Raw genomic sequence first — 102,884 nt, 5'->3', positions numbered from 1 at the left:
AAATGCATTTGCGAGATTAAAACATTTCCGTGCTATTGCTACCCGATTTGATAAGCTTGCACGAAATTATCAGTCTATGATCTACATTGCTTGCATGTTTATTTGGTGCAAAGCCAAATGAGGACACGCCCTAGATCGCTTTCATAAACCAGAAAACGACTACTTTTTTGATTGATATTTGTACTCTAATTTTCTTGGCATTCATGCATTATCTGCGGATGAAGTACCTCGACTCCAAGAAGCTTTCGGAACCAAAGTGTAAATGCTAGCGAGATTTCATCGAGTGGTTAAGCAGCAAGGAACGCATTCTAACTCGATGTAGACTACTCAGATAAAGTCATTTTTTGTCTGACTATTGGCGCGAATACCAAACTTTATTTCACGTTGCTACGAATGATAGGATTTTAGAGCCCAGAGCCTCAGGAATTGTACGTTATGCTGAAGACTGTCTGATTCAGTCCTGTCTTTTTCATTTACCGAAGAATTTGCCCGAGGGTGCAGACATAAACTGATCTAATATATAAATCTGATATTTTTCTTCTTTGGTAAGATGAGTGTAATTCATGATGCAATTTTGACTTTGGTCAGTCGGAAACAGCATGCTAGCTCATCTTGCATCTTTCAATGATTTAATCTCTGTTGCACTTCATTTGAGATTCTAAGTTATTTATGTTTGTTCAGAAAATACAGCAGAACAAGGTTCTGTAGAAATGCTGTTGATTTGTTTCCTAAGCTTATAAATATCTTTATAACTCTCTAGAATGCTAGAGAAATATGTATACAGCACAATATTGAAAAATTCAAAGAAAGACTTTTATAAATTGCTTTGATGTCAAAAAACACCTGATCACGCGGCTTAAGAAGAAAATTTCTATTCATATTCTGATAAAGAAAATTTGAATTTACGGGTCATTAAAGATCAATCCGGTTTAAAGAATAAATAACCTAATTTGCTCCAGCAGTATATAGATTTTTCTGAGTCATATCGAAAAACAGGAACCAAAAATTATGCAGCATCGACTTCAATATTTTCCTATAAAAATCGCATTATCCTGTCTAATCGCTTGTCTGACTCAGATGCTTTATGCCGAAAATGCGGTAACAGAAGTACAAAAACTTGCACCGATTATTGTGCAGGCGACCCGTACTGACCGGGAGCGTTTAAGCACACCCGCTTCAGTGTATTATCTCAATCAGGAACAACAGAACAGCCTGAATGTGAATCTTTCGGAAACCTTAAAGGGTGTTCCAGGGCTACAGCTCAATAATCGTGAAAACTATGCCCAAGATTTGCAAATTTCAATGCGTGGCTTTGGTGCCCGTTCCAGTTTTGGGGTACGCGGCGTGCGTTTATATGTCGATGGAATTCCGGCGACCATGCCGGATGGGCAGGGGCAAACCTCGAATATTGACTTGAACAGTCTGGAGCATATTGAAGTTTTAGGCGGTGCATTTTCATCGCTATATGGTAATTCTTCCGGAGGGACAATTTTAACCACCACACGGGAAGGGCAAGGTGCTGATTCGATCGAACTGGGTCATTCTGCCGGCAGTCAACATAAAGGTCAGACCAAGCTGGTTTTGCAGGGCGGTTCAGAAAATGCCAATGAGCCGAGCTATATGATCAGTTCATCCTATTTTGATACTGACGGTTTTCGGGATCATAGCGGTGCGCATAAAGTTCTGAGTAATGCCAAGCTGACTTGGGATCTGGAGGACGGCTCTAAAATTAACTGGATTAATAATTACGTTAAAATTGCTGCGGATGATCCCGGTGGTTTAACTCGCGAACAGTGGCAAGCCAATCCTAAACAGGTCGCTGAGAATGTCCTTTTATATAATGCACGTAAGGAAACTGAACAGCTGCAAACCGGGATAACCTGGAATAAACCGATCAATGATCAGCATGAACTCTACGGGATGGCCTATTGGGGACAACGGGCAGTGACCCAGTACCAGTCGATTCCTCGTACAGCGCAAGGTGGAGTCAATCATGCCGGTGGCGTGATTGATTTTGACCGTCATTTCTACGGCACTGACCTGCGCTGGACAGGTAAAGATATTTTTCCAAATACTAAACTGATTTCTGGTATTGCCGTGGATGCCATGAGCGAAGAGCGCAAAGGCTACCAAAACTTTGTCGGTGATACCTTGGGGGTAAAAGGTGAACTACGCCGGGATGAAGACAATCGCTTGTGGAATCTTGATCCTTATTTACAAGCATCCTATGCATTCTTGCCAAACGGGACATTCGATGCTGGTTTGCGTTATAGCAATGTGCATTTTAAATCTAAAGATAAATTCCTGTCCAATGGCGATAATTCCGGTAAAACCGATTATCAAAAGTTATTGCCCTCTTTAGCTTTAAGCTGGCAGCCCTTACCCGAATTGATGGCTTATGCCAGTTATGCCCAAGGTTTTGAAACCCCCACATTTACCGAAATGTCTTATCCGGCAAATACTGCTGAAAACCGCAGCTTGAGTTTAAAAGCAGCAGAAAGTGAAAGCTATGAAGTGGGTTTGAAATCTGCTAATGCTTGGGGGGATTTCACCGTAGCCGCCTTTCGGACCAGAACCGAAAATGATATTGTTTCTGCGGGAAATGAGGGTGGGCGCGCTACCTTCCGTAATGCAGATAAAACCTTAAGAGAAGGTGTAGAACTTTCCTGGAACAAAAACCTGTGGCGAGATCTGACAGCACAAGCCAGCTATAGCTATATTGATGCCACTTTTGATGCAGATATTCCTGAACTTCGGAATGATGAAGGAGAGGTTGTAGTATCTAGAGTAGCATCGGGGAACTATATTCCGGGGATTGCCAAAAATCAGGCATTTTTAAGTCTAGGCTGGAAGCCTGAAAATGGTTTAAGGGCTGGCTTTGATGTGCGTTACTCCGACAAGATTTATGTGAATGACTTAAATTCTGATACTGCACCAAGCTACACAGTCGCTGGTGCAAATATTGGCTATCACTGGAAAATGCAGGATTGGGCAGTGAATACTTTTGCACGGGTGGACAATCTGTTGGATAAAGACTATTCGGGTTCAGTCATCGTCAATGAAAGTAATGGTCGTTTCTATGAACCGGCAGAAGGGCGTCATTGGAGTGCGGGGGTGAGTATGACAAAAGTATTTTAATTCAAAGCATTAAAAGTTACTTTATTTTTATGTGTCTAGAAAATAAAAAAACGACAGGTGATTGGTATATTTTGAAATCTGGGTCAAAATATATAAAACTTGCCATTCGCATATTGATTATTTTAATAAGTCCATTTTTTACTGACCTGAAATAAATAAACTAATCACTAACAGTCTTTGCTTAACTTAATAAACGCTTTATATATTGCTTAAAAAAACAACTCAAACATTACACTGTTTTTAATCTAATTCACCTATTTTATAAAGGCAAAATTAATCAATAAAACCTTAAAAGGATGCCATTATGAAAGCTATTTTAATGAAGAAGATGATTCAGTGTGCTGCAGTCAGTGGTGTATTGGTTTTTGCTGCAGGCCAAACTATGGCAATGAATCAACAATCTAAGAATACTGCTCAACAGCATTCCCAAGTGTCGAATGACAGTCGTGTGACTTTAACTGACAGTCAGGTGATTAAGGTATTAAGTACAGCGAACAACGGTGAGATTAAGCAGGCAAAAACAGCCCTGCCTAAACTGAAGACAGATGAAGCCCGCAAGTATGCCCAAATGATGATTAATGATCATTCAGCAAATGAGAAAAAAGCTCAAGCCTTGGCAAATCGTTTAAATTTAACGCCACAAACCAGCACTCTCAGTACTGGATTGCAAAATGATAGTGATAAGGTGGTGGCCAAACTGAGTCAGTCATCCGTAACAGATAAGGACTATATGATGAGTCAAGTTGAAGTCCATCGTAAAGTGGTGACAATGCTCGACAAGCAGTTGATTCCAAATGCTAAAAATATAGAGTTAAAGAATATGCTGACGCAAACCCGTACTGCGGTTGCTGCACATTTGAAGAAAGCTGAACAAATCGTTGAAAAGATGAAATAATTTAATAATCATTCAATAAAAAAACCGCCATTAATGGCGGTTTTTTTATTCATAATATTTAATTAAAGTAGAGAAGAAGTAAGTAAATAGAAAATCTTTTTATTTCAATAGTCATTTGAAATATAGTATTTTTTCTATAGTGGAATGCTTATAATTTAACATGTAAATAACACGTAAAAAGAGATAATAATGCAAGGATCTATTTTAGATTATTCAGTGCAGCATAATACCGGTATTATTAGTGGGGATGATCAGAATCGTTATCAATTTACTGGTAGTGAATGGAGAGGCCAAGCGCTACCAGCACGTGGACAACGTGTAGATTTTGAGGTGTTAGGGCAGGGACAAGCCAAAGACGTTTATTTAGTATCGGCTCCTAATCCCTTTACCAATCAAGTCGGGCAAAAAAATCGAATTGTTGCGGCATTGCTCGCATTTTTCTTGGGTGGATTTGGTATACATAAGTTTTATCTAGGTCGTATCGGTTGGGGAATTGTCTATCTAATTTTCTTCTGGACATTTATTCCGGCAATCATTGCATTTATTGAGTTTATTATGTACCTATGTACTTCCGATGAAGATTTTGCACGAAAGTATGGTTAAGTTTTCATTGAGAGAAAGGGCGATATCGCCCTTTCTTTTTGGTCAAGTTATTTGGCAGGCTGCCCCCATTCATTGGTTTCTTGTTTGGTCTCTGTTGCTAGCCAGATAATTAATAAAATACTGCCAATAAGCGGGATAAGTGCAATTAAAAGCCACCAACCGGATTTATTAATATCATGTAAACGACGTATCGTTACTGCTAAGCCTGGAATAAATAACGCTAAAACTACTAAGGCATAAAGTACAAACTCAGTTCCAATGACTGCATCAATAATTTGAGCAATAATTAATAAAATAAATTGGACTAAGGTAAAAAACCAGAATTCTTTACGACGAGCACGCCCTATAAACGTCGCATAACTTTTTAAACACTTTACAAACCAATCAATCATATTGAATTGTTCTTCAGCTTTATTCTGATCAGAAATTTTGTCTAATTGCTTGGAAATATTTTGTACAGGATTGCTGTGACCTAATGCTGTAAAAATTTGAATGGCATTCCCTGTAGGATCGATATCGAAATCGACTTGATCTCCACGAGCAGGCGGATGCTGTCCACGCCATTCTGCACCGGTGAAATTGTACCGATTTTGGTCGTCGCCACTAATCACACCAGCATTATGCTGCACTGAATAATCTAAAATAACCCCTTTCATTTTTACCCTCTTTCTTTGTGTTTAAATTTATAAATTGTTTTTAAATTCATGTGGATAATATCATAATAGTATATTTAGGCACTTATTTTTTATAATATTTTTAATGTAGATGGTCGGTTTTTTTATGCATTGAATAGGCTATATTTCATATAAAAAATCCCGCTACTGGGGCGGGATTTCACTAAACTTTTTCTTTTTGACTTACCAGCTTAAAGCACCGCCGGTCTGATAATCCGTAACACGCGTCTCAAAGAAATTCTTCTCTTTACGCAAGTCCATCATCTCCGACATCCACTGGAACGGGTTATTCACACCAGCGAACTGTTCAGGCAAACCCAACTGCGCTAGACGACGGTTGGCAATAAACTTCAGATATTCTTCCATCATGCCCGCATTCATACCCAATACACCACGTGGCATCGTGTCACGTGCATATTCGATTTCCAGCATTGTGCCTTCAAGAATCATCTGAATGATTTCTTCCTGGAACTCGGTTGTCCATAGACCCGGGTTTTCGATCTTGATCTGGTTAATCATATCAATACCGAAGTTCAGGTGCATGGATTCATCACGCAAAATGTACTGGAATTGCTCGGCAACACCATTCATCTTGTTACGCCGGCCCATCGACAGGATCTGGCTGAAACCGCAGTAGAAGAAAATCCCTTCAAGTACACAGTAGAACGCGATCAGGTTGCGCAGCAGGATTTGATCATTTTCAGGTGTACCGGTTTTGAAAGTAGGATCACTTAAAGACTGGGTGTATTTCAGACCCCACGCTGCTTTACGTGCCACTGACGGAACTTCGCGGTACATGTTGAAGACTTCGCCTTCATCCATACCGAGCGATTCGATACAATACTGGTAAGCGTGTGTATGAATCGCTTCTTCAAATGCCTGACGCAAGATGTATTGACGGCATTCAGGGTTGGTAATGTGACGGTAAATCGCCAATACCAAGTTGTTTGCAACCAGTGAATCGGCAGTCGAGAAGAAACCGAGTGAACGCATGACAATGGTACGTTCATCTTCAGTCAGGCCGTTTTCAGATTTCCAAAGTGCGATGTCATGGTTCATGTTGACTTCTTGCGGCATCCAGTGGTTGGCACAACCGTCTAGATATTTTTGCCAAGCCCATTCGTATTTGAACGGAACAAGCTGGTTCAAGTCGGCACGACAGTTGATCATCGCCTTGTCGTCAACCTGTACACGCTGTGCACCCATTTCAAGCTCTTCCAGACCTGGAGCAACATCAAGTTGTTCTAGGGAAGCAGATGCTCTTGCCAGCGAATCGGTTGGATTTGATCCTCGGTTTTGAGTGGCTCTAAGGGGTTGTGCAGTTGCCACATCCGGCGATGCGTTGCCTGCATCAGATACCATCTGTGAATTAGTCGCTTTTTGCGGCTCGACGGGCGCAGGCTGCTGTTCAGGAGCAGCCGGTTTTTGCGAATCATCTTCGAAATCGTCCCAACTTAGGATAGACATATCAATTCTCTCTACGTTGCTTTATATCTTTTATGAGACATTCAGCTTGGCTGAGATGTCTTACTATACGCTTAATTTGTGTAAGCAAAATTAAGTTTTGTCGATGAATGCTGTGAATTTATACAGCAGCACTATCCTCACTACTTATTTTGCTTACGCTGCTGGCGTAGTTTGAACCAGAAATAAGCAAGTGGTGCGTAAAAGGTAATAGCAAAGGAGATCAGCAATGCCGCAAGTCCTAACATGTAGTTGTGGGTCATATGGGGCATTGAGGTTTCCTTTTACTTTTAGTTTGTGAATCCTAGCCGAAACTAGGATTCACGTTTAAATCATTTTTTAGATGATTTACTAGGCTTGATTGTTTCAGTAACTGTAGTTTTAGGATGCTTTTTTGCATAGCCTTCAGTTACGAAACGACCAGTTCCTGCATCACGAGAAACTTTTTTCGTAGCCATAGAGATAATCTCCATTACAAATTCAAGATGACTCTTACTGGCTCGTTTCTCGAATCGATGATACAATCCGTTCACGCATTTTGTGATGCCAGCCTCGTTGTGACCATCTTGGTATCACTTCGAGATTGAAAGCCTTCTAGTTAGTTTTGACGGACGCTAGAGGGCTTTTTTATTGCCTGAATTTCGTAATCCCCCTAAGTCCCCCTTTGAAAAGGGGGATTTTCTCCCTCCTTTATTAAAGGAGGGTCGGGGAGGATTTAAAACCTGTCAGATTACTGACAAGCCTCACAATCAGGATTGTCAATTGAACATGCCATTGGCACTGGTGCTGCTTGCGCAAAACCATCTTCCTCTGCAGGAACTTCAGGTTTTTTCGCTTCAACCACCGGAGCGGCTGCTGCAACAGGTGCTGCAGTTGCAGTCGCTTTAACCGCATTTAGTGCGCCAGTGTTAATGGTCGATTTCTCAGCAGACGTCGCACCCAATGCACGTAGGTAATACGTCGTTTTAAGACCACGTAACCAAGCCATCTTGTAAGTGATGTCCAGTTTTTTACCATTTGCACCAGCGATGTAAAGGTTCAGAGACTGAGCCTGATCGATCCATTTTTGACGGCGTGATGCAGCATCTACGATCCAACGTGTATCTACTTCAAACGCAGTCGCGAAGATGGCTTTAAGCTCTTCAGGAATACGGGAAATCTTCTGTACAGAGCCTTCGAAATGTTTCAGGTCGTTGACCATTACTGCATCCCAAAGGTCACGTTCTTTCAACGCACGTACCAGGTACGGGTTAATCACGGTGAACTCGCCAGACAGATTCGATTTCACATACAAGTTCTGGAAAGTAGGCTCAATCGATTGAGACACGCCACAAATGTTAGAAATCGTTGCAGTTGGCGCAATCGCCATCACGTTTGAGTTACGCATACCGTCTTTTTGAACTTTGGCACGTAAAGTGTCCCAATCCAAACGTTGAGTGCGGTCAACTTCGAACATACGTTCAGGACGTGTTTTTGCAACCAGATCCAGTGAGTCGATTGGTAAAATACCCTGATCCCACAATGAACCTTTAAATGTCTCATAGGTACCACGTTCAACAGCCAAATCACTTGAAGTTGAAATCGCGTAGTACGAAATCACTTCCATTGATTCATCAGCAAACTCAACCGCAGCATCAGAACCATACGCCAGGTTCATTTCGTATAAAGCATCCTGGAAGCCCATGATACCCATACCGACTGGACGATGTTTCAGGTTTGAATTACGTGCTTGTGGAACAGCGTAGTAGTTGATGTCAATCACGTTGTCGAGCATACGCACAGCAGTTTTTACTGTACGTGCCAGTTTTTCGCGATCCAGTACACCGCCTTGCACGTGTTGAACCAGGTTGATCGAACCTAAGTTACACACCGCGATTTCTTCTTTGCTGGTGTTCAACGTAATTTCGGTACACAGGTTAGAAGAGTGCACTACACCTACGTGTTGCTGTGGTGAACGTAAGTTACATACGTCTTTGAATGTGATCCACGGGTGACCAGTTTCAAACAACATCGACAGCATTTTGCGCCACAAATCTTTTGCACGGATTTTCTTGTGCAGCATGTTTGTTTCTTTGGCAATACCTTCGTAGTAAGCATAACGCTCAGCGAATTCTGCACCGGTCAAATCATGTAGATCTGGGGTTTCAGAAGGTGTGAACAATGTCCATTCCGCATCTTCGAATACACGTTGCATGAACAGGTCAGGAACCCAGTTCGCTGTGTTCATGTCGTGGGTACGACGACGGTCATCACCAGTGTTTTTACGAAGTTCCAGGAATTCTTCAATGTCCAGGTGCCAGGTTTCAAGATATGCACAAACTGCACCTTTACGCTTGCCACCTTGGTTGACCGCAACAGCCGTATCGTTCGCGACTTTAAGGAATGGAACTACACCTTGCGACTTACCATTGGTACCTTTGATGTAAGAGTTTAAAGCACGCACTGGTGTCCAGTCGTTACCCAAACCGCCTGCCCATTTAGACAGCATGGCGTTATCACGCATTGCGCCATAAATATCATACAGGTCATCATCAATGGTGGTTAAGTAGCAGCTCGACAATTGTGGACGAAGCGTACCTGAGTTAAACAGGGTAGGCGTCGATGCCATATAGTCGAAGCTAGACAACAAGTTATAGAACTCGATGGCACGTTCTTCACGGTTTTCTTCATTGAGCGACAAGCCCATAGAAACACGCATAAAGAACAATTGCGGCAATTCGAAACGTACGCCATCGGAATGGATGAAGTAGCGGTCAAATAAAGTCTGTAGACCTAGGTAGGTAAACTGGTTTGAGCGTTCTGGTTGAATCGCCGCTGCCAGTTTCGCCATATCAAAGTTAAGCAGTTCTGGTGAAATAAGCTCAAGCTCAATCCCTTTTTTCAGGAAAGTTTCAAGTGCTTCACCTTCATGCGTATCCGTAGGCAGACCCAGGAATTTCAAACCAGTCGCCACCAGATCATCACGCAACAAACGTGCGGTCACATAGGTGTAGTTCGGCTCTTGCTCGATCCGGGTACGGGTCGCCATCATCATAGTGGTGGAGATGTCAGACTCTTTTACACCGTTGTACAGGTTTTTCACGGTCTCATCGACAATGGCTTGTACATCAATTCCTTCAAGGCCTTCTGCTGCTTTAGTAACATGCGCAGTTAAAGCACTTAAATCAAGTGGCTTAAGTTGGCCTTCAGCATCGGTAATTTGCAGGGTCGGATGATGGTGTGCACCTAATTGTTTACGTGCTTCAGAACGTTGTTCACGGTAAATGACATAAGAGCGTGCAACTTTCTGTTCGCCCGTACGCATTAGCGCAAGTTCAACTTGGTCTTGAATTTCTTCGATATGAATCGTTCCGCCAGAAGGTAAACGACGTTTAAAGGTATTCAGTACCATTTCCGTCAGTTGCTCGATACGATCATGGATTCGGCTCGAGTCAGCGCTTTGCTGGCCTTCAACCGCCAAAAACGCTTTACCAATTGCGACAGAAATTTTTTCTGCATCAAAAGCGGCAACATCACCGGTGCGTTTAATCACCTGAAGTTGACCAGGAGTTGAAGTGATTACGCTCATGTTAGCATAGCTCCATTGTCATCTATTTTTATGTTTATGGACCGTTTGAACTGGGCAAGTTTCATGCACAGTGTTTGAGGAATAAACACAAGACCTAGTGGTTTTAAAATTAATTGAACACAAGATACGGGAAAAATTAGGGTAGATCAATATTGACATTTAGCTAAATATTTTTCTTAAGTTTTGCTTTAATCCTTGTAAAAATATCGCTATTTTTATTGATTTTTGTATAAGCCTTATCAGGCAAGGCATAGCATAACAAAGTCCCGAGAAAGTGCTTATAGATAACATTGTGGATAACTAAAAAGTGCTGAATCAAGCAGTCATATTTTGTTCATGTAATAGTTGTGTAAATCACAAATCAGATCTAAATCACTGTTTCAAGCATAGTTGCCCAAAAAATGCACGATAAAATATTACAAAATGCTATCTTGATGTATCAGTTTGGTGAACGCTATCTTGTTTACAATGTAAACGTGTGTATATTGCAAGCATATTAAAAACGTATCTATTGGATTTCAAAAGGATACGCCTATAGCGTAGATCCACCAAATAAGGGGCAATACATGAGCCAAGAAGAAAAGTTACCCAAGATTTTAATTGTTGAAGATGATGAGCGTCTTGCTCGTTTAACGCAAGAATACCTCATTCGTAATGGACTTGAGGTTGGGGTGGAGCCGGATGGTAACCGTGCCATTCGCCGGATTATCGCTGAGCAGCCAGATATGGTGGTGCTGGATGTGATGTTACCAGGAGCGGATGGTTTGACCATTTGTCGTGAAGTGCGCCCGCATTATCATCAACCGATCTTGATGTTGACTGCGCGTACTGAGGACATGGATCAGGTCTTGGGTCTGGAAATGGGTGCCGATGACTATGTCGCTAAACCGGTACAACCACGTGTATTGCTGGCACGTATTCGTGCATTACTGCGTCGTACGGACAAGGTGCCTGAAGATGAAGTGGCACAGCGTATCGAATTTGATGATCTGGTCATCGACAATGGTGGTCGTTCAGTTACTTTAAATGGTGATCTGGTTGATTTTACCAGTGCGGAATATGACCTGTTGTGGTTGCTTGCATCAAATGCTGGCCGTATTCTTTCCCGCGAAGATATTTTCGAGCGTTTACGTGGCATCGAATATGATGGTCAGGATCGTTCAATCGATGTGCGTATTTCGCGTATCCGTCCAAAAATTGGTGACGATCCAGAGAATCCGAAGCGTATTAAAACCGTGCGTAGTAAAGGTTATCTATTCGTTAAAGAAACTAATGGTATTTAAGCAAATGTACGTTGTTGCTTGAACGAGCGGGATAAACTATAGGTGTTTAAACACAGTATATTTTTGCGTATATACGCAGGACTCGTCATCCTTGTTGTGTTGGTGGCTGTGTTCGGCTATCTGTTGGTACAGATTATCAACTATCAGCGTGCGCAAGAATATCGTGAGTCTCTGACTGATGGTATGGCCTATATCATCAGTGAGGGTGTCGCGCGCCAGCCAAATCTTCAGCAAAAGATGGATTGGGTTTCCGATGCTTCTGATTTGCTGGAATTGCCAATTCACTATGTAGAAGCCAGTAAGGTGGATATCACCCGTGCTGAAGGTCGCCGTATTGCAGATCGTAAAGCCGTGGTGCGCTGGGATGCCAAAACCGGCATTGCCTATATTGTGGTGGGGCTGCGCGATGACCCGAATCATTACCTGTATATAAAGGCCGACAGTATTACCGAGCGCCAGATGAAGGCGCTGCCGGTCTTTATTCTGGATTATCTGGTCTATTATCCGGGTCAGGAAAAAGAATATCTGTCCGCTATTCAGGATCATTTTTCTTATCCGGTATCGATTGAAAACGTACAGAGCTTACCTTTAGATTCCGAGCAGATCGGGCGCTTGCGTCTTGATCACAGTATCATTTTGTATCGGGATAGTGCCTCAATCCGTGGCACCACCATTTCAATTATTTCGCCAATTCCAGGTTCGACCTCACAAGTCTTGGTGATGGGGCCGGTGCCATTGTTTAACTGGATGCCATTCCAGTTGGCCACCGGTATTACTTTATTGAGCCTGTTTGTGCTGAGTCTGGGGGTGTATGGTTTGCTGGTGCCGATGCAGCGCAAGTTGCGTGAAGTCAGCTATGCCTTAAACAAAATGAAAACCGGTAATATGTCATTGCGTCTTCCTGTAGAAGGAAGTGACGAAATGGCAACGCTGGCCTCTAGCTTTAATAATATGTCTGATCATATTCAGCGCCTGATTGAAGCCCAGCGTGAACTGATGCGTGCGGTGTCGCATGAACTGCGTACACCAGTAGCACGGATTCGTTTTGGTGTGGAAATGATGGCAGATGAAGATGATTACGATTATCGTCTGCAACAGGTCGAACAGATTGATAAAGATATTGAGGCGCTGAATACCCTGATTGACGAGATCATGACCTATGCCAAGCTAGAACAGGGCATGCCTTCGATCGAGTTTGAAAAGGTCAATCTGTTTGAAGTGCTGAATCAGGTAGCTCTGGAAACTGAAGCATTAAAAACCCAGAAAATCATTGAGCTACATTCAATGCCTGATGTGGTGGTTGAGGCAGAACGCCGTTATCTGCATCGCGTAATTCAGAATCTGGTCGGCAATGCGGTGCGTTATTGCGACAATAAGGTGCTGATCAGTGGTGGTCTGGATCAGGATGGTCAGGCCTATGTCTCTGTTGAAGATGATGGCCCGGGAATTCCGGAAGTGGATCGTGCCCGGGTCTTTGAAGCCTTTGCCCGGCTGGATGACAGCCGCACCCGTGCTTCGGGTGGTTATGGTTTGGGTTTATCCATTGTCAGCCGGATTGCGTACTGGTTTGGTGGCAAGATTCACGTGGATCAAAGTCCGAGCTTGGGTGGTGCGCGCTTTATCATGAGCTGGCCTGCACAGCGTTATGTAAAGAAGAGCAAGCGCAAGTTGGCAGAAAAGACTGAGGAAATCAGTGATCATTCAGCTTGATGTTATATAAATGCTTTTGAGTTATAAAAAAACGATGTCTGAGCATCGTTTTTTTTATTGGGGAAGAATTTTATTCCTGAATGGTGGCATCCGGCTCAATCAATGGTTTGCCTTCTTTTAGGCCATGCAGGGCTTCAGGATTGAAGTCGATCATTAGCTTGGTATTTTTTCCATCAATGCTATAGCGCTGGATCAGCCTCTGATCACCAGATAAAGTTTCGACTTTGTATTCATCGGCAATATTCATGATGCCATCCAGATTAATGCTGGAAGAGGCATGATCCTCTTGAAACAGTGCATGAATATCGCGCAAGTCAAAAGCGACCTGACTCATATTGGGGTGTTTCTGAACATAATCTTGGATATGTCGCACCAGTAACTGGGCAAATAAAAAATAATTCGGCTTATGCGAGAAGCGTAGAGACATGCAAGGACTCCTTATTGTTACTTTATTAATGTCATTATGTGGCTTAGAAATACAAATAACATATTCTGAATCAGTCTGTTGGGTGTGTTGCAAAAAGATACAATTGCTTGCCTTGAGTGAGGCTGGGCTTAAAGTGCTTTAATCCAAGTTAAAATGTGAAAATCATGTTAAATATCAAATTAAATCAAAAGCTTTATCCGCTGAAAGTTATGGATAGAATAAGTTTTTGTCTGATTTTTCTTTGCTTTGGCCGTGAAAGGGGCTATATCTAAGCCAGAGGCCAAGCAAGAATGATCTGAAATGGATTTATTTTTCAGGAATACTGTTTATAGAAAAATTAATAGAAAATTAAAACTTAATCCAATAAAACGATTAAATCGGATGTTGAGAGATCAAACGCAAATTAAATGCTGAAATGCCTAAAAAATCATCCCAAAGACTAAGGCTTATAAACTAGCAAGTGAAATCCAAAATCAGGTACAATTGGCGGGATTAATTTTGTGTTTGGTGTATTTGAAGGCCAATACATACATTCTTTGTTAACAAATAGGCCTGCCAGGAGTTATCCCCGCATGAGTGCTATTACTCCATACGAATGGGCAATTATTGCCTTCGTGATCGGCGTTACATTTTTATGCGTCTTTATGCTGACCGTCCCATTACTCCTCGGGGGTAAATCATGGGGCCGTGCCAAGCAGGAGCAGTTTGAGTCAGGTGTTGTTGGTGCAGGTGGGGCTCGTATCCGCTTGTCTGCAAAGTTCTATTTAGTTGCAATTTTCTTCGTGGTGTTTGATTTAGAAGCACTTTATCTATATGCATGGGCGGTTTCTGTTCGTGAAGTAGGTTGGATTGGTTTTGCAACTGCAGCTATCTTTATTTTAGTTTTACTTGTTGGTTTGGTTTACGAATTATCCACAGGCGCACTCAACTGGGCACCTTCAGACAAACGTAAAGCCGCAGGAATTAAAGCTAAGATTGGTTCGCCAAATATGGATCTAGCAGAAATTACGCGCTTTAACTCAATTGAAGAATTGGTAATCGACCCTACAGGTCAAATCCCAGCTCAATCCTCTGGTCGTGTGAAAAGCTCACCGGCTAAATCATCTGATAAGGAGTAAGACGGGATGAAATATACATTAACCCGTGCGAATCCGGATGCTGATCAATATCCACTTCAAGAGCGTATCCTTGTAGAAGATCCGTTACTTGAAGAAGAAGTGAATAAGAATGTATTCATGACTCGTTTAGAGGATGTGGTACATACAGCAGTCAACTGGGGTCGTAAAAACTCAGTTTGGCCGTTTAACTTTGGTACATCATGCTGCTATGTAGAGTATGCGACGACCTTAACCGGTGTGCATGACTTGTCACGTTTTGGTGCCGAGGTGATTCGTGCTTCACCGCGTCAGGCGGATTTAATGATTGTGGCGGGTACCTGCTTTGTGAAAATGGCGCCTGTCATTCAACGTTTGTATGAACAGATGCTTGAACCGAAATGGGTCATTTCAATGGGGGCATGTGCCAACTCAGGTGGGATGTACGACATTTATTCAGTGGTACAAGGTGTGGATAAAATCATCCCGGTCGATGTTTATGTTCCCGGCTGCCCACCACGTCCTGAAGCTTTGATTCAGGCATTAATGCTGTTGCAAGACCAGATTCAACTCGAGCGTCGTCCGCTTTCTGCGGTGATCGGTGATGATCTTAAGCCAGTGTATAAGCCAAAGATGATGCCGGAACGTGACCGTAAGAAAGATCAGCGTGTTGCTGTGAAGAACTTGCGCTCTATGGATGAAATTAAATAATTTAAACGACTGGTCTTTTTTGCTGCACCCGCTATGGGTGTAATTGTCGTTTAGGTTGACTGAATTTGTATTAAATAGGAAGCCAAGCCAATGGCTGAAACTGACATTGCTATGCCAGAATCAACACCAGTTGATTCACGCCCAGCATTTGCCATCATTGAAGAACTCAAAACCAAATTTGGTGAGAACTTCTATGTGCAAACGACTTTCGAGGATTTCCCGACAGTCTGGGTTGAGCGCGCACGTGTACAAGAAGTTTTAATGTTCTTGCGTACAGTATCACGTCCTTACGTGATGTTGTTCGACTTGTCTGCGGTAGATGAGCGTCTGCGTACGCACCGCGACGGTTTACCTGCGTCTGACTTCACAGTGTTCTACCACTTGTTGTCGCTCGAGCGTAATACTGACATTCGTATTAAGGTTGCCTTAGCTGAAAGTGATCTGAATCTTCCGACGGCAACCAACATCTGGCCAAATGCCAACTGGTACGAACGTGAAGCTTACGATATGTTTGGGATCAATTTCGAAGGGCATCCAATGCTCCGTCGTATCTTGTTGCCAACCTATTGGGAAGGTCATCCGCTACGTAAAGAATATTCTGCACGTGCGACTGAATATACCCCGTATTTACAAGACAAGGCCAAGCAGGACTACGAACAGGAACATCTGCGTTTCGTGCCTGAAGATTGGGGTATGAAGCGCGGTAATGCCGATGAAGACTTCATGTTCCTGAACTTGGGGCCTAACCATCCATCTGCGCACGGTGCATTCCGTGTGATTTTGCAGCTGGACGGCGAAGAAGTGAAAGACTGTGTGCCTGATATCGGTTATCACCACCGTGGTGTGGAAAAGATGGCTGAACGTCAAACCTGGCATTCATTCATTCCGTATACAGACCGTGTCGACTACTTGGGTGGTTGTGCACAAAACATGCCTTATGTGATGGGCGTGGAGCAAATGGCGGGCATTACTGTACCGGACCGTGCGCAATGTATCCGTGTGATGATGTCGGAATTGTTCCGTATCAATAACCACTTGTTGTTTATTGGTACTGCAATTCAGGATGCCGGCGGTATGACCCCAGTATTTTATATGTTCGCTGACCGTCAAAAGATTTATGACGCGATTGAAGCGATCACGGGTTACCGTATGCACCCAGCTTGGTTCCGTATTGGCGGTACTGCGCACGACCTTCCAAACAACTGGCAGCACCTCATTCGCGAAATCCTCGACTGGATGCCGAAGCGTATGAATGAATACTACACAGCTGCATTACGCAACTCTGTATTCATGGGTCGTACCCAAGGTGTAGCGCAATATGACGCTAAATCTGCATTGGCTTGGGGTGTAACCGGTACTGGTCTTCGTGCAACAGGTATTGACTTTGACGTTCGTAAATATCGTCCGTATAGCGGCTACGAAAATTACGATTTTGAGGTTCCTTTAGAGTACGAAGGCGATGCTTATGCACGTGTCATGGTTCACTTCCGTGAAATCGAAGAATCACTGAAAATCGTCAAGCAATGTCTAGACAACATGCCGTCTGGTGCGTACAAAGCAGACCATCCACTGGCTGTTCCACCACCAAAAGACAAGACATTACAAGATATTGAAACCTTGATTACGCACTTCTTAAGCGTATCTTGGGGTCCTGTAATGCCGGCGGGTGAAGCATCTGTGATGGCGGAAGTGGTGAAAGGTGCGTCGAACTACTACTTGACTTCAGACAAGTCAACCATGAGTTACCGTACCCGTATTCGTACACCAACCTTCACGCATTTACAGCAAATGCCTTCTGTGATTAACGGCAGCCTCATGTCTGACTTAATCATTTATTTAGCGACCATTGACGTCGTAATGGCTGACGTGGATCGCTAAGGGGTAAACGCATTATGATGATTTTGACTGATAAAAAGCCACGTGTGAACGTTGAAGGAATTTTGACTGCGGACGAAATTCACGATATCGAACATCACATGGGGCACTATCCATACCCACGTGCGGCGTGTCTGGACGCGCTAAAGTGTGTACAACGCCGTAATGGCTGGGTAGATGATGCGCAAATGAATGCCATCGCGCAAATGCTGAACATGAGCGTTGCAGATCTGGAAGGTGTGGCAACCTTCTATAACCGTATTTACCGTCAGCCAGTCGGGCGTCACGTAATTTTGTTATGTGATTCGATTGCGTGCTTCTTGATGGGTGCGGAAACTTTGGCAGAAGCATTCCAGCGCGAATTAGGCATTCAGTTTGGTCAAACGACTGCAGATGGTCGCTTTACCTTGTTGCCAATTTGCTGTCTGGGTAACTGTGACAAAGGCCCAACCTTAATGATTGATGAAGACACGCACGGTCTGGTTGAAGTGACTTCGGTGAAACAGCTGTTGGAGAAGTATGTATGAATACTGAACCAAAACCAATTTATGGCGACGGTAACCCGGAAACGCATCCACTCACATGGCGTTTAAGCAAACAAGCGAACGTACGTAATGCAGATGATTACGAAGCGCTCGAAGGTTATGCAGGCTTTAAAAAAGCCCTGTCGATGTCGCCTAAAGATGTATTGGACGTGGTGAAGGCAGCGACTGTTAAAGGTCGTGGTGGTGCAGGCTTCCCGGCAGGCATCAAATGGTCACTAATGGCGCCAAATGACAATTCAGGTCCACGTTACCTGATTTGTAATGCCGATGAGATGGAACCAGGTACCTTCAAAGACCGTTTGTTGATGGAAGATCTTCCACATCAACTGATCGAAGGGATGCTGATCGCGGGTTATACGCTTGAAGCAACCCATGGTTATATCTTTATCCGTGGCGAGTACATCGAAGCGGCTCAGTACTTAAATGAAGCGCTTGAGCAAGTTCGTGCCAAAGGTTACTTAGGGGATAACATCCTGGGTACCGGCTGGAACTTCGAGTTACACGTGCATACCGGTGCAGGTCGTTATATCTGTGGTGAAGAAACTGCATTGATTAACTCGCTTGAAGGCCGTCGTGCCAACCCGCGTACCAAACCGCCATTCCCGCAAGTTGCAGGTGCTTGGGGTCGTCCTACGATTGTCAACAACGTAGAGACCTACAACAACTTACCCGCCATCATGCTGCGTGGCCCTGAATGGTATATCGGCTTGTCTGCGGGCAAATCGAAAGATCCAGGTACGAAAATCTATGGTGCATCAGGTAAAGTGAAATTCCCGGGTCTATGGGAATTGCCTTTTGGTACGACTGCGCGTGAAGTGATTGAAGATCACGCGGGTGGTATGCGTGACGGCCTGAAGCTGAAAGCATGGTTACCGGGTGGTGCATCAACGGACTTCCTGGCGGCCGAGCATATCGATCTTCCGATGGATGCGGAAAGCATCATGAAAGCAGGTTCTCGTTTAGGAACATGTCTGCTCATGGTGGTTGATGAAACTCAATGTATGGTTTCAGCAACACGTAACCTAGAAGAATTCTTTGCACGCGAATCATGTGGTTTCTGTACCCCTTGCCGTGATGGCTTGCCTTGGGCAGTGAAAGCGTTAAAAGCGCTGGAAAATGGCACAGGTAAACAGGAAGATATCGATCACTTACAAGAGTTAACGCGTAAGCTTTGGATCGGTAAGACTTTCTGTGCCCACGCACCGGGTGCAATGGAACCGCTCATGGGCGCACTCAAACATTTCCGTGGCGAATTTGAAGCGAAGGTGGTGAATGCCGCTGCTCAAGTTAGCTCCGTAGAACAAGCTTAAGGAATTCGACTATGGCTACAATTCATGTCGATGGCAAATCGTATGAAGTCAACGGCTCGGAAAACTTGCTACAAGCATGTTTGAGTCTTGGCATTGATATCCCATACTTTTGTTGGCATCCGTCCTTAGGTTCTGTTGGTTCTTGCCGTCAATGTGCCGTGACTCAATACGCGAATCCGGAAGATACCCGTGGTCGTTTGGTCATGTCATGTATGACGCCTGCATCTGACAATACCTACATTTCGATTGAAGACAAAGAAGCAAAAGATTTCCGTGCTTCGATTGTTGAATTCTTGATGACCAACCACCCGCACGACTGTCCGGTCTGTGAAGAGGGTGGTCACTGTCATTTACAAGATATGACCGTAATGACGCAGCATGACCGTCGTCGCTACCGTTTCACCAAACGTACCCATTACAACCAAGAGCTTGGCTCATTCATTTCTCACGAAATGAACCGTTGTATCGCCTGTTACCGTTGTGTGCGTTATTACAAAGACTATGCAGGTGGTACGGACTTCGGCGTGTATGCCAACGCATCACGTGTGTATTTCGGTCGTCCGGAATCAGGCACTTTAGAATCTGAATTCTCGGGTAACCTGACTGAAGTTTGTCCAACAGGTGTATTTACCGATAAAACTCATTCGGCACGTTATAACCGTAAATGGGACATGCAATATGCGCCAAGCGTATGCCAAGGCTGTTCTTCAGGTTGTAACATCTCTCCGGGTGAGCGTTATGGTGAACTTCGCCGTGTCGAAAACCGTTTCAATGGTGAAGTTAACCAATACTTCCTATGCGATAAAGGCCGTTTCGGTACAGGTTATGTGAACCGCGAAGACCGTCCGCGTCAGCCACAATTCCGTAAAGGTGCGACTGTAGAAACTGTTTCAGTAGATGCAGCACTTGATACGGTCATTGCAAATATCCAGGACAAAAAAGTTTTGGGGATTGGTTCACCGCGTGCATCACTTGAATCAAACTTCGCGCTGCGTGAGTTGGTGGGTCAAGAGAACTTCTCAACAGGTTTATCTCAAAAAGAGCAAAATCTGGTTGAACTTGCAGCTTCAATCATGCAAACCGAGGGTGTTTACAACCCGAATATGCGTGAAATTGAAAGCTATGATGCAGTTCTGATCTTAGGTGAAGATTTAACCCAAACTGCGCCTCGTATGGCTTTATCTGTTCGCCAAGCTGCGAAAAATAAAGGCAAAGAGATGGCAGCGGAACGTCGTACCCAGGAATGGCTGGCTGAGCCGGTACAACGTATTGCTCAAGATGCGAAATCTCCGATTTACATCCTGGCTGCGACACAAACCCGTTTGTCTGACGTAGCGGAAGGCGAAGTGGTTGCTTCTCCAAACGACATCGCGCGTTTAGGTTTTGCTGTTGCTGCGGGCGTGAAGGGTGAAGCAATTCTCGGTTTAGATGACGATGCGAAAGCATTTGCACAAACGATTGCCGACACCTTAAAAGCTGCGAAAAAACCATTGATCATCTCGGGTACCAGCTTACAAGATGCATCAATCATGGAAGCTGCTGCACAAGTTGCACAAAATCTGGGTAATGCAGGCTTGACCTTGACAGTTCCTGAAGTGAACTCGATGGGTATGGCAATCTTCGGTGGTCAAAGCTTAGAGCAAGCCTTTGCACAAGATTATGATGCAGTGATCGTGGTTGAAAACGATCTGTATCGTCGTCTACCTGCTGCACAAGTGGATGCTGCACTTTCAGGCAAAGACGTGATTGTTTTAGATCACTCTGAAACTGAAACAGTGAAAAAAGCCGACATCGTGCTTTCTGCTGCAAGCTTTGCTGAAGGTGATGGTACGGTGGTATCGCAAGAAGGCCGTGCACAACGTTTCTACCAAGTGTATGACCCGAGCTACTACAATCCTGAATTGGCAATCAAAGAATCTTGGCGCTGGTTACACGCTCTGGAAACCGGCGTGAAAGGCAAAGCGATTTCTTGGACGTTGCTGGATGATGTGATCGAGTCAGTTGCGAAAAACGTACCTGCACTTGAAGGCATTCTGGATGTTGCGCCTGATGCGGGCTTCCGTGTCCATGGTCTTAAAGTAGCACGTGAACCACGTCGTTACTCAGGTCGTACTTCGATGCGCGCGCCATTGTCTGTCCATGAGCCAAAACAGCCAGTGGACAACGACTCTGCATTAACCTTCTCGATGGAAGGTTATGTCGGAACTCAAACACCTTCAGCACTGGTACCATTTGCATGGTCTGCCGGCTGGAACTCGCCGCAAGCCTGGAACAAATTCCAGGACAATGTCGGCGGTCATTTGAAAGGTGGTGATTCAGGCGTTCGTTTATTCGACCGTTTGGCAAAACTTCCGGCACGTACCTTTGTTGCACCGGCACCTGTTTTGGTTAATGCTGAAAGCTTCCGTCTGGTACCAATGCACCATATCTTTGGTTCAGGTGAATTCACCGTAAAAACACCAGCAATGGAAACACGTATTCCTGAAGCGGTATTTGCGGTCGGTGAACAGGATGCAGCCCGCTTGAATGTTCAAGATGGTCAGACAATGACAGTAAAAGCAGGCGAGACCTCTATTGTTCTGCCTGTACAAGTCATTGAATACTTACCGACAGGTTATATTGGCTACCCAATCGGTCTTGCACCGACGGTATCTCTGGCAGAGCCTGTTTCAGTCGCGGTTGGAGTGTAATTCATGGAACAAGAATTAATCCGTCAAACGCCGTTGTGGGCTGAAAACTGGCCAATCGCCTATTCAGTCATTCAAGCGATCGTGATCTTACTGGTTGTGGTATTGATCGCTGCGTTGATGTCTTTTATTGAACGCCGTTTACTCGGCTTGTGGCAAGACCGTTACGGTCCGAACCGTGTCGGTCCGGGCGGTATGTTCCAGATTGTTGCCGACATGCTGAAAATCATGTTCAAGGAAGACTGGACACCAAAATTTGCTGACAAACTGACTTTCCGTATGGCGCCAGCAGTTGCGATGGCAACTGCTGTGCTGTCGTTCATGGTTATTCCTGTTTCACCTTATCTAGGTGTGGCAGACATGAGCATCGGCCTGTTGTTCTTTATGGCAATGGCAGGTATTGCAGTCTATGCAGTACTGTTCGGTGGCTGGTCATCCAACAACAAATACGCCTTACTCGGTGGTTTACGTTCTGCGGCTCAGACCATTTCTTATGAAGTGTTCCTGGGGATCTCGCTGATGGGTGTGGTGGCAATTGCCGGCTCATTCAACATGCGTGAAATCGTTGAAGCACAACGTGATGTCTGGTTCGTAGTGCCTCAGTTCCTTGGCTTCCTGATCTTCGTGGTTGCGGGTGTTGCGGTGACGCATCGTCATCCATTTGACCAACCAGAAGCAGAACAAGAACTGGCTGAAGGTTATCATGTCGAATACGGCGGCATGAAGTGGGGGATGTTCTTCGTTGCGGAATACGTCAACGTAGTACTGATCTCTGCTTTAATCGTGACGTTATTCTTCGGTGGCTGGCTCGCGCCATTCAACCTTGAAATTCCGTTCCTTCCAGCAGCATTCTGGTTCATTATCAAAACAGCATTCTTTGTAATGATGTTCGTGTTGGCACGTGGTTCATTAATGCGTCCACGTTATGACCAGGTGATGAACTTTGGTTGGAAAATTTGCTTGCCATTAGCTCTAGTCAACCTGTTGGTGACTGGTGCCGTGATCTTGTGGTAAGGGCAGGGAGAACAAAATGTTTAAATTTCTAGCTGGATTTGGATCGATTGTTCGTTCGCTTTGGATGGTGTTTAGCCATGTAACGCGTAAACGTGACACGATTTTATATCCAGAAGTGCCGGCCGAAGAAATCGTGCCACCACGTTTCCGTGGTCGTATTGTATTAACGCGTGACCCTGATGGCGAAGAGCGTTGTGTCGCATGTAACCTGTGTGCGGTTGCCTGTCCGGTAGGCTGTATCTCATTACAAAAAGCAGAACGTGAAGATGGTCGCTGGTATCCGGAGTTTTTCCGTATCAACTTCTCACGTTGTATTTTCTGCGGTATGTGTGAAGAAGCCTGTCCAACCACAGCCATTCAAATGACCCCGGATTTCGAACTCGGTGAATATGTTCGTCAAGACCTGGTCTATGAAAAAGAACACTTGCTGATTTCAGGTCCTGGTAAATATCCTGACTATAACTTCTACCGTGTCACCGGTATGGCAGTTGCAGGCAAGGACAAAGGTCAAGCACAGCGTGAAAGTGCACCTGTTGATGTACGGAGTCTATTACCATGATGTGGCCATTTTATTTAATGGCCCTTGTGGCCATTGTCTCTACGGTTCGCGTGGTGACTAACGCGAATCCGGTACATGCTTTATTAAGCCTGATTGTATCCTTGCTTGCTGTTGCAGGCATGTTCATGATCGTTGGTGCGCCGTTCGCGGCTGCCCTCGAAATTATTGTCTATGCTGGCGCGATCATGGTGTTGTTCGTGTTCGTGGTGATGATGCTGAATCTGGGTGAACAAACCGTTGAACAAGAACGTAAATGGTTAACTTCATCGGCGTGGGCTTATCCGGCGCTGATGAGCTTCCTGATCGGTCTGGTACTGGTATGGGTATTAAACTCTGATTACGCACAGCCTTCACTGGTAATGGGTGTGGAAATGGTGGGCCCGAAAGCCGTGGGTCAAGCACTCTTTACGCAATACTTGTTGTTGGTTGAAGTTGCCGCGATGTTATTGCTTGCTGCATTAGTAGCTGCATTCCATTTGGGTAAACGTGAGCCAGATGCAGAAGAGGAAAAAGAATAATGGGCAACATCCCTTTAGAGCATGGTTTGATCGTTGCATCTATTCTCTTTGCACTGGGTTTTTACGGTGTAATGGTGCGACGCAACCTACTATTTATTTTAATGAGCCTTGAAATCATGATGAACGCTGCTGCTTTGGCGTTCGTCCTGGCGGGCAGTGCATGGGCACAGCCAGATGGTCAGATCATGTTCATCCTGATCCTGACGCTTGCTGCGGCAGAGGCTTGTATTGGTCTCGCGATCGTCCTTCAGTTCTATCATCGCTTCCATCACCTGGATGTGGATGCTGCTAGTGAGATGCGCGGATGAGTTATTTATATCTAACAATTTTATTTCCGCTCATTGGTTTTGTCCTGTTAGCGGCGGGGCGCAACAAGCTTCCTGAAAATGTTGCAGCGATAATTGGTGTCGGTGCAGTTGGTTTATCGGCACTGTTTGCACTGATTGCAGGTCTGGACTTTGTTAACAATGGTAAAGAACTCTATGTTCAGCACCTGTGGACCTGGTTCAATGTCGGTGGTTTTGCACCGGGCATCAGCTTGCAACTCGACGGTTTGTCTTTACTAATGCTGGGCATGGTGACAGGTGTGGGTTTCTTAATTCACATCTTTGCTTCATGGTACATGCGTGGTGAAGAAGACTTTGCACGTTTCTTCTCTTACTTCAACCTGTTCGTTGCAAGCATGTTGCTTCTCGTTCTTGGCGATAACTTGGCGTTATTGTTCTTAGGTTGGGAAGGTGTAGGTCTGTGTTCATACCTGCTGATTGGTTATTACTACCAGAACCCTGCAAATGGTCTGGCGGCAATCAAGGCGTTTACTGTTACCCGTATCGGTGACGTATTCCTGCTGATTGCCATGTTCCTGATCTTCCAGCAATTCGGTACTTTGAACATTCAGTACATCGTTGAAAATGCAGCGACTGTAATGACGCAAAGTTCTTCGCTGACCATCTGGACAGCATTGTTATTGTTCTTGGGTGCGGCAGGTAAATCTGCACAGATCCCATTACAAACATGGTTAGCCGATGCAATGGCAGGTCCAACACCTGTTTCTGCATTGATCCATGCTGCGACCATGGTAACGGCGGGTGTTTACCTGTGCTGCCGTCTGTTTGCAGTCTTTGAACTTGCGCCAGAAGTGATGGTGTTTATTTCGATCACAGGTGCGGTGACCTTGCTTGTAGCTGGTTTTGCTGCATTGGTTCAGACCGACATCAAACGTATTCTGGCTTACTCAACCATGAGTCAGCTCGGTTATATGTTTATGGCAGTAGGTGCTGAAGCATACCAGGCGGGTCTATTCCACATGCTGACTCACGCATTCTTCAAGGCACTCTTGTTCTTGTCGTCTGGTGCGGTAATTTTGGCTTACCATCACGAACAAAACATCTTCAAGATGGGCGGTTTGTTCTACAAGAACAAATTCCTGTTTGCATGTTTCGCGATTGGTGGCGGTGCCTTGGCAGCGATTCCATTCCTGACCATTGGTTTCTTCTCAAAAGACGCAATTCTTGCTGCAGTCTGGACGCAAAGTCATATTGCTGGTTTACCAGTGTATAACACGCTGTACTGGGTCGGTGTTGCAGGTGCTTTCTTAACCTCGATTTATACATTCCGTCTAATCTGGGTGGTATTCTTCGGCAAAGAAAACACGCCTTATCATGAAATCAAAGGTGCAACTTACTGGGCGCCACTAGCGATTCTTGCTGTCCTTTCGACAGGTCTGGCAATCGTACTGAAAGCACCCGTGATGAGCATTCTAGATGCAGCCCAAATTCCAGCCTTCATTATTCCTGAAGCGCTTGAAGCAGGTGCACATGGTGCTGAATACATCGCCATTGCTGTTGCATTGACGGGTCTTGTGGTCGGTGTGGTGCTGTTCGCTTTTGCTTACAATGCAGTCAAACGTTTTGCTGCCACTTCTGTAGGTGCGGGTCTGGTTAATATCTGCCGTAATGCATTAGGTTTCGACAAGCTTTATGACCTGATTTTCGTCAAGCCATATTTGCTGTTCGCTAAATTGTTCGGTCGTGATCCAATTGATGGCTTATGGCTAGTACTTCCTGCACTGGTCAAAAGTGGTCACAGCTTTACAAGTTCACGTCAAACCGGTTCACTGCGTGAATATGCATCTAGTATGGGGCTCGGTGTCGTTGTCCTACTGATGATCTTGATCGTGATTCAGGTCGTGGGGAAATAAAATGGAAGCTCCAAACAATATTATTTTGCCGGCTCTGATCCTCATTCCGTTCATTGCAGGTTTCATATGCTGGTTGGTCGATAAACTCGACCAACACTTGCCGCGTTATATCGCGCTGATCGGTATGCTGGTGACTTTGGTCTTGACCATCGTCCTTTGGCAGACTGGTACCTATAACTATGAATTGGGCGCTGCGACACCTTCGTGGGCTGCCGAATTCAAACTGCCTTGGATTCAAACCCTGGGCATTAACATTCACCTTGCCGTGGATGGTTTATCTCTGCTGATGGTTGGCTTGACGGCACTCCTTGGTGTGCTGGCAGTAGGCTGTTCATGGGGCGAGATTCAAAAGAACGTTGGCTTCTTCCACCTCAACCTTTTATGGTCTCTGGGTGGTGTCATCGGTGTATTCCTGGCGATTGACCTGTTCCTGTTCTTCTTCTTCTGGGAGATGATGCTGGTGCCGATCTACTTCCTGATTGCCCTTTGGGGTCATAAAGGGGCAGAGGGCAAGTCACGTGTTTATGCAGCAAACAAGTTCTTCATTTACACGCAGGTTGCCGGTTTGGTGATGCTGATTGGTATCCTGGGTCTGGTGACTGTAGGCTATACCATGACTGGCGAAATCCGTTTCGACTACAACTATTTATTAGGTGTGGCGAATACGCTTGACGCTCAGGTTCCAGCGCTTGCTTATGCATTCATGATCTGTTTATTCATCGGTTTTGCGGTAAAACTTCCAGTTTTCCCATTACACGGCTGGTTACCAGATGCGCATGCGCAAGCACCAACCGCGGGTTCTGTTGACCTTGCAGGTATCTTGATTAAAACTGCGGCGTACGGTTTATTGCGTTTCGTGATTCCGTTCTTCCCGGCAGCTTCGGCTCAGTTTGCAGATATCGCGATCATTCTGGGTTTAATCGGTATCTTCTACGGTGCCTGGTGTGCTTTCCAGCAAACCGACATGAAACGCTTACTGGCGTACACATCTATTTCCCACATGGGCTTTGTTTTACTTGCGATTTATGCAGGTAACATCCTGACCTTCCAGGGTCTGATGATCATGATGTTGGCACATGGTATTTCCTCTGCTGCACTGTTCATTATGTGTGGTCAGGTATATGAGCGTGTGCATACGCGTGATATGCGTTTGATGGGTGGTATGCGTGGTCAGTTCCCGTATCTTGCATTCTTCCTGATGTTCTTTGTTGCGGCGCTTGTCGGTATTCCAGGTCTGGGTAACTTCATTGGTGAGTTCCTGATCTTGATGGGTGCTTATGCACAATTCCCGGCGTTCACTATTCTTGCGGCAATCAGTCTGGTCTTTGCAGGTCTGTATGGTCTGATCCTGATTCACAAAGCCCTGTTTGGTGTGCCAAACGAAGCGCAAAAACAGCACTATACACATCCGTTAAAAGATCTGAATGCACGTGAAATCGCGTTATTGTTGATCTGCGCGTTTGGTCTACTTTGGCTTGGTCTATACCCACAAAGCTTCCTTGATGTGTCTAACTCAAGCATGGCGTGGTTAGCGAATAGCTACATTCCAGTTCAAGAAGTGGTTGAAGTTGCTGATCAGGTAACGACTCAACTTGAAAATGTGGAGATCCAATAAGCCATGAACTTCACAATGTCTTTTTCTGAGCTTATGCCGCTCGCACCTGTGATGATCGTGTCGTTAACTGCGATCGTCGTGATGTTGCTGACGGCAATCAAGCGTAACCATAATCTTGTTGCGACGACGACTGTTGTTGGTCTGAACTTAGCAGCGTTCTATATCATTTTCGTTCTGTTGGCAGGCACATTTGCACCTGCCAATGTGATGAATCTGTTCATCGTAGATCCATTTACGATGTTGTACCAGTTTGTGATTCTGATTGCTGCACTTGCCTGTAGTACCTTGTCACACGCGTATATCGAAACTTATAAAGATAACCGTGAAGAGCTATATATCTTGATGTTGATATCCGTCGCGGGTGCAATGTTAATGGTGGCAAGCTCGCACTATGCATCATTCTTTATTAGCCTTGAGTTGATGTCGATTCCTGTATACGGCCTGTTGGCATATACACATCAACGTTCTCAATCGCTTGAAGCAGGTGTGAAATATCTGGTGCTTTCAGCAACTGCGTCTGCAATGCTGCTGATGGGTATGGCCTATATTTATGCCTACACAGGTACTTTAAGTTTCGTTGCTGAACCGGGCAAACTGTTTACTGTATTCAGTCAGCCAGCTGTGATAATTGGTCTGGCCTTAATTGTATTTGCTGTGGCATTTAAATTATCGCTGGCACCATTCCACAAATGGACACCAGACGTCTACGCAGGTGCACCAGCACCAATCGCGACTTTCCTTGCGACTGTGGCAAAAGTGGCGATGATTGGTCTGTTTGTTCGTTATGTTTTGTCTTCAGGTTTAATCCTGGCAGACAGCTTCGTAACGATCATTTCGATTATTGCAGTATTGTCGATTCTTGCAGGTAACTTGCTGGCTGTTCGCCAAGTGAACCTGAAACGTATTCTGGCATACTCTTCAATTGCGCACTTTGGTTATTTGCTGGTTGCCATCGTCAGTTCACGTAATACCGATTTCTTACAGGTTCAAGGTTTCGCGACTTTTGAAAGTGTAAACGTGTATGTGATTACTTATGTATTAACCACGATTGGTGCTTTCGGTGTTGTGACGCTGATGTCGAGTCCGTATAACAATACGGATGAAGCGGGTAGTCTGGCTGAATACCGTGGTCTGTTCTGGCGTCGTCCAGTTCTGACTGCTGTATTAACCGTAATGATGCTGTCTCTTGCTGGTATTCCTTTAACTGCCGGCTTTATCGGTAAGTTCCTGGTGATTAAAACCGCAGTTGCAGGCGAAGCCTGGTTCCTGACTGCAATGGTTATTCTGGGTTCAGGTATTGGTTTGTATTACTACCTGCGCGTGATGGTCGTGCTGTACATGACACCACCTGAAACACCACGTCTAGATGCGGTGAATCATTGGGGTCAAAAAGTCGGTGGTATCATGGTATTACTTGCTGCACTTGCGGTACTTGTGATTGGTGTTTATCCAGATCCAGTGATTGCGATTTCTAAATATGCGTTCTTCGCAATATCACCTGAATTACAGCAATTCATTTTCACTTTGGTTCAAAGTGGTTTTAACTAATATCTGTGAAGATTGACGTTATTACAAAAAAGCCTCCATGATTGGGGGCTTTTTTATTTATACAAATCTATAAAAGCCTTTATAATAGCGGAAATTTATCTTTAACCTTTTAGGTGTTCTCCTGTGGCAATCCATGAAATCCGTCATCCGCTCATCCGACATAAGCTCGGCTTACTCCGTCGTGCAGATATCAGTACCAAAAACTTCCGCGAGTTAGCTCAAGAAGTGACCATGCTTCTGACTTATGAAGCGACTAAAGACCTGCCAATGGTTGAACATGATATTGATGGCTGGAATGGTGCTGTCACAGTTGACCGTATTGCCGGTAAAAAAATCACGGTTGTGCCGATTCTACGTGCCGGTATTGGCATGCTGGATGGTTTCTTAAACCTGATTCCAAGTGCAAAAGTATCTGTACTCGGTTTAGAGCGTGATGAAGAAACCCTGGAAGCCCGTACTTATTATAAAAAACTGGTTCCAGACGTACAAAACCGTATCGCGATGATCATTGATCCGATGTTGGCGACAGGTTCTTCTCTTGTAGCTGCAATTGATGTACTCAAAGCCAGTGGCTGTAAAGACATTCGTGTTATGGTTCTGGTTGCCGCACCGGAAGGTATTAAGCGTGTAGAGGCTGCACATCCTGATGTGATCATGTTCACTGCATCAATCGACAGCGGTTTAAATGAAAATGGTTATATCGTTCCGGGTCTTGGTGATGCTGGCGATAAAATCTTTGGTTCAGTTCAGAAAGACTAATTTTTGAACAGGACGAAAAAAAGGGGCTACTACAGCCTCTTTTTTATATAATGTAGATCGGGCATTTTCAGCATAGGACAACAGCATGAAAGATGAATTATATCAGGGCAAAATCAAACAGTACGACCCTGCAAAAGGTTTTGGTTTTATTGGTTCAGCTGAGGGAGATGTGTTCTTCCATATTTCAGACTTTCCTGCGGCAGAAGGCGAGCCAAAACGCAATGAACGCGTGAAATTTAATGTGGTAGAAAATGGCGATAAGTATAAAGCCATTAAGATTGAACGTGTTGAGGATACTTCAAAGAAAGCTAAAAAATCTAAGGTCGCTGCACATAACCAGTCAATTACTTCCGCATTACTATCAAATCTCAAGCGTTAATTAACCGTGAATTTGACTAAATGAAGAGGCATTTTCGCCTCTTTTTTATCTAAAAATTCATGAACTATAGTCTTACCTCAGGTTTTGTAACTTAAAGCTTATACTTCGTTACGCAAACAATAAAACGTCTACCAAAGCGCTACAATCATCTCTATTTCTTCTCACTTAAAATACTATCTGTTGATTTATAGGGATAAATGTCATGTTTAGGAATGGAAAAATTAAAACTTATGATTCCGAACGTGGTACAGGCAGCATTGAGTTAGCAGATGACGCTCAAGAACTAAGTTTTAGGCTACAGGATTTACCTTCACTTGAAATTGATCCTCAAATTGGAGAACTGCTTAAATTTAGAATGATTCCTCATCAGGAAACCATAATATTGGACAATATGGTACGCCTAGATGTCAAAGTACAGGACGAGTTTGTAGCGGAAGTTGTGGCATTACCATCTTTGGCACCCACAATATCTGTTCCGTTAAAGCGTTCAATTCTTTTTAGCCCAACGCTATGGTTGGCACTGGTATCCGCAGTTGGTTTTATAATTTTGGGTGAAGTATAAATTTAAACCAGAAATTTTTAATTTTCTATTTTTAACTCGGTATTTCTCTATTCTTCAATTTAAAAAAGCGCCTATAAGTGCTTTTTTGGTTTTTCTATTAAAGAATTTCATAAAAGCTTTTTGATGTATTTTTTATTACAATTATTAAAAATATCAAAGACAAGAGTGAATTATGTTTCAAGAGGGGAAAATCAAAACCTATCACGAAGCACGTGGTTTTGGTTTTATTCAAATCGAAGGGGAATCTAAAGACTTATTTTTTCACATTAAAGACTTTCCCAATCAAAATATTCCACTAAAAATTGGGGAAAAATTAAAGTTTTTAATGGTTGAAGATAATGGAAAGTTTAAGGCAGACCATATTGTCCGGCTGGATATTAAATCAAAATTGGTTATTAAGCAGAATAATGATTTATATGAAGATCCTGAAGTACATGTTTCTCCACGTTATGAAAAGACAAAATCATCAACTCGATCCAAATTAATCACAATATCGGGACTAATTATTATTGCGATTCTTGTTGGGCTTGTTTATAACAAATACCAAAGCTACCAAGTTCAAAAACAGCAGAAGCTTGAACAACTGATGGTAGAGCAGCAACGAATCGTAGTTGAGCAGCGAGCGGCACAAGGTGATTTAGCTATGGAGGGATTATCTGAGCAGGGTAGGCAGAATCTAGAAAATCGTGGTGCTGAGTTACCAAGCCAAAGTTACTCTATTAATCCGAAAACTTCAGAGACGGCTTCGCAATCTATATCTCAATTCAAATGTGATGGAAGAGAACATTGTAGCCAGATGGGTTCTTACGAAGAGGCTTTATTTTTTATCCGGAACTGTCCAAATACTAAAATGGATGGTGACAGCGATGGCATCCCGTGTGAAAGCCGATTTTAAGATAGAATAAAAAGCACCTTAAGGTGCTTTTTGATTGAAAACAAATTTAGGCTTCACAGAAATTCATAAAGGCTCTCAGGCCTGGCCCCTGATATTTCTGGCGATGTACCAGCATAAACAATGGACGCGTTAAAGACCAGAACGGAGTATTGAGAATCACCAGTTGACCTTTCTCGCGTAAAGGCTCAATCGCAAGTTTGGAAATACAGGACATGCCGATTCCGCCGGCTACGATTTTCAAAATTGCTTCATTATGGCCAAGTGTCAGACGGATATTGGCATCCGGCACATCTTTCAAAATGGCATTATCAAAGACTTCGCGAGTACCTGAACCTTCTTCGCGCAGAATCCACTCTACAGATTTGAAATCTTCCGCGGTCAGCTCACGGTTCAATTGCGCTAGGGGATGATCCGGTGCACAGCACACCGCCAGCTCATCATCGCGCCAATGGATACATTGCAGTTGTGGCAGATGACAGGAGCCTTCGATCAAGGCCAGATCCAGCTGGAACTGATTCACCGCTTCAATCATTTGACGGGTATTACCAACTTGCAGCTGTAAATGCGCTTGAGGCTGAATTTTTAGAAAATCGGCCATCAGGTCAGGAATCAGGTAATCTGAAATGGTCAGGGTTGCACCTAAACGTAAATCGATACTTTGAAGCTCACCTTTCGCAACCTGTTCAAAAGATTCGCATCGACCTAAAATTTCCAGCGCTTGAGGGAGAAGAAAGCGCCCCAGGTCATTGAGCTGTAAACGTTTGCCTAGACGGTCAAATAATGGAGCACCCAGACCATCTTCCAGATCTGCTAAAGCCATACTAGCCGCACTTTGAGTAAGTTTGACGGCATCGCTAGCCTTCGTTACGGTACCCTCTTGTGCCACTGCTACAAAAACAGCCAATTGGCGTAAAGTCATGCGCATGAGTAGAGCCTTAACATTTAAAAAATATTAATAAATTATATTGCCATGCTACCATGAGCACAGTCTTTCATGCCACGTTGAAATCATGTCAATTGAAAAATTTAGCCTAGAAAAAGTTTTATCTGTACACCGTTGGACCAATACATTATTTAGTTTCACCATGACACGCCCGGCACACTTCAAATTCACTGCGGGGCAATTTGCGCGTATTGGCCTGCAGGTGGGAGATGAACTGGTGGTTCGTGCCTATTCGGTGGTGTCATCTCCTTTTGATGAAACTCTGGAGTTTTTTTCGATTGTGGTTCCAGAAGGTAAATTTACCTCCAATTTACAGCACCTTAAAGTAGGGGATGAGCTGTTTCTGGAAAAAATTCCGTATGGTTATCTGACGCTGGCCCGTTATCAGTTGCCCTTGCCCAAAGACTTGTGGTTACTGGGCACTGGAACTGGTCTGGCACCTTTTCTGTGTATGTTGCAAGACTTTGAAACCTGGAGCAAATACGAAAAAATCAATCTGGTATATAGCGTGCGTAGCCGGGCTGAACTCGCTTATGTGGAACGGATTCAGGAAATTGCCGAAACCTTTGGCGAAGGACATAGCGGATTTAAATTTATTCCGATTATTACCCGTGAGCCTGATGCACCTTTGCACGATCGTTTACCGGTGCTGATTGCCAATGGTGAACTGGAAAAAGCCGCAGGTATGCAGCTCAATCCGCAAACCACCCATGTCATGCTTTGCGGTAACCCGGAAATGGTCGATGATACCAAAGAAGCCTTAAAAGCCCGTGGCCTGATCATGAACCGGCGTGGCGAAGGCAATATTGCAGTCGAGAATTATTGGTAAGTCTGAATTGCAGATAAAAAAGCTCATCCAAGGATGAGCTTTTTTATCTGCAAGGTGAATAATGACAGCTTAGTGCAGAATCTTGTTCAGGAATTGCTGGGCACGCTCACCACGCGCTGTATTAAAGAAATCATCTTTACTGCAATCTTCCACAATTTTTCCCTGATCCATAAAGATGACCCGGTTGGCAACCTGTCGGGCAAAGCCCATTTCGTGGGTGACACACATCATGGTCATGCCTTCTTTGGTCAGACCGACCATGACATCGAGCACTTCATTAATCATTTCAGGGTCAAGCGCAGAAGTTGGTTCATCAAACAACATGGCAATCGGATCCATGCTCAGCGCACGGGCAATCGCGACACGTTGCTGTTGTCCGCCAGAAAGTTGTGCCGGGAATTTATTGGCCTGTGCACTTAAGCCGACACGATCCAGATAGGCAAGTCCTTTCTGTTTGGCTTCGGCTTCAGAACGACCCAATACCTTGATCTGGGCAATGCTCAGGTTCTCGGTAATACTGAGATGCGGGAACAATTCAAAATGCTGAAATACCATGCCCACGCGACTTCTTAGTTTATTTAAATTGGTTTTCGGATCATTAATTTTAATTCCATCGACCAGAATACTGCCTTGCTGAACAGGTTCCAGACCATTGACAGTTTTAATCAGGGTGGATTTTCCTGAACCGGAAGGACCACAAACCACCACCACTTCACCTTGCCGAATCTGGGTGGTACAGTCGGTCAGTACCTGAAAATCTTTATACCATTTACTGACATGCTGGAGGTCAATCATGACTTTGGCTTCGTTCATACAGTTAACCTCTGCTGTAATTTTTTAACAATATAGGTGGCGATCATACTGATGGTGAAATAGACCAAACCGGCAAAAAGAATATATTGGGTGAGTAAACCCATCAGGTCACCACGCACATAATTGGTGCGGAAAAAGTCCAGCAGGCCAATTGCATACACCATGGTGGAATCCTGAAACAAAATAATGGTCTGTTGTAATAATAGCGGTGTCATTTTGCGAAAGGCCTGAGGCAGTACAATCAGGCGCATGGACTGGCCATAGCTCATGCCGAGGGCAGAGGCCGCATCTGTTTGTCCCTTCGGAATAGACTGGATTCCGGCACGGACAATTTCGGAAAAATAGGCGGCTTCAAACAGCATAAAAGCCACAATACTGGACACCAGTGCCGTATCCACGGTCAGATATTTTCCAGTCACCCCAGTATAGATAAAAGGCACAGCGAAGTAGAACCACATCAGTACCAACAGCAGGGGAATTGAACGGAACAGGTTGACATAACCCTTGGCAATCCAGTTCAACACCTTGATTGAAGACAGCCGCATTAATGCCAGTAAGGTGCCAATAAAGACCCCGCCAATGGTGGCAAAAAATAAGACTTTTAAAGTAATACTCAGACCATGCCATAGGGCAGGTGCGGATAATTGTAAATCCTGAAAAAATGCAGTGAACCATTCCATTATTTAGTCTCCGCAATCAGACCGGGCACCTGAAGGCGCTTTTCCAGAAAGTTCATCAAGCCAATCAGGCAGACATTGATCAGGATAAAAATCAGGGTGACATAGGTGTAAATCTCAATGGTATTTTGCGTATATTCGCTGATGGTTTTCATCTGGGAAATGAGTTCCGCAACCCCGACCAGTGAGGCCACCGAGGTGTTCTTGACACAGTTGGTCAGTTCAGAACTTAAGGGGGGTAAGATCATGCGAAAAGACTGCGGTAAAATCACATAGCGATATAATTGTGTGGTGCTAAACCCCACGGCATAGCCGGCATTGATCTGCCCGGGTGGAATGGCTTCAATCCCGGTACGCACCTGCTCACAAACCCGCGCTGCGGTAAACAGTCCCAAACCAATACTGGCTGAAATCAGCGCCGTGGTATTGGCTCCCAGATCATTGATCCACCAGCTTTGAATGCTGTTCGGCAGAAAATTCGGAACCACATAGAACCAGATAAATAACTGGATCAGTAAAGGCACATTCCGAAAAATGGTGACATAAGCGCTACCAATCGCCCGGGCCGTTGGGCTGGGCAAGGTGCGCATGATGCCCAGCAGGCTACCTAAGAGCATGGCAATCGACCAGGCTACAATCGCAATGACCGCTAACCAGCCGAGGCCAGTCATGATCCAGTTGAGATAGGTGCTATCACCAATCCCGGTCGGTTGTAATAAGACACCCCAATTCCAGCTGTAATTCATGATCACTCCAAAATGGGCTTAAACAGGTGATGCTTAAGCAGATGAATAAGATTCAGAATCTATTGATCGCGGTCATGCGGGGTGCTGATCAGGGCCTTCAAGTCATCAGACATGGCAAAGTTCAGGTTGATATTTTTCGGTGGAATTGGTGACTGGAACCATTTCTGGTACATGCTATTGATTTCACCGGAGCTATATGTGGCTTTAATCGCGTCATCTACCACCTGCTTAAATTCGGGGTCTCCCTTACGTAACATACAGCCATAGATTTCATTGATGGGCGCTGTACCTACAATGTGCCATTGTTGCGGATTTTTAGCCTTGGATTTTTCTCCCGCCAGTAAAATGTCATCCATCATAAAGGCAGCGGCACGGCCACTTTGCAGCATTAAAAAGGATTCTGCATGGTCTTTGGTCGAAATAATTTCACCAATGCCCAATTCTTTTTCATGCTGACGAATATAGCGTTCCGATGTGGTGCCGGCAGTGGTCACCAGTTTTTTGCCTTTCAGATCGCTAAAATCTTGAATACCAGAATTGGTTGCGGTTAAGAGACGGGAACCTACTTGAAAAAAGCCGACAGAGAAATCGACCTGTTGCTGGCGTTCCTTATTATTCGTCGTCGAGCCACATTCCAGATCAACCGTACCGTTGGAGACCAGTGGAATCCGGTTCTGGCTGGTCACCAGGTTGTAGCGGATTTTTAAATCAGGAAGATTCAGCTTTTGTTTGACGGCTTCGACCACTTTTAGTTGCAGGTCATGGGCATAGCCGACCGGCTGATTCGGATTGTCAGCGATATAAGAAAATGGAATCGAGGAGTCACGATAACCTAATACAATCGTGCCGGACTGTTTGATCTTATTGAGCGTGCCAGAAGTATTCTCGCTGCCTTGCTGATTGCTTGGTGCCTGATTATCACTACAGGCACTCAGTCCCAAGGTCAGGGCACTGGCACACAGCAGCGTAGCGAATTGAGTCTTTGTTTTCATCGTGAAACTCCATTTTTCATTTTCAATTATTATGAGTACGCCCGTTTTCAGGCGCTGCTAAGACAATATTCTGATTATTGCTATAAAGTCTAAGTATTCGTTTATATTCATCTTAGTTGATGATTCAAGCATGACTCAAGCTGAATTTATTGCTGAAATGTTACTGAATCAGAAAAGGAAATCTGTGGGATGCTCAAAGGAATGCAAATAAATAAAGAGATTGAACTACAAGTATAAGAAAGAAAAAGTCACAAAAAAACCTCCAAACTGGAGGTTTTTTTATCGGTTCAAGCTTAATGCACAAACATATCCATCGATTCACGAATTTCTTGAATGGCCGTTTCGACATCGGAACTGAGCCAGGTCGGTTCAAAGAATCCAGCGTAGTGCTCAAGACGATCCGCAGGGACGACTAAGCGTACCGGACAATCCTCTTCCAATAAACGCCATGGAATAATTGGCACTTCATTGTCAAGCCATGCTGTTACATCTCGGATATCGATAATCATTGCGTTGACACAGTCCGGGAAAGGCATCACGGAAAACTCTTCAGTACGACGACGGAAATACTCCAGGTCTTGCCAGCGCAGTGCAAAACTCGGTTTACTGAATTCGATAATCCCGATCAGATGCTGATCGCGAGTATGATGCAAAGTGCATTGGTGGGTGACATCAGTGTCAAGATCCAACGATACACTTTGTTGACGATACGCCATAGAGCTCGATGAAATAAAAAAATGAGGGACACATTATAGCCCATTTTATAGAAACTGAGCAGTGCTATTGTTTAGCGCAAATTTTAGTGTTGGTTCTGCCCTGAGGTCGCGTACTGAAGCTCTTGAATTTCAAAGGACTGCATATCACTCAGGCAACTCAAGCAAACTGGGATTGGAAAAGAATGGAGAAGCTAAACCTCATTATCAGCGTGATTATAGAGCCTTTTTCTTTTCTGGTACGCTTTATATAGCTCTATAAAAAGGTTTAAGCGAATAGTGTTGCAATTATTCAAGCAATTAGATGTGTTGATCTGCCAGTAATTTTCTATGTCATTCACATGAGGGAAAAATGAATAGCAGGATAATACTGAGTTAAACCTGTTCACCATCAACCAGTAGCGATCAGTGAATTAAAAATGAACACGATTTCTTAAAGATTATTCTAAATATTATTCATACATATAACTTACATCCCGTCACCATCTCACCATGTTTTGTCACAGAAGCTGTTTTAACTGCTTGTTATGCTAAAAATCTACTTATGAATAACAAAGAGTGAGGATGGTTATGGTCGATGATTTCAATAAAAAACCACCTTTAGATCATCAGGCAGAAGTGACGCAAAAAAAGCGTATTCCTGTTTATATCTTGATTTTGGTAGGTATCTTTTTACTGGCATTACTGTTCTATATGTTTGCTGACATGAATCCAGACGCAAATGATGCACCTGCTGGACATCCGAACCCTAATGTGCAACCTGCGACACCAAACAATACGACTCCAGTCGGTGAACCTACAGAAGCTACTGCAACGCTAGGTGATGGAACAGAAGCAACAGCAACTGCGACAGATGATGCACAGGCGGCTCGATAACTCAGACATATATCAAAAGCTCTAGTGAAACCACTGGGGCTTTTTTGCAATATATTGTGATGTTTAAGCTAATGATAGCTAGCTGGTTTAAATCTAAAAACATCAAATCTGAAAGTGAATCCGAAAGAAGAAGGGGCTGAATGTTTCAAGGATAGGCTCCCGATTTCAGATAAATAGCTTAATAACAAAGAGGGTAAAACAACATGAATGATTATATGAGAAGTCCGCGTGGCGGCTTCGACGCCATGTATTATTGGGATCAGTTTCATCCCATTCTGAGTGCAATTGCCATATTAGTCATTGGTTGGATCATTGCATTACTGGTTTCGGCAGCAGTCAAGAAAGTCTTGCAAAAACTTGGAACCAATACACACTTAAATACGGCGACAGGCCATCGCTCTAATATCGAAAGTATTATTGCCCGGGTGGTGTTCTGGATTATTCTGATTATTGCCGTAATTGGTTCACTGAATGTACTCAACCTGACCAGTATCAGTGGTCCTTTCAGTAATATGATTCAGCAATTCCTGTTATTTATCCCGCAGTTACTAGGTGCAATTGCAGTCGGATTCATAGGGTGGATTGTCGCCAACCTGGTGAAAATAGGGCTACAAAAGCTACTTGACCGAACCCAACTAGACGAAAAACTCAGTGCTGAAGTGGGTGTCAGTCCCATTAGTCAGAACATCAGTGAAATTGCTTATTGGTTAATTTTATTACTGTTCTTGCCAATCGTACTGTCTATTCTGGGACTCAACGGTCTGTTGTTACCAGTTCAGAATATGCTGACTGATGTCGTAAGCTACTTACCAAATATCTTTATTGCTGCAGTGATCATTTTTGTCGGTTATATATTGGCAAAAATTGTTCGCGGTATTGTTGAAGGCCTATTAAACAGTCTGAATGTACAACAACAAGCTGAAAAAGTAGGTATTTTCAAAAATTCCAATGTGGCACAGGTGATTGGTTCATTCATCTTCGCTGTCGTGATCATTACTGCATTGATTATTGCTTTTGAAGCATTGGGTGTCGAAGCGATTTCTCAGCCTGCCACGGCAATGCTCTATGAAATCATGAATGCCATTCCGAATATTATCGCTGCTGCCTTAATTCTGATTCTGGCTTATGTGGTCTCTAAACTGGTCGCACGTCTGGTGGTTGAAGTGGTATCGGGTACAGGTGTTGATGAAATTCCTGCCAAACTGGATGTACAGCGTTTTTTAGGCACCACTAAACTTTCAAGTGTAGTCGGTTATCTGATCGTATTGTTCACCATGTTATTTGCAGTGTCCGAAGCAGCAGACCGTCTCGGCTTTGAACAGGTGAGTGGCCTGATTGCGATGTTTATTTACTTCGGCGCCAACATCTTGCTCGGTGCCGTGATTCTGGTGATCGGTTTCTGGCTGGCAAATATTGTCGCGAACATTGTACAACGCGGTGAATATAACAGCTCACGCTGGTTAGCGAATCTGGTGCGTGTCCTGATTATGGGCTTGGTCGTTGCCATGGGTCTACGTGCCATGGGTATTGCCGACTCGATTGTGAATCTGGCATTTGGTTTAACGCTGGGTGCTGTCGCAGTAGCATTTGCTCTGGCCTTTGGTCTGGGTGGTCGTCAGCCTGCGGAGCGAGTTTTAACAGATCTGATTGATAAAGCAAAACGTGAAGCCAAAGAACCGAATCCAGTCAAAGATCAAGCTGAAAACAGCATGTTTTCAGGATTAGGTGCTCAGAGTACTTCAAGTACAACGGACATGGCAGGCACGACAGGTGCAGCGATGGGGATGGGTTCTACAGATACATCAATCGGACAATACTCCGACCGTTCACAAAACATGACCGGTACTAATGATTCTTCAACCACTACGCCAGGAGCAGGTATTGTGCCAAATCAAGATTCAGACGCAGAGGGTACTACGCCAATGAGTACGGACTTATCGCATACCACACCGGCAATCCTCACCACTGCACCGCAGGATGAGAATAGTCTAGATCCGGATCAGATCGTACCTGATTCAGTGGAGGTTGATCCTAAACATCCACCAGCCAATAATCCATTTGGTTCAACCGGAGAAAAAGAGCCTGATGTAGATCTTAATCATTCTACTCAAAAAAAAGATGACCTGAAATAACCTGTTATTTTTAACCAAAATCGACCACATTAGCGTGGTCGATTTTTTTCAGTCACGAGGAAAAATAAATGAATAGCAAGAAACCCAACAACGTTCTGGCTCCTTTGGTTATCGCGGGAATTACCATTGGCTTTTTTACCGCGGCCTATCGATTTATTTTTGTGAAGAGCAAACAGGACGAGCAGTCAGAGCGAGCGCTGGATAGGAAAATACCTGATAGAGACGAATTTAACTGAAAGAATTCTACTGAATAACAAACAATAGAATTTGGCCTTTAAGAAATATATAATATTCAGGTGAATACTAAAATGATTTTGGTATTCTTCTTGCATTAAAAATATAAAAAAGGGAGATCAACATCATGTGGCAAACACTATCATATACATTCAAGAACACTTCAGCAGATGAAGCACCGCTATATTTGCGAGAAGCCACTCGAAAAATGCAGCTGACGATTGACCGTTTAGGAAATACGGCCAATCTCAAGCTGTTTAAGACAGATTATCTGGAATGAACTAAATATCAGTCTTGATGATCTATTGATTAAACATATTCCGATGCGGCATGCGCGGATGACCATGCCCATTGGAAATTATAGCCGCCCAAATGCCCGGTAACATCCAGCACCTCACCAATAAAATACAGGCCTTTCTGCTTTTGACTTTCCATGGTTTTTGAAGAAACCTCGCTGGTATCCACACCGCCCAAAGTCACTTCCGCAGTACGGTAGCCTTCTGTTCCGGATGGTTTCACTTCAAAACCATGCAGCCGTGTCGCAATCTGCTCCAGTTGATTATCACTGATATTGCCAATTGGGTTTTCTGCGACGTCAGTCCAGATTAGACCCTGTAATTCAGCCACGACACTTTTCGGTAAAAATTCATTGAGTAAAGTGCGCAATAACACTTTGGGCTGGCTTTGTTTTTTGGTTTTAAAGAAATCCAGAAAATCTACACTTGGTAAGAAATCGACTTGAAAGCTTTGACCGACATTCCAGTAATTGGATAATTGCAGGGAGCTTGGGCCACTTAAACCACGATGGGTAAACAGCAGTGCTTCGGTGAAACTGTTGAGCTCATTGGAGAGTGTCGCTTCTACGGCATTGCCACTCAAACGAGTCGTCACCTCCTTAAATCCATCAGAGAAAGTGAAGGGCACCAAACCGGCACGGGTTGGATAAACATGATGTCCAAACTGTTTTGCGATGTCATAGCCAATGCCCGAACCACCCAGCGTCGGGATGGACAAGCCACCTGATGCCACCACCACAGATTCAACCTCAAAATATCCAAGTGACGTGGCGACTTGAAATCCTTGATCATCGACTGGATTGACTGCCTTTACTTCGCAGCTGGTTTTAAGATCGACCAGACCGGTTTTGTCACATTCTGCCAACAGCATCGACAGAATATCTTTTGCACCATTGAGGGTAAAAAGTTGTCCATGTTTGCGCTCTTCATAAGCAATACCATATTCACAGACCAGGCCAATAAAGTCCCAATTGCTATAACGCGTTAATGCTGAAATCACGAAATGTGGATTATGCGAAATATAGTGGCTTGGTTCGACCTCCAGATTGGTAAAATTACATTTACCGCCGCCAGACATCAGGATTTTTTTGCCAACTTTATTGGCTTTTTCCACCACTACGACTTTACGCCCACGTTGTGCAGCCATATACGCCGTCATTAAACCTGAAGCACCGGCACCTATGACGAGAACATCGTATTGCTTGGAAGACATAAAACACTCGAGGGAGAACAAAAGGAAAGCATTATAGACAATTTTATTTCCGCTTTCTCTATTCCTGAACAATCAACAGGCTGATTGCCGATTCGTATTAGAGTTTAAACATAAAATATTTGTAAGTCGGCTTAAAATCATGCATAGTTTTTGTACAGTTTTACAAAAGTCACAATAATAAGGCAGGGCTTATGGCAACCTCAGAGGATCTAAAACAATACAACCTGATCAGTTATATTCTTTATATTCTGGGGTTTTTTCTGGGTGTGACCCCATTTATAGCCATTATCATGAACTATATTAAACGTGATGAAATGCGCGGCACCTGGCTGGAAAGTCATGTGGACTGGCAAATTAAAACCTTCTGGGTCAGTTTGCTGGGTTATATTGTTGGTGGCTTATTAACTATGATCTTGATCGGATTTCTAATCATATTTTTGGTCTTTATCTGGCATATCTACCGCTTGGTCAAAGGGATGATTGCGCTGAATAATAATCAACCGATTCAGGCTTAAGCAATTGTAGAAGTAGTATCCATGTTACGGCCTTGCAACCCACCGCTATGAATCACCAGCAGTCTAGATCCTGCTGGGAAATAATCTTTTTCAATCAAATCAAAGATGCCCATCAACATTTTAGCGGTATAGACCTGCTCTAGTGGAATTGCAAATTCAGTTTCAAAATCCCGAATAAACTGTATGAGGGCTGTGCTGGTTTTGGCATAGCCGCCACAGCAATAATCATCCAGAATAGTCCAGTTGGTTTTGCTGGTTAGTTGCGCGACTTCATCTTTTAAAAATGAGCCTTGCAGCGCTGAAAATCCTAAAACCTGCTGATGCGCCTGACTGGCTTCGATCAGACCGGTGATGGTTCCACCAGTGCCTACTGCGCAGCAAACCACATCAAATTGAGTATCTTGCGGGCTTAAAATTTCCTGACAGCCCTGAATGGCCAAAGCGTTGGTTCCACCTTCAGGAATGAGATAATGCTCAGGAAATTGTTGTGCGAGTTCGGCCAGATACTCAGGCTGTTGCTTGCGACGATAGTGTTCACGACTGACAAAATGTAGCTGCATCCCCAACTGCCGTGCGGTGGCTAAAGTCGGATTGAGTGGTCGATGGGCCAGCTCCTCACCCCGAATAATCCCCACACTCTGAAGACCAAACTGCTGTGCGGCAAATGCAGTGGCCGCAATATGATTGGAATACGCACCACCAAAGCTGAGAATCTGCCGATAACCCTGTCTTTGTGCTTCCAGAAAATTGTATTTCAGTTTAAAAAACTTGTTGCCTGAAATTTGCGGATGTACCAGATCCAGACGACGTATTGTTAAAATAATATCGTGAAAATTAATCTGTTGATCGGGAATATTTTGGGCAATCTCTGCAAACATAAAAATTAACACAGTCAGTTATTCGGCCATTATAGCGAAAGCAGTAAAGATCAGGGATTGAGAATAAGTCATTTTCAGGCATGAGATAAAAATTGACGCAGAATGTCACAAATATTCTGCTGATTATTTAAGCAGGGATGCTAATCTAAATACAGGAAACCCTTGAGGAGGGTAGAATAATGAAAATATTGTCCTATGCTGTTTTGGTTGGTGTAATGCTCAGTTTGTCGGGCTGTGATGATGCGATGAATAAACCTAAAACAGAGACCCGTACCATGATTATTGGTGGTGTACCGGTACATGATCAGGATTACCAACTGTTAGGCACGCAATTCATTGCTCAGGATCAATTAAAACAGTAAGCCATTACAGTAACTAAAATTCCTGACCAATACTGAAATTTTTAAAGCAAATCATCCGGTTTTTGCTTAAAATAATCCTTCAATTTTTAAGTCAGGTTATCTCGTGGAATCATTCTGGATTTTAGGCTCAATTGCTGTTGCCCTGATGTTAGGTGCAATGAGTCCCGGGCCGACTTCTATTTATGTGGCAAAAAATTCAATTGCGATTTCACGTAAACATGGTTTATTTACTGCACTGGGGACTGGTCTAGGTGCTGCAATTTTCGGTTTGCTGGCAGTACTGGGTTTGCAGGCATTTTTGCTGGCTGTGCCGTCGGCTTATCTGGCCTTAAAAATTTGTGGGGGGCTATATTTACTTTGGCTGGCTTTTAAAATTATTAAGCATGCCAAAGATCCGATTGAGGCAGATTCGAGCATTACCAAACAGATGTCTTTACGTCGCGCTTTTACCACAGGTTTAATCACGCAGTTGTCGAATCCAAAAATTGCGATTGTGTTGGCCAGTATTTTTACCGCCTTATTACCAAAAGAAATTCCGAACTATTTCTATTTTGCTTTGCCCATTTTATGTTTTTTTATTGATGCTGGCTGGTGCTCACTGGTGGCCATTGCACTTTCTGCTGAAAAGCCGCGCCGTGTGTATTTAAAGTTTAAGGCATTGTTTGATCGGGCAGCAGGTGCGGTGATGACCGTGCTCGGATTAAAACTTATTTTCGGGATGAAATAGTTTCAACACTTGAAGTCATCATCCTTGGAAAGTGATCATTCTTACTAGCTTTCCAAGGGACAGCTGATCATTTGAACTTAATCTTTAAAATGCACGGGAATCCATTGATAGCTTTTAGCATCTTTAGAATAAACATGCCCAATTCCCGGAAATGGTAAATGTGGTGCTGCCACCGTCTGGCCATTCTTTGTATATTCCGCAAAATACTTTAAGCGGGTTTCAACCGCTTTTTTCGGATCGATATCAAAATCTATAGCTGTCTGTGGACGATCAAACTGAATGGTATGGGAATGTACAATATCCCCAATAAATATCATTTCCTGACCTTGTGATTTTAAGCTAAAACCAAAATGTCCCGGTGTATGCCCAGCTGAACTGATCACATCAAAACCATTGATTTTATCGCTAGCCTTAAAGGTCTTTAACTGACCTTTGGCCTGATAAGGTGCGATGGCTTTCTTGATTTTATCGACTGTACCCAAAAAACCGGCCTGTTTTGCTTTTGGTAATTTTTCTACACTTTTAGGATTCATCCAGAAATCCAGTTCGGCTCGCGATACATAAATATTCGCATTGGCAAAATTGGCAACGCCGTTATTACTGATGCCGCAAACATGATCAGGATGTAAATGCGTTAATAAGATCGTATTGACTTGCTCAGGCTTTTGTCCAGATGCCTGTAAATTTGAATAAATAGACCCAAAGTTTGGCCCATTACAGCTAGAAGCACCGCTATCCACCAAGACCAGTTCTTTGCCTGTATTTACCAGGAAAGCATTGACGGAGGTCTGGATGCCTTTGCTTTGGTCAACATAATATTTTTTTAAAATCTGATTCACTTCTGCTTCAGGAATATCCTTAAACAAGGCTTTGGCTAAATAATTGGTGCCATCCAGCAGGGCAGTAATCTGGTAATCTCCAAAGCTGTATTGATAATATCCGGGAACCTGTTTTTGTTGTTCTAAAGTGGAAGGCGTTTGTGCGTGTGTTGGGGAAATACCTGCCAATGAACCTAAAGCAAGGAGTGATCCGACAAGATAAGAGCTGAGGTATTTCATGGATATTCTTATGTAATTAAAGTCAACTCTATGTATTAGCATGGATTCCAGCAAAAAAGAATATGAATATATTTACCATTTTTTTTAAATCGAAATGGCGATTTAGCATCTGTACTAAAAATTCAATCTAAATCTGTATATTGATTTTTTGAAAGTAAAGAATGTGTTTTTTGTAAAAATATTATTATAAATAAAATGCTTAGATGTATTTCACTTTTTATTAAAAGCTCGTTAACATAGGGTATTACGAACAAGCTTTGGATGTCGCTATGAGTTTTTGGAAAAGAAAAAACAATGCCAGCTTTGTATTCTTCATCATTACCTTATATGCGCTGATTGGTTTTGGACTGGGTTATTTCATTTGGGAATTTGTGTTGCAAGGCTAAGTGACCCACTAATAAAAAGCCTCTAGAAATAGAGGCTTTTTTGATTGTGTGAAGGTTTCATTTTGAGATGCTCTAGAAAATAAGCATTTACTTTTGTCGGGGCAAAAGTAACAAAAATCCTTTGTTCGTTAGAGGGCACGTCCTTGTGCCCCTAACGAACGGGCGACATCCATGTCGCAACGCATTAGTAGGCATACTTCTAAAATTTAAACTTAATCAAGCTTAATGGCATATGTTTTATCGATTGTGTGTTATGGCAAAAATACGCTTGATAGAAGTTAAATTCTGCTCTTTTATGTTCATGACATTTTTGTTTAATGATTTCGATAATTTCAATTTTTTTTGCTTGAGGAGTATTGATACCAAAAACTAGCCCATCGAAGGAAGAGAAATCATATTTAAGTTTTCTAGAGTTTTTCTTTGAACAATCATGGAGCATTGAAGAGTAGATAAGTCGATATTCATTTTCATACTTCCAGTCCTTTGATTTTCGGGTAATATTATTTAAAAATTTTTTATGATATTCATCTCGCCAAGATTCAATACTTGAATATATCGAATTGTAGAGATTACTTAATTTTCTGTCAGCACTTCTAAGCCAATTATTTACTAGTTGTGGCGTTGGTAATTGTCCTAACGAAGTAAAAAAGTTAATTGGTGAGGGAAATCTCGTATAGTCTACAGGATAATATTGTAACGCTTGAAATTCATAAGCAATACCATTTGTTGAATTCATATAACTCGGTTGATTTAAGGATAAATAGTAGTTGTTATCTTTAGTATCTGCTTGGAAAATTAGACAAATACCCGTGTGATTTGAACCATATGATCCCCAAACGGAGGATGAATGACTTGATTCTTCATTCATAAAACAAGCTGTATACCAATCTCTATGCATCAATGCTCTTATTTTTCTTTGAAAAAAATAAGGAAATTCCTGTATTAGGAATGTTTTTTCAGGGGTTAGATTCTCTACAGTCAGATAATGAATTAAATCTATTTGCTCATTTACTGAATTAATTGACTGAAATAATGCAGGACGTTGTTCTTCATTTAACTGATCTAGCAAGGAAAAATATTCATCATTAAGCTGTTCGGGATACTTAAGATCAATTGGTTTAGTATGAAATAATGACACATTAAATTGACTATAAACTTCATCGACACAAAAGGGTGCAGTTAAATGAATAGATCTTAAATAATAAGAAATAATTTGCCATGAGAATTTCCTCTGATTATCACTAAGATTAAATATTAATTTTTGTATGTGATCTAAGGATAAAAAGCTATCAAAAATACTATTTAAGTGAGATTGTAATTGTGGTGAAAAATTATCCCAGACATAAAATAGACCTAAATGTTCTGGTACTTGATATACATCTCCTTGTTTTCTCAACAGAATCTCTCGAAAAACTTGATCAAGCAAAATTAAATAGTTTTTGAAAAAGTTAGTCCAAACAATAGCATCTCCTTGAAAATAAATTTCATGATAACCTTCCATAGGATCATTTTGCTCACTTGGTGAAGCAAAATAAATTTCCTGATTTTCAAGTTCTTTATATTTTCCTAATAAATTATCTAGAGATCTAAATCTGTAAAATTTCATATTTTTATGCAAAAAAAAGCCCCACTAGAATATAGCAGGGCTTTTTATAAGTGTCTAAATCTTAAGACACTTTATCACCCGGTTGAGCACCAGATTCAGGTGAAATCACCCAAACGCCGTCGCCATTACCCGCAGCTAAAACCATTCCGTTTGAAATACCAAAACGCATCTTACGTGGAGCAAGGTTAGCCACCATTACCACCAATTTGCCTTTTAGGTCTTCAGGTTGGTAGAACTCACGAATACCGCTAAATACGTTACGTGGCTCAGCTTCACCTACATTTAAAGTCAATTGAAGCAGCTTGTCAGAACCTTCAACCGTTGCAGCTTCCAAAACCTCAGCCACACGCAGGTCAACTTTCATAAAATCATCAATATTAATAATTTCAGCTTCACCAACTTTAGGCTCAGGCTTCGTCGAAGCAACTTTCTTCTCTTTTTTCTTTTCCACTTTAGGCGTTTCAGCAGGTGCAGTTAAAGAATCTTTAGACGCATCGACCATTGCGGCAACCGCTTTTGGATCTACACGTTGCATCAATGGTTGGAACAATGCAATTTCATGACCGACCAGAATCGTTTCACGAGAAGCGAAGTCGAAAGATTCTAACTGCAAGAAATCTTGAACTTGTTGCGCCAGTGTTGGCAACACCGGAGCCAAATAAACAGCCAATTGACGGAACAAGTTAATACCAACAGAACATACGTCATGCACTTGTTGTTCTTCGCCTTCAATCTTCGCTAAAGCCCAAGGCTTTTTCTCATCGATGTATTGATTGGCTTTATCTGCAAGCGCCATGATTTCACGAATCGCAGCAGAGAATTCACGTGACTCATATTGCGCTGCGATTGAATCACCCGCATCAATGAAGCTTTGAACCAATTCAGGCTCTGCACAGTTTGCACTTAACTTGTTATCAAATTTAGTATTGATGAACTTCGCACAACGGCTGGCAATGTTGACCACTTTACCAACCAAGTCAGAATTTACTTTCTGCACAAAATCATCCAGATTCAAGTCAGAATCTTCAACTTTATCCGAAAGTTTCGACGCGAAGTAGTAGCGTAAATATTCAGGGTTTAAATGTTCTAAATAGGTTTCCGCTTTAATAAATGTGCCGCGAGATTTCGACATCTTCTGACCATTGACAGTCAAGAAACCGTTTACAAATAAACCTGATGGCGTACGGTAGTTAGCACCTTCTAGCATTGCCGGCCAGAACAGCGCATGGAAATACACAATGTCTTTACCAATGAAGTGATACACCTCATTTTTAGAATCTTTTTTCCAGTAGTCATCAAAGCTTAAATCAGGACGTTTGGTTTTGATATAGTTTTCAAAACTCGACATGTAGCCAATTGGCGCATCGACCCACACGTAAAAGTATTTGTTGGGTGCGTCTGGAATTTCAAAACCGAAATATGGCGCATCACGCGAGATATCCCAATCGTTCAGGCCATTTTCAAACCATTCATCTAATTTGTTGGCAATCGAGACCGGTAAGCGGCCTTCATCACGTGTCCATTTTTGCAGGTATTCACCAAAATTCGGCAACTTAAAGAAGTAATGGTCAGATGATTTTTCGACAGGTGTTGCACCGCTTAAAGTCGAATGTGGGTTCAATAATTCGGTTGCATTATAAGTTGCACCGCAAACTTCACATGAATCGCCATATTGATCTTCTACTTTACATTTCGGGCAGGTGCCTTTAATGAAACGGTCGGAGAGGAACATGCCTTTTTCAGGATCGAAAAGCTGGGTGACAGGACGAACCGCGATATTGCCGGCATCACGGTTTTTGAGATAGATTTCAGATGCACGTGCACGGTTGGTATCGCTATGGGTAGAATCATAATGATCGAAGTGCACCGCAAAACCGTCAAAATCACGGATATGTTCTTTTTGCACGTTGGCAATTTGTGCTTCCGGTGAAATTCCGTTGGCTTCAGCACGTAACATGATGGCTGTGCCGTGAGCATCGTCCGCGCAGACATAAGTCACATCATGACCCATTGCACGCATCGCACGTACCCAAATATCAGCTTGGATATAACCGAGTAGGTGACCCATATGAATCGGGCCATTGGCGTATGGAAGGGCGTTAGTGACTAAGATATTACGCACGGATATGACTCTCTCATTCGTATATTATGCAAGGTGGATGATTTTACCTGATGCAGGTCCGAATACAAAGCAATCCTTTAAGCGAATCAATTCCATTTCACCGCGAATTCGTGTCGAAAGGTCTTTGTATTTACAGAATGTCTTGGAAATGTAGATTTCCCTATATTGCGTTGCCAATAATAGTGATAATAGGCCATTGATCTAAAAGCTTTGAGCTAGAAAACCATGATTGACGAAGATGATTTTGATTTTGACCAACCTGTCACGCGTATTAAACAAAATGCAGCGAGTCAAAAACAGTTGGGCAGTCAGATTTTAAAAGATGCAGAAGCTTATCTTGAAGACATCTCGGCAGATGAACATACACTTTTAATCAAAAACTTATCGGGTTTAGTCGCGCAAGATGCTTATTTCCAAGTGCTGGCAGATCAGCTCGACCAACCGATTGGCGCAAAGTTTGCCAATGATGCTTTAAATTTGATGCATTTTTGGCCGGCCACTCACCAGCTTGAAGATATTGAGCAATTTAAGCTACTCGATACGATCAATAGCGAATATTTCCAGACTGAAATGCTGAAAGCCTTTGATGCCTTAGAGATTGATGAAGACATCAAAGCCAAGCGCCGTTTGGTGCTGCTTGAAAGCTTGAAAATGTACAAACTTGGCTTTTACAGCGGTTGTATTCCAAATGTTTATGCGCAGCTCGAAGGTATTTTGACAGATATCCTGATCAAAGCAGGTTTCCTCAAGCAAAATGGCACCAAGTTTGTCGATGTCTATAAAATCGTACCGGGTTTAAAAGGCAATGAAATTAAAAGCCTGTGGCATAAGTCTAAAATTGCGATTGAACTGAATCCGTATTTTGCTGAACTTGCTGCCTATAAAATGGATTCAAGCTCGAATGTGACCATGAGCCGTCATAACATGCTACATGGCACAGATGTCGACAACTTCAATCAAGCACGCAGCTTCATTCTGTTGATCTGGTTGTTCTCTGCGCTCAGCTTTATGAGCACCTTGCGTGTCTGACTTGAAATAATATCTCCTGATGCATTTGCATCCTATAAACATCTGCTGTGAATTGGCAACACTGATTCTTTGGCTTTGGAAACTATGCTATAACGGCATTTGAATGAGAAGCCAAAGAAAATGTGCTGACAGGCTTTGTCGAAACCTCAAGTAATCGATGGACTTGAATCGCCAGAATCCAAAAGAGTTGGATTATTCATCTTTGCAATACTGATTGGGCGCAGCTCATGCTACAGACTGCAAACAATAGCAACAACATGTACAGGCTTTGTTGCAGTTTGCTTACTGCGCCCGATTTGCTCCACACTTTGTGCTAAAAAATGGCTGATTGTTTATATGATATGCCTAAGGAGGGTACCTCATGACTCAGCAGAACCAGAGCAATAGTTCAAAGCAAAATCAAGACAAAGAACAACATGAGAAACAATTAAATCAGAAAGCCAAAGAAGAGCAAAAGCAAAACCAGAATGACCAGAAGCACAATCAGTCGCATGATACACAAGACACAAAGCCACACCAGACTGATGAAAATTCTGATAGCAAACAAAACTCTAAAGATACAGGCGCTGACTCGGAATCGAAGGATAAAGACTCTAAAGAGCAGCCATCTGATCAAAAAGATGATTCAAAAAATGAGCAATCAGATAACAAAACTGAAAGCTTTAAGATGGATGATTTAAAAGCGAAGGCAATTGCGATTGGTGAGGAGCTATTACAAAAAGGCGAAAAACTTCTGAATGAGCTAAAACATGGCAAGTCCAACGGCCAGAAAAATGATGATCAAGGTTCAGATGACGCAAAAAAGGCAAAAGCTGATCATAGCACTGAAGATAAATCATCGAATCAGTCAGATAAACAAAATGCTAAAGAAGCTCAGACCGATCAACAGGCAAGCATGGCCAATTTAAAAGATGAGGCTGTACATAAGTTTGAAGATACAAAACAGAAGATTACTGAGTTAGTCAGTGAAGCCTCTACCAAGCTGGGTGAGCTGAAACAGATGGCGGCTGATAGCATGAATAAAATGAAAGAAAATCAATCTCAGGGCAATGATTCTGATCAGCAAAAAGATGCCAAAGCTCAAAATTCAGAATCGAAATCAGGTCAGTCTGACAAGAGTGAATCTAAAGAAGATCAGGATAAAAATGCCAAGGATCAGCAGCACAAGTCTGAAAATAATAAAAATCATAAATAGACTGTGATTATTGTAGAGCCACTTTAATCAAAGAGGGTTAAAGTGGCTTGCTACACCTAAAATCAATAAAAATTCTTTTCACATCAAAAAGAATCCAGTTGGCTTTACTTTGATTGATTCACTTTCAGCATGCCTATCCGCTACAATCCAACAAAACCAAGTAAAATGGTTGGAAATTGCAGATATCTCTTCGATCTTCTCGGCAGAGTGCTTAACCTTAAGCGAAAACCCCGTTAAACTATGCCATTCGGATATCTATCTATAGTTTTGGAGTAACCTATGTCGTGGCTTTCTTCGCTCAAATCGGTCTTTTCACCTTCGCAGGAGGTGAACGAAGAAGCTGTGCAAAAAGTATTGCAAAACTATCTGTTGCCAAATTCAAATGATCCGCTCAAACAGCGTATTACTCAGGTCAATGTTCAAGCTGAGATCCTACAAATCACCTTAAATACTTATCCTGAAGAAAAACAAGATCTGCAACAAATCCATGATGAACTGGCGCAAGCTTTGCAAAAATGTGGTATTCAAGAACTGAATATGCATGTGATTCAGCAAAAAACCGGGCCTAAAAGTCATAAATCGGATGGCTGCGGGCATAAGCATGCCGAAGGTGAAAGCTGTTCCAGTCAGCCTAAAGCAGAAGCAAAACCCAATCTTCCCCCTGTGGTGGATGCCTCCGCCCAGCCTGCAAAACAAGAAGAAGCTGATCCCAATAATCCACCGATTCAAAAAGCTGCACCTCAGCAACGTGATGTACCAAAACATCCACGTATTCAAAATGTGATTCTGGTGTCATCCGGCAAGGGCGGTGTAGGTAAATCGACGACTACAGTGAATCTGGCACTGGCTCTGCAAAAATTAGGCTTAAAGGTCGGTGTGCTGGATGCCGATATTTATGGTCCGAGTATTCCGACCATGCTCGGTAATGCGGGCAAAACGCCGATGATCGAAGCGGAACAGTTTGTCCCTATCGAAGCCTATGGAATGGCAGTGTTATCGATTGGCCATTTAACTGGTGATCACAATACTCCAGTGGCTTGGCGTGGACCGAAAGCCACCGGTGCATTGATGCAATTATTTAACCAGACCTTATGGCCAGATCTTGATGTTCTGATGATTGATATGCCACCCGGTACAGGGGATATCCAGTTGACGTTGGCACAGCGCATTCCGGTAACCGGGGCAGTGATTGTCACCACACCACAAAACGTGGCCCTACTCGATGCGACCAAAGGCATTGAACTGTTTAACCGTGTGCAAATTCCGATCATGGGCGTGATTGAAAATATGTCGACCCATATCTGTTCAAATTGTGGTTTTGAAGAACAGATTTTTGGCACAGGCGGTGGAGATAAACTGTCTGAGCAATATCATATTCCATTATTGGGTCGCTTACCTTTAGATGCTGAAATTCGTGAAAATGCCGATGCTGGCACACCTTCAGTCATTGCCGGAGATGATGCAGCCGAAAGCTATATGCTGATTGCAGAAAAAATTGCAGCGCAGCTACCTAAGGCCGAAAAAGATCAGAGCCGAATTTTCTAATTGACCCATTAAATAGAGAGTTCACATATTTAAGCCCTAATTCAAGTTAGGGCTTTTTTATTAATAATTCACGGAAATAAACAGCTTTAAATTAAGAAAATTGACTGAAATGACTGTTGCGTATTGGTTCCCAAAATGGTTTCAAGTGATTGAATTAAATTGATTTAATTCAATGTGAATTCTGATTATATGTTCTCTTACAATTATTTTTTTGCAGCATTGACCGAACTATTCTATGCTACGCGGATTAGAGCGAGGTCAAACTATGATTTCATGGTTTTTTATTGGTTTAGTGGCAACCATTCTTTTAACACCAGGCCCAACCAATACCTTATTGGCATCTTCAGGCATACAGGTCGGATTTAAAAAAACATTTCGTTTAATTCCTGCTGAAGCCTTTGGCTATCTGATTGCCATTAGCTTTTGGGGCATTCTGATCGGAAAAATTTCCGTTCATCTTCCGCTTTTGCCGACCATTCTCAAGCTGTTTAGTGCCGGCTATATCCTTTTTCTGGCTGTGAAATTATGGCGCACGGCAGAACTCAGTGAAAATTTTGAAAATGTCTCGATTCGTGCACGAGAACTATTTCTGGCAACCTTGTTAAATCCTAAAGCACTTTTATTTGCTTCAGCGATCTTTCCGGTGATTGTCTGGAAAAGCAGTCAGCACTATGTGACTCATATGTTAGTATTCCTGGTTTTGCTGATTCCGATTGCATTCTTCTGGACTTTCCTCGGCTCAATACTGGCCAGAAAAAACAGTCGCTGGCTCAATCAAAAAAACCTGCAAAAAACCGCATCACTGGTGTTAATGAGCTTTTCGATTCCTTTAAGCTATTCTGCACTTTTAAGTTTATAAGCTGATATCTATCAGCAATTTTTTATCCACTGTGGCTGCAAGCGCTTCACTTATTTTCATTGGGGGCAATTTCAGTTAAAGTACGTCGCAATAACTTGTTCTTAAGATTTTTGGATTATATCAATGGCAATTAAGTCTGATCGTTGGATTCGCGAAATGAGCGAAAAACACGGCATGATTGAACCGTATGCAGAAAACCAGGTACGTTTGGATGAAAATGGTCAAAAGCTGATTTCGTATGGCGTATCGAGCTATGGTTATGACGTGCGTTGTGCACGGGAATTTAAAGTATTTACCAATGTGCATTCTGCAATTGTCGATCCGAAGAACTTTGATGAACGCAGCTTTATTGATATTGAATCGGATGTTTGTATTATTCCACCGAACTCGTTTGCATTGGCCCGTACCATCGAGTATTTCCGTATTCCACGTAATGTACTGACGGTTTGCCTGGGCAAGTCGACTTATGCGCGTTGCGGTATCATTGTCAACGTCACTCCGCTTGAGCCAGAGTGGGAAGGTCATGTAACTTTAGAGTTCTCAAATACCACCAACCTTCCTGCGCGTATTTATGCAGGGGAAGGTGTCGCACAAATGCTATTTTTTGAGTCTGATGAAGTGTGTGAAACGTCATATAAAGATCGTGGCGGAAAATATCAAGGCCAAACTGGCGTTACTTTGCCGAAGACCTAAGCAGTTTAAAATATTGAATAACGGGACTATATGTCCCGTTTATTTTTTTGAGATTTTCATTCATCGGAAACTCAGGTTTTTACTTCAATTGACTTTGGCATCTGTATTAAAAGTCAGCATAATAGATTCCGAATAACCATAAAAAAGATGCAATGCATCATAAAAAACAAAATGTAGCGGCTGGGAAGCTGAAACATAAAGATGCGGAGCATCGGATAAAAAGGAAAGAGTGAGATGACTCAGATAAAAGATCTATTTAAATTTCGCAAAAATTATTTAGCAATGACAATTGGTTTAATCCTGTTGCCTTCTGCGCATGCGATGCAGGAATTATCAGATTCTTCTCTTTCTGACACCACGGGTGAGGGGGTTGCGCTCGTACTTGATGATTTTAAAATGGTGTTTCAAGGCCCTAAAGATATTTCTGCTGGTTCCAGTTATGCCAGAGGTATTGAAAATCCGGGACAGGCGGATACGGGTTTTATTCGCATTATTCCAACTGGTGAAAACTATGAAAAGCTAGGGGAGCGTTTATACGATAAAGTTTATAGCAATACTTACCATAATGCTTATCTAGCTGAACGTGCGAGAATCTATAACCATGTATATGGAGATACGTATACATCCAGCCGAGATACTTATATTACGGACAATCGCACGCGTATAGCTAGTGAAATTGCTACTGAATATACGACTGCATACCGTACTAAAAAGGTGCAAGATATCTTAGAAACCCCCATTATGAAACAGTATTATGATCAACGTTATGAAGATTATTGGGATGGTTTAACAGGTATATATTCCATTATAAATGATGGAACGGATACAAATGGTGTAAGTGGAACTTGGCATAATAAGGAAAAATCATCTCAGCATGCTTTAAGAAATACGCTTGAGATGATTGAGTTGTTGTATGGAAACAATTATGAAGCGAATCTTCCAAATTCACCTTTTTACCAAAGTTTTAAACAGCAGTTTCCAAGCTATGTTCGTGCAAATGTCATTAAAAATACAGTAGATAGTCAGCTTGCAGCCAAGACCACTGAAATGCTAAATCAGTTGGCTGCAGATTATGCGAAAGAACAGGCAACAACAGCCAGTAATACCGTGCATGATGAAGTTGTACGAAATGCAATAAATATGGCAAAAGCTGCTGCACAAAATGCCAATATTGGAAGCCTGCGTACCAAGGCAGATGTTTTCATTTATGGTCTGGCATTATCAAAAAGTGATGACTCGCTGAGCACGCGATACAGTAATCAGGGTTTTAGTTGGGGATCTGCAGATAATCCTTGGTTATTCCGGGCAGGAACTGAAAGCGTCAAACAGTTTAAGGACGCTGCTAAAGATGTAGGCTATATTGCTCTAGAAGCGCCTCTTGCCAAGATTGCTCCAGATGAAAGTGATAATAATATTAAATTGGGGTTTTGGAGTGATATTTTTGCACGTGAGCTTAATTCCTCTAATGTTGTCGATCCTATAACAGGTGGGCCCACTTCAGGGCTTGATACAAATTACCGATTAAGAACGCAATTTGTTGCCAATGGTCTCAGTTTAAATGGTTCGCAAGTTCGGTTATTCCAAACCTTGGAATCGGATAATAAGGACTATAATCAAACTTTAGGAATGGCAAGTATCGTTCGTTTAAATACCAATGATCGGCCAGAAACTCTAAGCAGTAGCGATAGCAATCTTAACAGTAAAGGTATTCGTCTAAGTACCGCAGCAAAAACAGATGCACTTGATGGTAATGTCCCGACCCCAGCCTTAAACGGAAGTGCTGCTCCCATATTTCATGATTCTGAGGGTTTATATTTATATAGTCCAAATATTAACCTGGTGCTCGGTAATATGTATCAGCCTTTTGTGGTCGGTTCAGAAGGCAATAATATTATTTTAGAAGTGACACGTATTCCAAATATTCCTGCTATCTATAATCAAATTTATCAGAATTATGGGGGTGGACTAGGAGAATCTGATTTAAAAGGTTCAACCTGTAATGTCTATAGTTGTGGTACGCCGATTAAAAATAATGCTTCAGATGCGACCGTGCTTTATCAAGGCCGTAACGCCACTCACAGTAGTATTTCAATAGGGACTACAGAGCGTATCCCAGGAACAAATTTGCTGCGCGCCAAAGATGGCCCCAACTCCACGGGAGTCGTATTCAAGAGTACTGATGGTATAAGTAAGAATTTTGGGTCTGCAGTCATTGATGGCGTACTGATTCAGCATTTAAAAATTAGAACAACTGGTCTGTAAGGGAGTATAAAAATGTCCAAATTATTGACCCTCTGCGCATTGATATGTACCTCTATGCTCAGTCAAGCCGGATTGGAAGTCCTTAATCAGCAAGAGTTAACTGAGACAGTAGGACAGGGCGGAGCAGACCTTAACTGGACTTTATCCTTAAATCATATTTACGCCACAGATTTAACCAAAGATACAATTTCTCGACTTGATGGAAATGATAATCCACTAGAAGTATTTTATGTTTTAGATCCGACAACATGTGGTGCAACAAAACAGTTTTGCCGTTTGGCAATAGCCCCAAATAATCATGTCGATGCCAATGGGAATAAAAAATGGTTAGTATTTAAAGGTATTCAGGGCACGATTCAGATTGACAAGTTTTCTATCGATGGAACAACCATCATTAATCATCGTAATGAACCGCAAACAGCGATGAAAGTCAGCTTTTATGATGACAAACCTTTGAAAATCAGAAACTTGGGTTTCAGTACAGTGTCGATTGAAACGGGTACAGGGGGTGGTGCACTAGAAGGTTATGCCAATACAGGTACTTATGACACTTATACAGCACGCACCTATAATACCGAAGGCGGTTTTTCTACCTCGACACAAGATGTGCCTTCATTTGATAAGGGGGCCGAAAAAGGTTTTATGGGATTGAATGTTCATGGAAATCTGCATATGTCCGGTAATTTGAAAATATTTGGTTATAACTGTACAGGTGGGGCACAAAGTCGTTGTTAATCGCAGCGTCAAGTACAGCATAAGGATATAAAAATGAAAAAAACAACAATAAAGTTGAAGTTACTAACGGTATGCATGTGTCTTATACAGCAAGCTTATGCACTTGAAACCATTGAAGAGCAGGAATTGAGCGAAGTCACTGGACAAGATGGTATGGTGATTACTCATGAAATTTCTAAAGCCAACATTGCTCAAGTCAATTGGTATGATCCCAATCCAACTGCCAGTACTAAAATGGGTTTAGGTCTACATAATGTTGAAATTATTGGAAAAGATAATAAGCCAATTATTAGTCAACTTGAAATAGATGTAGGTGCTACTTCACAAGGGGCAGGACTTCGGCTTGCTGCAAGTGTTTCACCATTTCAAGCCACTGCAGATTTAAAACTGGTAAAGACAGCCTGTACGACCAATCCATGTAGCCAGTCTGCGAATAGTATTCGGACTGCTGGCGTACAATCTAGTCAAAGTCTAGGTGCATTAGGGATTAGTACCTCTACGCCGCTTAGTGTTCTATTACAAACTACTGCAGGTTTATTTAATAAAGAGGCAATTGCCAGTATCGATTTTCAACTTAAAAATGCCACCATTAGTCATAAACTAGGTGAAAATAGCCTGATTTTAAATGACTTTAACTTTAATTTTGCGGGTCAGGGCTATATGTACATTGACCCCAATGAAGGTGTTGTACTCACTACCCGAAATGGCAATCAAGACCATTACGTGGATTTAAAACGTGTTGAAGATACCACTGATATTGCTATTGGCCGGGTTAATCCGACCAATCCTGGCGTTAATATTGACTTGCGTTATAACACGCCAAATAACGAACGTAAAAATATTATGCGTCTTGGGGCTTCAGGTGCGGTGACCAATGCCAGATTATCCATGAATGCCGATCAAACCCAGATTGGTACTTTTGATGTAAGTAACAAGTTAAATGGTGTTTTACAGCGTCAAGACAAAACTGCAGCAGGATATAGCGATCTGGTGGGTGAAGGGGGTTTGCATCTGGGCTTATCTGCCGACTTTACTGGTGCTGCTAGTGGTCACCCAAGCAACATCGCGCCTACCGTGCTTGAAATTGGTCATACTGGCCATGGAAGCTATGCAGTCCAATTCTCCAATATTAGGCCCCTGACAACACGGAATGCTGATGAAAATTTACATGGTAAAAATGCCTATATCGATTTTGGTGATATTTATATAAATACTATTACGGCTAAAAGTCTCGATTTTATCATCAATGAAAATATGCGAAAAACCTTGGGGCATAGTAGTGATGTACTGAAACAGACACTGAGTACAGCAGGAGATGGAGAGGATTTTGCTTTTATTGCAGTACGAGGAATGGACTTTCAGGCAATTGCTGCGAAAGCACGTTTTATTTCAGATAACTCCTTGACAGAACTTGGTGGGGATGGCGGTTCATGGGGGATTGGTATTCCTATTTATAATTTAAATGCCAATGTCGCGTTGTCTGGAACAACTTATGGAACAGATAATAAGCAGGCAATTGCCTATAACATCATGGCCTCTACTGAAGGATACGGGGTCGACAAGAAAACCGGTTTGCCAAGCACTACCTCAATAATATTGATTGATGGCAAGAATGGCGATCATGGTGAGGCAGTTAATTATTATGCCGGCTTTAGAAATATCGATGCTTTAATTAAATCTGAAGGGATTATTGGCTATGAAGATGAAGGGATTTATATTCGTGCCGATAAATTACTGATTGCAGCAAAAGCAGAGCTCGCAATGGGGCAATTACCAGGATCTAAATATAACTGTAGCACTGCATCAGTCAGTAAATGCGGAGGCTATGTGCCTCACGATAATTTTTCTAAACGTGATGATGTACTGACCAATATTGCCTTTAAGCTCGATGGAAATGGTGAGCTTCTGATTATTCCTGGGGTAGATCCAACCGCAAGTTCACCAGATACCAACTTTTTGTCATTTGATGCAAACTTTAAATTTAGGCCACTCACATCAGAAGAAAGTGCAGATAAAGCTAATCTGGGTAGCTACTTTAGTATCTCCAATGAAGATATTGATTTAACAACAGGAGCATTAAACGTTTCTTCGATCAACTTTAACCGGATGGAAGGTCATTTGGGTGTTAATGGGAAAGTTCGTGTCAGTGCTGATACCGTAACGTTGGATAATCAGGTCAAACTCAATTATGAAAATAATATCGCGACACCATTTAAAACCAATTTTGCGATGGCGACCAATGGCAATATGCAAAACATGGCAAGTATTGCACTGACTGGTGGCACTATTCGTAGCACGCTGGGAATCACACCACGCTAAATTCAGGATGAGAAAAATGAAAAAAATAATATTAAAGAGTCTAGTTGCGGCGATGGTGGGATTGAGTGGTCATGTATCTGCATTAACCTCATTAGAAGATCAGGAGCTTTCAAATATTAATGGACAAGCTTTATTGTCAATGGAGGTTCAGGCCGGATTTAACCAAGTTGATAATTTGGGAGAGGCATATGACCAGAGAAATATCTCATTTTATAAATTGGGTCTAGAAGCTGAAATGGAAATTAATGCCAATATTAAAAAACTGCAACTTGGTTGTGGAGGAATTAATGGTGCAACTGGTTGTGATATTGATATTGATCATATTTCCTTAAGTGGTAATTCTGCAAATGGAATGGATCGTGCTGCGACCTCTGCCTTGATTACTAATCCTTTTGTTCAATTTGCTATAAAAAATCCAAATCAGGCATCTACACGTGAAGTTTTGGGTTTCCGTTTAAGTGCAGAAAAGATTTCAGGTCTACTGACTATGGGTACAGAAAATACGGCCACACCAAATGGTATTAATAGTTTTAGTGGATATATGAAGACTAAAGAAGCCAAAGGAACAGCTGTAACTAATCCAAGAACAATGACCTATGCATCAACTGGCAATAAATATATTGAAGGTGCTGTTACGGGAACAATATTGGGGCAGGATCTGGAACTTCATTATAAATCGAATGATTATACTTTTAATTTAACAAGTACCAATGCGCCATTTGTGATTCCAGCCACTATAGTTTCAGGAACACGAATGAGTGAAGTTAAATTAAAGGGGACTGGTACAGTTGACAGAATTGATTTTAGTGGCCCATTAAAGGCCATTTTAAAGCCACTGGATTTATTTGAGCTTACACTGGATAAACAAATTACAGGCTATATGACAGGCCTTAGAACAGATATTACAGTGGATCAAGATCTTGGCTTAATCCATGCATTGTATTTGAATAACCCAGCATCTTTATCATTACAATCGCAAAAAATACTTTGGCCGGGTGCTGCCGTTGCTGCTAATCAAGGTTGGTGGATGGCAATCGAGGATGAGGTAAATCTTGGTGATATTAGTCCAAATAAAGGTGTGGATATTACTAATGCGGTATTAGCACAAACCATTGCAGGGATTAATCATGATTTAACATCAAAACCCAGAGCATGTGGAAGTCTTTTGAATTGTGTATTTGATGGAGCTTTAGATGTGAAAGAAATTAAAAACCCGGCACTTCTTGATTTTCCTTTGAAAAATTTAGAGCTTAAAGGCCAGAACTTTCAACCGAACTGCTTCGGTGGACATAAATTCTGTTAAGTTAAAAAGAATAAAAAATCCCGCACTTGACGGGATTTTTTTATTAAGAAAGCAAAATTATTTCGCGATTTTAGCCAACAACTCTTCTTTGGAAATATTTACAGATTCAGCATCACGGCGACCTTTATATTCAAAAGTACCTGCATCCAAGCCTTTTTCACCAATCACAATACGATGTGGAATACCGGTCAACTCAAGGTCAGAAAATTTAACGCCTGGACGTTCGTTACGATCATCTAGAATTACGTCATAACCCGCAGCAGTGAGTTCAGCATAAAGCGCTTCAGCTGCTTCTACTGTGCGTGGTGATTTATGTGCATTCATCGGTACAATGGCCACTTCAAACGGGGCAATGGCAGTTGGCCAAATAATGCCTTTCTCGTCAAAGTTTTGTTCAATGGCAGACGCAACCACACGTGTTACCCCAATACCATAGCAACCCATGGTCACAGTGAATGGTTTGCCATCTTCACCTAAGACTTTACAGCCCAATGCTTCAGAGTATTTCTGACCCAACTGGAAGATATGACCCACTTCGATACCACGTTTGATTTGCAGTGTACCTTTGCCATCTGGAGAAGGGTCACCTTCAACTACATTACGCAAGTCATAAACTTCAGTGAACTGTGCATCACGTTCCCAGTTTATGCCGGTTGCATGCTTGTCAGCTGTATTAGCACCTGCAACAAAGTCAGACAATACTGATGCTGCACGGTCAACAATGACGGTGACACCTTTTTCAACCAGACCTTGTGGGCCTACAAAACCAGCTGTCAAGCCAAGTGCTGCGATTTGCTCTTCGGTTGCAAAAGTGAGTGGAGCTGCAATTTGTGCATGCTTCTCGGCTTTAATTTCATTCAGTTCGTGATCGCCACGAAGGAATAAAGCAACCACAGGAACAGAACCATCCTCTTTTGCAATGCCTTGAACAAGCAATGCTTTTACTGAGTGAGCTGGATCCGTGCCCAAGAAGGCAGATACATCCGCAATGGTTTTTTGATTTGGCGTATCAACCAGTTTAAGTTCTTGAGTTGGTGCCGCACGTTCGCCGACCAGAACGGCTTCAGCCATTTCAATATTGGCGGCGTAGTCTGATTCGGTCGAAAATGCGATATCATCTTCACCGCTTGAAGCCAGTACATGGAATTCGTGTGAACCTGAACCACCAATCGAACCGGTATCTGCTTGAACCGGACGGAAATCTAAACCAAGACGAGTAAAGATTTTGCAGTAGGCTGCATACATGTCGTCGTAGGTTTGTTGCAATGATTCCTGATTGGCATGGAAAGAGTAGGCATCTTTCATGATGAATTCACGTGAACGCATTACCCCAAAACGCGGACGAATTTCGTCACGGAATTTGGTTTGCACCTGATAGAAGTTGGCAGGGAGCTGCTTATAACTTTTTAGTTCATTGCGTGCTAAATCAGTGATGACTTCTTCATGGGTTGGACCCAGTACAAACGGGTTACCGTGGCGGTCATTGAAACGTAACAGTTCAGGACCGTATTGTACATAACGACCTGATTCTTCCCATAAAGACGCAGGTTGAGTCACTGGCATATAGACCTGAAGTGAACCGACCTTGTCCATTTCTTCGCGAACGATCGCTTCAACTTTATTTAATACGCGAACGCCCATCGGCAGCCAGGTGTACAGACCTGAAGCCAACTTACGAATCATACCGGCACGAAGCATCAACTGATGGGAAATAACCTCAGCATCGTTCGGGGTTTCTCTTAACGTTGCAAATAAAAAGCGACTCGCGCGCATGGAAACTGTCCTAAAAAATTAAGCGTTAAAGCAGAGATTATACAATAAAAAATGAGATGAGCATTTGGGAATGTCACCTCATTGTGTTGCATTAAATTATGCCATGATTTTACGCATCTGACGCAGCATAAAATTCTTAAAGTCATCCAGGTAAGTAAAGATCACGGGGACAACCACCAAAGTGAGCAGGGTTGAGGTGATCACCCCGCCAATCACGGCATGGGCCATCGGCGCACTTTGTTCACCGCCTTCACCCAGCCCTAAGGATAAGGGCACCATACCCATGACCATGGCGCTGGTGGTCATTAAAATGGGACGCAGTCGGGTTTTCCCCGCGGCAATAATCGCATCATAACGCTCTTCACCGCGATCCATGGCTTTTTTAATAAAGTCGATCAGCAGAATCGCATTCTTGGTCACCAGTCCCATTAGCATGATAATCCCGATAATCGAAAACAGGTTCATGGTGGAATTAAACAGGAACAGCGCCAGGAACACACCAATCAAGGATAATGGCAAGGAGGCCATAATCGCCGCAGGATGGATAAAGCTATTAAACTGTGAACCCAACACAATGTAGATAAACACAATCGACAGGGTGATGGCGGTCAGGGCATAGCCTGCGGATTCTGCCATATCGGCATTTGAACCTTGGGTATCAAAGCTATAACCTGGCAGCATATCAAAATTGGCTTGTAGCCGGCTGATATCCGTGCCGATATCTCCTGTAGGACGACCAGCGGTATTGGCTTCTATCAGAACTTCACGTGCCAAATCACGGCGGTTAATTTGTGAAGCACCGAGTTTTTCTTCAAACTTGGCCACACTCGAAAGTGGAATCAGAATCGGCTGATGATTGGCATCGGTTTTATTTGAAGTGATATACATGTTCTGTAAATCACGTGGCAAGCTGCGCTGGTCTTCTGTCAGGCGCAAATTCACATCATAAGTTTCGCCTTTTTCATCCTGCCAGGTGGTGACATCATCACCGGCAATCAGTGGACGAACCACATTGGCAATCTGATTCACGGATAATCCTAAATCACTGGCCAAGACACGATTAATCTGTACACCGAGTGTCGGCTTGGGTTCTTTCAGTGAGGTTTCCAAATCGACAATACCGTCAATCTTGGCAATCTCTGTCATAAAACGATCGGAAATTTTTTGCAGTTCATCCAGGTCGGGGCCCTTGATCGAGATCATAATTGGCTTTTGACCACCCGAAACGGTTTCATCGGCAGATGCAACCGAGGTAATACTGATCCCGGCAACCGATTGCAGGCGTTGTCGAAACTCATTGTTGAGCTCGGTCAGGCTTTTTTCGCGTTCGATCCGTGGTGTCACGGTCACTCGCAGGCTGACGTGGTTTTTACCACGGTCAGTTACACCATTAATTACGCCATAAGTTGCTTTAACGTCAGGGTGTTGACGGATAATCTGATCGACTTGTTGCAGTTTGGCTTGTGAGTATTCAAGCGAAGAATCTACCGGTGTTTCAAACTTAATGCGGATTTCGCCTTTGTCAGGAACCGGTACAAATTCGGTGCCAATCAGTTTCGATAATCCCAAGGCACCAAATAATGAAGCTACGGCAATCATTAAGGTAATGAATCTGAAGCGCAGCGCCAGTTTGAGCAGCTTTTCATAGACATGGCTTAAATTGTCCAGCTTGCCAGAAATCCATCTAAAGAAACGTTTCACCCGTCCGGGTCTTTTATTTGGATCTTTTTTCTTTTCGGCCCAATGTGCAGAAAGCATCGGATCTAAAGTAAAACTAACAAACATCGAAATCAGCACAGCCACACTAACTGTAACCCCGAACTGATAAAAGAAACGACCAATAATCCCGCCCATAAAGGCCACCGGCAGAAACACGGCGACAATGGTCAGGGTGGTGGCCAGAACAGCTAAACCAATTTCTTTGGTGCCATCCAGTGCGGCAGTCACATGATCTTTGCCCATGTCGGCATGCCGGACAATATTTTCTCGGACCACAATCGCATCATCAATCAACAGGCCAATACTCAAGGATAACGCCAGCAAGGTCATCATATTGATACTGAAGCCAAAGGCCCAGATGAAGGTCAAAGTACCTAATAATGCAATCGGCAGAGTTAAACCGGTAATCACAGTGGAGCGGAATGAACCAAGGAATAGCAGAACAATCAGCACGGCAAGTACCGCACCTTCAATAATGGTGCGGGCTACATCGCCAATGGTGCCGCGGATACTTTTGGAAGAATCCACCACAACCTGCAAGGTCGTCCCCTGAGGAAGCTGGGTCTCGATATTTTCTAAAATTTTGTAAGTTCTATCGACGACCTCAATCACGTTAGAGTCCGAGCTACGCAGGATATCAATCGCAACTGCGGTTTTGCCATTTAAAAAGGCGGCAGATTCTAGTTCTGCCTGACTGTCTTGGATCTCTGCGACTTGTCTCAGGAAAATTGGTACGCTATTTTTATTGGCAATGATGAGATCGCCGAAGGCCAAGGGATGCAGCACTTTAGAATTGATCTCAATCACCAGTTCCGAGTTGCCAGATTTGAGTGTGCCGCCTGGAACTTCAATATTTTCAGCCTTTAAGGTATTGATGACACTGTCTACACCAAGGCCAAAAGCTTGCAGTTTTTGCGGTTCTACCTGAATCCGGATCTGGCGCTGTGCATCGCCGAGTAAATTCACCGTTCCCACGCCAGCAACTGTGCGCAGTTGGGGTACAATCCGCTGATCCAGATAAGAACTGAGTGCTTTGATATCCATGTTATTGGATTCAAATACGATCGACATGACCGCATTTGCGGTTGGATCATAACGTTCGACAATCGGATCCTGAATTTCATCACGAAATTCAGCAGTTACCGAGGCAATTTTATCCCGCACATCCTGAGCGGCTGTGGTAGAAGGTACATCTAGGTTGAATTCAGTCGTGATCATCGACAGGCCTTCACTGGACTGTGAAATCACCTGTTTTAAACCAGAAATGGTATTGATCTGATCTTCGAGTTTCTTGGTTATTTCTGACTCGACCGTTTCTGGAGAAGCACCCGGGTAGTTGGTATACACCACCACAAAGGGAAAATCGACATCGGGAAATTCTTCAACGCCCATCCGCTGCCAGGAAGCCAGTCCCAATACCATCAGACAGAACATCATCATGATGGTGAAAACTGGATACTTCACACTAATTCGGGTAAACCACATGTCAATGATCCTGTGTGAGGCGCTTTAGTTCGAGCGAAGTGTGACAGTTTTTTGTAGATCGGCTTCGCTAAATTTAATTCGGCTGACCTGATCGGTGCTTTCCAATCCTTTGACCACTGCAATATTGTCGTTATAGCGCTGTTCCAGTATCTGCACATTGGCCTTGATAAGTTTATTCTGGCGAATCACCCAGACATAGGGTTTGTTCTGGATATCCTGCAGCGTATCTAGGGGAATAATCTGCCCACTGATTTGGCGTGAACTCAAAATATTGCCTTCTACAAAGGAACCGATACTTAAAGAGGGAATTGTTTCATTCGGCGTAGCAAAGAATTCGATCTGGCGACTGGCCTGATCGGCGATCGGGGAAATCCGGCTCATCACTGCAGTGAGCCGATTGGGATTGCCTTGAATGCTGTATTCGACTTGACTGCCTAGCCTTAAGTTTGATTGTAGGTCACTAGGCACGCGTGCCTGAATTTCCAGCTGTTTAGGATCAACAATTTCAAACAGGGTTTGTCCAATCGATACGGTCTGGCCAGGTTCCACCTGACGCTGGGTAATCACGCCACTGATCGGACTGGTCATGGTTCCGTCACGATCTGCTTTCTCGGCAATATCGACATTGGCTTGCTGGGCACGTACATTTTCCAGCTGTGCCTGATAATCGACCTGACTCTGTTCATATTCTACTTTTGAAATAAAGCCCTGATCGAGCAGACGCTTTTTACGTTGCATCATGTTTCGAGCCTGATTGGCCTGAGCTTGAGTAGAGGCCAGATTGGCACGTGCCTGTGCCAGTCGGGCAGCATTGTCCTGATTGTTTAGCCGTACCAGCACCTGACCTTTGGAGACGGTCTGACCGACTTGGGCATTGACACTGGTGGCGGTGGCAGACACCTGCGCCTGAATACTGCTTTGATTGACAGCCCGAATCGTGCCGGTAAACGCAGTTTTTTGAACTGAGTTGCCGGACTGTACTGCAATCAGGTCTTGAGGAATCAGTTCAATGGATGTGGGTGTTTCGGCTTGCTGTACGGGTTCATTTTTATCACAAGCCACTAATAACATATTTAAGCAAAGTGCACTCATGATCAGGAGAGAGCGCGGAGAAGGCATATTTAAACCATGAGCATGTGGTGCAGTTTGCATAAGAGTCCTTGTAGCTTACTGTGGTTTAAAACCAACACAAGCTATCTGTATTTATTCAAGTGCTTTTAAACGGGCGATAATTTTGTCGTATTCTGCTTCCAGATTTCGATAGCGACTTTGTAAAGATTGAATATTTTCTTTTTGGGAAATGAGATTTTTATGATTATTCTCAAGTGTGGTTTTCAGGTGTGCCGGTGGAGCCTTACCTTTACGTAAATATTCACGTTCTTGGCGTACAAACATCACTCGATCTTTTTGCAATTGCTTCATTTGTTCTTGCTGAAAATCAATTTGCTTTTTCAACTGTAGCAGACTGTCATTTTTTTTCTGTAAGGCGGTCTGACTATTATTGTACGCTCGCTTCAGTCTATTGTCTTCGGCGATCCGCTTGGCCTGTTGAGCACGTTGGGGAGCCTGTCTGATATCGGCTTCGGCATTATAAGGACGAGCACGTTTAATGACCTGCATATTCTGGTCAAGCGCTTCATAACCGTAACGGATATGATTGGGCGTCACATTAGTGCTGATATTGGCCACGCCTTTACTATCATAATAGCGGTACCAAGTGGCCTTTTGCTGGATTTGGTTATTGTTGGCACAAGCTAAGGTCACCTGTAATAGTAACAGCACAGCAACAATGAATTGACCAGTCATTTTATTTTTATCAATGACAGCAAGTTTTTCTGAAAACTGACCCATCATTGGCTCCCTAAATTTAAAGTTGACTAAATTACTTATTTTAAAGTAATAATCTTGTTATATTAGACTTAAATTTACGAATTAAAAACTACCGTTAGTCAAAAAAAAAACATCGGCGTGGGTAAAATGTGAAGCTGTTGTTAAAAATAACTGATTTTGTCTACTTGTGTAGAAAATGTTCGTTGATAATACAAGTGACTTTATGTTAAAAATGTTTATCGATCGTAATAAAATAATCCTATGAGCCTTATGGCATAATAGTTTCTAAAATGGGAAGGGTTAAACAAATGGACGATAAATTCCAAAATCTAAAAGTTATGGTTATTGATGACTCAAAGACCATTCGTCGTACCGCGGAAACTCTTCTTCAGCGCGAAGGTTATGAAGTGATTACTGCCGTCGACGGATTTGAAGCTTTGTCAAAAATTGCCGAAGCAAATCCAGATATCGTGTTTGTAGACATCATGATGCCGCGTCTAGATGGCTATCAAACTTGCGCGTTAATTAAAAATTCTCAGAATTACCAGAATATTCCTGTGATTATGCTATCAAGTAAAGATGGTTTATTTGATCAGGCCAAAGGTCGTGTTGTGGGTTCAGATGAATACCTGACCAAACCTTTTAGTAAAGATGAATTGCTGAACGCAATCCGTAACCATATTAGTGCTTAATATTTGATTTTTTTTTTGGGGAATTGGCATGGCACGTATCCTAATTGTGGATGACTCACCGACAGAAACTTTTCGCTTTAGAGAAATTCTTTCTAAACATGGCTTTGAGGTGATTGAAGCAGCCAATGGGGCCGATGGCGTCACCATGGCACAGGCTGAATTGCCTGATCTGGTCCTGATGGACGTTGTGATGCCGGGCGTAAACGGATTCCAGGCGACCCGTCAGATTGCGCGTGGGGCGACCACCAAACACATTCCAATTGTGATTGTCAGTACCAAAGATCAGGCCACTGACCGCGTGTGGGGCAAGCGTCAGGGTGCAGCAGACTATCTAACAAAACCAGTAGATGAAAAACAATTAATAGAAGTAATTAAGCAACACCTCAATGCAGGATAAGCTCTATGGCAGCAAATGGATTTATCGAATTGCTTCGCATTGCGAAACGGGGAAATAAAAACTACGTTTCCAATGACAATGAAGTGAACCGATGGTCGGGCATTGCTTTTGAGATGATGGGGCAATATTTTGTTGCTCCGCTGGGGGAAGTATCAGAAGTGATTTATCCCCCAAAATATACGCCGGTACCCAAGACACAAGCATGGGTGTTGGGTCTGGCGAATATCCGGGGAAGATTGTTATCCGTTTCTGATCTCACTCAATACGTATCAGGGCATAGCAGTCAGTTTTCACCGACTCAAAAAGTATTGTGCATCAACCATAATGACCAGTATGTCGGTTTGGTCGTAGATCAAGTTTTGGGTATACAACATTTCAATAAGAAAAGTTTCTTTTCGAAGAAATCTGAATTAGATGAAAACTTACAAGAATACTGTCAAGGATTTTTTCATCAGCACAACCAGCAGTGGCATGTGTTCTTATTCAGTCGTCTGTTGCAAAATCCAAATTTTATGAACGCATCTATAAAATTTATAAATTAAATGTCGCGCACGAAAGTGATCAAGGCGTCAACCGGGGAGAGGCTGCATGGGCTTTAAACTTAAAAAGAAAAATACAGGTGAAAGCACTGGCCGCAAAGGCGGTAATGCTTTTTTCACTAAGATTCAATCGCAAATAGATCAATTATCACGTGTATTTGGTGGTAGTGAAAAGTCAAAACCGCTGATCTATGGGGCAGCAGGCTGTCTTTTAGCCGCACTGATCACTTTATTATATCTTTTTTATAGTGTGCCACGTAGCAACGAACTCACTCAAAGTCTGGGTGATTTACGTCTCCTCTCGCAAACGATTTCGCGCCAAGCAACTGAAGCAACCGCTTCGGGTACACCGGAGGCAATGAAAAACCTAACTGACTCGCAAAAATCTTTTGCTGAGAACCTTGAAACAGTTAAAAATATTCATTCAGATAATGAGGCGCTACAAGCTGTTGATAAACAGTGGACAGAAGTTTCTAGCGGTATTGATCTGATTACCTCGCAACAAAAGATCATTAACCAGTTATACGACACCAACATTGCCATTGGTGAAGCAATTCCCGGGATTCAGGCGGAATATAACTTGATGGTTGACCAGATGGCGCGTCAAGATATGCCATCGAGCCAGGTGGTGATTGCCAAGAACCAGGTATTTATTGCAGAACGTATTTTACGTTCAATCAGTCTGGTATTGACGGGTAGTGATGGCTCTCGTGAATCGGCGGATGACTTTAGTGCCGATACCGAAACTTTCGGCTCTTATTTAAATGCACAATTGAATGGTTCTGTTGAACTGGGCGTACAGCGTATTGCTGATCCAGCAATGCGTGAATCTCTAGAAGGTATTAAGGCTGAATATGATGAAGTACTCGAATCAGCATCAGCAATTATTCTGAAGAACTCGACTGAAATTGTAAAAGTTCGTCAGGCCGCTGCATCTATTTTTGCCCAGTCTGATGTGCTTTTAGATAACCTGAACAAATTATCAGGTAACTCAGGTCTTAAAACCGTTATTCCAGCCATCCTGTTGATTGCCTTGTTACTTGGTTTCTTGCTTTGTGTATTCAAATTGCTTTCTTTACGTGGTGTATCGGATAAGCAGCGTGTAGGCCGTTTACAAGAAGAATATGACCGTAACCAGAATGCGATTTTACGTTTACTGGATGAAATCGCCGATCTTGCAGATGGTGATTTACGTTCATACGCAACAGTATCGGAAGACTTTACCGGTGCGATTGCCGACTCGATTAACTTTGCAATCGACCAGTTACGTGACCTGGTATCGCGTATTACTGAAACTTCGCAAGAAGTTGCGCAATATACCGCGACCACACAGGGCATTACCAACCAGTTGGCTGAAGCTTCTGAACATCAGGCTCAGGAAATTGCCGGTGCTTCTGCGGCAATTAACGAAATGGCCATGTCGATTGATCAGGTATCTGCCAACGCCGATGAATCTGCTGTGGTAGCAGACCGTTCGGTACAAATTGCTGCAAATGGTGCGGATGTCGTACAACGCTCGATTGAGGGGATGGACACGATTCGTGAACAGATTCAGGAAACCTCAAAACGTATTAAACGTCTGGGTGAATCTTCTCAGGAAATTGGTAACATCGTTGCCTTGATTAACGATATTGCCGACCAAACCAACATTTTGGCATTGAACGCAGCCATTCAGGCGTCGATGGCGGGTGAAGCCGGTCGTGGTTTCGCAGTTGTAGCCGATGAAGTACAGCGTCTTGCAGAGCGTTCTGCGTCTGCAACCAAGCAGATTGAAGGCCTGGTAAAAACCATTCAGACCGATACCAACGAAGCGGTTATTTCGATGGAGCAAACTACAGCCGAGGTTGTACGTGGTGCGAACTTGTCTAAAGATGCCGGTGTGGCACTGGATGAGATTCAAACCGTATCGAATAACCTGGCGAAACTGATTGCGAACATTTCTGATGCAGCAAAACTGCAGTCTGCATCTGCAGGTCATATTGCGACCACGATGAATGTCGTACAGGAAATTACTTCGCAAACCACCAGTGCCACCTTCGATACAGCACGTTCGGTATCTGAACTGGCAAATATGGCCGATGCATTACGTGAATCTGTAGCTGACTTTAAACTACCAGAATAAAGTTAGCGATGATGGGGAGAATGTGCCTTGATTACGATTGAGGCACATTCAAAAAATACAGATAAAGCCTCGACAAGATGTACTTAACCTCAAATGTTAGGTATTGCGTGACGGTCACAATTAAGTTTGAGCGCCCTTCTTGGCGGCATAACGTAAGAAGCATAAGCTATGAAAGAAATATTAAAAAATTTAGTTGAAACGACAACGCTTCCTGAAGATAGTTATCTTGATCAAGATGCAGAAATTCTTGAAATTTTTGTTGAGGAAATCGAAGAAATCTTCGTTGAGTTAAATGCTTTATTTCCAGAATGGCTGGTCAATCCGGATCATCAGGAAAATCTGAAGACCATTCGCCGCCATTTTCATACCCTGAAAGGTTCAGGTCGTATGGTGGGTGCAAAATCGGCAGGGGAAATGGCCTGGGCAGTTGAAGATACCCTGAACCGGGTCTTGTCCGGTTCAATTCAGCTGACAGCGATGGTGCAAAAATTTGCCCAAGCGGTACTGAATGTCTATCAATATGCTTTATATCCAAAATTCAAACATGTACAGGAATTGGATCTCGACCTGCGTCCAATGCTGCTGTTGGGACAACAATTACAACAAAACCTTTCACCTGAACCTGCGTTAGAAGAATTATTAGCATTGGCCGATCATTTGACTGCCGAAGGTCAGACCACAGGGCTGGAAATTGCAGATCATGACCTAAGTGAATCTGCTGCTATTATCGAAACAGCGCCGGTAGAAGTAGCGGTTCGCACTGATATTGAAGAAACCGTGGCCATCTTCATTGAAGAAGCCGAAGAGCATCTGGAAACGATTGCCACCTTCCTGCGTACTGAAGATGAAAAATCACAAGATTATAATGCCCTGATTCGTGCCATTCATACCTTGCGTGGCAGTTCATCGATGGCGCAGATTGAACAGATTTTTGAAGCCAGCTCTAAAGTTGAACAGTTATTTAAGACCTTGTTACAAGATGAAATTGTCTCGACCTCAAAAGAAACAGCCTTACTGATTCAATATGCCGAATTTATCAGTGATTATGTGCATTTATTAGGTCAGGGGGATACCGAAAAACTAGATGCGGTCTATGCCACTTTTGAAGCAGTCTGGAGTGATTATGGCTTTGCGGTCACTGAATCAGATGCGGTTCAAACCCAAGGTCTGGTGTCCAAACTGGTTGAACTGGATATTGACCTGTTGCTCGATGCTGAGTTTGAATTCGATAAACGCGCACAAGTCGATTATCCGGAATATATCCAGGCACTGAGTCAACAGGCTGCAGAATTACTGGCGCATACTGATAGCCGCGCGGCCAAAGGAATTCATGAATTCACGGCAGATCTGAAATCGGCTTATGATGCCCTGCTTAAAAAGCCGGTGCTGTTAAACAGCAATTATGCTTATGAACTGTTTGCACAGGCACATCAGGAATTTATTCATTTATTTGATACCCTGGCTGCAGGACAGCGCGTCATTCTAAATGATGACATTCAAAAAACTTTAAGTGAACTGTCGGCATTTGTACAACAGGATCTTGAGATCTTTGCTGAAGAGACTGAAAAGTCAGGCGTTGAGCCGACCACAGATATTATCCCAACGGCTGACACCTTAACCACAGGCAGCGTAGATTTCGCTGCCTTGAGCCAGCGTATTGCAGCCGATCGTCAACAGCGCGAGAGTGCTGAAACCAACCGTGATTTCGATGAAGAACTGTTAGGTATCTTTCTGGAAGAAGCCGATGAATTGCTGGCAGGTATTGATGAAGATCTGAATACCTGGAGCAAAAAACAGGATGATACGACTTCACTGAACAATCTGATGCGTCATTTACATACCTTAAAAGGTGGTGCAAACATGATTGCGGCTTCGCATATCGGTTTGATTGCCCATGAACTGGAAAGTATTTATGAACGGGTGATCCGTCAGCAGATTGCCGTAACACCTGCTTTAATCCAGATTGTCCGTCTGGTACAGGACAATGTGTCCGACCGTATTCAGTCCATTCGAGATGATGGCATTGATTATCCGGCGACAGAAGCGGTGGCAATTTTACAAAATATTCAGGCACTACTTTCTGGGCAAACGCTGGCTGCTGTTGAAAGCACAACTGCTGCATTCAACGTGACCGCGTTAGAGACGCTATCAACTCCTGAAGTGCCATTCGAAGAATCAGTGGCGACAGAGCAGCCTGCAATTGGTCTGGCTGAAACAGAAGAACAGGTTGAAAGCATAGCAATAGAATCTATTGAAGCTGCTGAGACTGAAGTTGAACGCTCTGAAGAAGATGAGCTGAAATCAATCGTTGAAGAAACCTTCCTCGAAGAGTCTGAAGAAATTCTGGCCAATGCAGAGAAGCTGCTCAATCAATGGTTTGATCAGCGTAGTGACCGTAGTTTATTACTCCAGTTACAGCGTGCTGCCCACAGTATTAAAGGTGGTGCACGCATGATTGAAACTGAAGAGGTGGCCAGCATTGCCTATGAACTGGAAACCACTTTCGAGCAGTTTGCAGTTTATCAATTCAACTCGAATGCCTATGATGGCTTATTGCAGAAAACACTGGCCTGGTTAAAACAGGCAATTTTCCAGCGCGACTATAGCGGTTTTGATCAGCTGCACAGCAGTCTGAAGAAGATTGCTTATGTGGACGTCACTGCGCAATTGCCTGAGCGTCTGGCAAAAACAGAACATCTGGTGGTCAGTACCGACTTTGGTTTTGTTGAGGGTGATGGTACTGAACCGCCACAGATGATGGGTGAGTGGGCGAATACAGGCAGTAGCGATAGCAATAACGAGATGATTCGTATCTCTGCTGATCTGGTCGAGAAGATGATTGACCTGTCGGGTGAAAACTCGATTAACCGTTCGCGGATCGAGATGGATCTGGGTCAGCTTGGCAATACCCTGAACGAGATGGAACTGGCGATCAAACGACTTGCCGACCAGTTGCGTCGAATGGAAGGCGAGCTGGAATCACAGATTATTGCCAAACATGGTTCAGAAAATTCGCGCTATGCCGACTTCGATCCGCTGGAAATGGACCAGTATTCATCGTTGAACCAGTTATCCAAATCTCTGGCAGAATCAGCATCGGATCTGGTCGATTTCAAGAGCACCTTGGCCGACAAGATTCGTGAAACTGAAGGTCTATTATTACAACAATCGCGTATTCAGGCCGAGATTCAGGAAAGCCTGATGCGTACCCGTCTGGTGCCGTTTGACCGGATGTTGCCGCGTTTACAACGTATTGTGCGTCAAACCTCAACCACCTTGAACCGTCCTGCAGAACTGATCGTACAGAATACCGAAGGTGAACTGGACCGTAATATTCTCGAGCGTCTGGTCACCCCATTTGAACATATGTTGCGTAATGCGATTGACCACGGTCTGGAAGATACCGCAGATCGTCTGGCATTGAACAAGCCGGAAGTGGGTTCTATTGTATTGAACATCAGCCGCCAAGGAACCGATGTCATCGTTTCTTTCAGTGATGATGGCAAGGGGATCGATGCGGAGAAAATTCGTGAGAAAGCCCTCAGTCTGGATCTGATCAAAGCCGACCAGCCGATTGATCAGGATGAAATACTACAATATATCTTCCATCCTGGTTTCACTACCGCAAAAGCAGTCACCCAGATTTCTGGTCGTGGCGTTGGTCTGGACGTGGTACAAAGTGAAATCAAGTTGCTCGGCGGTCATGTTTCGGTCAGCTCGGAACTGGGTAAGGGCACGGTCTTTACGATTCGCGTACCGACGACAGTGGCCGTCAGTGATGCCTTGATGGTGAAAGCGGGCGATCAGCAATATGCAATTTCTCTGGCGCAGATTGACCGAATCGTGCGGATTGCGCCGACCACATTGGAAACTTACTTTAACAGTAAAGATGATTACTTCAAGATTGATGGTGAAAACTACAAGCTGCGTTATCTGTCGGAATTTGTCGGTACTCAGCCGATTCCACGTCTGAATAATGTCGGTCATTCATTGCCGGTGCTTCTGATTAAGGGCAACAGTGGCCAAACCATTGCCTTGCTGGTCGATCAACTGGTGGGTTCACGTGCACAGATTGTGGTGAAACCGATTGGACAGCAGTTTGCCAACATCGGGGTAGTGGCGGGTGCTACGATTCTGGGTGATGGTCAGGTCTGTCTGATTCTCGATGGCCAGAATATTGCGCGTCAGATTCAGGCGACACAGCGTGTGAAACAGATGCATGATCAGCGTGATGGTTCGCGTCATTCTAACGCACGCCGTCTGGTGATGATTGTCGATGACTCGGTGACAGTACGTAAGGTAACTTCGCGTCTGCTTGAACGTCAGGGCTATGACATTGTGACCGCCAAAGATGGTGTAGATGCGATCGAGCAGCTAGAAAATGTCAGACCAGATCTGATGCTGCTGGATATCGAAATGCCACGTATGGATGGTTTTGAAGTCACCAACCTGGTTCGTCACCATGATATTCACCGTGACTTGCCGATTATCATGATTACGTCGCGTACTGGTGAGAAACATCGTGAACGTGCATTCAGTCTGGGCGTGACCCACTATATGGGTAAACCGTTCCAGGAAGCTGAACTGCTGGCCAATATTCAACAATTAATTGCCGAAAAACAGGGGTAATCGATGAGTCAGAGCAATTCGACGAGCAAGATGGCTGATCAGATTAGCCAGCAGGAACTTCAGCATCTGATTACGGTATCGACCGGATTTATTGATGCCTATATTATTGACTGTCATGGCAAAGATCCGATGTTATTGCCACAAAACATTGTGCTGTCAGCGCTGGACAGCAATACCCAGGTCAAGACAGTGGAATGGCATGAAGCACAATTGCCAGTCTATGCCATCAATGAGCCTTCACGTCAACATGGCGTGGCATTGGTGATTGAAGGTGATGAGATCAATCAGCGTTTTGCCCTAATGTGCAATGAAATGCCGAAAACCATCCGGATTCGTATTTCTGAAGTGGTCGATGTCGATCAGCCGGTGAATGATCCTGCCATCTTTCAATATGTACGAATGAATGAACAGCTGTTTCATATTCCGAATATGACGAATATTCAGGCTACAATCGGGCTGTAATGCAAACTATTAAATATCAAAAAGGAACTCCATGGAGTTCCTTTTTTATTGCGTTATGAATTTACTTAATTGGCAAGTAAATTTACCAAAATCTGCTCATAAATTTCAGCCAGTGGCTCCAGATCGGCAATATCAACATGCTCATTGATCTGGTGGATGGTGGCATTCAATACGCCAAGTTCCAGTACCTGTGCGCCTGTAGGTGCAATAAAGCGGCCATCCGAGGTTCCACCAGAAGTAGAAAGCTCGGTTTCAGTACCGGTGACATTTAGAATAGCGGTTTTAGCTGCATTGACCAGCTCGCCGACCGGGGTCAGAAATGGCAAGCCCGACAAAGTCCAGGAAATGTCATAGTCCACACCGTGACGATCCAGAATTTCCACAGTACGTGCTTTAAGTTCTTCGGCGGTCACTTCAGTTGAATAACGGAAGTTAAATAGCAGATTCATGTTACCCGGAACAACATTGGTTGCGCCTGTACCTGAATTGATATTGGAAATCTGGAAAGTGGTTGCCGGGAAATATTCATTGCCATGGTCCCAGACGGTGTCACACAGCTCGGCAATCGCTTTAGAGGCGCTATGAATCGGGTTTACTGCCAGATGCGGATATGCCACATGGCCTTGTTTGCCTGTTACCGTGAGATTGGCATTTAAAGAACCGCGACGGCCATTCTTGACAATATCCCCCAGTTTATGGGTACTTGACGGTTCACCGACCAGACACCAGGTAATTTTTTCATTACGCGCTTCCAGGGTTTCAATGACCTTGACTGTACCATTAATTGATGGGCCTTCCTCATCTGACGTAATCAGGTAAGCAATTGAACCTTTATGATTTGGGTATTTTTCTACAAAACGTTCTGTCGCTACGATCATAGCTGCCAAAGCCGTTTTCATGTCGGCACTGCCACGACCATAAAGTTTACCTTCACGGATTTCGGGTAAAAATGGATCTGAGTTCCAGGCATCCAGGTTGCCCGTTGGCACCACATCGGTATGGCCAGCGAAACAGAAGACCGGACCTTCTGTGCCTTTGCGTGCCCAGATATTATCGACATCTTCAAAACGCATGGATTCAATATTGAAACCAATCTTTTTTAAACGTTCCGCCATAATATTCTGGCAGTCATGATCAATGGGGGTGACAGAAGGCTGACGTAATAGTTGCAGGCTTAAATCGAGAGTAGCGGAAGAGCTCATGCGGTTTTCAACAGTCGATAATTTTCTCGGCTCTATAATAGGCGAATATCGGCTTGAATGTGAACGATCGATATAAAAAAACCCTATCTGAGATAGGGTTCTATGAGCATTTAAGAAAAAACTAGTTTTGACGGATTTCGTCAGAGGTTTTTTCAGCAGTATTGGTTACCGCATCGCCCGCCTTAGACACGTCTTTGCCCATACCTTTTACGGTGTTACAGCCAGTTAATACAAAAGCCATCATTAATGAAGCAGCAAGAATTTTTTTCATCATCATCTCCGTATAATCAATAATAAAATTATTATGATGTGGAACTTAGAGTAGAAAATATACGCACTAAAAAATATGTGGTTTTCATAGTGCTTCGGTTAATAAATGTAATGCTTTATAGGGGCTTATGTGATGGATACTGGCTTAGTACCGGTTGGCGATACATATAGAAGTCATTGCGATCGATTTTTTTATAGAGACCATCCGTCCACCAGGTCGCAGTCAAACTGCTTGGCTGGGCTTGCGGATAAATCCATTCATGCCGTTGCAGGCGATAGAACGCATCTTGTGCAGCAGGAATATGCTGTCCCCATAGACCTAGGCGACGCTCGGTATTGATCCAGGTGGGAATAGGCTGGTCAGCATGATGGGTCGGCAGATACAACTGTCCCTTCATCACACAAAAACGTTTTTGAATAGAATGTGCTAAAGCTTCATCAAATTGGAACTGTTTTTGTGTGAAATGGTTCATTTTTCTGATTAAGGTATCGGTGCGGTTCAGGCCGTACCAATGCGGCAGACTAAAATCTGCTTCGGCCAGATAATATTTCAGGGCAATTTCCCAGTGTTCAACCAGTCCGGTATCGGTATTAAGGACTAGGAAATCCAGTTCACCCAAGGTTTTTGCACCCTCAATTTGCTGAATACTATGACCGAGTAGCTGATAGGGATGATAAGCATCGTCGAGTAACCAGAACCAGACCAGCATTTCAAAGCGCAGCCCCAAACGCGTGCTTTTCAGTTGCTGCACAAATTCGATTAATTCTTCTGGATGCTGATCGAGAAATTCCAAACGTGGATGATACTGGCTAAGATATTGCTGCCAAGTCTGGCTGTCATGCAGCTCAAAGCGATGTATGAGTTCAAGCTCCTCGGGAATACCGGACAGGATATTCGGACTGCCGACAGCAAATGCCAGTTGCCGTACCAGAGGATGTTGATAACGATGCCATGCTTCTACAAGATTTTGGTTTAAACTGGAAAAAGACATGGTACAACCTGTGAAAAGTGCAGAAATACAACGGACAGTATCGGAAAACGCTTTATACTACCTGAATTCTGCGGTTAGGGTTGATGTATGAAAGTGTTGTTTTGGCGGAGTCTGGTGGTGCTGTTTGTGATCCTGGGCTTTATCGGTGCAATCCTGCCGGGTATGCCAACAACGGTCTTTTTGATTCTGGCTGCTTGGGCGGCATCTAAAGGTTGGCCACAAATGGATAATTGGTTATTGAACCATCCCAAATATGGCTCGACTTTAAGAGATTGGCGGGCGCATGGTACTGTACCGCGTAAGGCCAAATGGCTGGCCAGTATCATGATGCTGATCAGCGGGATTATCATGCTGTTTACTACCGCACCCTTGGCAGTAAAAGCCTTTACCAATATCACCATGCTGATTGTGGCCATCTGGTTATGGCGACGTCCTGAACCGGATCAGGTGATGCTTCATCAAGAAACGATTCATATTGAAAAAACAGAGATAAAGTTAAAGAAAACAGAGTCAAATAAAGTAGATTCAGAGAATAACAAGTCATGAGTACCTTGCATCTGGATCAAGCAGATATCCTGATTGATCTCGCCCAACAAAAGCTGTATTTGCCACGTCTAAACAAGCAATATCTGATTTCCACTGGTAAAAATGGCATTGGTGAAACTGAAAATAGTGGCAAGACCCCACGTGGCTGGCACAAGATCGCTGAAAAGTTTGGTCAGAATGCACCTTTAAACAGTGTATTTATTGCACGTCAGGCGACGGGTGAAATTTATGATGCTGAACTGGCAGCAGAGTTTCCGCAACGTGACTGGATCTTGACCCGTATTTTATGGTTGAGTGGGCTTGAAGCCGGTTTTAATCAAGGCGAGGGCTGCGATACCTATCAACGTTATATCTATATTCATGGCACGCCAGAAACAGAAATGATGGGAGAGCCACTTTCTCATGGCTGTATTCGTATGCGTAATCTGGAGGTCGCTGAACTCTTTGACCTGGTGGGTGAGAATGCCTTGGTGTATATCTCGGAACATGCATTAGATTCAAAAATGCTGAAGGGTGTGCATACTGAATAATGAATCGATCTTTAATGTCATGTGAAAATGATTTTGTTTTTACGGGCGGGATGAGATGATTTAATACAGTTTAAGACATTTATTAATCTGATCCAGATCCTATTTTTACAGCATGAAACGGGTTGAATCATCGTCTAAAGCTAAACTTTATCGCTATTTTTCACATAAAAATAAATGACAGTTGAAAGATTACATGAACACAACGCCGAGTAATTTTAAAGCTTTGTATAATTCTTGATCGGAACTAAAGCATACTGCCTGAGTGAGTCTGAAATCTCGCAAGAGAAGACAGGAAATTTTGTTGTGATTTTCATTTTGGAAATTAAAAAATTTCGGTAGAGACTTAAAAAATAAACAAAAAGTGTTGTTTTTTTTAACAAACAACCTATTTTTTAATCACTCACACCTAAAAAGTGGAAAACATTCCGAAAAGCGTTTGACAGGCTGTGCAGATTCTCTATAATGCACCCATCAAACGATGATAGACGTTTAGAAAGGGCGCTTAGCTCAGTTGGTAGAGCGTCTGCCTTACAAGCAGAATGTCGGCGGTTCGATCCCGTCAGCGCCCACCAAGCTCTTTCATGTTGAGACCTTATAGTTGCAGCGGTAGTTCAGTTGGTTAGAATACCGGCCTGTCACGCCGGGGGTCGCGGGTTCGAGCCCCGTCCGCTGCGCCACTTTAAGATCTTGATTCTCGTTTGCCACAATAGCGACATTGTGTAAATGCAGCGGTAGTTCAGTTGGTTAGAATATCGGCCTGTCACGCCGAGGGTCGCGGGTTCGAGTCCCGTCCGCTGCGCCATTTATACAATAGACCTTTTGAGGGCGCTTAGCTCAGTTGGTAGAGCGTCTGCCTTACAAGCAGAATGTCGGCGGTTCGATCCCGTCAGCGCCCACCATAATCTTTTGCGATGCAGCGGTAGTTCAGTTGGTTAGAATACCGGCCTGTCACGCCGGGGGTCGCGGGTTCGAGCCCCGTCCGCTGCGCCATTTCAAAAGAAATTAAATTTAGGTCCCTGAGCTTAAATTTGATTAAACTAAAGATTGACACTCTTTATCAGGGCGCTTAGCTCAGTTGGTAGAGCGTCTGCCTTACAAGCAGAATGTCGGCGGTTCGATCCCGTCAGCGCCCACCAGATTCTTACGATGCAGCGGTAGTTCAGTTGGTTAGAATACCGGCCTGTCACGCCGGGGGTCGCGGGTTCGAGCCCCGTCCGCTGCGCCATCCTAAGATGAGAAGCTTGGATTCCTGAGATCTGAGTGTTCAATATACCAAGACATTCCTTGTCTTGCGTCATTAAAAACAACGCTGTTGTTTTTCTCAGGGCGCTTAGCTCAGTTGGTAGAGCGTCTGCCTTACAAGCAGAATGTCGGCGGTTCGATCCCGTCAGCGCCCACCATATCTTTCTTGCCTAAACACTGAACATTTCATAGAATTTGAAGTCTATAATAATTTGAAGGTTTCACGACGATGAGAAATCCATATCAGCGCAAGGCAGCGACCAAATCTCAAACTACATACGACCCCCAACACCTTTATAAACAGTATATTGAATCGATTGTCGCGAATGCCGGCATTTTTGCGCTTTATCAGGATGGCTGGGCTTTGTGTGCGACCCCTACTGGACAGCGTGCATTTGCTTGCTGGCACAGTAAAGGTCTGGCTCGTCTGCTGATTAAAGACAATTGGGTGAATTACGATATTCAGGAAATTGGTCTCAAGGATTTTGTAGAGAAAGTGATTCCGTTTTTACGTCAGGAAAGTACCATTGTGTCTCTTGATCTGACGCCAGAAGGGCAGAATATTCTGGTGGCACCGGAAAAATTATTACTGGATATCAAAAATTATCTGTATCAGATCTATGTGCAAAAGCCGGAACTTTTTAAAAATCCGGATATGCCTTTGCCAAGACACATTCGTTTAAATTAATTTTCTTGTTGTTAAGCAGCTTGTTTATTGGAACAGTGAATATTCATTCAGCAGCCAGCCATTAATCAACGCAAAATATTCACGTAGCCATGAATGGTAGCGAGCATTCTGAGGAGTGCTGGCACTCAGACTGATCACTTGCTGATAGCCCTGATGTCTGGCAATAGCACGGGCACGCGGGCTATGAAAATCATTGGTCACAATCACAATGGGCTCATTTCGGCCAATATTCTGTTGTTGCAAGATCGCCTGAGAATATTGCAGGTTCTGTTGGGTGCTTCTGCTTTGATCTTCTACGCGAATCGGGTTTTTGAGCTGCGGATAGGTCGTATGAATATAATGTTGCATGACTTCAGCTTCGCTTTGTCTTTCCCGGAAATTTCGTCCTCCGGTCATAATCATCAACGTATCTGGATATTGTTCTGCATATTTTGCTGCAGTATCCAGACGATTTTTTAAGATGGGTGAGGGTTGACCCTGGTTAATCCCACTACCTAATACCAGAATCGCTGTAGCCGGTTGTGCAGGAATATTCGAGTTGATCGACATCTGGATATAAGCGAAAAAAATCGCAACACTGATCATCCAGAGTAAAAATCCGCCCCAGAGACTGTTCCAGAACAATGTTCTGAGTCGAGAATTTTGTTTCCAGCGCTGAATAGATGAAAAAAGCAGGGCATACAGGATCAGTGCCACACCAATGATGATAGACAGCATGATACCAAAATGCCTTTGGTCCTGATTCAGTAACCAGACGCTATTGATACAGAGGATCAAGCCAAAGATCAGACTGAGACTTCGTTTAAGTTGATTGAGCATCCAAGTTTCCTTTTTTCTTATTCATATTTTTATTATTACTTTTGTATTTTCAAAAACCGGGCTATTGCGCCCGGTTTTTAGTATATCAGTTCATCTTAATATACATCACGGCGATAACGGCCATCCAGACGTAATTGATCGAGCAGCGTTTCACCAAGTATCTCGGTCAGGGCCTGATCGACATCACTGGCCATGCCATTGATGCTACCACAGACATAAATCACTGCGCCTTGGGCAACCCAGGTTTTCAGCTCTTCAGCCTGTTCCCGTAATTTATGATGCACATAGACTTTTTCCTGCTGGTCACGAGAGAACGCAAGATCCAGCCGTTTCAGGGTTCCCATTTGCAACCAGGCCTGAATGGTTTCTGCAAAGAAGAAATCATGTTCACGCTGACGTTCACCGAAGATCAGCCAGTTTTGGGTGTATTCCTGACGGTTACGGGAGCTGAGCAGACTCATTAAACCAGCAATACCGGTACCATTCCCAATACAAATGATCGGACGGTTATCATCAATCAGGTGGAACGATTCGTTGCTGCGAATGCGTAGCGCAATCGGTGCATTGAGTGCGGCATGCTGGGTTAACCAGCCTGAACCCAGACCTAGATTTCCATTCGCATCAGCTTGCTGACGTACCACCAGACGCAGGACTTGCTGACTTGGAATGCTGGCAATCGAGTATTCACGTGATGCCAAAGCCGGTAATTGCTTGAGGAGCTGATCCAGTGAATCAAAAGGTTCAGCCTGAGTCAGATCACGATCCCAAAGCGCGCGCTCAATGCTTTGCTGCATAGAAGGCACTTGTGTGCCGGCAGCAATATTGTGTTGTTGCATAAATGCCTGAATACGTTCCGGACTGTTAGCTGGCTGAATCTCGGCAATATCACCTGCTTGCCAGATTGCTTCATGCTCAGGAATCAGTTCGATATTAAAGGCAGGAGCACCCAGACTACCTGGATTGAGGATTTCACGTTGAGTCAGTGTCCACTGATCAAAGGTTTTATCGATACCCATGGCTTGCAGTTCAAGGCGAGTTACTTGTGCCAGTGCAGTATTCCATTGCTGGATGTGCTCATTATTGGCATTATCCACTTCAATGGTGGTGAATAACTGCTGGGCACCATTTTGCTGCAACCACTGGTCAATACGGTGACCAAAACTGCAATAGCTATCCGGATATTCTTGAGAACCGAGCGCCAACACCGCATAATTTAAATGCCGCAGATCAGCTTTGCCGGACAGGATTTTTTTCTCAAAAGAAGAGGCCAGATCAGGTGCTTCACCTGTGCCATAAGTACTGGCAACAAATAATACCTGCTCGGTTTGCTGTAAATCGGCAAGCGTCAGTTGTTGTACCGCTTTTACTGTTGCTGGCTGACGCGCTTCCTGCAGGGCAGTTGCTGTACGCCAAGCCAGTTGTTCTGAGACACCTGTTTGTGATGCATAAGCAATCAGCCAAGGTTTGGCATTTTCATCTAAGTCAACTGGAGTGACACCCTGACGCGCTGCCAGCGTTAAGCGCTTCTGTTTACGACGTTTCAGATACAGCATCCAGCCTGTCACAAAGAATAATGGCATTAACAAGGCTGCGACCATGGCAAAGAACTGGTAGATCGGGCCGAAGAAGCTGCCACGATGCACCGGTAACATGCTGCTCATGATCTTTTCATTGAGCTTTTTATCTTCATAGAATTCAACTTCTGTGAATTCGGCTGTCTGGTAATTATAAGTGGCACTGTTCCGCGCACGTTCATGCTGGGCAACCGGATCGACAAAGCTGAGCTGCATGCTGCCGTCGGGTTTTTTGGGAAGATTAAAGGTTACTGTGGAATATTTATCTGAAAATTCAGTATTAAAGCCAGTCCAGCTCAAATCTAGCGCGCGGCCAATCTGTTCTGGATTTATGCCTTCTTCGCGTCCTTCACCACGTGGGCCGCGTTCGCCACTTTGACGTCCTTCACCACGATTATTGCCCGCATTGGCTTGCATGGTAGGCTGTGGACGTTCAACACCGAGAACTTTAAACATCCCGCTACGCCACCAGTCATAGGACCAGTACAGGCCGGTACAAGCCAGAATCAGGTAGAAAATCACCACCCAGGTTCCCACAACAGCATGCAGATCCCAGATAAAATTACGGCCTTTCAGCTTGGGTTTTACAAAGAACCATTGCTTGATCGAATGACGCTTTGGCCAGCGCAGGTAAAGACCGGACAAGACGAAAAAGATCAGCATTAAAGTACAAGCACCGGTAATCTGTTTGCCGACCGGGCCAACCGTTAAATTACGATGCAGTTGCTGAATAAACTGGAAAAATTCTCGACCCTTAATCTCAGGCAAAACTTCGGCAGTATAGGGATTGATCAGGATGTTATGACCACGCCGTGCTCCCTCTTTGGCAATATTTACAGTACTTGAAGCACTTGGATCTTGTGCCACGCTAATACTGTTAATCTTCATCTCAGGGACAGTCCTGTGAAAATGCTGATACAGCTGGGCCGGCGTAAGCTTGTCACCTTGCTGAACCTGAACCGTATAACTGTCGGTATTTATCCATTTTAGGATTTGTTGTTCGTATGAATAAATTGCGCCAGTGACCCCCATCAAAGATAGGATTAAACCTGCTGTAATCCCCAGAAACCAGTGGATTTGGAAAAATGTCTTTTTAAACATGGGCGTCAGATCAAGGGTGAGATTGATAAAAGTGGGCAAATTATAACTGAACTTTAATACTGAATTATAGATGTTGAGGATAATATTTATTCTCATTATCATTTATCTTTTTATGATGAAAAAAAACCTCCATGCCGGGGCAGGAGGTTTTTTGTTGAAACGGGTACGGTTTAGATTTGTTTGGCTGCGCCAACTTCTGCTTCTAGATGCTTACGGATCGTATTGAAAGAAAAGTTTTTGCTGTCCAGACGTTTAGGCAGGATATAAGCACCTTGCTGGCCTTTTACTTTAAAATTGACCAACATGAATTCTGGTGTGTTGTACCATTCATAAATGTCTTTCCAGCTGATCGCACCCACACCTTCTTGCAGGCCCATTTTCTGGCGCATTATGATGCCGTGCGGTTGAACACCCAGACGAACACCTTTGATTTCCTGTACCGGAAATTCGTTCATCTTGCGTTTAACATACCATTCCAGACCAAAGGTACGGATCAGGTAATACAACACCACACAGGCAATCGCCACCCAGCAGAACACGGTTGAATAGTTCTTAAGAAGCAGAAGGCCCAGAATAGAAAGTGCAACAACAGCACCCATGATCAGCCAGGCTTTCATGCCTATTTTATTGGTACTACGCCAGATCACCAGCTGAGCATGACGCTGCTCGGCTTCGGAAATTTCATAGTTCACAGGCTGTAAGGTATAAGCGTATAAATTTTTCGCGGTCATAGTGAAACTAGCAGATTTAAAACTGTAAAAAGTTTAGCACTAATTGTACCAATTCAGTGAGTATATTGTTCCAAAATCATCCAAATTATAATGAACCGAGTTCGGTCGCCTGTTCATCACGCTCATGACTCAAACTTTGTTTCAACTGGCTTAACTGATTTAAAATACTGAACATTAAAGACAGCTGCTGCAAAATGATCAGAGATTTCTGATCCTGTTCCTGATCATGAGACAGGCGCTGTCGAATACTGACAATCAGATTTTGTGCGCTTAAATCGGGCATTTCATCTCGCAGTAAGGCACCACGAATATTCTCCAACGATTGATCCAGTAAATTCAGGATGTCCTGATCCTCAATTTTTTCCCGGTGTGCGCCCAGCGCTGCGATATAACTGATAAAGGTATGGTTCAGACACAGGAACTCAAAGGCCAGCGATTTTTGCACAGGATCAATATCCGGTTCAGTGGCCAGGGTCGAAATGAGTGAAGCCACCTCGGCATCGGTATTGTGGGCAGCACGGCGCACAATCCGATATTTCAGGCCATTATTACGCCCCGATTTATATTGCTCGATCACTTCACTTAAATAGTCCGCTTCTGCCTGCAAGCTGCGTTTGATACTGCGCGGCAAACGTCGGAACTTCCAGTCCGGGAAAATAAAGCTGACCCCGAACCAGGCAATGGCACAGCCAATCAGGGTATCAATCATCCGCGGGATAGCCGCAGCAAAGCCCATACCATCCAGATTGAAGTTGATCAAGGCTAAAATCGTGATAAAGGCGGTGGCCTGTGCATACTGTTTACTGCGCAATTCAAAGAACAGAATTCCGCTGAATACCAGAAGCAATAATTGTCCTTCGATGGAAGGCACAAAATACAAAATGGCATAACCTAGAATAATACCGACCAACGTACCGACAATACGCAGACGTAAACGGCGTTTGGTGGCGTTAAAGTTTGGCTGGCTGACAAACAATGCAGTTAATAAAATCCAGTAACCATATTCAATATTGCTGACCTGTACAAAGATATAGCTGATCAGCAGCACAATCGACAGGCGGATGGCATGCCGGAACAGCACCGATTCTGGAGTGAGATGCTGTTTAATTCGAACCTTGATGTCGTCCCAGCCTTTCAGGTCATCATCTCTGAGCTGGTTTTCAATATGTTTAAAACGCTCGGCTTTGATACTTTGCTCGGTTTCCAGGTTACGTAACTGGGCATCAATCGATTTCAGGTTCTGAAATAGTGAAAATAAAGCATTAATCCAGACCTGATCATAATGCTGATCCTGACGTAATTTCTCCAGAGACAGCCGAAGATTGTCAAAAGCATGCTTGAAGCGTTTGTTATGTACATAAGGCTTGCGCAGCAGCAAACTTTCACTCAGGTCCTTGCAGGCTTTGCCCTGAATCGACATGATGCGCTGAAAGCGGAACAGGATGTCGCTGTGCTGGAAAATCTTGGCCAGTTTCTGATAATCAATATGGGCTGAATCGGCACGTTCATGAATATCCTGCGCCACAAAATAATATTGCAGACTGCGACGGGTATCTTTTTGCCCACGGTCGCCTTTTAGACGGGTCAAGAGCGCCGTTTTCATTTCGTTAAAAATGGCAATCAGTTTGCCATTTTCAAGAGAAAGATCAATCATGCTCTGCTGATAACTGGTCGGGGTCATGTCCACATCAAACAGATTGGACTTGGCATATAAAAAGTCACCAAGCGAAGCATAAGAGGTGGCAAGCTTGTCTTGTGCCAACCGGGCAGGGAAGACCAGGAAGCTGAGCGTCGACAGAATGCCGTACCACATCGCACCGATGACCAATAAACCAGCCTGTTTATACCATTCATCAAACAGCTCCACCCCAAGCATGGAATAAACGGAAATCACCAGACAGCCGTAGGAAATCGTGGCATATCGTCGCCCTAGTGAACCCAGCAAAATCAGGGCAATACAGGACACAATTAAGGCCAAGGCAAACAGCAAGGGATAAGGAAAAAGCAGATATACGCCCACTGCCGTAATAAAGAAGCCAATGTAGGTGTAGAGCAGATTTAAAATCCGCACCGAAAAGCGGTCATCAATATCGCTTAAACCGGCTGCGACCACGCCTAAAGTCAGTGGAATCGTCATCAATTGTTGTCCCATAAAATAGGGAACAAAGGCGGTACCTGCAAATGCCGTCATCATGCGCAGGTTATACATCAAGGTCGTATTATAGGTGGTTTGCTTGAGACGAGTGAGCCAAGATTTCAAAGGTCGTCCTTTATACTGCAGTCTTAGAGCTGAATCTGAATAGGCTAATGAAAATAGTATATTTATAAATCTTCATTTCAGGCTAAATCATACTATGCACTGTGTTAATTTGTCTGCATATTAGCGCTTTAAATCTTCATGCTTATGACATCGAATAAAATAGTACAACAACCTTATGCCATGTCCTGGATTATTTTGCTGGCAACACTGAGTGCACTCGGGCCTTTATCCATTGATATGTATCTTTCGGCCTTGCCGGCCATGGCAGCAGATTTTGGTGTCAGCACCCAGATGGTTTCTAACAGCCTGCCGGCTTATTTCTTCGGTCTGGCGATCGGGCAACTGATTTATGGTCCGATCAGTGACCGGATTGGGCGTAAACCGCCACTGTATTTTGGGCTGTGTTTATACATTGTGGCAAGTTTGCTGTGTGTCTTTGCGCAGGATGAATGGAGTCTGATCGCTGCACGGATTCTGCAAGCCTTAGGTGGCTGTGTCGGGGTGGTCATGGCACGTGCTGCAATTCGTGATCGCCTGGATATGCATTCAGCAGCTCAGGCCTTTTCCAGCATGATGATTGTGACTGCGATTGCACCAATCATCGCTCCGAGTCTGGGGGCCTGGGTATTGATGTTTTATGAATGGAATGTGATCTTCTTGGTGCTGATGGGCTGCGGTCTGTTGAGTCTGGCCTGTGTACATTTTCTATTTAAAGAAACCCTGGAGCCAGAACGTCGTCTCAAGCTGAACTTCCAGCAGGTATTAAGTTTGTACCGTACTATTTTTCAGGATCCAAGCTTTCGACGCCCGCTCTATGCTGGCTGTTTTTCCGGTGCAGTGATGTTCTGTTATATCAGTGCTTCTTCTACCATTCTGATGGATCGTTATCAGCTGACTGAGCAGCAGTTTGCTTATGCCTTTGGTGCCAATGCCTTCGGGATCATGCTGTTTTCGACCTTGAATAAACGTCTGGCTGGGCGATTCTCGATATTACAGCGCTTGAAAATCGGCACCTGTCTGCAGTTTACCGGTGTATTAGGGTTAATCTTGCTGGGCTGTCTGGACGTCGATTCTGTGTTCTGGGTGTTGTTAGGCATGTTTATTGTGGTGGCATCTATCGGGTTTACTGGTCCGAATGCCATGGCTCTGGCAATGGCTGAACAGGGCGAGCGGGCGGGAACCGCCAGTGCGATTATGGGCAGTATGCAATTTGTCTGTGGCTTATTGGGCGGTGTATTACTGAATTTTCTGATCTGGCATGCCTTATTAAATATGGCATTGATCATGCTGGTTTTTGTAGGTATTTCCGCTTGGGCGATTTTTAAAATCAAGATGCCAATCTTGAAAAATGCATAGATGCTGGGCGTTCTCTAATATATTAAAAATGCTGGATTGAGCAGAGGGCTAAGCAAGTTGGCTTAGCCCTGCTTGCATCACTCATCGATAAATACGGCAAATTCCTCTACGGGAACACGCGGGGTAATAAAGCTGTTAATAATCTGCTCTGGGTCGGCATAACCCAGTGCCATACCGCAGACCAGCTCTTCATCATCAGGTGCGCCGACCAGATCAAGCACGATCGGATGAAAATGATTCCAGGCAGCCTGCGGACAGGTGTCCAGACCGCGGGCTTTTGCTGCCAGCATGACATTCTGGATCATCATCGAAACATCCATTTTGGAACCAATCGCCAAAGAACGATGGACGGTAAAGAACAGGCCGACAGGCGCATCAAATAATTCAAAATTACGCAGCTGCTGACGCGCCATTTTTTCCTTTTCGCCTTTCTGAATATTCAGCAAGCCATATAAACCCCAGCCATTTTCACGACGACGTTCAATAAATGGCGAGATCCATTGTTCAGGATAATAGGCAAAAGTTTCCTGATACTGCTGCGACAATTCCGGATTTGCATAGATTTGCATTTGTGCCTGACAAACCTGCTGCACGAGTTCATCACGCTTTTTACCTGTTACCACATACACTTTCCAGGGTTGGGTATTGGTTCCTGAAGGTGCGCGGCTGGCCACCGCCAGAATCTCTTTTAAGGTGTCTGTACTAACGGGGGTATTTAAAAAAGCACGCACTGAATGGCGAGAAGTGATGGTGTGATCTACAGCATGAACAAGATTTTGATCCATTATGGGGTCCAGTCGAATATCCTTATTGAGTTTGCAATGACTATAAACTAAACAAACAGAACGGGGGATAGGAAAATTTAATTCTTCGCCAGCTGAAAAAACAATTTATCAGCAAAATGACTTGAATAATGAAATTTCGCATTCTTTTAGCTGAGCATAAATCGCCTAAGTGATAGCAATGGATTTAGTCATAAAGTTGGTCTTTGATTTAAAAAATGGCTTAAAACCCAAGTGCTTGAACCATTCAACAATAACAATTTCACACAGAGAACTGGTTTATTTTGACTGAAAATCAAGATAATTTAATTTCAAGATCCCTGTTTCATTTTGTGTCGAGTAAAAGATTAATATTTTTTTTGAATTAAAATATAGATTAATCTTCATATAAAAATGAGAATTTATAATTATTTTTTATAGGTAAATTAACTATTGCTAATAAAAAGAAATAAAACCTGATACGAAGAAACAGCATAATGTACGACTTTTCATCTTAATTCATGCATTTCGTGATTAAGATCTGTTTTAAATAACGCGATTCCAGATGGCTTGAATGAAGTCTTTAGGTTGAAAGCACTCATCAAGCACTGAATGTTTTTTTTGAGCTTAAAACACAGTTTTTTTACCAGCATGCGCATCTGTTTGAAAATTGTCTGCAATTTTACAACAGACTGAGTATCGGAATAGAAAAGGTGTTGCTTTTATAAATCTCTCATTTGTTGAATATGATCGTGATGATGATATTCATAAGTTTGAAAGAGATGATAAATCGGTTTGTTTTTCTAAAGGTGATAGATCAAATCAGGATATTTCCAGATGAACATCTAATGAGCGAGCTAGAAATCTAGCGCACTCCATAACTTTTAGAAAAATAAAAAATTCAAAATCATCTTGGGCAAAAAATTATGGATTTTACTTTTAACGCATTTTATACCTTGATTGCCGCAGTCATTGTTTTGTTACTCGGCCGATTCCTGGTTAATAAAATCGATTTTTTAAAGCGCTACAATATTCCTGAGCCGGTTGCAGGCGGTTTGGTTGCTGCGATTATCTCATTACTGGTGCATTCACTGTGGGGATACAGCATCACCACCAGTTCAGAGCTACAAACCAGTTTTATGCTGATCTTCTTTGCCTCGATCGGTCTGAGTGCCAACTTTTCCAAGTTGCGTGAAGGCGGTGTCGGTCTGGTAATTTTCCTGTTTGCTATATCGATTTTTATTGTTTTGCAAAATGCAGTCGGTATGAGTCTGGCAACACTGCTTGGTATTGATCCACTGATTGGCCTGATTGCAGGTTCAGTTACCTTAACCGGCGGTCATGGTACTGCGGGTGCATGGGGGGAGATTTTTGAAGTTGAACATGGCATTCAGGGTGCTTTGGCACTGGGTATGGCCAGTGCGACTTTCGGTCTGATCATCGGCGGGATCATTGGTGGACCTTTGGCCAAATTACTGATCAATCGTCATAACCTGGCTACTGCACGTACCGATCAGCAGATCGAAAAGCGTGACAATACACCAATGGATAGCACGACCAACGAATATGTACCGTTTGAATATCCGCATCAGGTGCGTTTAATTACCGCTGATAATGCAATCACGACCTTGGGCCTGTTCGCAGGTTGTTTGGCTTTTGCAGAGTTTATGACGGGTTTCAGTAAAGGTACTGCGTTTGAACTGCCAACATTTGTCTGGGCATTGGCGGGTGGTGTCATTCTGCGTAATGTACTGGAAGGTATTTTCAAAGTCCAGATCTTTGATCGTGCCATTGATGTGTTTGGTAATGCGTCATTGTCGCTGTATTTGGCAATGGCTCTATTGTCATTGAAATTGTGGCAATTGGCTGACCTTGCAGGCCCGCTGATGGTGATTCTGGGTGCGCAGACCATTACGATGGGTTTATATGCGGCATTTGTCACTTTCCGTTTGATGGGTAAAAACTATGATGCTGCGGTACTTGCAGCAGGTCACTGTGGTTTTGGTATGGGAGCAACGCCAACAGCGGTTGCCAATATGCAGGCGATTACCAATATGTATGGTGCGTCGCATAAGGCCTTCCTGATCGTTCCATTATGTGGGGCGTTCTTCGTTGACTTAATCAATGCTACTGTTATTCAGATGATTTTGAAGTTTTTTGCATAATTTTTATGCCTGATACGATGAGTCATAGGCTCATAAGGATGTGACATGAATGATCAGTTAAATGAAACCTTACTCGGCTGGATTAATGCCCTGAATGGCCCTTTATGGGACTTTCTGGTAGTGTTTCTGGTCGCAGTCGGTATTTTCTATACGATCATGACGGGTGCAGTACAAATTCGTTTGTTCTGGCACAGCATGAAAGTCATGAAAAATAGCCGTGGCAAGGTTCAGGATACGCACGGGATTACTCCGTTCCAGGCTTTTGTCACCGGACTGGCAAGCCGGGTTGGGGTGGGCAATGTCGCCGGTGTGGCGATTGCCATTGCGATTGGCGGACCGGGCGCGGTGTTCTGGATGTGGGTTACTGCATTTCTGGGTATGAGCTCTGCTTTGGTGGAATCCTCATTGGCACAATTGTTTAAGGTGCGCGATCATAAAAACCAGCAATTCCGTGGCGGCCCTGCCTATTACATTACTCAGGGTCTAAAACAGAAATGGCTCGGGATTGTCTTTGCAATTGCATTGATCACGACCTATGGCTTTGTGTTTAATGCGGTTCAGGCCAATGCCATTACTGGTGCAACGTCACATGCATGGGGCTGGGATCAGGCCAATATCATTTTGCCTTTAGGCGGATTGGATTTTGAAGTTTCCTGGATCGGGCTAGTCTTAGTATTGATTACAGCTACAATCATTTTTGGCGGTATTAAACGTATCGCCAAAGTGGCAGAAAAGGTAGTGCCCTTTATGGCGCTACTGTATCTGGCGGTGGCTTTATATATTGCGGTGATCAACTACGATGTCTTGCCCTCCATTTTTCAGCTGATTTTCAGTAAAGCCTTTGAGTTTGAAGCTGCCGCGGGTGGTTTCTTTGGTGCCATGGTGTCTATGGCCATGATGATGGGGATCAAGCGTGGTCTGTTCTCTAACGAGGCAGGGATGGGTTCGGCACCGAATGCTGCTGCAGCCTCGGATGTCAAACATCCAGTCAACCAGGGTCTGGTACAGATGCTCGGAGTATTTGTAGATACCTTTGTGGTGTGTTCATGTACCGCGATTATTATTCTGGTTTCGGGTCTGTATGAAAATGCAGGCTTTGAAGGCGTGACCTTGACCCAGATGGCACTCGAAAGCCAGATTGGTGCCTGGGGTGATGACTTCCTGGCTTTGATTCTGTTCCTGTTTGCCTATTCTTCGATTATTGGTAACTATGCCTATGCCGAAGGAAACGTCCAGTTCATCAATAACAATAGCCGGGTTATGTTGATTTTCCGTTTATTTGTATTGGTGATGGTGTATTTCGGTTCCATCGCCAGCGTGCCATTGATCTGGAATATGGCGGATCTGTTCATGGGTGTGATGGCAAGTATCAACTTGATTGCGATCCTGTTGCTGATGCCATTCCTGCTCATGCTACTCAAAGACTATACCGGTCAGTTGAAGCGTGGCGTGAAAGAACCTGAGTTTAAACTGGATAATCATCCTAAGTTTAAAGACAAGGTCAAATCTGATATCTGGTAACCCTGAAAAGCAAAAAGCCCTGATCATTCAGGGCTTTTTTATGACTGGAGTATTTTAAAAGAAATTCAAATAACTTTGATAAAGGATAAAACCCAGAATCAGGCTGAACCAGACTGGTAATTTTGAACGGAGTAAAGCAATCATTACCGCAACGAACAGCAGGTCGGAGATACTGTTAAAATAATGTTGTGACAGATCCAGCAATAAATACAGTAACAGACCCACCACTGCAGCATTGATGCCCATTACCGCCTGATGGATATAGCGCTGTTGCATCAACCATGACCAGTAGGGCAAGGTTGCAAAGATCAGAAAAAATGAAGGTAAGAAGATTGCACAGGTCGCTAAAATTGCATTTAGCCAGACATAAGGCGACCAAGGCAGCAAAGCACCAATATAACTGGCAAAACTGAATAAAGGTCCCGGCATGAGCTGGGCAAATGCATAGCCAAGATCAAAAGATTGTGCACTCACTAAACCGGTTGTGACAAAGTCCTGATGCAGCAAAGGTAAAATCACATGACCGCCACCAAACACCAGCGAGCCAGTCTGATAGAAATTGGAAAAAAATTGCAGGTCTGATTCACCCCATAATTTCCCTGCTAAGGGGAGTAGAATAAACGGCAAGATAAATGCCAGTAACCAATAGGGTGCAGCGGCAGATCGAATATACGGCGAGCTGATTGCCGTTTTGTTAATTTCTTTGGGTTTCGAATCTGATTGATAAAAATGTCCCGCCAAAAGTCCACAGACTGCGCCCAGCATAATCACCAGAATTTGATTAAAACTTACTGAAACCACCATCAGTAATACCACCGAGAGGATTAAGACAGCGTATTGCCAGGCGGTTTTACAGAAGCTTCTCAGCATTTGCCAGAAAGCCCAGGCGATTACAGAAAATACAATTAACTGGATGGTATGAAAGCTGTTTGAGTTTAAAATATGAAAATAGCTTTGACCCAAGAGCGCCACCAAGGTCATCAGAATAACCGAGGGCAGGGTAAAACCCAGCCATGCGATCACGGCACCAGTATAGCCCCGTTGCAGATAACCGATCGACAGGCCCACCTGGCTGCTGCTCGGCCCGGGTAAAAGTTGCGCCAAAGCGACCAGCTGACTGTACTGTGTGTCATTCAGCCATTGCAGCTGGGTCACAAATTTTCGGTGAAAAAACACCAGATGCGCCGCCGGACCACCAAATGAAATGCAGCCCAGTTGCAGGAAAATCAGGAAAATCCGATACAGTGAGATTGAAGGCATACAGTTATGGGGAAAAATGAAGATAAAGTAGCTGAACTGTATGACAGTTTTACGAAATTCTACAGACTATTTATGCATGTGTTTATACACTATGCTGCTTTAGATTAATGAGGACATTCTCTGCATGCAGAAATATGTGTTGAGTATGGTGATACTGGGTACATTTGGCCTGAGTGCTTGCCAAACGACTCCAATGACAGCCCAAGCGGCAACCAGTCATTTGCAACCTGCTGCACAACGCGGAGAAGCTCAGGCACGTCCGAATCAAATTGATTTTGAAAAGATCAAGCAAACTGAACAGCGTCCGGTCATTGCTCTCGTTTTAGGCAGTGGTGGTGCGCGTGGCTATGCACATATCGGTGCGCTCGAAGTACTGGAACAGGCCGGTATTCGTCCGGATTTTATTGTTGGAACCAGTGCGGGCAGCATCGTCGGATCTATTTATGCCAGTGGTAAACCGGCGATTGAGCTGCGCAATATTGCCTTGAGCATGCGAGCAACCGATGTACGCGATATCAAACTGGATCGAAAAGGTTTTTTTGATGGCAAAAAAGTAGAAGACTATGTCAATTTACAAGTCGATCAAACTCCACTAGAAGCCATGAAAATCCCGATGTTTGTGGTGGCCACAGCACTAAAAGAAGGCAAGAAAGTCGTTTTTAATTATGGCAATACTGGACAGGCAGTACGTGCTTCAGTGTCGATTCCGAGTATGTTTATTCCAACAATAATTGAAGAAAAAGAATATGTCGATGGCGGGCTGGTCAGCCCGGTACCGGTGAATGTGGCACGTGAGCTGGGAGCAGATATTGTGATTGCGGTTGATATTCTGGCACAGCCTATTCATACGGAAACCAGTAATGTCTGGGGACTGTTTAACCAGAATATTAATATTATGCAGCAACACTTGGCACAAGAAGAATTAAAGCATGCCGATGTGGTGATCCAGCCCGATTTACGGGAAAAAGGACATATCTTTGATGTACGTGGCAGGGAATTAACCATGCAGGCCGGCATTGATGCTGCACAGTTAAAACTGATGGATATTTCTCTCGCTTATCAAAAATATAATTATGCTCGCGGCCATCATATTCCGCTCTTTGTGGCTCAGGAACAGCAGCAGCCCTAAAGCATATTGCGGTTAAATTTTTTTGTTCATTTTTTATGAGATCGAACCAGGTAGGCAAAGCTATTGCATCCCTATGCTTTCCAGATTCTGATCTTAACACTGGCTGATCGTTATAAAAGATTAAATCATTGTTTCTGCATATGAATTGGCCAGAATTTTCAGGAGAGATAAACTTTATTTTGACTATAAGTTGTTGAATTATAAATTATATTTTTTTGGGAATAAGTGTTGCTTTTCTAAGTCGAAATTTTAATATTATTATTCCTATACTTAAGTTGATCAAATATTTAAATATTGTTCATGACAGAATGTGCTTTGAAAGATTAATGAATAGATGTAACGACAATGAATCAGATTAAAATTGGACATCAGGTCAAGTTGGCGCAATTTGAACACTATATTTTTACAGTGACAGCTGCACATCCGGATGGTTCTTTCACGGTCACTACCACACTGGATGGTCAGCAAATTCTCAGCTATGAAAATGTCGCCCAGGAAATGTTAAGACCACTCATGCGCTAAATCAGTAATGATTTATCCAGCGTCTTGAATTATTTTTTGCAAAATGAGAGAGGCCCGAAAAAAACTTGAGCTGGGTAAGCAGACGCTTTGGATCAATAAGTGTTTATTTGTTTGGAGCTTAGCTTCTTGCTGAGCCTTGAGATCTGTTAAATATATTTTTTTCTGTATGAGTGCAGTTTCTATATTAATAATTATGATGCTTCATTTGCCGAATTGAACATTTTATTCATGTTAAAAACGCTATAATAATAAGCGATAACCTTGTCATTCAAAGAGTTCAAAGAAAACGATGGCCCCTTTAGATCAAATTGCAGCAGTGTCAGATGACCAGTCAGAGTTAACGATGTCAGTTCTCATGACGCCAGATATGGCAAATTTTTCAGGAAATGTTCATGGTGGAACCATTCTGAAATTACTGGATCAGGTGGCGTATGCATGTGCGAGTCGCTATTCGGGCAGTTATGTCGTGACCTTATCGGTAGACAAGGTAAACTTTAAGGAACCAATTCATGTGGGTGAGCTGGTAACTTTCTTGGCCAGTGTCAACCATGTTGGTCGCACCTCGATGGAAATCGGGATTCGTGTAGAAGCGCAGAATATTCAAAAAAGAACGGTACGCCATACCAATAGCTGTTATTTCACTATGGTGGCCGTAGATGAAAATGGCAAACCGAAACAGATTCCGGCTTTGAACCTGGACAATGACTGGAAACGTTGCCGTTTTGAAGCAGCCGAACAGCGTAAAGTCGCGCGTTTGCAAGAGAATCATCATCCTTCATGCAGTATTTATAAAAAGACTGCACAGAGTTAAGCGGTGATTTAAAAACATCTTCATAAGAGTAATGCCAGTCAGTTAACCAATTGACTGGCATTTTCTTTTTTAAATTGAGGATTATATGTGATAGGTGGAAAAGTCATCCGCAACTGTTTGAGGCATGGGGTGTATTGCACCGCAAGATTTAAAAAATGATGGTTTCCATGACAAATTGACGAGTCGATGCTGGCTGACGAGTTTTGCGGTGAGGAGTATGACCGCAAGATGCCTTCCTTGCGAAGCTTCGCTGCTCAGTTGGGTGAAACCAAAGTAACAAATGATATTAAAGTATTTGATTTAAAACCTTAAGACTCCATCGTGAACGACTAAGCAGTTAAAGCGTCTATTTCTAAATTCTTTAACTGATCAGCATGACTTTATAGGAGAGTCTTTTTACTTTAATTTCAGTTTATGTCTGGAGCTTTATCGTTTTTTGCTCTAATATAAAACGATACGTATCGTATCTATTGTGTTTGAAGATAAGTAGACTTTATGAATCATGACGAAAAAAGCTCACGACGACAGCAATGTATCTTGCAGGCGGTTGCCGATGCATTGGCAGAGGGAGAGTATCATCAACTGACTATTGAGGCTGTTGCAGCACGAGCTGGGGTGGGAAAATCTACGATTTATCGCTGGTGGAAGCATAAATCGGAGCTGGTGCTAGATACCTTCAAACAGCATACGGTCTCAGTCTTTGAGCCTGATCCTGCAAATGACCTGAAAAGTAATCTGATTCGACAGCTAAGCTTGTTGTCTCAGGCGCTCAACCATCCGATTGGTCGGGCTTTACTGGTGGTAATCGCCAATCATCGTGAACTGGCCGGTGAATTCTTTCAGCAATATTTATTGCCGCGTCGACAGCAGACTCATCAACTGATTCAGCAAGCGATTGAGCGTGGCGAGATTCGCGCGGATTATCCTTTTGATTTAATGCTGGACAGTTTGTACGGCCCGATCCATTACCAGATTATTTTTTTCAATCGTATGCCGGATGAAAATTACATCCGGGCGCTGGCTGAGTTAGTGCTGCATCCTGCTGTGATTCAAGCCTGAGCCTGGTCTATTTTTCTTAAAGTTGGTTTTTATGTCTCTCAGCCCCGAGCGTTTATGGAATCGCTCATTTATCCTGTGCTTATTCAATAACTTTTTTCTGTTTGTTTATTATTTTGCCTTACTGACCATCTTGCCGATTTACATCATGAAAGATTTGGGGGGCTCAGTCAAAGAAGCGGGTCTGGCACTGACCTTGTTTCTGGCATCATCAATTGCAGTTCGGCCTTTTTTCGGCATGATCATCGAAAAACTGGGCAAGAAAATCTCGATGCGCGGTGCAGGCGTGATTTTTGCGCTGTTTGCCTTTGGCTATTTGCTCATTGATAGCTTGTGGTCACTGTTGCTGGTGCGATTTCTACATGGCATTTGGTTCAGTATTCTGACTACGGTGGCGGTGCCGGTGGCCAATGAATTTATTCCAGAACAGCGTAAAGGCGAGGGCATGGGCTATTTTGTCATGTCGACCAATCTGGGGGTGGTATTTGGCCCATTGCTGGCCTTGACCGTCATTCAATTCACTAGCTTTAAAAGCTTATTTGGGATTCTGGCTATTATTATTTCTCTAGGACTGATTTTCTGCTGGATGCTGAAAATTACCGAACTGCCAAAATCAAGGCGGATTGGCACAGAAAAAACCAAATTAAGTCTACAAGATATATTGGAAGTGAAAGTCCTGGCGGTAAGCTGTGTGGCATTGCTGACGGCATTTGCTTATTCGGGCATCATGAGTTTTATCACGGCATTTAGTGAAAGCAAGCAGCTTTTGGCTTATACCAGCGTATTTTTTATTGTATTTGCGGCTTCGATGCTGTTGGTACGGCCGTGGGTCGGGAAAATCTATGATCGTAAGGGGCCAAGTGCTGTCATTTATCCTTCCTTTATTTTCTTTGCGATTGGCCTAGTCATGGTGAGTCTGATATCCAATCAATGGACGCTCTGGTTATCAGCGGTCTTTGTAGGGATCGGTTATGGTTCATTATTTCCATGTCTGCAGACACTCGCAATTCAATCTGTCGATAAGCAGCGTATGGGACATGCGATTTCAACCTTCTTTACCCTGTTTGATCTGGGTTTGGCGGTAGGTTCCGTGGTGATGGGCCTATTGATTGCCTATTGGGGCTTTGAAGCGATGTATGTGTCGAGTGCTGCACTCGTCATTGTGACGATCTTGGTTTATCGTCAGTATGTGGCCAAAAGACCAATACACGTACCGGAAAATCAGGAAGCATAAAATGGAATTAAGACATTTACGTTATTTTGTCACTGTGGCCGAGGAACTGAATTTTACCCGGGCTGCGGAAAAATTGAATACTGTACAGCCTTCCTTAAGTCAGCAAATCAAGGATCTGGAGCGTGAGGTAGGCGTACAGTTACTGGAGCGAAATAACCGTAAGGTCAACCTGACCGAGGCCGGACAGGTTTTTTTAAAAGAAGCTTTGCTCAGTCTGGAACATGCAGAACGTGCGATCCACGCTGCCAGACAGATTGCCAATGCACATCAGGATCAGCTGAATATCGGATTTGTACCGGTTGCGGAAATGAAAGTCTTTCCCTATATCATGCCCAATATCCGCGCACATTTTCCTGAACTGAAAGCACTATTTCATAGTTTGACCGACGCTGAGCAGTTTAGTGCTTTAAGAAAAGGCCAGATCGATATTGCTTTTACCCGCTATCCGGGACAGTCGAGCGAGTTTGATTCGATCCGGATTTTTGATGAACCTTTAACCCTGATTGTGCCTAAAGATTCTCCGGTTGCGACCCTGCCACATGTCAGTATTAAGAGCTTTGAAAATCAGGATTTTGTCATTAGTGATGAACAGGCTTCACCACAATTGCATCGAATTATTCAAGACTTTTTTAAACAGTCCAAATTGAAGGTCAATGTGGTGCAGCATTCGACCAATATCCTGCTCAATGTCAATCTGGTCGGGATGGGCGTGGGCTGGAGTCTGGTGCCGGCCTATGTGATTCCATTACTCGGCGATAATATCGTGGTCAAAAAGACCCTTGAACCTTTGCCCATGATTGGGCTATATGCCAATTATCGTAAAGACCAAAAACATGTGGTGATTGATCTGATTTTAAAAGTCTTAAAAGAAAAGTTTTGTGTCGATCTTTTTTAAGATTTACATCTTTGGTCTGCCTATATTTTAAAAGCTGTGCGACAGAAATGATCTGTAGCACATCTGTGTAAATTGACACAGAAAACCGTTTTATACTGAAGCTCTAAAAATAAAAAATGGTTAAAGCAATATGATGAAGCTCTATAACAATCCGCAATCACGGGGCCTGACCCTGTTGCCCTTATTGAAAGAATTGCAGATTGAAGACCAGATTGAGCAGGTGGAAGTGTCCTATGAATATATGCATCAAGCTGAATATTTACAGATTAATCCGATGGGAAAAGTTCCCTGTCTGGTCGATCAGGAGATTGTCATTTCAGAAATGGCCGCCATTTTTATCTATCTGGCAGATAAGTATTCTGACCAAGGCTTGGCACCTGCTTTGGATGAACCCAAGCGTGGGGCATATTTAAAATGGATATTGTTCTGTCATGGGCCCTTCACCGAATATATCGATATAAAAAATTTGCAGGTCTCGCC

General features: G+C 43.4%; 90 protein-coding genes, 8 tRNA genes and 1 pseudogene (1 of these 99 cut by a window edge). 69 read left to right on the top strand and 30 right to left on the bottom strand.

Translation table 11 applies throughout. The features are described from left to right. From FTT73_RS05895 to FTT73_RS05880, 4 genes and pseudogenes are all read left to right on the top strand, one after another. Window positions 1-121 (top strand): annotated as a pseudogene (locus FTT73_RS05895) (IS5/IS1182 family transposase); the annotation flags it as partial. An 887-nt stretch (window positions 122-1,008) separates the two neighbouring features. Beyond that, window positions 1,009-3,138, top strand: a complete 2,130-nt coding sequence (locus FTT73_RS05890) for a TonB-dependent receptor (protein ID WP_180075352.1) — start codon at window positions 1,009-1,011, stop codon at window positions 3,136-3,138. 304 nt (window positions 3,139-3,442) lie between these two features. Further along, window positions 3,443-4,033 carry a DUF4142 domain-containing protein gene (locus tag FTT73_RS05885; RefSeq protein WP_005169595.1) on the top strand — a complete coding sequence of 197 codons (591 nt, stop codon included), beginning with the start codon at window positions 3,443-3,445 and terminating at the stop codon, window positions 4,031-4,033. Between the two features lie 189 nt (window positions 4,034-4,222). After that, on the top strand, window positions 4,223-4,636 hold the full coding sequence (locus FTT73_RS05880) for a TM2 domain-containing protein (protein ID WP_005169598.1): 414 nt from the start codon (window positions 4,223-4,225) through the stop codon (window positions 4,634-4,636). A 47-nt stretch (window positions 4,637-4,683) separates the two neighbouring features. On the opposite strand, the gene FTT73_RS05875 is transcribed toward FTT73_RS05880, so the two are convergent. From FTT73_RS05875 to FTT73_RS05865, 5 genes are all read right to left on the bottom strand, one after another. Continuing rightward, on the bottom strand, window positions 4,684-5,292 hold the full coding sequence (locus FTT73_RS05875) for a DUF805 domain-containing protein (RefSeq protein ID WP_100534929.1): 609 nt from the start codon (window positions 5,290-5,292) through the stop codon (window positions 4,684-4,686). A gap of 201 nt (window positions 5,293-5,493) precedes the next feature. Then, complete coding sequence (locus FTT73_RS05870; RefSeq protein WP_005169603.1) at window positions 5,494-6,777, bottom strand: ribonucleotide-diphosphate reductase subunit beta; 1,284 nt, start codon at window positions 6,775-6,777, stop codon at window positions 5,494-5,496. Window positions 6,778-6,917: 140 nt separating this feature from the next. Continuing rightward, on the bottom strand, window positions 6,918-7,046 hold the full coding sequence (locus tag FTT73_RS16570) for a hypothetical protein (protein ID WP_005169615.1): 129 nt from the start codon (window positions 7,044-7,046) through the stop codon (window positions 6,918-6,920). Window positions 7,047-7,106: 60 nt separating this feature from the next. After that, window positions 7,107-7,232, bottom strand: coding sequence for a hypothetical protein (locus FTT73_RS16315; protein WP_004732081.1), 126 nt, complete (start codon window positions 7,230-7,232; stop codon window positions 7,107-7,109). A gap of 272 nt (window positions 7,233-7,504) precedes the next feature. After that, window positions 7,505-10,342: a ribonucleoside-diphosphate reductase subunit alpha gene (locus FTT73_RS05865; RefSeq protein WP_180078796.1), complete on the bottom strand. Its 2,838-nt coding sequence runs from the start codon at window positions 10,340-10,342 to the stop codon at window positions 7,505-7,507. A gap of 566 nt (window positions 10,343-10,908) precedes the next feature. Between FTT73_RS05865 and bfmR the strand changes: the two genes are divergently transcribed. After that, window positions 10,909-11,625 carry a response regulator transcription factor BfmR gene (bfmR, locus tag FTT73_RS05860; protein ID WP_005097931.1) on the top strand — a complete coding sequence of 239 codons (717 nt, stop codon included), beginning with the start codon at window positions 10,909-10,911 and terminating at the stop codon, window positions 11,623-11,625. A 42-nt stretch (window positions 11,626-11,667) separates the two neighbouring features. Continuing rightward, window positions 11,668-13,335: a sensor histidine kinase BfmS gene (bfmS, locus tag FTT73_RS05855; protein ID WP_005097929.1), complete on the top strand. Its 1,668-nt coding sequence runs from the start codon at window positions 11,668-11,670 to the stop codon at window positions 13,333-13,335. A gap of 70 nt (window positions 13,336-13,405) precedes the next feature. Here the strand turns inward: bfmS and FTT73_RS05850 are convergent, their stop codons facing one another. After that, a complete protein-coding gene (locus FTT73_RS05850; protein ID WP_005097927.1) occupies window positions 13,406-13,762 on the bottom strand; it encodes a hypothetical protein in 357 nt (118 codons plus the stop codon). A gap of 572 nt (window positions 13,763-14,334) precedes the next feature. Between FTT73_RS05850 and ndhC the strand changes: the two genes are divergently transcribed. The 17 genes from ndhC (at window position 14,335) to FTT73_RS05765 (ending at window position 32,033) form a co-directional block, all read left to right on the top strand. Continuing rightward, entirely contained in the window at window positions 14,335-14,880 is a 546-nt protein-coding gene (ndhC, locus tag FTT73_RS05845) for an NADH-quinone oxidoreductase subunit A (RefSeq protein WP_005097926.1), read from the top strand. 6 nt (window positions 14,881-14,886) lie between these two features. Beyond that, window positions 14,887-15,567: an NADH-quinone oxidoreductase subunit B family protein gene (locus tag FTT73_RS05840; protein WP_005097925.1), complete on the top strand. Its 681-nt coding sequence runs from the start codon at window positions 14,887-14,889 to the stop codon at window positions 15,565-15,567. 90 nt (window positions 15,568-15,657) lie between these two features. Beyond that, entirely contained in the window at window positions 15,658-17,445 is a 1,788-nt protein-coding gene (gene nuoC / locus FTT73_RS05835) for an NADH-quinone oxidoreductase subunit C/D (protein WP_005097924.1), read from the top strand. A 14-nt stretch (window positions 17,446-17,459) separates the two neighbouring features. Then, on the top strand, window positions 17,460-17,969 hold the full coding sequence (gene nuoE, locus FTT73_RS05830; RefSeq protein WP_100358017.1) for an NADH-quinone oxidoreductase subunit NuoE: 510 nt from the start codon (window positions 17,460-17,462) through the stop codon (window positions 17,967-17,969). After that, entirely contained in the window at window positions 17,966-19,297 is a 1,332-nt protein-coding gene (nuoF, locus tag FTT73_RS05825) for an NADH-quinone oxidoreductase subunit NuoF (RefSeq protein ID WP_074383464.1), read from the top strand. The genes nuoE and nuoF overlap by 4 nt, the downstream gene beginning before the upstream one ends. Window positions 19,298-19,308: 11 nt before the next feature. Beyond that, window positions 19,309-21,987 (top strand): NADH-quinone oxidoreductase subunit NuoG, encoded by a 2,679-nt coding sequence (gene nuoG / locus FTT73_RS05820; protein WP_180191141.1) that lies wholly within the window; start codon window positions 19,309-19,311, stop codon window positions 21,985-21,987. 3 nt (window positions 21,988-21,990) lie between these two features. Beyond that, window positions 21,991-22,998, top strand: coding sequence for an NADH-quinone oxidoreductase subunit NuoH (gene nuoH, locus FTT73_RS05815; RefSeq protein WP_005097920.1), 1,008 nt, complete (start codon window positions 21,991-21,993; stop codon window positions 22,996-22,998). A 16-nt stretch (window positions 22,999-23,014) separates the two neighbouring features. After that, window positions 23,015-23,557 (top strand): NADH-quinone oxidoreductase subunit NuoI, encoded by a 543-nt coding sequence (gene nuoI, locus FTT73_RS05810; protein WP_005097919.1) that lies wholly within the window; start codon window positions 23,015-23,017, stop codon window positions 23,555-23,557. Beyond that, window positions 23,557-24,075 carry an NADH-quinone oxidoreductase subunit J gene (nuoJ, locus tag FTT73_RS05805; protein ID WP_171063341.1) on the top strand — a complete coding sequence of 173 codons (519 nt, stop codon included), beginning with the start codon at window positions 23,557-23,559 and terminating at the stop codon, window positions 24,073-24,075. The genes nuoI and nuoJ overlap by 1 nt, the downstream gene beginning before the upstream one ends. Beyond that, the gene (nuoK, locus tag FTT73_RS05800; RefSeq protein WP_004280769.1) at window positions 24,075-24,383 is read left to right on the top strand and encodes an NADH-quinone oxidoreductase subunit NuoK; all 309 of its coding nucleotides are present in this window, start codon (window positions 24,075-24,077) and stop codon (window positions 24,381-24,383) included. The genes nuoJ and nuoK overlap by 1 nt, the downstream gene beginning before the upstream one ends. Next, a complete protein-coding gene (nuoL, locus tag FTT73_RS05795) occupies window positions 24,380-26,275 on the top strand; it encodes an NADH-quinone oxidoreductase subunit L (protein ID WP_005097915.1) in 1,896 nt (631 codons plus the stop codon). Before nuoK ends, nuoL begins: the two co-directional genes overlap by 4 nt. A gap of 1 nt (window position 26,276) precedes the next feature. Continuing rightward, on the top strand, window positions 26,277-27,890 hold the full coding sequence (nuoM, locus tag FTT73_RS05790) for an NADH-quinone oxidoreductase subunit M (RefSeq protein ID WP_100329150.1): 1,614 nt from the start codon (window positions 26,277-26,279) through the stop codon (window positions 27,888-27,890). A gap of 3 nt (window positions 27,891-27,893) precedes the next feature. After that, window positions 27,894-29,438 (top strand): NADH-quinone oxidoreductase subunit NuoN, encoded by a 1,545-nt coding sequence (gene nuoN, locus FTT73_RS05785; protein WP_074383461.1) that lies wholly within the window; start codon window positions 27,894-27,896, stop codon window positions 29,436-29,438. Between the two features lie 123 nt (window positions 29,439-29,561). Next, window positions 29,562-30,197 (top strand): uracil phosphoribosyltransferase, encoded by a 636-nt coding sequence (upp, locus tag FTT73_RS05780; protein ID WP_005097912.1) that lies wholly within the window; start codon window positions 29,562-29,564, stop codon window positions 30,195-30,197. A gap of 85 nt (window positions 30,198-30,282) precedes the next feature. Continuing rightward, window positions 30,283-30,576: a cold shock domain-containing protein gene (locus tag FTT73_RS05775; protein WP_005097911.1), complete on the top strand. Its 294-nt coding sequence runs from the start codon at window positions 30,283-30,285 to the stop codon at window positions 30,574-30,576. A 202-nt stretch (window positions 30,577-30,778) separates the two neighbouring features. Continuing rightward, on the top strand, window positions 30,779-31,138 hold the full coding sequence (locus tag FTT73_RS05770; protein WP_100534922.1) for a hypothetical protein: 360 nt from the start codon (window positions 30,779-30,781) through the stop codon (window positions 31,136-31,138). 172 nt (window positions 31,139-31,310) lie between these two features. Further along, on the top strand, window positions 31,311-32,033 hold the full coding sequence (locus FTT73_RS05765; protein WP_180191140.1) for a cold shock domain-containing protein: 723 nt from the start codon (window positions 31,311-31,313) through the stop codon (window positions 32,031-32,033). A gap of 46 nt (window positions 32,034-32,079) precedes the next feature. Here the strand turns inward: FTT73_RS05765 and gigC are convergent, their stop codons facing one another. Further along, the gene (gene gigC / locus FTT73_RS05760) at window positions 32,080-32,958 is read right to left on the bottom strand and encodes a LysR family transcriptional regulator GigC (RefSeq protein ID WP_005169640.1); all 879 of its coding nucleotides are present in this window, start codon (window positions 32,956-32,958) and stop codon (window positions 32,080-32,082) included. Window positions 32,959-33,043: 85 nt separating this feature from the next. Here gigC and FTT73_RS05755 point away from each other — a divergent pair, with 85 nt between their 5' ends. After that, window positions 33,044-33,805: a ferredoxin--NADP reductase gene (locus tag FTT73_RS05755; RefSeq protein WP_005169641.1), complete on the top strand. Its 762-nt coding sequence runs from the start codon at window positions 33,044-33,046 to the stop codon at window positions 33,803-33,805. Between the two features lie 69 nt (window positions 33,806-33,874). Here FTT73_RS05755 and FTT73_RS05750 read toward each other — a convergent pair whose 3' ends face one another. From FTT73_RS05750 to FTT73_RS05730, 5 genes are all read right to left on the bottom strand, one after another. Further along, window positions 33,875-34,600 (bottom strand): amino acid ABC transporter ATP-binding protein, encoded by a 726-nt coding sequence (locus FTT73_RS05750; protein WP_180191145.1) that lies wholly within the window; start codon window positions 34,598-34,600, stop codon window positions 33,875-33,877. Window positions 34,601-34,614: 14 nt separating this feature from the next. Continuing rightward, window positions 34,615-35,298, bottom strand: a complete 684-nt coding sequence (locus tag FTT73_RS05745) for an ABC transporter permease subunit (protein ID WP_159516140.1) — start codon at window positions 35,296-35,298, stop codon at window positions 34,615-34,617. Further along, the gene (locus FTT73_RS05740; protein WP_180191139.1) at window positions 35,298-36,041 is read right to left on the bottom strand and encodes an amino acid ABC transporter permease; all 744 of its coding nucleotides are present in this window, start codon (window positions 36,039-36,041) and stop codon (window positions 35,298-35,300) included. The genes FTT73_RS05745 and FTT73_RS05740 overlap by 1 nt, the downstream gene beginning before the upstream one ends. Window positions 36,042-36,100: 59 nt before the next feature. Beyond that, complete coding sequence (locus FTT73_RS05735) at window positions 36,101-37,033, bottom strand: transporter substrate-binding domain-containing protein (RefSeq protein WP_005169644.1); 933 nt, start codon at window positions 37,031-37,033, stop codon at window positions 36,101-36,103. Window positions 37,034-37,326: 293 nt separating this feature from the next. Beyond that, window positions 37,327-37,749 (bottom strand): hypothetical protein, encoded by a 423-nt coding sequence (locus FTT73_RS05730; protein ID WP_005097893.1) that lies wholly within the window; start codon window positions 37,747-37,749, stop codon window positions 37,327-37,329. 567 nt (window positions 37,750-38,316) lie between these two features. On the opposite strand from FTT73_RS05730, the gene FTT73_RS05725 reads away from it, so the two are divergent. The 4 genes from FTT73_RS05725 to FTT73_RS05710 all read left to right on the top strand — a co-directional run bounded on the left by FTT73_RS05725 (window position 38,317) and on the right by FTT73_RS05710 (window position 41,268). Further along, complete coding sequence (locus tag FTT73_RS05725) at window positions 38,317-38,622, top strand: hypothetical protein (RefSeq protein WP_180075360.1); 306 nt, start codon at window positions 38,317-38,319, stop codon at window positions 38,620-38,622. Between the two features lie 203 nt (window positions 38,623-38,825). Then, window positions 38,826-40,754 carry a mechanosensitive ion channel gene (locus tag FTT73_RS05720; protein WP_180191138.1) on the top strand — a complete coding sequence of 643 codons (1,929 nt, stop codon included), beginning with the start codon at window positions 38,826-38,828 and terminating at the stop codon, window positions 40,752-40,754. A gap of 68 nt (window positions 40,755-40,822) precedes the next feature. Continuing rightward, a complete protein-coding gene (locus tag FTT73_RS05715) occupies window positions 40,823-40,990 on the top strand; it encodes a hypothetical protein (protein ID WP_180191137.1) in 168 nt (55 codons plus the stop codon). A gap of 125 nt (window positions 40,991-41,115) precedes the next feature. Next, window positions 41,116-41,268 carry a hypothetical protein gene (locus FTT73_RS05710; RefSeq protein ID WP_167381268.1) on the top strand — a complete coding sequence of 51 codons (153 nt, stop codon included), beginning with the start codon at window positions 41,116-41,118 and terminating at the stop codon, window positions 41,266-41,268. A 29-nt stretch (window positions 41,269-41,297) separates the two neighbouring features. Here FTT73_RS05710 and FTT73_RS05705 read toward each other — a convergent pair whose 3' ends face one another. After that, window positions 41,298-42,497, bottom strand: a complete 1,200-nt coding sequence (locus FTT73_RS05705) for an NAD(P)/FAD-dependent oxidoreductase (RefSeq protein ID WP_180191136.1) — start codon at window positions 42,495-42,497, stop codon at window positions 41,298-41,300. Window positions 42,498-42,688: 191 nt separating this feature from the next. Here FTT73_RS05705 and FTT73_RS05700 point away from each other — a divergent pair, with 191 nt between their 5' ends. Further along, a complete protein-coding gene (locus FTT73_RS05700) occupies window positions 42,689-43,012 on the top strand; it encodes a hypothetical protein (protein WP_005169649.1) in 324 nt (107 codons plus the stop codon). Here FTT73_RS05700 and FTT73_RS05695 read toward each other — a convergent pair. Continuing rightward, window positions 43,009-43,890 (bottom strand): 1-aminocyclopropane-1-carboxylate deaminase/D-cysteine desulfhydrase, encoded by an 882-nt coding sequence (locus FTT73_RS05695; RefSeq protein ID WP_180096932.1) that lies wholly within the window; start codon window positions 43,888-43,890, stop codon window positions 43,009-43,011. The two genes, FTT73_RS05700 and FTT73_RS05695, sit on opposite strands and share 4 nt — an antisense overlap. A gap of 179 nt (window positions 43,891-44,069) precedes the next feature. Between FTT73_RS05695 and FTT73_RS05690 the strand changes: the two genes are divergently transcribed. Together FTT73_RS05690 and FTT73_RS05685 are read left to right on the top strand one after the other, a co-directional pair. Further along, window positions 44,070-44,252, top strand: a complete 183-nt coding sequence (locus FTT73_RS05690; protein WP_159516138.1) for an NF038215 family lipoprotein — start codon at window positions 44,070-44,072, stop codon at window positions 44,250-44,252. A 103-nt stretch (window positions 44,253-44,355) separates the two neighbouring features. Beyond that, complete coding sequence (locus tag FTT73_RS05685) at window positions 44,356-44,979, top strand: LysE family translocator (RefSeq protein ID WP_100329141.1); 624 nt, start codon at window positions 44,356-44,358, stop codon at window positions 44,977-44,979. Between the two features lie 77 nt (window positions 44,980-45,056). On the opposite strand, the gene FTT73_RS05680 is transcribed toward FTT73_RS05685, so the two are convergent. Then, the gene (locus FTT73_RS05680; RefSeq protein WP_180191135.1) at window positions 45,057-46,037 is read right to left on the bottom strand and encodes an MBL fold metallo-hydrolase; all 981 of its coding nucleotides are present in this window, start codon (window positions 46,035-46,037) and stop codon (window positions 45,057-45,059) included. 269 nt (window positions 46,038-46,306) lie between these two features. On the opposite strand from FTT73_RS05680, the gene FTT73_RS16565 reads away from it, so the two are divergent. Then, window positions 46,307-46,423 carry a hypothetical protein gene (locus FTT73_RS16565; protein WP_005169658.1) on the top strand — a complete coding sequence of 39 codons (117 nt, stop codon included), beginning with the start codon at window positions 46,307-46,309 and terminating at the stop codon, window positions 46,421-46,423. A gap of 199 nt (window positions 46,424-46,622) precedes the next feature. Here the strand turns inward: FTT73_RS16565 and FTT73_RS05675 are convergent, their stop codons facing one another. After that, window positions 46,623-48,029, bottom strand: coding sequence for a DUF2971 domain-containing protein (locus FTT73_RS05675; protein WP_180191134.1), 1,407 nt, complete (start codon window positions 48,027-48,029; stop codon window positions 46,623-46,625). 61 nt (window positions 48,030-48,090) lie between these two features. After that, entirely contained in the window at window positions 48,091-50,151 is a 2,061-nt protein-coding gene (gene metG, locus FTT73_RS05670) for a methionine--tRNA ligase (protein ID WP_180191133.1), read from the bottom strand. Between the two features lie 225 nt (window positions 50,152-50,376). On the opposite strand from metG, the gene FTT73_RS05665 reads away from it, so the two are divergent. The 9 genes from FTT73_RS05665 (at window position 50,377) to FTT73_RS05625 (ending at window position 62,091) form a co-directional block, all read left to right on the top strand. Further along, complete coding sequence (locus FTT73_RS05665) at window positions 50,377-51,180, top strand: hypothetical protein (RefSeq protein ID WP_180191132.1); 804 nt, start codon at window positions 50,377-50,379, stop codon at window positions 51,178-51,180. 361 nt (window positions 51,181-51,541) lie between these two features. Next, window positions 51,542-52,375, top strand: a complete 834-nt coding sequence (locus tag FTT73_RS05660; protein ID WP_074383444.1) for a hypothetical protein — start codon at window positions 51,542-51,544, stop codon at window positions 52,373-52,375. 279 nt (window positions 52,376-52,654) lie between these two features. After that, window positions 52,655-53,920, top strand: a complete 1,266-nt coding sequence (gene apbC / locus FTT73_RS05655) for an iron-sulfur cluster carrier protein ApbC (protein WP_005097862.1) — start codon at window positions 52,655-52,657, stop codon at window positions 53,918-53,920. Between the two features lie 265 nt (window positions 53,921-54,185). Continuing rightward, complete coding sequence (locus tag FTT73_RS05650; protein WP_100329137.1) at window positions 54,186-54,779, top strand: LysE family translocator; 594 nt, start codon at window positions 54,186-54,188, stop codon at window positions 54,777-54,779. 123 nt (window positions 54,780-54,902) lie between these two features. Beyond that, entirely contained in the window at window positions 54,903-55,472 is a 570-nt protein-coding gene (gene dcd, locus FTT73_RS05645) for a dCTP deaminase (protein ID WP_004280726.1), read from the top strand. Between the two features lie 234 nt (window positions 55,473-55,706). Then, a complete protein-coding gene (locus FTT73_RS05640) occupies window positions 55,707-57,734 on the top strand; it encodes a hypothetical protein (RefSeq protein WP_180078236.1) in 2,028 nt (675 codons plus the stop codon). 12 nt (window positions 57,735-57,746) lie between these two features. Beyond that, window positions 57,747-58,469 (top strand): hypothetical protein, encoded by a 723-nt coding sequence (locus tag FTT73_RS05635; RefSeq protein WP_005097859.1) that lies wholly within the window; start codon window positions 57,747-57,749, stop codon window positions 58,467-58,469. Between the two features lie 33 nt (window positions 58,470-58,502). Next, complete coding sequence (locus FTT73_RS05630) at window positions 58,503-60,788, top strand: DUF6160 family protein (protein WP_180191131.1); 2,286 nt, start codon at window positions 58,503-58,505, stop codon at window positions 60,786-60,788. A 16-nt stretch (window positions 60,789-60,804) separates the two neighbouring features. Continuing rightward, window positions 60,805-62,091, top strand: coding sequence for a hypothetical protein (locus FTT73_RS05625; RefSeq protein ID WP_159516130.1), 1,287 nt, complete (start codon window positions 60,805-60,807; stop codon window positions 62,089-62,091). A 57-nt stretch (window positions 62,092-62,148) separates the two neighbouring features. On the opposite strand, the gene FTT73_RS05620 is transcribed toward FTT73_RS05625, so the two are convergent. From FTT73_RS05620 to FTT73_RS05605, 4 genes are all read right to left on the bottom strand, one after another. Next, window positions 62,149-63,864 (bottom strand): proline--tRNA ligase, encoded by a 1,716-nt coding sequence (locus tag FTT73_RS05620; protein WP_159138278.1) that lies wholly within the window; start codon window positions 63,862-63,864, stop codon window positions 62,149-62,151. A gap of 96 nt (window positions 63,865-63,960) precedes the next feature. Further along, window positions 63,961-67,068, bottom strand: coding sequence for an efflux RND transporter permease subunit (locus FTT73_RS05615; protein ID WP_180191130.1), 3,108 nt, complete (start codon window positions 67,066-67,068; stop codon window positions 63,961-63,963). Between the two features lie 24 nt (window positions 67,069-67,092). After that, a complete protein-coding gene (locus tag FTT73_RS05610) occupies window positions 67,093-68,220 on the bottom strand; it encodes an efflux RND transporter periplasmic adaptor subunit (protein WP_180078230.1) in 1,128 nt (375 codons plus the stop codon). Between the two features lie 51 nt (window positions 68,221-68,271). Next, window positions 68,272-68,919 (bottom strand): hypothetical protein, encoded by a 648-nt coding sequence (locus FTT73_RS05605; protein WP_005097852.1) that lies wholly within the window; start codon window positions 68,917-68,919, stop codon window positions 68,272-68,274. 287 nt (window positions 68,920-69,206) lie between these two features. Here FTT73_RS05605 and pilG point away from each other — a divergent pair, with 287 nt between their 5' ends. The 6 genes from pilG to FTT73_RS05575 all read left to right on the top strand — a co-directional run bounded on the left by pilG (window position 69,207) and on the right by FTT73_RS05575 (window position 77,739). Continuing rightward, window positions 69,207-69,590: a twitching motility response regulator PilG gene (gene pilG, locus FTT73_RS05600; RefSeq protein ID WP_005097851.1), complete on the top strand. Its 384-nt coding sequence runs from the start codon at window positions 69,207-69,209 to the stop codon at window positions 69,588-69,590. A 28-nt stretch (window positions 69,591-69,618) separates the two neighbouring features. Continuing rightward, window positions 69,619-69,987, top strand: a complete 369-nt coding sequence (locus FTT73_RS05595; protein WP_005097847.1) for a response regulator — start codon at window positions 69,619-69,621, stop codon at window positions 69,985-69,987. A 5-nt stretch (window positions 69,988-69,992) separates the two neighbouring features. Then, on the top strand, window positions 69,993-70,529 hold the full coding sequence (locus tag FTT73_RS05590; RefSeq protein ID WP_005097846.1) for a chemotaxis protein CheW: 537 nt from the start codon (window positions 69,993-69,995) through the stop codon (window positions 70,527-70,529). Between the two features lie 46 nt (window positions 70,530-70,575). Beyond that, a complete protein-coding gene (locus FTT73_RS05585; protein WP_180191129.1) occupies window positions 70,576-72,648 on the top strand; it encodes a methyl-accepting chemotaxis protein in 2,073 nt (690 codons plus the stop codon). Between the two features lie 168 nt (window positions 72,649-72,816). After that, a complete protein-coding gene (locus FTT73_RS05580; protein ID WP_180191128.1) occupies window positions 72,817-77,277 on the top strand; it encodes an Hpt domain-containing protein in 4,461 nt (1,486 codons plus the stop codon). A 3-nt stretch (window positions 77,278-77,280) separates the two neighbouring features. Continuing rightward, window positions 77,281-77,739 (top strand): hypothetical protein, encoded by a 459-nt coding sequence (locus tag FTT73_RS05575; RefSeq protein ID WP_005097843.1) that lies wholly within the window; start codon window positions 77,281-77,283, stop codon window positions 77,737-77,739. Between the two features lie 65 nt (window positions 77,740-77,804). Here the strand turns inward: FTT73_RS05575 and dapE are convergent, their stop codons facing one another. The 3 genes from dapE to FTT73_RS05560 all read right to left on the bottom strand — a co-directional run bounded on the left by dapE (window position 77,805) and on the right by FTT73_RS05560 (window position 80,203). After that, the gene (gene dapE, locus FTT73_RS05570) at window positions 77,805-78,941 is read right to left on the bottom strand and encodes a succinyl-diaminopimelate desuccinylase (protein WP_180078226.1); all 1,137 of its coding nucleotides are present in this window, start codon (window positions 78,939-78,941) and stop codon (window positions 77,805-77,807) included. A 121-nt stretch (window positions 78,942-79,062) separates the two neighbouring features. Beyond that, window positions 79,063-79,215 (bottom strand): entericidin A/B family lipoprotein, encoded by a 153-nt coding sequence (locus FTT73_RS05565; RefSeq protein ID WP_004280704.1) that lies wholly within the window; start codon window positions 79,213-79,215, stop codon window positions 79,063-79,065. Window positions 79,216-79,327: 112 nt separating this feature from the next. Beyond that, on the bottom strand, window positions 79,328-80,203 hold the full coding sequence (locus tag FTT73_RS05560) for a DUF1853 family protein (protein WP_005097841.1): 876 nt from the start codon (window positions 80,201-80,203) through the stop codon (window positions 79,328-79,330). 87 nt (window positions 80,204-80,290) lie between these two features. On the opposite strand from FTT73_RS05560, the gene FTT73_RS05555 reads away from it, so the two are divergent. The 11 genes from FTT73_RS05555 to FTT73_RS05505 all read left to right on the top strand — a co-directional run bounded on the left by FTT73_RS05555 (window position 80,291) and on the right by FTT73_RS05505 (window position 83,209). Beyond that, window positions 80,291-80,749, top strand: a complete 459-nt coding sequence (locus FTT73_RS05555; RefSeq protein ID WP_005097835.1) for a YbaN family protein — start codon at window positions 80,291-80,293, stop codon at window positions 80,747-80,749. Next, complete coding sequence (gene elsL, locus FTT73_RS05550; protein WP_100357888.1) at window positions 80,746-81,279, top strand: cell wall-recycling L,D-carboxypeptidase ElsL; 534 nt, start codon at window positions 80,746-80,748, stop codon at window positions 81,277-81,279. Before FTT73_RS05555 ends, elsL begins: the two co-directional genes overlap by 4 nt. A gap of 496 nt (window positions 81,280-81,775) precedes the next feature. Continuing rightward, window positions 81,776-81,851: transfer RNA gene (locus tag FTT73_RS05545), tRNA-Val, on the top strand. A 28-nt stretch (window positions 81,852-81,879) separates the two neighbouring features. Next, window positions 81,880-81,956 (top strand) — tRNA-Asp (locus FTT73_RS05540). A gap of 48 nt (window positions 81,957-82,004) precedes the next feature. Then, window positions 82,005-82,081, top strand: a tRNA-Asp gene (locus tag FTT73_RS05535). Window positions 82,082-82,102: 21 nt separating this feature from the next. Then, window positions 82,103-82,178, top strand: a tRNA-Val gene (locus tag FTT73_RS05530). A 14-nt stretch (window positions 82,179-82,192) separates the two neighbouring features. Beyond that, window positions 82,193-82,269 (top strand) — tRNA-Asp (locus tag FTT73_RS05525). A gap of 70 nt (window positions 82,270-82,339) precedes the next feature. After that, a tRNA-Val gene (locus tag FTT73_RS05520) sits at window positions 82,340-82,415 on the top strand. A 12-nt stretch (window positions 82,416-82,427) separates the two neighbouring features. Further along, window positions 82,428-82,504: transfer RNA gene (locus FTT73_RS05515), tRNA-Asp, on the top strand. A gap of 99 nt (window positions 82,505-82,603) precedes the next feature. Then, window positions 82,604-82,679: transfer RNA gene (locus FTT73_RS05510), tRNA-Val, on the top strand. Between the two features lie 71 nt (window positions 82,680-82,750). Continuing rightward, window positions 82,751-83,209, top strand: a complete 459-nt coding sequence (locus FTT73_RS05505) for a DUF2750 domain-containing protein (RefSeq protein ID WP_005097833.1) — start codon at window positions 82,751-82,753, stop codon at window positions 83,207-83,209. 24 nt (window positions 83,210-83,233) lie between these two features. Here FTT73_RS05505 and FTT73_RS05500 read toward each other — a convergent pair whose 3' ends face one another. The 4 genes from FTT73_RS05500 to yccS all read right to left on the bottom strand — a co-directional run bounded on the left by FTT73_RS05500 (window position 83,234) and on the right by yccS (window position 89,694). Continuing rightward, window positions 83,234-84,028: a YdcF family protein gene (locus FTT73_RS05500; protein ID WP_005097832.1), complete on the bottom strand. Its 795-nt coding sequence runs from the start codon at window positions 84,026-84,028 to the stop codon at window positions 83,234-83,236. Between the two features lie 95 nt (window positions 84,029-84,123). Then, window positions 84,124-86,703 (bottom strand): sulfite reductase flavoprotein subunit alpha, encoded by a 2,580-nt coding sequence (locus tag FTT73_RS05495; protein ID WP_180078224.1) that lies wholly within the window; start codon window positions 86,701-86,703, stop codon window positions 84,124-84,126. A gap of 170 nt (window positions 86,704-86,873) precedes the next feature. Next, entirely contained in the window at window positions 86,874-87,434 is a 561-nt protein-coding gene (locus FTT73_RS05490; protein ID WP_005097830.1) for a YcxB family protein, read from the bottom strand. A gap of 85 nt (window positions 87,435-87,519) precedes the next feature. After that, window positions 87,520-89,694, bottom strand: a complete 2,175-nt coding sequence (gene yccS / locus FTT73_RS05485) for a YccS family putative transporter (protein ID WP_180078222.1) — start codon at window positions 89,692-89,694, stop codon at window positions 87,520-87,522. 138 nt (window positions 89,695-89,832) lie between these two features. Between yccS and FTT73_RS05480 the strand changes: the two genes are divergently transcribed. Beyond that, window positions 89,833-91,050 carry a multidrug effflux MFS transporter gene (locus tag FTT73_RS05480; protein WP_180078220.1) on the top strand — a complete coding sequence of 406 codons (1,218 nt, stop codon included), beginning with the start codon at window positions 89,833-89,835 and terminating at the stop codon, window positions 91,048-91,050. Window positions 91,051-91,127: 77 nt separating this feature from the next. Here FTT73_RS05480 and FTT73_RS05475 read toward each other — a convergent pair whose 3' ends face one another. Continuing rightward, window positions 91,128-91,835 (bottom strand): nitroreductase, encoded by a 708-nt coding sequence (locus tag FTT73_RS05475; RefSeq protein WP_004280692.1) that lies wholly within the window; start codon window positions 91,833-91,835, stop codon window positions 91,128-91,130. Between the two features lie 902 nt (window positions 91,836-92,737). On the opposite strand from FTT73_RS05475, the gene gltS reads away from it, so the two are divergent. After that, window positions 92,738-93,976, top strand: coding sequence for a sodium/glutamate symporter (gene gltS / locus FTT73_RS05470; protein ID WP_180078218.1), 1,239 nt, complete (start codon window positions 92,738-92,740; stop codon window positions 93,974-93,976). Window positions 93,977-94,021: 45 nt separating this feature from the next. Beyond that, on the top strand, window positions 94,022-95,497 hold the full coding sequence (locus FTT73_RS05465) for a sodium:alanine symporter family protein (protein WP_180078214.1): 1,476 nt from the start codon (window positions 94,022-94,024) through the stop codon (window positions 95,495-95,497). A gap of 54 nt (window positions 95,498-95,551) precedes the next feature. Here the strand turns inward: FTT73_RS05465 and chrA are convergent, their stop codons facing one another. Continuing rightward, entirely contained in the window at window positions 95,552-96,757 is a 1,206-nt protein-coding gene (gene chrA, locus FTT73_RS05460; protein WP_180078212.1) for a chromate efflux transporter, read from the bottom strand. Window positions 96,758-96,881: 124 nt separating this feature from the next. On the opposite strand from chrA, the gene FTT73_RS05455 reads away from it, so the two are divergent. From FTT73_RS05455 to FTT73_RS05425, 8 genes are all read left to right on the top strand, one after another. Further along, window positions 96,882-97,886, top strand: a complete 1,005-nt coding sequence (locus tag FTT73_RS05455) for a patatin-like phospholipase family protein (RefSeq protein WP_180078210.1) — start codon at window positions 96,882-96,884, stop codon at window positions 97,884-97,886. Between the two features lie 345 nt (window positions 97,887-98,231). Continuing rightward, a complete protein-coding gene (locus tag FTT73_RS05450; RefSeq protein WP_167381266.1) occupies window positions 98,232-98,408 on the top strand; it encodes a hypothetical protein in 177 nt (58 codons plus the stop codon). A 289-nt stretch (window positions 98,409-98,697) separates the two neighbouring features. Beyond that, a complete protein-coding gene (locus FTT73_RS05445) occupies window positions 98,698-99,219 on the top strand; it encodes an acyl-CoA thioesterase (protein ID WP_004280680.1) in 522 nt (173 codons plus the stop codon). Window positions 99,220-99,405: 186 nt separating this feature from the next. Continuing rightward, window positions 99,406-99,531 carry a hypothetical protein gene (locus tag FTT73_RS16310; protein WP_257232856.1) on the top strand — a complete coding sequence of 42 codons (126 nt, stop codon included), beginning with the start codon at window positions 99,406-99,408 and terminating at the stop codon, window positions 99,529-99,531. A gap of 183 nt (window positions 99,532-99,714) precedes the next feature. Then, a complete protein-coding gene (locus FTT73_RS05440) occupies window positions 99,715-100,278 on the top strand; it encodes a TetR/AcrR family transcriptional regulator (RefSeq protein WP_180191127.1) in 564 nt (187 codons plus the stop codon). A gap of 31 nt (window positions 100,279-100,309) precedes the next feature. Beyond that, the gene (locus FTT73_RS05435) at window positions 100,310-101,509 is read left to right on the top strand and encodes an MFS transporter (protein WP_180191126.1); all 1,200 of its coding nucleotides are present in this window, start codon (window positions 100,310-100,312) and stop codon (window positions 101,507-101,509) included. A gap of 1 nt (window position 101,510) precedes the next feature. Beyond that, the gene (locus FTT73_RS05430; RefSeq protein WP_005097811.1) at window positions 101,511-102,404 is read left to right on the top strand and encodes a LysR substrate-binding domain-containing protein; all 894 of its coding nucleotides are present in this window, start codon (window positions 101,511-101,513) and stop codon (window positions 102,402-102,404) included. 133 nt (window positions 102,405-102,537) lie between these two features. After that, a protein-coding gene (locus FTT73_RS05425) for a glutathione S-transferase family protein (protein ID WP_180078251.1) crosses the window boundary here: on the top strand, window positions 102,538-102,884 show its 5' portion. The gene runs 268 nt beyond the window's last position; only the first 347 of its 615 coding nucleotides appear in the window; the start codon lies at window positions 102,538-102,540; the stop codon falls past the right edge of the window.

Source organism: Acinetobacter sp. YH01006 (genome assembly GCF_013420445.1).
Taxonomy (GTDB): Bacteria; Pseudomonadota; Gammaproteobacteria; order Pseudomonadales; family Moraxellaceae; genus Acinetobacter; species Acinetobacter pseudolwoffii.
This window is presented reverse-complemented; position numbering and strand designations above follow the sequence as displayed.

Coding starts and splice junctions, on each gene's coding strand:
- FTT73_RS05890 (WP_180075352.1), top strand. CDS start 1,009: ATGCAGCATCGACTTCAATATTTTCCTATAAAAATCGCATTATCCTGT.
- FTT73_RS05885 (WP_005169595.1), top strand. CDS start 3,443: ATGAAAGCTATTTTAATGAAGAAGATGATTCAGTGTGCTGCAGTCAGT.
- FTT73_RS05880 (WP_005169598.1), top strand. CDS start 4,223: ATGCAAGGATCTATTTTAGATTATTCAGTGCAGCATAATACCGGTATT.
- FTT73_RS05875 (WP_100534929.1), bottom strand. CDS start 5,292: ATGAAAGGGGTTATTTTAGATTATTCAGTGCAGCATAATGCTGGTGTG.
- FTT73_RS05870 (WP_005169603.1), bottom strand. CDS start 6,777: ATGTCTATCCTAAGTTGGGACGATTTCGAAGATGATTCGCAAAAACCG.
- FTT73_RS16570 (WP_005169615.1), bottom strand. CDS start 7,046: ATGCCCCATATGACCCACAACTACATGTTAGGACTTGCGGCATTGCTG.
- FTT73_RS16315 (WP_004732081.1), bottom strand. CDS start 7,232: ATGGCTACGAAAAAAGTTTCTCGTGATGCAGGAACTGGTCGTTTCGTA.
- FTT73_RS05865 (WP_180078796.1), bottom strand. CDS start 10,342: ATGAGCGTAATCACTTCAACTCCTGGTCAACTTCAGGTGATTAAACGC.
- bfmR (WP_005097931.1), top strand. CDS start 10,909: ATGAGCCAAGAAGAAAAGTTACCCAAGATTTTAATTGTTGAAGATGAT.
- FTT73_RS05850 (WP_005097927.1), bottom strand. CDS start 13,762: ATGTCTCTACGCTTCTCGCATAAGCCGAATTATTTTTTATTTGCCCAG.
- ndhC (WP_005097926.1), top strand. CDS start 14,335: ATGAGTGCTATTACTCCATACGAATGGGCAATTATTGCCTTCGTGATC.
- FTT73_RS05840 (WP_005097925.1), top strand. CDS start 14,887: ATGAAATATACATTAACCCGTGCGAATCCGGATGCTGATCAATATCCA.
- nuoC (WP_005097924.1), top strand. CDS start 15,658: ATGGCTGAAACTGACATTGCTATGCCAGAATCAACACCAGTTGATTCA.
- nuoE (WP_100358017.1), top strand. CDS start 17,460: ATGATGATTTTGACTGATAAAAAGCCACGTGTGAACGTTGAAGGAATT.
- nuoF (WP_074383464.1), top strand. CDS start 17,966: ATGAATACTGAACCAAAACCAATTTATGGCGACGGTAACCCGGAAACG.
- nuoG (WP_180191141.1), top strand. CDS start 19,309: ATGGCTACAATTCATGTCGATGGCAAATCGTATGAAGTCAACGGCTCG.
- nuoH (WP_005097920.1), top strand. CDS start 21,991: ATGGAACAAGAATTAATCCGTCAAACGCCGTTGTGGGCTGAAAACTGG.
- nuoI (WP_005097919.1), top strand. CDS start 23,015: ATGTTTAAATTTCTAGCTGGATTTGGATCGATTGTTCGTTCGCTTTGG.
- nuoJ (WP_171063341.1), top strand. CDS start 23,557: ATGTGGCCATTTTATTTAATGGCCCTTGTGGCCATTGTCTCTACGGTT.
- nuoK (WP_004280769.1), top strand. CDS start 24,075: ATGGGCAACATCCCTTTAGAGCATGGTTTGATCGTTGCATCTATTCTC.
- nuoL (WP_005097915.1), top strand. CDS start 24,380: ATGAGTTATTTATATCTAACAATTTTATTTCCGCTCATTGGTTTTGTC.
- nuoM (WP_100329150.1), top strand. CDS start 26,277: ATGGAAGCTCCAAACAATATTATTTTGCCGGCTCTGATCCTCATTCCG.
- nuoN (WP_074383461.1), top strand. CDS start 27,894: ATGAACTTCACAATGTCTTTTTCTGAGCTTATGCCGCTCGCACCTGTG.
- FTT73_RS05775 (WP_005097911.1), top strand. CDS start 30,283: ATGAAAGATGAATTATATCAGGGCAAAATCAAACAGTACGACCCTGCA.
- FTT73_RS05770 (WP_100534922.1), top strand. CDS start 30,779: ATGTTTAGGAATGGAAAAATTAAAACTTATGATTCCGAACGTGGTACA.
- FTT73_RS05765 (WP_180191140.1), top strand. CDS start 31,311: ATGTTTCAAGAGGGGAAAATCAAAACCTATCACGAAGCACGTGGTTTT.
- gigC (WP_005169640.1), bottom strand. CDS start 32,958: ATGCGCATGACTTTACGCCAATTGGCTGTTTTTGTAGCAGTGGCACAA.
- FTT73_RS05755 (WP_005169641.1), top strand. CDS start 33,044: ATGTCAATTGAAAAATTTAGCCTAGAAAAAGTTTTATCTGTACACCGT.
- FTT73_RS05750 (WP_180191145.1), bottom strand. CDS start 34,600: ATGATTGACCTCCAGCATGTCAGTAAATGGTATAAAGATTTTCAGGTA.
- FTT73_RS05745 (WP_159516140.1), bottom strand. CDS start 35,298: ATGGAATGGTTCACTGCATTTTTTCAGGATTTACAATTATCCGCACCT.
- FTT73_RS05740 (WP_180191139.1), bottom strand. CDS start 36,041: ATGAATTACAGCTGGAATTGGGGTGTCTTATTACAACCGACCGGGATT.
- FTT73_RS05735 (WP_005169644.1), bottom strand. CDS start 37,033: ATGAAAACAAAGACTCAATTCGCTACGCTGCTGTGTGCCAGTGCCCTG.
- FTT73_RS05730 (WP_005097893.1), bottom strand. CDS start 37,749: ATGGCGTATCGTCAACAAAGTGTATCGTTGGATCTTGACACTGATGTC.
- FTT73_RS05725 (WP_180075360.1), top strand. CDS start 38,317: ATGGTCGATGATTTCAATAAAAAACCACCTTTAGATCATCAGGCAGAA.
- FTT73_RS05720 (WP_180191138.1), top strand. CDS start 38,826: ATGAATGATTATATGAGAAGTCCGCGTGGCGGCTTCGACGCCATGTAT.
- FTT73_RS05715 (WP_180191137.1), top strand. CDS start 40,823: ATGAATAGCAAGAAACCCAACAACGTTCTGGCTCCTTTGGTTATCGCG.
- FTT73_RS05710 (WP_167381268.1), top strand. CDS start 41,116: ATGTGGCAAACACTATCATATACATTCAAGAACACTTCAGCAGATGAA.
- FTT73_RS05705 (WP_180191136.1), bottom strand. CDS start 42,497: ATGTCTTCCAAGCAATACGATGTTCTCGTCATAGGTGCCGGTGCTTCA.
- FTT73_RS05700 (WP_005169649.1), top strand. CDS start 42,689: ATGGCAACCTCAGAGGATCTAAAACAATACAACCTGATCAGTTATATT.
- FTT73_RS05695 (WP_180096932.1), bottom strand. CDS start 43,890: ATGTTTGCAGAGATTGCCCAAAATATTCCCGATCAACAGATTAATTTT.
- FTT73_RS05690 (WP_159516138.1), top strand. CDS start 44,070: ATGAAAATATTGTCCTATGCTGTTTTGGTTGGTGTAATGCTCAGTTTG.
- FTT73_RS05680 (WP_180191135.1), bottom strand. CDS start 46,037: ATGAAATACCTCAGCTCTTATCTTGTCGGATCACTCCTTGCTTTAGGT.
- FTT73_RS16565 (WP_005169658.1), top strand. CDS start 46,307: ATGAGTTTTTGGAAAAGAAAAAACAATGCCAGCTTTGTATTCTTCATC.
- FTT73_RS05675 (WP_180191134.1), bottom strand. CDS start 48,029: ATGAAATTTTACAGATTTAGATCTCTAGATAATTTATTAGGAAAATAT.
- FTT73_RS05665 (WP_180191132.1), top strand. CDS start 50,377: ATGATTGACGAAGATGATTTTGATTTTGACCAACCTGTCACGCGTATT.
- FTT73_RS05660 (WP_074383444.1), top strand. CDS start 51,542: ATGACTCAGCAGAACCAGAGCAATAGTTCAAAGCAAAATCAAGACAAA.
- apbC (WP_005097862.1), top strand. CDS start 52,655: ATGTCGTGGCTTTCTTCGCTCAAATCGGTCTTTTCACCTTCGCAGGAG.
- FTT73_RS05650 (WP_100329137.1), top strand. CDS start 54,186: ATGATTTCATGGTTTTTTATTGGTTTAGTGGCAACCATTCTTTTAACA.
- dcd (WP_004280726.1), top strand. CDS start 54,903: ATGGCAATTAAGTCTGATCGTTGGATTCGCGAAATGAGCGAAAAACAC.
- FTT73_RS05640 (WP_180078236.1), top strand. CDS start 55,707: ATGACTCAGATAAAAGATCTATTTAAATTTCGCAAAAATTATTTAGCA.
- FTT73_RS05635 (WP_005097859.1), top strand. CDS start 57,747: ATGTCCAAATTATTGACCCTCTGCGCATTGATATGTACCTCTATGCTC.
- FTT73_RS05630 (WP_180191131.1), top strand. CDS start 58,503: ATGAAAAAAACAACAATAAAGTTGAAGTTACTAACGGTATGCATGTGT.
- FTT73_RS05625 (WP_159516130.1), top strand. CDS start 60,805: ATGAAAAAAATAATATTAAAGAGTCTAGTTGCGGCGATGGTGGGATTG.
- FTT73_RS05620 (WP_159138278.1), bottom strand. CDS start 63,864: ATGCGCGCGAGTCGCTTTTTATTTGCAACGTTAAGAGAAACCCCGAAC.
- FTT73_RS05615 (WP_180191130.1), bottom strand. CDS start 67,068: ATGTGGTTTACCCGAATTAGTGTGAAGTATCCAGTTTTCACCATCATG.
- FTT73_RS05610 (WP_180078230.1), bottom strand. CDS start 68,220: ATGCAAACTGCACCACATGCTCATGGTTTAAATATGCCTTCTCCGCGC.
- FTT73_RS05605 (WP_005097852.1), bottom strand. CDS start 68,919: ATGGGTCAGTTTTCAGAAAAACTTGCTGTCATTGATAAAAATAAAATG.
- pilG (WP_005097851.1), top strand. CDS start 69,207: ATGGACGATAAATTCCAAAATCTAAAAGTTATGGTTATTGATGACTCA.
- FTT73_RS05595 (WP_005097847.1), top strand. CDS start 69,619: ATGGCACGTATCCTAATTGTGGATGACTCACCGACAGAAACTTTTCGC.
- FTT73_RS05590 (WP_005097846.1), top strand. CDS start 69,993: ATGGCAGCAAATGGATTTATCGAATTGCTTCGCATTGCGAAACGGGGA.
- FTT73_RS05585 (WP_180191129.1), top strand. CDS start 70,576: ATGGGCTTTAAACTTAAAAAGAAAAATACAGGTGAAAGCACTGGCCGC.
- FTT73_RS05580 (WP_180191128.1), top strand. CDS start 72,817: ATGAAAGAAATATTAAAAAATTTAGTTGAAACGACAACGCTTCCTGAA.
- FTT73_RS05575 (WP_005097843.1), top strand. CDS start 77,281: ATGAGTCAGAGCAATTCGACGAGCAAGATGGCTGATCAGATTAGCCAG.
- dapE (WP_180078226.1), bottom strand. CDS start 78,941: ATGAGCTCTTCCGCTACTCTCGATTTAAGCCTGCAACTATTACGTCAG.
- FTT73_RS05565 (WP_004280704.1), bottom strand. CDS start 79,215: ATGATGAAAAAAATTCTTGCTGCTTCATTAATGATGGCTTTTGTATTA.
- FTT73_RS05560 (WP_005097841.1), bottom strand. CDS start 80,203: ATGTCTTTTTCCAGTTTAAACCAAAATCTTGTAGAAGCATGGCATCGT.
- FTT73_RS05555 (WP_005097835.1), top strand. CDS start 80,291: ATGAAAGTGTTGTTTTGGCGGAGTCTGGTGGTGCTGTTTGTGATCCTG.
- elsL (WP_100357888.1), top strand. CDS start 80,746: ATGAGTACCTTGCATCTGGATCAAGCAGATATCCTGATTGATCTCGCC.
- FTT73_RS05505 (WP_005097833.1), top strand. CDS start 82,751: ATGAGAAATCCATATCAGCGCAAGGCAGCGACCAAATCTCAAACTACA.
- FTT73_RS05500 (WP_005097832.1), bottom strand. CDS start 84,028: ATGCTCAATCAACTTAAACGAAGTCTCAGTCTGATCTTTGGCTTGATC.
- FTT73_RS05495 (WP_180078224.1), bottom strand. CDS start 86,703: ATGTTTAAAAAGACATTTTTCCAAATCCACTGGTTTCTGGGGATTACA.
- FTT73_RS05490 (WP_005097830.1), bottom strand. CDS start 87,434: ATGACCGCGAAAAATTTATACGCTTATACCTTACAGCCTGTGAACTAT.
- FTT73_RS05480 (WP_180078220.1), top strand. CDS start 89,833: ATGCTTATGACATCGAATAAAATAGTACAACAACCTTATGCCATGTCC.
- FTT73_RS05475 (WP_004280692.1), bottom strand. CDS start 91,835: ATGGATCAAAATCTTGTTCATGCTGTAGATCACACCATCACTTCTCGC.
- gltS (WP_180078218.1), top strand. CDS start 92,738: ATGGATTTTACTTTTAACGCATTTTATACCTTGATTGCCGCAGTCATT.
- FTT73_RS05465 (WP_180078214.1), top strand. CDS start 94,022: ATGAATGATCAGTTAAATGAAACCTTACTCGGCTGGATTAATGCCCTG.
- chrA (WP_180078212.1), bottom strand. CDS start 96,757: ATGCCTTCAATCTCACTGTATCGGATTTTCCTGATTTTCCTGCAACTG.
- FTT73_RS05455 (WP_180078210.1), top strand. CDS start 96,882: ATGCAGAAATATGTGTTGAGTATGGTGATACTGGGTACATTTGGCCTG.
- FTT73_RS05450 (WP_167381266.1), top strand. CDS start 98,232: ATGAATCAGATTAAAATTGGACATCAGGTCAAGTTGGCGCAATTTGAA.
- FTT73_RS05445 (WP_004280680.1), top strand. CDS start 98,698: ATGGCCCCTTTAGATCAAATTGCAGCAGTGTCAGATGACCAGTCAGAG.
- FTT73_RS16310 (WP_257232856.1), top strand. CDS start 99,406: ATGCTGGCTGACGAGTTTTGCGGTGAGGAGTATGACCGCAAGATGCCT.
- FTT73_RS05440 (WP_180191127.1), top strand. CDS start 99,715: ATGAATCATGACGAAAAAAGCTCACGACGACAGCAATGTATCTTGCAG.
- FTT73_RS05435 (WP_180191126.1), top strand. CDS start 100,310: ATGTCTCTCAGCCCCGAGCGTTTATGGAATCGCTCATTTATCCTGTGC.
- FTT73_RS05430 (WP_005097811.1), top strand. CDS start 101,511: ATGGAATTAAGACATTTACGTTATTTTGTCACTGTGGCCGAGGAACTG.